The organism is Paenibacillus sp. TSA_86.1 (genome assembly GCF_052691815.1).
In genome coordinates, this window is record NZ_JBQZGE010000002.1 from 230,686 (window position 1) to 346,028 (window position 115,343).

At 42.4% G+C, this 115,343-nt stretch carries 90 protein-coding genes and 1 pseudogene (2 of these 91 only partly in view); 18 read left to right on the forward strand and 73 right to left on the reverse strand.

Translation table 11 applies throughout. From position 1 onward, the window contains the following. The 3 genes and pseudogenes from ACUTVW_RS07200 to ACUTVW_RS07210 all read right to left on the reverse strand — a co-directional run. A protein-coding gene (locus tag ACUTVW_RS07200; RefSeq protein WP_445645157.1) for an SDR family NAD(P)-dependent oxidoreductase crosses the window boundary here: on the reverse strand, positions 1-144 show its 5' end (the start). It extends 705 nt beyond the left edge of the window; 144 of the gene's 849 nt are visible here — the first part of the coding sequence; it begins with the start codon at positions 142-144; its stop codon lies beyond the left edge, outside the window. A gap of 280 nt (positions 145-424) precedes the next feature. Continuing rightward, positions 425-703 (reverse strand): annotated as a pseudogene (locus ACUTVW_RS07205) (helix-turn-helix transcriptional regulator); the annotation flags it as partial. Positions 704-1,624: 921 nt separating this feature from the next. Continuing rightward, entirely contained in the window at positions 1,625-2,194 is a 570-nt protein-coding gene (locus ACUTVW_RS07210; RefSeq protein ID WP_445645158.1) for a TetR/AcrR family transcriptional regulator C-terminal domain-containing protein, read from the reverse strand. Between the two features lie 154 nt (positions 2,195-2,348). Between ACUTVW_RS07210 and ACUTVW_RS07215 the strand changes: the two genes are divergently transcribed. Further along, a complete protein-coding gene (locus ACUTVW_RS07215; protein WP_445645159.1) occupies positions 2,349-3,308 on the forward strand; it encodes a carotenoid biosynthesis protein in 960 nt (319 codons plus the stop codon). 456 nt (positions 3,309-3,764) lie between these two features. Here ACUTVW_RS07215 and ACUTVW_RS07220 read toward each other — a convergent pair whose 3' ends face one another. From ACUTVW_RS07220 to ACUTVW_RS07235, 4 genes are all read right to left on the reverse strand, one after another. Beyond that, positions 3,765-3,905, reverse strand: a complete 141-nt coding sequence (locus ACUTVW_RS07220) for a hypothetical protein (protein WP_445645160.1) — start codon at positions 3,903-3,905, stop codon at positions 3,765-3,767. Between the two features lie 19 nt (positions 3,906-3,924). Next, a complete protein-coding gene (locus ACUTVW_RS07225) occupies positions 3,925-4,572 on the reverse strand; it encodes a glycoside hydrolase family 99-like domain-containing protein (RefSeq protein ID WP_445645481.1) in 648 nt (215 codons plus the stop codon). 99 nt (positions 4,573-4,671) lie between these two features. After that, positions 4,672-5,583 (reverse strand): DUF11 domain-containing protein, encoded by a 912-nt coding sequence (locus ACUTVW_RS07230; RefSeq protein ID WP_445645161.1) that lies wholly within the window; start codon positions 5,581-5,583, stop codon positions 4,672-4,674. 725 nt (positions 5,584-6,308) lie between these two features. Next, positions 6,309-6,551: a hypothetical protein gene (locus tag ACUTVW_RS07235; RefSeq protein WP_445645162.1), complete on the reverse strand. Its 243-nt coding sequence runs from the start codon at positions 6,549-6,551 to the stop codon at positions 6,309-6,311. 972 nt (positions 6,552-7,523) lie between these two features. Between ACUTVW_RS07235 and ACUTVW_RS07240 the strand changes: the two genes are divergently transcribed. Continuing rightward, positions 7,524-8,477 carry a hypothetical protein gene (locus tag ACUTVW_RS07240; RefSeq protein ID WP_445645163.1) on the forward strand — a complete coding sequence of 318 codons (954 nt, stop codon included), beginning with the start codon at positions 7,524-7,526 and terminating at the stop codon, positions 8,475-8,477. A gap of 1,505 nt (positions 8,478-9,982) precedes the next feature. Continuing rightward, entirely contained in the window at positions 9,983-10,300 is a 318-nt protein-coding gene (locus tag ACUTVW_RS07245; RefSeq protein ID WP_445645164.1) for a hypothetical protein, read from the forward strand. 981 nt (positions 10,301-11,281) lie between these two features. Here ACUTVW_RS07245 and ACUTVW_RS07250 read toward each other — a convergent pair. The 11 genes from ACUTVW_RS07250 to ACUTVW_RS07300 all read right to left on the reverse strand — a co-directional run bounded on the left by ACUTVW_RS07250 (position 11,282) and on the right by ACUTVW_RS07300 (position 23,187). Further along, positions 11,282-11,614: an Asp23/Gls24 family envelope stress response protein gene (locus ACUTVW_RS07250; protein ID WP_336120078.1), complete on the reverse strand. Its 333-nt coding sequence runs from the start codon at positions 11,612-11,614 to the stop codon at positions 11,282-11,284. A 71-nt stretch (positions 11,615-11,685) separates the two neighbouring features. Then, positions 11,686-12,561, reverse strand: a complete 876-nt coding sequence (locus ACUTVW_RS07255) for a DegV family protein (RefSeq protein WP_445645165.1) — start codon at positions 12,559-12,561, stop codon at positions 11,686-11,688. Positions 12,562-12,586: 25 nt separating this feature from the next. Then, a complete protein-coding gene (locus ACUTVW_RS07260) occupies positions 12,587-12,793 on the reverse strand; it encodes a hypothetical protein (RefSeq protein WP_336120076.1) in 207 nt (68 codons plus the stop codon). A 381-nt stretch (positions 12,794-13,174) separates the two neighbouring features. Then, positions 13,175-13,930, reverse strand: a complete 756-nt coding sequence (locus tag ACUTVW_RS07265) for a phosphotransferase family protein (RefSeq protein ID WP_336120075.1) — start codon at positions 13,928-13,930, stop codon at positions 13,175-13,177. A gap of 80 nt (positions 13,931-14,010) precedes the next feature. Next, entirely contained in the window at positions 14,011-14,283 is a 273-nt protein-coding gene (locus tag ACUTVW_RS07270; protein ID WP_336120074.1) for an MFS transporter, read from the reverse strand. Beyond that, entirely contained in the window at positions 14,280-16,685 is a 2,406-nt protein-coding gene (locus tag ACUTVW_RS07275) for an alpha-L-rhamnosidase-related protein (RefSeq protein ID WP_445645166.1), read from the reverse strand. Before ACUTVW_RS07275 ends, ACUTVW_RS07270 begins: the two co-directional genes overlap by 4 nt. Before the next feature lie 26 nt (positions 16,686-16,711). Continuing rightward, positions 16,712-17,533: a carbohydrate ABC transporter permease gene (locus ACUTVW_RS07280; protein ID WP_336120072.1), complete on the reverse strand. Its 822-nt coding sequence runs from the start codon at positions 17,531-17,533 to the stop codon at positions 16,712-16,714. 2 nt (positions 17,534-17,535) lie between these two features. Further along, the gene (locus ACUTVW_RS07285) at positions 17,536-18,456 is read right to left on the reverse strand and encodes a carbohydrate ABC transporter permease (RefSeq protein WP_336120071.1); all 921 of its coding nucleotides are present in this window, start codon (positions 18,454-18,456) and stop codon (positions 17,536-17,538) included. Between the two features lie 66 nt (positions 18,457-18,522). Next, positions 18,523-19,812 (reverse strand): ABC transporter substrate-binding protein, encoded by a 1,290-nt coding sequence (locus ACUTVW_RS07290; RefSeq protein WP_336120070.1) that lies wholly within the window; start codon positions 19,810-19,812, stop codon positions 18,523-18,525. A gap of 194 nt (positions 19,813-20,006) precedes the next feature. Next, positions 20,007-21,599 (reverse strand): response regulator transcription factor, encoded by a 1,593-nt coding sequence (locus ACUTVW_RS07295; RefSeq protein WP_336120069.1) that lies wholly within the window; start codon positions 21,597-21,599, stop codon positions 20,007-20,009. Next, positions 21,592-23,187 (reverse strand): sensor histidine kinase, encoded by a 1,596-nt coding sequence (locus ACUTVW_RS07300; RefSeq protein WP_445645167.1) that lies wholly within the window; start codon positions 23,185-23,187, stop codon positions 21,592-21,594. Before ACUTVW_RS07300 ends, ACUTVW_RS07295 begins: the two co-directional genes overlap by 8 nt. A 652-nt stretch (positions 23,188-23,839) precedes the next feature. Between ACUTVW_RS07300 and ACUTVW_RS07305 the strand changes: the two genes are divergently transcribed. Beyond that, entirely contained in the window at positions 23,840-25,069 is a 1,230-nt protein-coding gene (locus tag ACUTVW_RS07305; RefSeq protein WP_445645168.1) for a cytochrome P450, read from the forward strand. A 167-nt stretch (positions 25,070-25,236) separates the two neighbouring features. Here ACUTVW_RS07305 and ACUTVW_RS07310 read toward each other — a convergent pair whose 3' ends face one another. From ACUTVW_RS07310 to ACUTVW_RS07340, 7 genes are all read right to left on the reverse strand, one after another. Further along, the gene (locus ACUTVW_RS07310; RefSeq protein WP_445645169.1) at positions 25,237-26,007 is read right to left on the reverse strand and encodes an SDR family NAD(P)-dependent oxidoreductase; all 771 of its coding nucleotides are present in this window, start codon (positions 26,005-26,007) and stop codon (positions 25,237-25,239) included. A gap of 132 nt (positions 26,008-26,139) precedes the next feature. Next, a complete protein-coding gene (locus tag ACUTVW_RS07315) occupies positions 26,140-27,372 on the reverse strand; it encodes a cytochrome P450 family protein (protein WP_445645170.1) in 1,233 nt (410 codons plus the stop codon). 200 nt (positions 27,373-27,572) lie between these two features. Beyond that, a complete protein-coding gene (locus tag ACUTVW_RS07320) occupies positions 27,573-28,658 on the reverse strand; it encodes a Gfo/Idh/MocA family protein (protein ID WP_445645171.1) in 1,086 nt (361 codons plus the stop codon). A gap of 40 nt (positions 28,659-28,698) precedes the next feature. Beyond that, positions 28,699-29,790 (reverse strand): Gfo/Idh/MocA family protein, encoded by a 1,092-nt coding sequence (locus ACUTVW_RS07325; protein ID WP_145331231.1) that lies wholly within the window; start codon positions 29,788-29,790, stop codon positions 28,699-28,701. Beyond that, positions 29,783-30,643, reverse strand: a complete 861-nt coding sequence (locus tag ACUTVW_RS07330) for a sugar phosphate isomerase/epimerase family protein (RefSeq protein WP_445645172.1) — start codon at positions 30,641-30,643, stop codon at positions 29,783-29,785. Before ACUTVW_RS07330 ends, ACUTVW_RS07325 begins: the two co-directional genes overlap by 8 nt. An 85-nt stretch (positions 30,644-30,728) precedes the next feature. After that, on the reverse strand, positions 30,729-30,884 hold the full coding sequence (locus ACUTVW_RS07335; protein ID WP_186331783.1) for a hypothetical protein: 156 nt from the start codon (positions 30,882-30,884) through the stop codon (positions 30,729-30,731). Between the two features lie 174 nt (positions 30,885-31,058). After that, positions 31,059-33,881 (reverse strand): glycosyl hydrolase, encoded by a 2,823-nt coding sequence (locus ACUTVW_RS07340; RefSeq protein ID WP_445645173.1) that lies wholly within the window; start codon positions 33,879-33,881, stop codon positions 31,059-31,061. Between the two features lie 239 nt (positions 33,882-34,120). Here ACUTVW_RS07340 and ACUTVW_RS07345 point away from each other — a divergent pair, with 239 nt between their 5' ends. Further along, positions 34,121-34,489, forward strand: coding sequence for a MerR family transcriptional regulator (locus ACUTVW_RS07345; protein WP_145331225.1), 369 nt, complete (start codon positions 34,121-34,123; stop codon positions 34,487-34,489). An 80-nt stretch (positions 34,490-34,569) separates the two neighbouring features. Next, positions 34,570-35,418 carry an oxidoreductase gene (locus ACUTVW_RS07350; RefSeq protein ID WP_260984743.1) on the forward strand — a complete coding sequence of 283 codons (849 nt, stop codon included), beginning with the start codon at positions 34,570-34,572 and terminating at the stop codon, positions 35,416-35,418. A 183-nt stretch (positions 35,419-35,601) separates the two neighbouring features. Here ACUTVW_RS07350 and ACUTVW_RS07355 read toward each other — a convergent pair whose 3' ends face one another. The 14 genes from ACUTVW_RS07355 to ACUTVW_RS07420 form a co-directional block, all read right to left on the reverse strand. Continuing rightward, entirely contained in the window at positions 35,602-36,957 is a 1,356-nt protein-coding gene (locus tag ACUTVW_RS07355) for a glycosyl hydrolase 53 family protein (RefSeq protein ID WP_445645174.1), read from the reverse strand. 487 nt (positions 36,958-37,444) lie between these two features. Beyond that, positions 37,445-40,195: a glycoside hydrolase family 78 protein gene (locus tag ACUTVW_RS07360; RefSeq protein WP_445645175.1), complete on the reverse strand. Its 2,751-nt coding sequence runs from the start codon at positions 40,193-40,195 to the stop codon at positions 37,445-37,447. Between the two features lie 100 nt (positions 40,196-40,295). Continuing rightward, positions 40,296-41,723, reverse strand: a complete 1,428-nt coding sequence (locus tag ACUTVW_RS07365) for an MFS transporter (protein ID WP_445645176.1) — start codon at positions 41,721-41,723, stop codon at positions 40,296-40,298. 103 nt (positions 41,724-41,826) lie between these two features. Further along, a complete protein-coding gene (locus ACUTVW_RS07370) occupies positions 41,827-45,528 on the reverse strand; it encodes an alpha-L-rhamnosidase-related protein (RefSeq protein WP_445645177.1) in 3,702 nt (1,233 codons plus the stop codon). 251 nt (positions 45,529-45,779) lie between these two features. Beyond that, positions 45,780-47,078, reverse strand: a complete 1,299-nt coding sequence (locus ACUTVW_RS07375; protein ID WP_445645178.1) for a UDP-glucose dehydrogenase family protein — start codon at positions 47,076-47,078, stop codon at positions 45,780-45,782. Positions 47,079-47,080: 2 nt separating this feature from the next. Further along, positions 47,081-48,226, reverse strand: a complete 1,146-nt coding sequence (locus ACUTVW_RS07380; protein ID WP_216514284.1) for an NAD-dependent epimerase/dehydratase family protein — start codon at positions 48,224-48,226, stop codon at positions 47,081-47,083. After that, positions 48,208-48,978, reverse strand: coding sequence for a glucose-1-phosphate cytidylyltransferase (gene rfbF, locus ACUTVW_RS07385; protein WP_145414311.1), 771 nt, complete (start codon positions 48,976-48,978; stop codon positions 48,208-48,210). Before rfbF ends, ACUTVW_RS07380 begins: the two co-directional genes overlap by 19 nt. After that, positions 48,978-50,024 (reverse strand): Gfo/Idh/MocA family protein, encoded by a 1,047-nt coding sequence (locus ACUTVW_RS07390; protein ID WP_445645179.1) that lies wholly within the window; start codon positions 50,022-50,024, stop codon positions 48,978-48,980. Before ACUTVW_RS07390 ends, rfbF begins: the two co-directional genes overlap by 1 nt. Further along, positions 50,021-51,211 (reverse strand): radical SAM protein, encoded by a 1,191-nt coding sequence (locus tag ACUTVW_RS07395; protein ID WP_445645482.1) that lies wholly within the window; start codon positions 51,209-51,211, stop codon positions 50,021-50,023. The genes ACUTVW_RS07390 and ACUTVW_RS07395 overlap by 4 nt, the downstream gene beginning before the upstream one ends. 57 nt (positions 51,212-51,268) lie before the next feature. Further along, entirely contained in the window at positions 51,269-52,363 is a 1,095-nt protein-coding gene (locus tag ACUTVW_RS07400) for a radical SAM protein (RefSeq protein WP_445645180.1), read from the reverse strand. After that, complete coding sequence (locus tag ACUTVW_RS07405) at positions 52,326-53,492, reverse strand: UDP-glucuronosyltransferase (RefSeq protein ID WP_445645181.1); 1,167 nt, start codon at positions 53,490-53,492, stop codon at positions 52,326-52,328. The genes ACUTVW_RS07400 and ACUTVW_RS07405 overlap by 38 nt, the downstream gene beginning before the upstream one ends. 50 nt (positions 53,493-53,542) lie before the next feature. Continuing rightward, complete coding sequence (locus ACUTVW_RS07410) at positions 53,543-54,769, reverse strand: hypothetical protein (protein ID WP_445645182.1); 1,227 nt, start codon at positions 54,767-54,769, stop codon at positions 53,543-53,545. A gap of 110 nt (positions 54,770-54,879) precedes the next feature. Beyond that, positions 54,880-55,122 carry an acyl carrier protein gene (locus ACUTVW_RS07415; protein ID WP_445645183.1) on the reverse strand — a complete coding sequence of 81 codons (243 nt, stop codon included), beginning with the start codon at positions 55,120-55,122 and terminating at the stop codon, positions 54,880-54,882. Continuing rightward, entirely contained in the window at positions 55,112-55,957 is an 846-nt protein-coding gene (locus ACUTVW_RS07420) for a class I SAM-dependent methyltransferase (RefSeq protein ID WP_145414308.1), read from the reverse strand. The genes ACUTVW_RS07415 and ACUTVW_RS07420 overlap by 11 nt, the downstream gene beginning before the upstream one ends. Positions 55,958-56,107: 150 nt before the next feature. Between ACUTVW_RS07420 and ACUTVW_RS07425 the strand changes: the two genes are divergently transcribed. From ACUTVW_RS07425 to ACUTVW_RS07435, 3 genes are all read left to right on the forward strand, one after another. Beyond that, positions 56,108-56,962 (forward strand): helix-turn-helix domain-containing protein, encoded by an 855-nt coding sequence (locus tag ACUTVW_RS07425; RefSeq protein WP_445645184.1) that lies wholly within the window; start codon positions 56,108-56,110, stop codon positions 56,960-56,962. Further along, entirely contained in the window at positions 56,956-57,936 is a 981-nt protein-coding gene (locus ACUTVW_RS07430) for a hypothetical protein (RefSeq protein ID WP_441930174.1), read from the forward strand. Before ACUTVW_RS07425 ends, ACUTVW_RS07430 begins: the two co-directional genes overlap by 7 nt. A gap of 79 nt (positions 57,937-58,015) precedes the next feature. Next, the gene (locus ACUTVW_RS07435; protein WP_441930175.1) at positions 58,016-58,804 is read left to right on the forward strand and encodes a nucleotidyltransferase domain-containing protein; all 789 of its coding nucleotides are present in this window, start codon (positions 58,016-58,018) and stop codon (positions 58,802-58,804) included. A 133-nt stretch (positions 58,805-58,937) separates the two neighbouring features. On the opposite strand, the gene ACUTVW_RS07440 is transcribed toward ACUTVW_RS07435, so the two are convergent. The 5 genes from ACUTVW_RS07440 to ACUTVW_RS07460 form a co-directional block, all read right to left on the reverse strand. After that, positions 58,938-59,690, reverse strand: coding sequence for an SDR family NAD(P)-dependent oxidoreductase (locus tag ACUTVW_RS07440; protein ID WP_441930210.1), 753 nt, complete (start codon positions 59,688-59,690; stop codon positions 58,938-58,940). Positions 59,691-60,096: 406 nt separating this feature from the next. Next, complete coding sequence (locus ACUTVW_RS07445) at positions 60,097-61,086, reverse strand: alpha/beta hydrolase (protein WP_441930176.1); 990 nt, start codon at positions 61,084-61,086, stop codon at positions 60,097-60,099. A 200-nt stretch (positions 61,087-61,286) separates the two neighbouring features. After that, positions 61,287-62,516, reverse strand: a complete 1,230-nt coding sequence (locus ACUTVW_RS07450; RefSeq protein ID WP_441930177.1) for a cytochrome P450 family protein — start codon at positions 62,514-62,516, stop codon at positions 61,287-61,289. 164 nt (positions 62,517-62,680) lie between these two features. After that, on the reverse strand, positions 62,681-65,521 hold the full coding sequence (locus ACUTVW_RS07455; protein WP_441930178.1) for a family 78 glycoside hydrolase catalytic domain: 2,841 nt from the start codon (positions 65,519-65,521) through the stop codon (positions 62,681-62,683). Positions 65,522-65,579: 58 nt separating this feature from the next. After that, positions 65,580-67,223, reverse strand: a complete 1,644-nt coding sequence (locus ACUTVW_RS07460) for a hypothetical protein (protein ID WP_445645185.1) — start codon at positions 67,221-67,223, stop codon at positions 65,580-65,582. Between the two features lie 179 nt (positions 67,224-67,402). On the opposite strand from ACUTVW_RS07460, the gene ACUTVW_RS07465 reads away from it, so the two are divergent. After that, positions 67,403-69,085, forward strand: a complete 1,683-nt coding sequence (locus tag ACUTVW_RS07465; protein ID WP_445645186.1) for a histidine kinase — start codon at positions 67,403-67,405, stop codon at positions 69,083-69,085. A 103-nt stretch (positions 69,086-69,188) separates the two neighbouring features. Here ACUTVW_RS07465 and ACUTVW_RS07470 read toward each other — a convergent pair whose 3' ends face one another. From ACUTVW_RS07470 to ACUTVW_RS07495, 6 genes are all read right to left on the reverse strand, one after another. Then, entirely contained in the window at positions 69,189-70,892 is a 1,704-nt protein-coding gene (locus ACUTVW_RS07470; protein WP_445645187.1) for a sugar ABC transporter, read from the reverse strand. A gap of 19 nt (positions 70,893-70,911) precedes the next feature. Beyond that, a complete protein-coding gene (locus ACUTVW_RS07475) occupies positions 70,912-71,787 on the reverse strand; it encodes a carbohydrate ABC transporter permease (protein WP_445645188.1) in 876 nt (291 codons plus the stop codon). An 11-nt stretch (positions 71,788-71,798) separates the two neighbouring features. After that, a complete protein-coding gene (locus ACUTVW_RS07480; protein ID WP_441930183.1) occupies positions 71,799-72,728 on the reverse strand; it encodes an ABC transporter permease in 930 nt (309 codons plus the stop codon). A 185-nt stretch (positions 72,729-72,913) separates the two neighbouring features. Continuing rightward, positions 72,914-75,511 (reverse strand): family 78 glycoside hydrolase catalytic domain, encoded by a 2,598-nt coding sequence (locus tag ACUTVW_RS07485; RefSeq protein ID WP_445645189.1) that lies wholly within the window; start codon positions 75,509-75,511, stop codon positions 72,914-72,916. Positions 75,512-75,538: 27 nt separating this feature from the next. After that, the gene (locus ACUTVW_RS07490) at positions 75,539-77,074 is read right to left on the reverse strand and encodes an NAD-dependent epimerase/dehydratase family protein (protein ID WP_445645190.1); all 1,536 of its coding nucleotides are present in this window, start codon (positions 77,072-77,074) and stop codon (positions 75,539-75,541) included. Positions 77,075-77,111: 37 nt separating this feature from the next. Next, positions 77,112-79,568 carry a glycoside hydrolase family 3 C-terminal domain-containing protein gene (locus tag ACUTVW_RS07495; RefSeq protein ID WP_445645191.1) on the reverse strand — a complete coding sequence of 819 codons (2,457 nt, stop codon included), beginning with the start codon at positions 79,566-79,568 and terminating at the stop codon, positions 77,112-77,114. Positions 79,569-79,767: 199 nt separating this feature from the next. Here ACUTVW_RS07495 and ACUTVW_RS07500 point away from each other — a divergent pair, with 199 nt between their 5' ends. Continuing rightward, positions 79,768-80,967 carry a helix-turn-helix domain-containing protein gene (locus ACUTVW_RS07500; RefSeq protein ID WP_445645192.1) on the forward strand — a complete coding sequence of 400 codons (1,200 nt, stop codon included), beginning with the start codon at positions 79,768-79,770 and terminating at the stop codon, positions 80,965-80,967. A gap of 119 nt (positions 80,968-81,086) precedes the next feature. Here the strand turns inward: ACUTVW_RS07500 and ACUTVW_RS07505 are convergent, their stop codons facing one another. The 3 genes from ACUTVW_RS07505 to ACUTVW_RS07515 form a co-directional block, all read right to left on the reverse strand. After that, a complete protein-coding gene (locus tag ACUTVW_RS07505) occupies positions 81,087-82,496 on the reverse strand; it encodes an MFS transporter (RefSeq protein WP_445645193.1) in 1,410 nt (469 codons plus the stop codon). A gap of 217 nt (positions 82,497-82,713) precedes the next feature. After that, the gene (locus ACUTVW_RS07510; RefSeq protein WP_445645194.1) at positions 82,714-84,330 is read right to left on the reverse strand and encodes a methyl-accepting chemotaxis protein; all 1,617 of its coding nucleotides are present in this window, start codon (positions 84,328-84,330) and stop codon (positions 82,714-82,716) included. Positions 84,331-84,475: 145 nt separating this feature from the next. After that, a complete protein-coding gene (locus tag ACUTVW_RS07515; RefSeq protein WP_445645195.1) occupies positions 84,476-86,758 on the reverse strand; it encodes a beta-glucosidase in 2,283 nt (760 codons plus the stop codon). 280 nt (positions 86,759-87,038) lie between these two features. On the opposite strand from ACUTVW_RS07515, the gene ACUTVW_RS07520 reads away from it, so the two are divergent. Next, the gene (locus ACUTVW_RS07520) at positions 87,039-88,637 is read left to right on the forward strand and encodes a response regulator transcription factor (protein WP_445645196.1); all 1,599 of its coding nucleotides are present in this window, start codon (positions 87,039-87,041) and stop codon (positions 88,635-88,637) included. A 205-nt stretch (positions 88,638-88,842) separates the two neighbouring features. Then, entirely contained in the window at positions 88,843-89,454 is a 612-nt protein-coding gene (locus tag ACUTVW_RS07525) for a TetR/AcrR family transcriptional regulator (protein WP_445645197.1), read from the forward strand. Between the two features lie 15 nt (positions 89,455-89,469). Here ACUTVW_RS07525 and ACUTVW_RS07530 read toward each other — a convergent pair whose 3' ends face one another. The 6 genes from ACUTVW_RS07530 to ACUTVW_RS07555 form a co-directional block, all read right to left on the reverse strand. Next, positions 89,470-91,683, reverse strand: a complete 2,214-nt coding sequence (locus ACUTVW_RS07530; protein WP_445645198.1) for an MMPL family transporter — start codon at positions 91,681-91,683, stop codon at positions 89,470-89,472. A gap of 187 nt (positions 91,684-91,870) precedes the next feature. Further along, the gene (locus tag ACUTVW_RS07535) at positions 91,871-92,515 is read right to left on the reverse strand and encodes a response regulator (RefSeq protein ID WP_427051275.1); all 645 of its coding nucleotides are present in this window, start codon (positions 92,513-92,515) and stop codon (positions 91,871-91,873) included. Positions 92,516-92,540: 25 nt separating this feature from the next. Continuing rightward, positions 92,541-93,737 (reverse strand): sensor histidine kinase, encoded by a 1,197-nt coding sequence (locus ACUTVW_RS07540; RefSeq protein ID WP_445645199.1) that lies wholly within the window; start codon positions 93,735-93,737, stop codon positions 92,541-92,543. A 634-nt stretch (positions 93,738-94,371) separates the two neighbouring features. Further along, entirely contained in the window at positions 94,372-94,818 is a 447-nt protein-coding gene (locus tag ACUTVW_RS07545) for a hypothetical protein (protein WP_445645200.1), read from the reverse strand. 757 nt (positions 94,819-95,575) lie between these two features. After that, positions 95,576-96,028 carry an SDR family NAD(P)-dependent oxidoreductase gene (locus ACUTVW_RS07550; RefSeq protein ID WP_445645201.1) on the reverse strand — a complete coding sequence of 151 codons (453 nt, stop codon included), beginning with the start codon at positions 96,026-96,028 and terminating at the stop codon, positions 95,576-95,578. Continuing rightward, positions 95,917-96,267 carry an SDR family NAD(P)-dependent oxidoreductase gene (locus ACUTVW_RS07555; RefSeq protein ID WP_445645202.1) on the reverse strand — a complete coding sequence of 117 codons (351 nt, stop codon included), beginning with the start codon at positions 96,265-96,267 and terminating at the stop codon, positions 95,917-95,919. The genes ACUTVW_RS07550 and ACUTVW_RS07555 overlap by 112 nt, the downstream gene beginning before the upstream one ends. Before the next feature lie 139 nt (positions 96,268-96,406). Here ACUTVW_RS07555 and ACUTVW_RS07560 point away from each other — a divergent pair, with 139 nt between their 5' ends. Further along, the gene (locus ACUTVW_RS07560) at positions 96,407-96,922 is read left to right on the forward strand and encodes an AraC family transcriptional regulator (protein ID WP_445645203.1); all 516 of its coding nucleotides are present in this window, start codon (positions 96,407-96,409) and stop codon (positions 96,920-96,922) included. Then, positions 96,891-97,310: a helix-turn-helix domain-containing protein gene (locus tag ACUTVW_RS07565; protein ID WP_445645483.1), complete on the forward strand. Its 420-nt coding sequence runs from the start codon at positions 96,891-96,893 to the stop codon at positions 97,308-97,310. Before ACUTVW_RS07560 ends, ACUTVW_RS07565 begins: the two co-directional genes overlap by 32 nt. Positions 97,311-97,455: 145 nt before the next feature. On the opposite strand, the gene ACUTVW_RS07570 is transcribed toward ACUTVW_RS07565, so the two are convergent. Together ACUTVW_RS07570 and ACUTVW_RS07575 are read right to left on the reverse strand one after the other, a co-directional pair. Further along, positions 97,456-99,432 carry a sigma-70 family RNA polymerase sigma factor gene (locus ACUTVW_RS07570; RefSeq protein ID WP_445645204.1) on the reverse strand — a complete coding sequence of 659 codons (1,977 nt, stop codon included), beginning with the start codon at positions 99,430-99,432 and terminating at the stop codon, positions 97,456-97,458. Positions 99,433-99,798: 366 nt separating this feature from the next. Continuing rightward, entirely contained in the window at positions 99,799-100,119 is a 321-nt protein-coding gene (locus ACUTVW_RS07575) for a winged helix-turn-helix transcriptional regulator (protein ID WP_445645205.1), read from the reverse strand. Between the two features lie 296 nt (positions 100,120-100,415). Here ACUTVW_RS07575 and ACUTVW_RS07580 point away from each other — a divergent pair, with 296 nt between their 5' ends. Next, entirely contained in the window at positions 100,416-101,342 is a 927-nt protein-coding gene (locus ACUTVW_RS07580; RefSeq protein WP_445645206.1) for an NADP-dependent oxidoreductase, read from the forward strand. A gap of 664 nt (positions 101,343-102,006) precedes the next feature. On the opposite strand, the gene ACUTVW_RS07585 is transcribed toward ACUTVW_RS07580, so the two are convergent. The 7 genes from ACUTVW_RS07585 to nirB form a co-directional block, all read right to left on the reverse strand. Then, positions 102,007-102,330, reverse strand: a complete 324-nt coding sequence (locus tag ACUTVW_RS07585) for a family 43 glycosylhydrolase (RefSeq protein ID WP_445645484.1) — start codon at positions 102,328-102,330, stop codon at positions 102,007-102,009. Further along, the gene (locus ACUTVW_RS07590) at positions 102,308-103,111 is read right to left on the reverse strand and encodes a carbohydrate ABC transporter permease (RefSeq protein WP_445645485.1); all 804 of its coding nucleotides are present in this window, start codon (positions 103,109-103,111) and stop codon (positions 102,308-102,310) included. Before ACUTVW_RS07590 ends, ACUTVW_RS07585 begins: the two co-directional genes overlap by 23 nt. A 46-nt stretch (positions 103,112-103,157) precedes the next feature. Next, the gene (locus tag ACUTVW_RS07595; protein ID WP_445645207.1) at positions 103,158-104,054 is read right to left on the reverse strand and encodes a carbohydrate ABC transporter permease; all 897 of its coding nucleotides are present in this window, start codon (positions 104,052-104,054) and stop codon (positions 103,158-103,160) included. Between the two features lie 84 nt (positions 104,055-104,138). Next, on the reverse strand, positions 104,139-105,476 hold the full coding sequence (locus tag ACUTVW_RS07600; RefSeq protein ID WP_445645208.1) for an ABC transporter substrate-binding protein: 1,338 nt from the start codon (positions 105,474-105,476) through the stop codon (positions 104,139-104,141). Between the two features lie 359 nt (positions 105,477-105,835). Further along, the gene (locus ACUTVW_RS07605) at positions 105,836-106,669 is read right to left on the reverse strand and encodes a uroporphyrinogen-III synthase (RefSeq protein ID WP_445645209.1); all 834 of its coding nucleotides are present in this window, start codon (positions 106,667-106,669) and stop codon (positions 105,836-105,838) included. Continuing rightward, positions 106,662-107,027, reverse strand: coding sequence for a nitrite reductase (NAD(P)H) small subunit (locus ACUTVW_RS07610; protein ID WP_445645486.1), 366 nt, complete (start codon positions 107,025-107,027; stop codon positions 106,662-106,664). Before ACUTVW_RS07610 ends, ACUTVW_RS07605 begins: the two co-directional genes overlap by 8 nt. 20 nt (positions 107,028-107,047) lie before the next feature. Further along, the gene (gene nirB / locus ACUTVW_RS07615; RefSeq protein ID WP_445645210.1) at positions 107,048-109,489 is read right to left on the reverse strand and encodes a nitrite reductase large subunit NirB; all 2,442 of its coding nucleotides are present in this window, start codon (positions 109,487-109,489) and stop codon (positions 107,048-107,050) included. Positions 109,490-110,129: 640 nt separating this feature from the next. Here nirB and ACUTVW_RS07620 point away from each other — a divergent pair. Beyond that, positions 110,130-110,882, forward strand: a complete 753-nt coding sequence (locus ACUTVW_RS07620; RefSeq protein ID WP_445645211.1) for a collagen-like protein — start codon at positions 110,130-110,132, stop codon at positions 110,880-110,882. 1,156 nt (positions 110,883-112,038) lie between these two features. Beyond that, on the forward strand, positions 112,039-112,218 hold the full coding sequence (locus ACUTVW_RS07625; RefSeq protein WP_445645212.1) for an H-type small acid-soluble spore protein: 180 nt from the start codon (positions 112,039-112,041) through the stop codon (positions 112,216-112,218). An 85-nt stretch (positions 112,219-112,303) separates the two neighbouring features. Here the strand turns inward: ACUTVW_RS07625 and ACUTVW_RS07630 are convergent, their stop codons facing one another. The 5 genes from ACUTVW_RS07630 to ACUTVW_RS07650 form a co-directional block, all read right to left on the reverse strand. Continuing rightward, positions 112,304-112,930: a spore coat protein gene (locus tag ACUTVW_RS07630; protein ID WP_445645213.1), complete on the reverse strand. Its 627-nt coding sequence runs from the start codon at positions 112,928-112,930 to the stop codon at positions 112,304-112,306. Between the two features lie 176 nt (positions 112,931-113,106). Next, complete coding sequence (locus ACUTVW_RS07635; RefSeq protein ID WP_373323179.1) at positions 113,107-113,223, reverse strand: hypothetical protein; 117 nt, start codon at positions 113,221-113,223, stop codon at positions 113,107-113,109. Between the two features lie 437 nt (positions 113,224-113,660). Beyond that, positions 113,661-114,497, reverse strand: coding sequence for a class I SAM-dependent methyltransferase (locus ACUTVW_RS07640; RefSeq protein ID WP_445645214.1), 837 nt, complete (start codon positions 114,495-114,497; stop codon positions 113,661-113,663). Between the two features lie 465 nt (positions 114,498-114,962). After that, positions 114,963-115,100, reverse strand: a complete 138-nt coding sequence (locus tag ACUTVW_RS07645) for a paeninodin family lasso peptide (protein ID WP_445645215.1) — start codon at positions 115,098-115,100, stop codon at positions 114,963-114,965. 93 nt (positions 115,101-115,193) lie between these two features. Continuing rightward, a protein-coding gene (locus ACUTVW_RS07650) for a winged helix-turn-helix transcriptional regulator (RefSeq protein WP_445645216.1) crosses the window boundary here: on the reverse strand, positions 115,194-115,343 show its final stretch. 171 nt of this gene lie beyond the right edge of the window; 150 of the gene's 321 nt are visible here — the last part of the coding sequence; its start codon lies off the right edge, out of view; it ends in the stop codon at positions 115,194-115,196.

Genomic DNA, 115,343 nt, shown 5'->3' on the forward strand with positions numbered 1-115,343 from the left:
TTGAATCACTTCGTCAGTTGGAAAATTGGAACGGTTCAGTGTGATGACCTGCCAGCCTTCGGACAACATTTTCTTGGCCAGCTCGAATCCTACGCCAGAATTGGAACCCGTTATAAGAGCAACTTTATTATGATGATATTTCATTATCTAATCTCTCCTGTCTGTCAGTTTGATCTGAGCATCTTCATGCTATGCTACAACCTGGTGTTTACACCAAGTCAAGCGATAAAAATGCAAAAAGTTCTTATGCTCCTGGTTTTATCACCATAAGACTCATCGTCGTAGCAGCGCTCACTCTGATTATCGTCATGCACATGAAACTGCGTGTCTCTACTGCCAATACAGATAAGCAAAAATAACGATGCCCGTTTCACTCCTTAGAATGGAACAGGGCTATTCTAACTGCCAAGTTCTTTCGTTCAACTTATCTAATAGGCAAATTAGTTGTGGATTGCATTTCGAAAAAATCGGTAATCGGAGGACACCCAAATAAGCGGGCATATTCGCGACTGAATTGCGAATGACTTTCGTAGCCGACATGAAATGCAACATCTGCGATGTTGTATTTTTCAGTCATTAAAAGTCGTCGCCCTTCTTGTAATCGAAGCTGTTTCTGATATTGGACGGAGGTCCTCGCAGTGACTTGTTTGAGCCGATATAGCGATGAAGAACATTGCGCTAATTCATTAATGCGCAGAGGTTTGAATAGCGACTTTGAATGGGACAATGTTCTTGTCGCTCAAGAGTCACAGGCATCAGCTGCTTTCTACGTTCTAATTTCCCTGTAGCTTAATGAACTACGCCCCCTTCTTGGAGGGGTTATTTTCTTTTTCAGGAGTTAGATTGAGAATCATCAAAACGAAGTACTACATTATCATTTTGCACCATGACTCAGGATAAGAATTTGTTTTCTACATATTTAGAAGCGGCTTTAAACGAAGTATAATTGAGATAATATTTAGTTCACCATCTAATCCGGAATGACACAATGTTCTTGTCCCGCGACACTATCCAACACAGGTTCTGTTCCATGTTGATTCGGGCAATTTATTTGTTAGTCAATAACGGTTCTCTGTTTTGTAAATGATAATATTCAATGCTGCTCGATGAGCTTCTCTCATCAAAGTTATATTTGAAAGCAACATCTGGAAACGAGTGCTCCCTCATATTCTCAATTTCCTTCCAAGAAGGTCCGCTAATTTCTTTACTTATCTTCCCTACGGTTTCCATCCATACACACTTGTTGAACAGCATCAGAGTAACTTACAGTAAATCTTTTTGGGAACGGTTAGAGAAATAATCATGTCTGTGGAAGGTTTCTTCTGAATTGAATAACTTTATCTCTTCAGGTTCATCCGTAACTAAACGCTTTAAATTGCAATGTTGTGCATGTCATATTTGATATCTTCATGTTTGCCTGGTTTGCTTGAACCCAACGAAGGACAGCAGGATTCATTTGATCAGGCGCTCTCCATTCGTTCCAACTGTACATATGAAAATTAGCAAAGGCATATCCACACTTGCACTGAAATACATGTTCTAACTGTCAATTCGACAACAAGAAAGGTATTGTTGATTCACAGTTAGGGCACTGCCGGGCTTTTTGGTGAGAAGCGGGGAAATCCTACAATTCTTCAGAATAAAAAGCTTTAGATACGGATTCCGTAGCTTTAACAATAAAAGTTGAAATTTTACTGGGGCTTTCCTTCAGACCACTACTCACCCACTTTTTAATAATAGCTATACTGCCATGAGCGGTGAACGTATACCAGGACTCAAATAATTGTGGATCAAAATATTTTAATTCCGTCTTCCATCGTTCAATAGTTAAATCGTGACTGATATAAAGGATTCGTTCTAATAATTCTTTATCGCCATGCTCTGAGAACAGAACCTCACATATCGTTTTATTCGCTTTTATATACTTACATAATTCATAAGATAGCGTTTGAGGGTTTGAAGAACTCATCCCAACTTGCTTAATGTCTTCGTAAAGATCATTTTCAATCGTTGAAAGAAGCTCAAACTGATTAGCATAGTGTGTATAAAAGGTATTGCGATTAATCCCTGCTTCACTGCAAATGTCGGTCACTGTAACTTTATTGATAGTCCGTTCTTTCAAAAGCTTCAGCACGCTTTCCTTTATAACCATTTTTGTATATCTGACTCTGTGATCTGTTTTTTTGTCTGCCATAATATCCTCCCAATTTAAAATGATGAACATATCTAAGGTGGTTTGTATGATAACTAACATATCTCAATCGAACAGTCTGTTGTTTAAGTAACACAGTGAAATTATAATTTATTTGAACGTTCAATTCTATTTTTAAACTTAATGGAGGTAAAATATGGGTGATATAACTGTAGTGCCTGTATGGATAATTCAAGATATTATAGTCTTAATTGCTGCTGTTCTAATGGTTTTCTATATCCTTGATAAGGAAACACATCCCAATACGGTTCTTCTGCAGTTTATAGGTTTTGTGTTTTTTTACGCAGCCGTTTTTGAAATTACTGCTTCATCGCTTGGGGAAGGTTTTTACGCCTATGGGCGGAGTATTTTAATGTTATTTAATATACCGATTACTGTCCCTATTATTGAGTTTCTGATCATTTATTCCACTTTGCGTGTTCTAAAGTCTGTAAATATACCGTCCTGGACTAAACCATTTATTACGGGATTGAGCGCTATGGTTTTTGACTTTTCATTGGACCCGGTGGCTGTTAAACAAATATTTCAGACTACAGATGGACTCATGGCAAGATGGACTTATTATCCGCTAGCCGGTGAGCCTCAAATCTATGGGGAGCCTGTGATGAATTTTACAGGATGGATTTATATAGCGGGATATTGGACCATCTTTATTCTAATTGGTGAATGGTGGCATAAAAAGAAAGGCTACAGTAAATCAATTGGTTATATCTATCCGTTTCTGGCGGCCATTCTGTCATTAGCGTGTATGTTCTCACCTTTATCTAACTTCTTTAATTATATGGGGCCGTTCTTCGAAAGAACCTCTAATATGCAATGGGTGATGTTGATTACACTTTCTATAATTACAATCGGAATTTTAGCATTAGCTTTTATAAAGTTTTGGGACCGGAAGGTTAATTATTCAATCACTCCCAACAAAGATTTTCCTATCATGTTTACTTTCGTGGGGTTCCCCCTAGTCAATACTATGTTTTGTATTATAGGAGGTTACACGGAAGTGTTGTGGCTGGTCGCTCTGGCTCAGATCTTATTATTGCTAGGCTGGATTGGAATTTACATTATGGGTAAAAAAGCAAGTCCAATCACGAAATAACCATAAACCCAAGCATTGAGACAAAGACACACTTTCATTAATATTCCTTTTCGGCATTTTTATTTTGGTGCTTCTTGCTTAGATGAAAAGAAATAGACCGCCCCCACTAAGGTAACAGTCTTTTCCGACCCCACCTAGCGGCCGACTGCTCTTTATGTAGTTAATGTACACTGGAGTCGTGTTACAGCACGGCTCCTTACTTATTCTTACCTCTGTATAACAGATACTATAACGGTTTATAGGATTATTTCTTTTCGATTATTTTAAATTGTAAGTTGGAATGTGTTCTTGTCCTCATCAGCTAGTTTCAGACCGATATTTTGCCTTTTTAATATGTAGCCAACCCATGTTTAACCTCTCATCGTGTCAGTTGTCCATAACAATGTGAACATTTTCATGTATTATGATTACTTAATGAGGTTTTAAGTTGTATGTGCTCAACGTTTAGATATACATCTAATCGTCAATCGGACTATTGTTCTTGTCCATTCCGGCAATCGGTACAAGTTCTTGTCCTTGGCTCGGGACAAGAACTTGTACCGATAAAATAGCGACTTCAATGGGACCATGTTCTTGTCCCTCGACAAATACGCTCAATTCAGAGAGAGTTCCCTCATTAGGAACTCCCTCCTGTATACCTGTTATTCTTTAAAAGTTCGTGTTGAGTTGCTTTTTTGAGTTCTCTTAAATAAGCGTAGCCATATTTTTGATCTGGCTCAAGATATGCCCCTTCGGCCCATTCATTCCAGGCATTAACAAAAAGATATTCGCTTTTGTACAGTGTCCTTGCCCTCTCCATCTGTCTTGATAGATACAGCCCAAATTTCTCTGGAGTAGCACCGAGCGTACTCTGTCCGTCAACGCCTCTCCTCGGTGTATTGTCCCAATTGACAAAAGCGCCTGGATAGACAATTTCTCCGTCACGGTGTGGTGTTCGTTCGAGAATGAAGGACCATACCTTGTCGTAATTCACAGCAATATGCTGCTGGCCCCTGATGTTCATTTCGATCCAGATCCCATTCATATGTCCATGTGCAAATGTGTAATGTGGTTCAAATTCCATGCTCGCTTCAAAGATCTGATGATTAAATGCAGGGAATCCGCCAATGGTCTGCACAAAATGGATGCCTTCCAGACCATGTTCCAGAGCCAATTCTCGCCAAAACTGTATCATTTCCTCACATTGTGGAATGCTGGCTGGCCGATAGATCAGAAATAATGGCTTACCTTCCACTCGAATATATCGGCTCCCCTTAAATACCAGACGTGTACTGTAAGACTCTGTCGTTTTGGAGGAGCGGGGTTACAACGGATTAATCGCGAGAGCCTTCAGCGTATACATCACACGAGTTTCATATTTTTTTCAAGAATGTACGTATACTGTAGTAATATTACTAGGCTGATTACCGACCGCAATGGTGTTCTCTATAGGTATGAAATTATAATCAAGTACAGGTTGATGAAGGATATAGGCAGAAGAGGGTTTGACAATGATCTTCACTTTGTATACGACGGTTAACGTGTCACCTACAAGCATGTTTCGTAAAAGAAGTCCCTGACTAGGATCGGCAACAATTGGAATTGCATTTATGGTTAAGCTATCCGAAATAAATGTTGTTCCATACGGAAACCCGGTTCGAAATTGAATACATTCGGCAACGGTTGTTCCGGTATTCTGGATAGTCGTTGTATAGGTTACGATATCTCCAACTTGAACATGTTCTGCATCTGCTGAATGAACAATATTCATCTTTGGTTCCGCAGCATTCATTTGTAAGCCAATCGCAAGAAAGTGAATTGAATCGGTAGATTCAGTGGGTAGATGGAGAAATGCTGATACTTGCGCAGGTAATATCGTTGCAGAAATATCAATTTCTTGATTGTAGATTCCCCTGGATAACGGGGGGATATGGTCTGGTACATTTATTGAAGGATTAATGTTAGATAGCTGCTCAGTATTGGGTCCGAAAGATAGTGCGGGAATGGAGGATCGTTCCGTTCTCATTTTTCCAAACAAAAATAATGTACCATAATTTGGACCTATTGAGGGTGCTAATAGTTCAGAGAAGATAATGGGACTGGCAAGTGGCTTACTGTCACCAATTCTTAGAGAAACGTGGCGAACAGGAAGAAATGGATCACCATAAATAATGACTAGACCCCATATTGGATCTTGTTGTACGGATACAGGATCATCATTTTGCTCAAGTTTATCAACTGTGAATGGAGTATTACCAGCGTATGTAGCAAAAGAAGTGACGTTTATTGTAAACATATTGATTGGAGAAGATTTTTTTGTTCTAAATCCTTATAAGGAATTACATATGATTTGCCGTATATTTTCAACTCAAGGTCGTTGTTAAAATGCGAGTCTGTCACCAATATTAATTGGGCATGAAGGATATAACTGGATTGATCAAGCGAAATTTCGCTTGATTGTCCGAACGAATTTCCTATAAACTTTAGCGATAGTCGATCTGTTTTATTAAATATCATTTTCACGACACTCCATTTCTTGTTATGTTGTTTGGACAGCAAAGCACATATAAGTGTTGGTATAGCGCTCTTTGGTTTCATTTTTATGTGGGAAAGAGAACAAGTATCCCTATATTATAAGCATCTCCCTATTTACATAAGCTCAGATTCTTTAACAGTTACCAAACGGCCGTATTAATATATATATGAAATAAGCTTTATATAACCAACTGATTATAAAATCATAAATATTCAACTCATTTAACTTTTATCTCACCACAGGATTCCATCATAATGTTATTTAGATAATTACCTAATCCGAAATGACACAATGTTCTTGTCCTCAGCTTGGGACAAGAACTTGGTTCCTTAAAACAAAAAAAGCCGCTATAATAGCGACTTTGAATGGAAAAATGTTCTTGTCTCGCGAACCTCCCTACTACTTAAGCTCCCCCAATTGATTAAAGCCTAAAACGATAAGAAGTCGCCGATGCTATGTCGGCGACTTCTCTCTGTTCAATTCAATTACAACGTAATTGCACGGTGAGGCTTGTTGTAATGACTGGTTCCGCCGCCTCCGACAATAACACGCCCACCCTTATTAAACACCAGACGTTTGGTTATATTTCTTCCACTGAGCAGCACTTCAACTTTAGCTTGATTAGCAGTAGCTATATAGATGACATAGCCACTCTTATAAATTACTGTCCGCCAAACCCGGCTGGAGTATACCTGATTTTCCACTCTACCTGGTTTAGTTCCCTTCATCGAAATCCTTCATTTCTGAAATCTATGGGACACGTTAATAATCTATTCACTAAGACTCTCAGAAGTGTAGGTAGATTCCTAATTAGATGAAAGGAATAAAATCGAATCGACTTATGCAGTCTCGCGACATTTAACATTTAGTCGTGAACCCAGAATGAGCAAGAAATCACAGTTTGCCAATGCAACATTACAATACCGATTGCCGTAAGTCCACGCTCATCGGCTTCGCTGCTGGTAAATATCCAGACCCATTAATGAGCTTACAACAGGTATTCCAGTATGTTCAACTAACTCGTTTTACTACCAAAAAAATCGAAGACAGTTATCGCCAATTTGTAGACCCCAGATCATAAGTGGAATGAGCTTCTATGGGAATTGAAACTGAATCGGGCATAGTTGTTAGAGCAACGTGTAATATTTACAGGCAGATCAAGGGTTCCTGGCAAGCACGCACTATTATGCCTTATTCTGCTTTGGAGGTCTCTGATCCTTGTTGGACAAGATCGGATTGGACGTAGGCCAGTCAATTACCAATTGTCGGATCGCTCTATAATATGCCGCGAGCATGCTCCGGGAATTAATATTCGTCAACTTTGTACAAGACTTGGGTACTAGGTGCTAACCGTGAGCAAGCTCTTATGGGACCGGCAGCTGACGGTGATTATGTGCTCACTAATAATAAAATCTTCCCATTGACCAAACGTCGGCGAACCTCTTGCCTTACTCAAAAGACGATGATTTCTCTAAACATGATGCACTATTAGGGGATTTCCCTTTATTTTTCACGTGAATTTTTTAGACAATTGTCCATGTCAAAAATATTCAGACTACGTAAACTAAACCATCTAACAAGGAGGTGTTCAGCAATATGAATAAAAAGAAACGCTATTGTCAGTGTTGTACCCGAAAAAGTGTAACTTCTCCTCTTAAGCGAAGAAAAAGGAATGCACGAAATTCTAAAATTCCAGAAAAGTGGTAAAAATAATTTATCCACGATCTCAGACGAATATCACTAACTCAACGGGGTTAGGCTCTGCAGGTCCAGCAGGAATCATCGGTCCTCAAGGAACAGCTGGTTCAGCAGGTCCAGCAGGAATCATCGGTCCTCAAGGAACAGCTGGTTCAGCAGGAGCAGTAGGAATCATTGGTCCTCAAGGAACAGCTGGTTCAGCAGGAGCAGTAGGAATCATTGGTCCTCAAGGGGCAGCTGGTCTGGCTGGAGCAGCAGGAATCATTGGTCCTCAAGGGGGCCAAGGGCAACAAGGGCAACAAGGACAACAAGGACAACAAGGACAACAAGGAGCACAAGGACCACAAGGACCGGAAGGAGCACAAGGGCTGCGAGGACTACAAGGGCCCCGAGGACCGCAAGGAATTCCTGGTGAAAGCATAGTTGGACCTACTGGACCTACTGGAGCTACCGGGGTAGCAGGTGCGACAGGAGCTACCGGGGCAGCAGGTGCGACAGGAGCTACCGGGGCAGCAGGTGCGACAGGGCCGGCAGGGCCGACTCCAACAGCAAACTTTGCTTCATATTCCACAACAGCTTTTCAACCAGCTGGGGCAGGAACGACGACATTTACATGGGGAGTTATTAATGAACAACAAGGGGGCATTACAGCTGCTGTTCCTACCACAGATATCATCTTAGAACCAAATAGCTCTTACTGGGTGACATATGAACCAGGAATTGTAAATAATACAGCTACAGTTACTTCTAATCAAACTAATGCAAAATTAAATGGAACTGTAATACCAGGTTCCACTAGTAGTGTAACTGTACCTCCTAATTCAACAGTTTCATATGCTAACAGTTTTATATTTATGACTGGTGCTGATCCAAATGTGCTTACTTTAGATTTTATCGGGCCGGCAGGAACAGACGCGAGTATATCTGGAGGTATTAATCTTTTCAAATTAGCATAAATGGAAAGACGAAATGATCTCATAAAACGGATTCAAAAGTATGCATGTAAATGTTTCTGGCTCATTCGTTTTATAGCTTCGGATTGTCAAGAAAGTGTTGAATGTTTATTCCCTTTGTTAGAGTATAGAAACTTTCCATTAAACTAGAGGTCTATTAGCTGGAGAAGGAGTTCATCGTAATTATACATGAGCGGGATAGCCACCTTCTCCAGCCGGGGGGAACTGCATAGAAACTGAATAGGACCATATCTGTTAGAGTAGCGAGCATATAGGTAGACCAAAGGTTCGTAGTAAGCATACACTAACAATTCTCCTCCTCATTTGCATACAAGTAAGGACTGTTGGTTTGAAAATGCATTTCTCTATAAAAAGAGCCTTTAAATAAAAACCTTCGCATGTGTGAGTAAGGATTGTACCTGCATCGGTCTATCAAGGCAAAAGCCAGAAATTTTGAAAAGCCATTACCGTTGGTGTATCTTCCCTCCTTCACTAAGGCTTTACTTATCTTATGTAATTGTTCACCCCTGGGAACAGCTTTTTACCTATAGACTATCCTAAATGTGTCACAAAACTGAATAGTATGGACTTATCGTGCAGATCCTTACTTGCTCTTAAATAGGCCTTCTTTCCATTGCCAATATTTCAATTCCGTTGCGTCAGTTACCGATTTTTGGTTGGGCATCTCCGCTTTAAATTTACGATTCAGTATGTTCTCTGCAACCTACTGAGGAGGCCTAGCACCTACGTAATTCTTCCTCTTTCTTCGGATCACCGATAGGAAGCCTTTAAGTTTCATCAGACGGTATATTCGCTTCGCGTTAATAACGTGATCCATTTGTCTGAGTAAATGAAGTGGCTTTAATTATATTACCTGTCTACTGTATGGGAAGCATATTAAGTCATAAAATGACAAGGGATAGCCCTAGTCTCCAATATCATGCAACAAAAAGAAACTTTGTTGCTCGATACATAATCAGAAAGCTTTAATGATTCTGTTTGCCTCCAGAATTCTTTCGATTTGTTTTCCAATCTGCGGGCCAATGAGCTGCCACAAACAGATTTTACCATGACGGAAACACATCTTAGCTCAATTCAATTGGAGTTAAGTTCAAATCACCGCCAGATAAGAGTATTATTCTTTATGACAAAATGTGATATAAGATCATTCATTTTTATAAACTGCTGTTTTTGTTCTTCGGTATAGATTTGTGCTTTTTCGCGTGCATAACCAATAAAGCCACACATAATGTATTCCTAGCTTTCTAGAAGTCGTTGATCTTTTTAATAGGTATTCTCTTATTTAAACAGCTCGAAATTGAAATTAGTTCTTGACGAAATAATCCAAGGCTGAAAATGGAATAACATCTGCCAATCCTGTATTGTCAATAAGGAATATACAGATGCAGACTCAGTATATCAACGAAATGCTCACTTTCCAGATTTACAACCTCAACACTTGGTTTATCTGGAGGCATCGCTGATGGCGTATAAACGGTGCTTTAACGATGTCATGGACCGTGTTCTCCAATCGGTTATTTGAACAGTTCACATTGAAAAGTCCGACTACAAGCAGTAACACAAAAGTCATCATACGTAATCCCGGCAACGAATTTAACGACAACCAATCAGTTGGTCACAATAATCCCCAAAAGGTGATTGGTTTATTAACAAATGTGGCTGCATCATCCAAAGGTTTTCCGTTTGGTTCACAAACTTCTTTCCTGATCAATCTGGTAAGCGAAGGGGGAATCCGGAAATTTCGTTGTCTTCACGCCAAAAGATGTGCTGTGGCAAGAGGAAATGATCATGGCATCTACACTTGATAAACAGGGTCAGTGAACCCGAGCCAAAATGCCATTGCCTGATGTCGTTTAAAACAGACTTTATAATAGAAAATTGGAAATAACAGGAGAGCTGCAGAAGCTGTGGCACTTGCTGTCAAGTAAAAAGATACTCTTATTTAATTGGGATTATTTCAATAAAAAGATATATATGACCTCATTTCTAAAGATGAGAGCCTGATTGACTATATCCCTGAATACGTTGTCAGTCCTACAAAAGAACAACTGAAAGGGATGCTTGTGCGTCATCAATGCGTTACTTGAAGCCGTCGGAGGGGAGTCTTGGCGCTGGTATCTATAAAGTTAGTGTAATGATGAATTGAAGGACAAGATGATAATTAGATAGACGTCAAATCAGTAATAGGAACATGTTTTTGTCCAATACGGTAATCGGTACAAGTTCTTGTCCTTATCGTAGGAAAGAACTTGTACCGATAAAATAAAAAAGCCGCTTAAATAGCGACTTTAAAAGGGAACATGTACTTGTCCCCCGACAGGCTACAAGCTCAAAATTGGCATTCTGTCCATCACCTAAAAGCAGACTGCACCCGCTCAGGTGATACCAGATTGGTTCTGAGCTGAAATGTCCAAATTGTGCAGCTTGCATCGCACTCTCATCAAAACCCATGGCATAGCGTACTTTAAAGAGACTGAATGGATTGGTCATACCGTGAAATCTAAGTGTCCAAACTCTCTCATTCTCTTGTGCTGACTGAGCAATAAATGCTTGCTTCTTATGTCCTTTTCTATTGACCGCTGTTTCTAAATGTAACTCATCATATAGATAAGTGATATGCTCAATGTTTAGATATTTATCTAATCGGCAATCGGACTATGTTCTTGTCCATTCCGGCAATCGGTACAGGTTCTTGTCCTTGACTTGGGACAAGAACCTGTACCGATAAAATAAAAAAGCCGCTAAAATAGCGACTTCAATGGGAACATGTTCTTGTCCCCCGACAATTATACAGTGATACCATCTATTTTGAGATTAATTGCAATAATTTTCAGTCCTGTGAAATCCTCTACTACTTCTTTCACTTTATATTGCAGCTCCCTACATACCTCATGCAAACGCATGCCATATTGGACTATAATGCTTAAGTGAATATCTATGCCTTTATCATGTTCACGCAGCTCAATTCCAGCAGTGTTACCAGTCAATTTGCTAGTGATGGATCCGATATAAGTCGAACTTAAAACAAGCCCATCTGTCATATCCAGCGCCATATTTACAAATTTAGATATAGTCTCTTTGGAGAATGTAGTTTTCCCTAGTCCTGTTTGAATTAGCATGATTACCATCTCCTTGTTTTCCTTATAAAAATATCTTCAACAATCGAATTAACCTTCATCCTTTGTAATATTCATCTTTGAGTGTAAACAAGGGGCTCCGATTTAAGTATGAAACTGATGGCTATACTATGAGGACCACTGTGTGAGCATATAGCACATCTTCCCTCTATGATATGAACTTTTTTAATCGAAGTCTCATCCAGAATAATATTTCTTATCCATTCAGCGGTTTCCTTCTCTAATGTCTGAGCAATAATAATATGATCATGATCAATGCGATGAATTTGGCTTAGTATGCTTGACAAGAGTTTTTTTATTATCCGGTGTTTGTTTCCTCTATACTTCACTCCTGATAGCACTCTTCCGTGACTAACATATAAAACCGGACGTATTTTAAGCATATTTCCCAGAAGATGTTTAAGATTGCTTAAATATCCCCCTTGATGGAGATAATCGAGATTATTAACAAGTACGTTCAATTGAATTTCATCTCTTATTGTTTCAAGCGATTCTGCTATAGCTATAGCGCTCTTACCTTCACTAGCTAATTGTGTGGCTAATAAAACCATCATGGCTGTCCCGGCAGAAACATTTAGAGAATCCACAACGGTTACTCTCCCCGGAGGAAACTCGCGCGAGGCTGTAACTGCATTTTGATATGTTGATGATAAATGAGAAGACATACTGATATACAGTACATCTTCTCCGTTCTCAATAACCGGGCGAAATGCTTTAAAAAAGTCAGCTGGTGGAGGCGTGGAAGTCTGCGGCAATTGTCCCTTCATCTCAACTTTGTTGTACATGTCATGGACGTTGATCTCTATGCGATCAAGATAGGAATACTCCTTAAAAACGATGTATAATGGAATGATTCCTATGTTATACTTATCAATCCATTCCTCCGGAACATCCGAGATGCTGTCTACAAAAATCCGCACTTTGGACACTGTCTTTCCTCCTTTAACCCAGTTTCTATCTGTTTAAGGTTGTAGAACCTAAAATCGAATCCTTTTCTTTTGTAGAAGTAACTTCTAATTTCGATGCGTTCTGAATGTAAGAAGTAAGTGGCTTATTTTCAGGTTTGATAGCAGCTGGAGATTCCAAGGTAATTTCTGTCGTCGAACATCCCAAAAGGGTTAGAAATACAGCTAAACTCAATGCGTTAATATACTCCTTCATATCATCATCTCCAAATAATTACTTATTTAATGACATTACAGACTATCTATACAAAGGATAAACCTAGAAGCTTATTTATATTGTACGTCTGGTAATCTTGCAAAACATCGTTCAAAGGGGCATACCTGTCTGCCCAATTGGGCAATGTTAATATACGATTATGAATGAGTTCTTAGTTATGCATTTAAGGTTAACTTTTCCAATTGAATTATCGGTTATCCTGATGAAGATAGAAGAAAAATACAAAAAAGGAGCTTGATTAAGCCCCTTTTTGACGGATAATTTATGAGGTCGATTCAGAAGATCTTCTCCATGGATTGCCAGAGAATTGAACCAGCCGAATGACTTACATTTCTTCAGAATTAAGCACTTTATTATCGTTTAGTCTTCCGGTATAGCTCTTCCAGAACCCCGGTTCCTTCCTAACATCCTTGAACAAAAGAAATGCCGGCGGAAAATCAGCATAATATTCCCCGGCCAAAGATCGAAGCTGATAAGACTAGGCGAAGTAACTGCTTCCAGCAAATGCTCCTGCTTACCAACTACCCTCTCAATGCGTTCATAAGGAAGTTTGACCTTCAGCCTCTCTCCGTCGGCAAGGATCAATTTTAGCATGTGACGATAGGCTTCTCTCCAGGAGGGGAATTGAAGTTCCGTTTGATCTGTGAAATATCCAAAGTAATTCCCTCTAATCTGGTGAAGCTGGGCAAAATAGTCGCCTAACTTACTTTTAATGTTCTCCTTCTGAGTCTGGCTGAGCTTTTTACGGAGACTGTGCATACTTTGGCCCTTTAGCGCACTCATAAAGAAGTAGTCGCTGGGGATTAAGCTTCTGCTGAAATCAGAGCAAATCACTCTTGGGGCCGGGATGGACGTTTCAGCGGATATTTTATGAAAGACTTCCACTTCAGTTTGCATGAGATGATGTTCATAAGAGAGCAGTTCGGTTTCAGGCGACGACGATACTTTTAGCACTAGCGGTTCCAGTACACCCGTTCTTTGGATCAGATATGCTGCATTAAACATGCCGCCTTTTAACTCATGAATGGAGCTCAAATTTCCTTCATCTCCGAAATTCACTTCAACCAGTTTAGCGATTTGTGTTTCAGATAATCTGAATTTTGTTTTACTCTTCATCGTCCCTCCACTTACCCGCTTTGCGGCATCTTTCAGACTTGAATAGCCTGTAAATCGTTGTCGAGCTGTTGAATCTCTTCCTAATGTTGATTACGGCGTTCTTCCAGTTCCTTAACGATCTGAGGATACTTCGCATCTATGTCATACTTGCGCAGGAAGATATACGTAAGTGCAAAGGTAACTGCAGGAAGATATACAGTAAGGGTAAGAATACTGGTTATTGCGGAATCTGGCTGTGTAGTTAATGTTCCATTATAATTACCCATGGCCAGAATCCAACCGATCATTGCTGCGGCGAGACCCGTACCGATTTTAATACCAAAGCTGTTTGCACCTTTCTCCGATGTCGTCATAAGCTCCCATTCATCTTAGATTCCGATGGATTCTGCCAATCCATTACGATGCTGAATTCGCCGTTCTCTTCTCCTCTTACCATTTGACCATTCGGCAAAACAATCATGCAAGAGATTTCCTCTGGCCAAGTGGCATGCATGCGAAATGTAGAATCGACAAGCTGCCATTGTACGGAAACCATGCCTTTAGAGGTCATTGCACACCCTTCAGCGTGTGAAAGGCGGCCGATTTGCGGACTTATTTTTATCTTCTCGCAGCCTGGGGCAGAAGGCTGAATCCCTAACGTTTCTGTTGTATATTCATAAATCGGAACGGAGCCCCAAGCGTGGGCATCGCTGCGTTTGCTCACAGTATCTTCCATCCATGTTGTTAGTCCTTCGCACGCCATTTGCCTCCATGGAGCCAGCAAATCATATACTTTATCGTACAAACCAACCAAAGAAAGCGCACGGAACTGGTAGATGGACATCGCAAATGAACAGGATACAAAGTCTGGGCATTCGATCGAGTGAAGGATTGCATGCCTGGCCTCTCTTCCTGTCAACGTTCCACTTAGAACAGCCCAAATTTGGGTATGTTGGCTGAAAAGCTCCAGTCCGGGGCCGTCGGTAAGGCAGCCAGGCCGGCTGATCGACATACAGTTTTCCTTTACAGCTAGCTGCATGCGTTCGGCTCGATCAAGATACTCCTTCGCAACGCTCCTTCTATCAGTAAAAGCAGCAAGCTCAGCAGCTCTTTGCAGTGCGTAAGTATACATTAGACAATAAACCGTCAGCGGACCTTGGCGGGCTGCGTCAGGAACGCCATATTCTTCTTTCCATTCGTCAGCCCAGTCCACAAAAGACCAATACCGAGGGTTCATCTTACCAATCAGACCGCTTGCTTCAATCTTCCGGTGGAAATAACCGAGTATGGCGTCTACACCCGGTAGGTACCGCTCGACAAGTTCCCGGTCTCCCGCAAACATCATGTGGTCATGCAGCATGTAAATCCAATATAATGAAAAGCCTGGTATGACTTGGGTTGATACACTAGGATATCGGGACTGTGTTAATCCCTCCGGGAGCAAGGAACTGTAGAAATCAAACAAAGTTCTGCGGGCAAGCCTGTCATCGCCAGATAGAATATACGTGAACTGGATTTGGGAGCGGGTATCCATCACATACTGCAGCTGCTCATAATACGGACAATCTTCGTATGTTTCATGCATGCATCGTTTAAGTGTCCTGATGCTAATATCCCATAAAGCAGTTTCCTGAGGATCTGAAGAACGATATTGGGCGACGACATCAAGCGGGTAACCCGTTTCTCTGTAAGAAAATGTACGAAGCGTTAATGGTGCTTCTCCCGTCCTGATTTCAATTCTGACATAGCGGAATGTGCGAAACCAGAAAGGTTCATATTTCTCTATAAATTCTCCGCTTTCCTGTTCCAGGCCACTAGGTCTATAAATATCCAAATCACCATATAAATCTCCATTTGTACTGTCCGTCCGATCCCCTTTGTCACGTATCCAAGGGACCGATATGGGCGGATTCTCATAACATTCGGCGCACAACAGCCTGATTTCACTTCCTTGTCCGCCGGACAAATCCATTTCCAGGTAACCTGTAGTCAGCTCCCCGGCGTCAAGATCTACCGTTATCATTGAATCAGGTGCGATCGTTAACGGGCGTTCGTACGTCAACAATTCCAACCAATCAGGTTTGCTTCCTTTTGCGGAGAGCTGGGAAATACCAACAAATTTGCGTTTAGTTTCATAGAGAAAAGGAATGGGACGTTTTCTTAACTCCCACGGTTTCAGTTCCCCATGAACGATATCGAATACATATCGGGAGGCCTTCTCCCACTTTTCCGAAACATAGCCTGCTTCTGTCCATCCAAAAGGACGCTTGAACCCGTCAACGGCTTCCGAAATTCCGAGAAATTGCGTATAGACGCCTTGGGATAAAGTAATCGCCTCATCCTTTATACATTCCCAGGATTCATCGGTATGTGCATCTGCAGTCTGAGTATTCTGTTCATCTCTGATAACTGCATGCACATACAGCCCGGGAAGCCGCGTACGCCATACAGACTGATTTCCCTCGCCGGCATAAGGATAACGCAGCACCTGAGCAGCAAAAACGTTTGTGCCTTCTTTCAGGTATTCTCCAACCTCAACTTCCTCATAATGCCATGTGAACCGATCCCCTTTGCAAGGTCCCCGGCTTACGGGTATACCATTGACATAAAGCAGGTAGCGGCTGTCAGCTGAAATGCGAAGCGCGCAGTTATGCCTGCCTTTTCGAAGTTCAAATATTTTTCTAAAATAGACAAATCTTCCTCCCTTGGCTTCATCTTCTTCCTTCCAATGAGGGTGCCATATCCAGCTTGCCTCTTCTTCCCAATCAGGACGCATAAGTGCCCTCCTTTTTTGCAGATCAATTACTCTTTTACACTTCCTGAAGTGACTCCTGAAATAATTCGTTCCGAAAAGATGAAAAATAATACCAGAACCGGAATGGTTGCAATGACGGAAGTTGCCAGTGCTTTATCCATATTAAGCAGAATATTGGATGTATACTTCATAACTGCCAGCGGTATGGTTTTGACTGCGTCGTCTTGAAGCATAATTAACGGCAGGAAAAATTGGTTCCATATATTAACGGACAATATAATGCACAGACTGACGATTACTGGTGAAGCAAGCGGAAACATAATGCGGTAAAAAATTCTCCATTCCCCGGCGCCGTCTATTCGTGCGGATTCGGCCAGAGCATCTGGCAAGCCGGCGAAGAAGTTCGTGAGCATCAGTACAGCCATTGATAAACCCGCTGATAACACCAGAATTACGCTCCACGGAGAATTAATCAGTCCAAGATTTTTGATAATCAAAAATACGGGAACTACACCGAGCTGGACAGGGAACATGAGACCAATCAAAAAGTACAGCATTACACCTTGCTTGAACTTAAAGGAGTAACGACCTAAGCCATAAGCAACCATGGAGGCTAAAGCTACAATGATGATGATGGTCATCATGAGGATAAATACGCTGTTCCAGATATTGACGCCGAAATGTTCGTTGCGGAAAACTTTGACATAGGATTCCAATGTAAAGGACTTGGGCCAGCCCAGTGTATTGGACAGTACATCCTGCTTGGTGCGAAATGAGTTCCATGTAAGATACCCAAGGATGAGTAAGGTGAAGGAAGAGTACATCCAGAGGATCAGCTTTGTTACATACAGCTTTTTGATATCAGCCATGATCATTTCTCCTCCTTATAAGTGAATCTTAGCTGAATCAAAGCAACCACAAAGATGATGGCAAACATGACGACGGCAATGGTAGTCCCCATACCTACGGAGTTTGTGCTTACCGTTCCTCCCATCGCGCCATTCGTTCCGAAAGTAATTCTGTAGAAAAACAGTGTCATCACATCCATCGAATTGTTAATACCGCCGCTTACCCCTCCCAGCAAATAGCTGAAATCAAATAAGGTCATGGCAGCGATATAACTGATCATAGCAATATTTACGATACTGGAACGGATCTGCGGTATAATGACCGAGAAGAACCGTCTCCAGTAGCCGGCTCCGTCCAGATAAGAAGCTTCCATCACTTCGTCGGACAGCATCTTCATGGCTGCCACGAAGTAGATCATACTGAAGCCCACACCGGCCCAAGCATTCATAATAAACAAGGTAAGGACCTCGTAGCCCGGAACCCCTAACCAATTTCGAGCATGTTCCCCTAACCCGATTAGCTGGAGAAACTCGTTGAAAATACCGATATTCTGGTCAAAAACTAGCGTAGCCAGAAATACGATAACGCTAGTGGTAATAAACTGCGGAGCAAAGATCATTGTTTGGAAAAAGCGGTACCCTTTTACACGTGTATAAATTACATAGGCAAAATAAAGCTGTATAGGAATCAGCAGCCCGACGTTAAGCACGACTAATATTGCATTGTTTTTAAGCGCATTTAAGAACTGCCGTTTTAATTCCGAATTAGTGAACAATTCAATATAATTATTAAAGCCTACAAACACCTTCTCACTAAAACCGTTTGACTGAAACAGACTAAGCTGGGCAGCTGAGAAAATGGGATAGATCACGAAAATAGAATACAGAATAAAACCGGGTAATATAAACCACAGATAAGGTCTCTTTCCAAGCCACTGCAACATCTAGATCGCCTCCAAATGATTTGGACGGTTAAGCAGCTCGGCTTAACCGTCCAAAAATCGTTCTGATTATTTTGTACGGAGCAGCGCTTCTTCCAGCATGTCTGCAGCTTGCTGACCATCAATATGAGAGGTTAACAGTTGCGGCATTACTTGCTGAAGAAAGATATCATTCAACTTGATCTCTTCTGTTGATATGTTCGTTAATACGGAATAAATATTATGACCCAGGGAATCAAACGCACTCAATTCTTTGACTCCCTCATCTCTAGGCGTGATATCCTGCAGGGCCGGCACCATACCTGTTTCATCCTCAAACAGCTGTTGGGCTTTTTGACTGGACAGAAACTTTACATATTCGACTGCTTCTTTCGGATGCTTGGTTCCAGCAGATACGGCAAAAGTGGTCGCATTACTGAAGCTTTGCGGAGCAATGCGTTCACCAGATACTGTCGGGATATAAAATCTGCCGAGGTTTATTCCAGCGCCTACGAAGGTTGGATCATTCCAGGTACCATCTGCCATCATTGCTGTCTTGCCGTTAGTAAATGCGAGCTGGGCACCGGCATTGTCTACAGAGGCCAAATCCTTGGTGAAATAACCTTTATCGGCGAACTCTCTGATCGTTTGGAATACCTTAATTATGCTTGGGTCTTTGAAAGAACCAGTCCCCTCATTAATCTTGGTTAATGCTTTCTCAGCGGTAGCAGGCATTAGCGCAAAGGCAAGCCAAGCCCGCTCGAATTCAGATTTACCGGGAACGCTGAAGGGGGTTATTCCCTTATCCTTTATTGCTGCGACCAACGATATAAATTCATCTAAGGTTGCCGGGGCCTGCAATCCTTCCTTTTCAAAAATGTCCTTGTTATAATAAATCAACTGAGAGTCCATAAAGGCCGGAGGCGAGGAATATAGTTTTCCGTCCACCTTCGCGTATTCCATGAGGTCTTCCCCGAAACGGCTGGTATCGAGCCCGTAATCATCCAGATTAAGCAATGCACCGCTCTGCACATACAGCTTCATTTTAGGCGTCTTGTTTCCTTGAACATAGAACACATCCGGCAGCGAGTTACTCTTAACAGCCGTATCGATCGCTGTCTCTGACCCTGAGAATTGAAAGTTTAATTTGATATTCGGATGTTCTTCTTCAAATGCTTGATTGATTGCGGTAAATCCCGCCTCAAACGATGATTGGTTAGACTGGTCTCCCCACACGGTTAGTTCCACTTGTTTTTCGGTTCCGGCTTTGCTGCCTTGATCAGGTGAAGAGCTGTTTGTGTTGTCGCCACATGCTGCCAGCAGCAAGATGGAGACACTTGTCACTGCAAGAAGTGCTTTTCTGAATAACCCCTTTTTCATTTTTTATTTCTCCCTTCGTGTCTAACGGTTTGTAAGCATGTAATAATCATAGTTCACAAAATAAAGCGTTTCCATGAACAAGTTTTTGTTTATGATTCCACATTATTGGATAGTTGCATTTGATGTAGGGCAAAAAACCGGAACAGTGATGTCCCGGTTGATCGTCATTCCAAATTATTAGATGAACATTCCATTTAATTAGATGAGAAGCCAGTCGAGTTTCTGAATTCAGAAACGGTCATACCGGTAACTTTTTTAAACACCTTCACGAAATAATTCGGGTTTGGATATCCCACACGGGAAGCTACCTCTTCAGCAGAAAGCGAGTATCGCTTCATGAGATCGATAGATTTACGGATACGAACCTGGGTCAGGTATTCAAGAAACGTCATCCCCATTTCCTGACTAAATCGATGACTGAAATAATGAATGTTTAAATTCACTAAGCTTGCGGCATCCTCAAGCCGAATGGTTTGGGCGAAATGTGCTTCTACATAACGAAAAACCGGCTCCAGCCATGTTTGCGTTTTCATCCTGGCAGTGGTAGATAAGTCATTGAACCGTCTAATCGTCTGTAAAAAGCAGGACTTTAATTCATCCCATGTTCGCATGGAATCTACTGAATAAAAGGGGAGGGTCATAAAATCGGACTTCTCTGTATCAATCCGCATATTTATGTGCAATGGATCATTTTGATAAATTTTAAGCATCCACTGGACCAAACGGAACGCAGTATCGGGAGAATAACGTGTCTCTAGTTCGCTGCCCACGGCGTCAAGCCACTTCGCCAACTCTTCCTCTGAAGAATTCAATATGCTTATAAATTGCTGCTGCCATTGTTGAAACTTGATGTCCAGCTGCTCCTGAACAACATTTAGACTCGCATCAAAGCGGTACAAGCCTGGCCCGCTGAAAAAGGATCGGTCAATCATTTGCTCTGCTTGGTTTCTTATCACTTTACACTTCTGAAAGGTCAGATGCTCAGACATACCAACTGATACTGTAATGGCAAGATTCTGCTTCACTGTGTCCATCCATTCTTTTACCAGACCAGCCATCATCGTTGTTTCTTCCGGTCCAGTTTCTCGACTAAAGAGTAATCCGTGAAAAAAGCCTTGATCAAAGCCAAGAGGAATTGCATGTGTCGTTTTATTCATAAGATCTTGTAGGAGAAATCCCAAGGCAGTCTGGTCGTCATCGTTGCCTGAGTGATCCATTGACCAAATACGGATTGCAACCCAACAAACAAAAGCAGATTCTTTCAACAGGTCTGTAAGCAAAGGGTACTCTTTGTGATAGAAATCCACCGGAAAAGCAACGATACCCGGAAGTATTCTGGATTGTGTCATCAATCGCTGCCTTTCTTCATCCATGGCATTGGCCCGGCTCTGTCTAGCGCGAACCTTTGAGGAGAGTCTCTCTGATAATCGGGTCAGTGTTGAAATCAATTCATCTGGGTCGAACAGATGCTTGGGAATATAGTCTTGAACACCCAATTGGATTGATCTTCTCGTATATTCAAACTCTTCATAGCTGCTCAGGACTAAAATGATCATCTCTTTATCCGTCTCTCTAATCCGTCTTATCAATTCTAGACCATCCATTTCAGGCATTCTTATATCGGTCAGCAGCACTTCGGGGTAACCATCTGTAGAAAAGGCCTCCCATGCCTCCTTGCCGTTCCGATAAACACCTTGTATTTCATAGCCATTTTCATTCCAGTCAATGATGGTCTGAAATCCAACCCGAACCAGGGATTCATCATCTACAATCGCGATTTTAATCATTTTCGTTTGGCCATCCTTCTTTCAAGATAGGAAGCTTTAACTCCACAGTAGTGCCTGCTCCCCGTTCACTCGTAATGTTCATTCCGTAGGCAGGACCATAGAACATTTCAATCCTCTCTTTCACACTCAATAATCCGATGTGGCTTCCAGTTCCGCTGCTCATAACCTGCTTGATTTCATGTAAGCGCTCTTGACCGATTCCGCTGCCATTGTCCCATACCCGAATACTAAGCATCCCATTCTCTGCTTTTGCCTCCAGACGAATCTGTGCTGAATGATCAACAGACGACAAACCATGAACTATAGCATTTTCTAAGAGGGGTTGAATCAAAAATTTAAGCAGCCGATACGGTTTCGCCTCATCCTCCAGTTCGACCTGAAATATAAAGTTTTGATGACGTACTTGTTGAATCTTGACAAATTCACGCATGACGTTAATTTCGTTTTCAAGCGAAACAAGTTCATTGGTGTCTCTGATCGAGTATCTCAACAGATTGCTCAATGCATCTACGATCTCTTTTATATGATCCTGTTTTCGTATCATGGCCATCCACCGGATGGTATTTAACGTATTGTAGATGAAGTGAGGAGAAAGTTGATTTTGGAGCACTTTTAACTGCACCTGCCGTTTGCGTTCTTCACTGGCCTTCACTTCACCCAATAGATTGTAGATCTCATACATAACAGAAATAAAGGTTTCATTCAGCTGCGTAATTTCTCTGGCCCCTCTGAATTTGGTAAGGGAGTTAGGCTTCTCGCCGCGCAATCCTCTCCGCATATTGGCAAGAAGCCTCGTGATCGGCAAAGCAATGTCGGTACGAATCAGGTAGGAGGCAACCAAACCAAGGACCAGACTTCCCCCGGCCAGCCAAGCAGCAAAAACACTCATTCGGTATACGGTGGCATACACTGTATTTAGAGCATACTCAGCTGTAAGCGTCCATTCATTGTAATCAAGACTTTGTTCAAGACGTAAAACTTCAGAAAAGGTATCTTCCTGTATTCCGTATTCTTGAAGCAGCACTTTATCCGGACCTTTAAGGAAAAAAGCAGTATTGGAACCTGCCATAGCGGAGCTAAGAACGTCCCTGAATACATTAGAAGAAACAATAAGATAAAAATATCCTATAGGTCGGAAGTTCTCATCTTTAATGACTCGTCCTAATCTGAAAGCACTTACATCATCGTTTGTAGGAAAACCTGACCTTACAGAATCCCAATAAGGTGCCCCATTGGCTGTAACCGCATTTGCCTTTCCTTTCTCACTTAAAGGCTCTTGTTCATCTTGGCCGATGACAAAGGTACTGTTGTCAGTAACAAATACACATCCTTTAATACGGTTGCTGTCTAGTCCGCCAATGATCGGCAGCACGCTTCGCTCCAGTTGCTGCTGAATTTCAATTTTTTCAAATTCGTTATGGACCGGTTCAGACAGTATTGCTCCTATTTCATCTGAGGTTAAAATCTGCAGACTCACATTATTATAGGTCTGAATGGTTGCTTCCAGTTTGTCTACAGTCAGGCTCGTAATCGAATCGGAATATGACTCGGCATTGGTACGGATCGCAGCATTATAGTTCTGGGCCAAGAGGCTTAGTCCAACAATAGAGGGGAGAACAAATAAGGGCAAATAAAATAGGAGCAGCTTCTTAGTCAGATTCCAATTATTCCATCGACGAATTAACCATTTATATCCAGGTAGATAGGTAAGGGGCCTTCTCATGTAAGATTCTTCTATACCTCCTATGCTGCTTGACTGACCCAATTAGGGTCAATTTTTTCGACATCATTGTCTTCTTTATAGCGAATGGTTCCGGTTCCTTTAAAGCTCTCTCTTTGTCTATTGGATGAAATGCTTGAAGGGCCAGATACAATCAGCCAGACTTCAATTCTGCAGTATCCGTAAAAACGGGTACCTCACCAGTATCATATATTTATGGATAAAATCATTATGCCGGCTCTTTCTCATAATACCTCCTCCCAGCATTCACAACGTCTTGAAGGCTTTCATATTTATACTATGTTGGAGACAAAATGATTGAAATAACTCTTTCTTAAGGTTAGATAACGCAATTTGAAAGATTGTGAACATTGGATAACCTAATTATTACGTTTGAATATCGTTTAAAAGGATATTATTTGAATTTATATACATTTTTGTGATAAGGTTTAATTGCAAATGATAGTCAGAATATCACATCGAAGCTTGTCATATTAAAATCAGAGGTGGTGTTGGAAAGATGAACTCAGAACAGAGTAGTATCGTCATTCATGAGATATCCAAGTTACAAACTCCTGAACAATTATGGAATCCCTATGATTGGTACCACGATATGCTTGTCAATAATCCGATATATTATGATGAGAAGCAAAACGTCTGGAACGTATTTCGCTATGATGATGTGAACATGGTGCTTAGTGACTTCAAGTTATTTTCAAGTATACGGAAAAGAAGTGTGTCACCTATTCCACCAGTCATTACACGTGTAGATATCAATTCTACCGATCCTCCTATTCAACGTGATATACGTAAGCTGGTATCCAGTGCCTTTACCCCAAGAAGTCTAAAGGAGTGGGAACCAAGAATCAGGAACATCGCAAAAGAATTAATTAATAAAATGAAACAGATGAACAAGCCCGACATTGTCAGTGATCTTGCCGTTCCTCTTCCCGTCACGGTCATTTCTGATTTGTTAGGCACACCAAGACAAGATCTTCATCATATAAAGAACTGGTCCGATATTTTGTTTTTCCCTAATTCAGAGGTCAACGTTACGGATCAAGCCAAAAGAAAATACCGTGCGATGTCGGAATTCAACGAATATTTGCTTCCCATTGTTAAGGGAAAACGTCAAAATCCTGAGAAGGATATTATTTCTGATTTAACTCTTGCAGCGTATGAGGGGACACAACTTACAGATGAGGAAGTGGTAATCTTCAGCTTGGGTCTGCTTGCTGCCGGCAATGAAACAACAACCAATTTACTCGCTAATATGTTTTATACTTTCGTGTATGAACAAAAAGGAATTTATCAGGAGATTCTCTCCAATCGTAGCCTTATTTCCAATGCCATTGAAGAAACGTTGCGTTATCGCTTCCCCATCACACTAGATCGGGTAGTGACATTGGATAGCCATGTGTTGGGTGTCCCTATGAAAAAAGGTGATGTCATTGTTGTATGGCTTGGAGCCGCGAATAATGATGCACAGCAATTCCCGGAACCAAACAAGTTTGATATACACCGAGAGAATAGTAACAAGCATCTTAGCTTTGGGAAAGGCCCTCACTTTTGTCTAGGAGCCCCTCTAGCACGTCTTGAAGCTCAAATAGCATTAGAGTGTTTCGTAGAAACCTTTGCTGATATTGTTGAAACTGAAGCCTTTAATCCTGCGCTTCATTTACACAAAGGAACACAAAATCTACTTACTTTACCTGTAGAATTAAAAATTTTGGATAGAAGTATTATTTAATTTTCTTCCATAAAATAAGCGACCGTTCCTCTTTCGAACACTGAGGGAACGGTCGTTTTGGTATGATGATTTTATTTGAATTAATTAGGACGCGTCTTGAATTTTATGTTAGTAAGTTCTCAATTCACTTTTTAAATAAATTACCGTTCGTCAAATGGCTTCTGTTTCTATGCGTTAATAATTGAGCCCCCGTCGACAAAAAAGGTTTGACCCGTTATATGTCTGGCATCTTCACTTGCCAGAAAAGCAACGACCGGAGCGATATCTTCATAAGGGTCCCCATAACGACCGATTGCAGTGGGCTTGAAACCCAGCAGCTGCGGGTCACGCTGATCTTCGGGCAGCGCATCCAGATGTGCGCGAATTCCATCCGTGAGGGCTCCAGGATTTATGACATTCACATTGATGTTGTCCTTGCCCCATTCTCGGGCAACAACACGCGACAACGCTCGTATTCCTTCTTTAATGGCAGCATATGCGGCATACCCCTCAAGCCCGTCATAACCTGCTCCTGAGCCAAAATTAATGATCTTTCCTCCACCTTGTTTTAAATACGGGTGACTTTCCTTCATCATGAGCCAAGTGGATATAAGTCCTGTTTGGTAGCTCTCATCAAGTGTATCCAATTCATGTTCCAGAAAGGAATGAGGTGTCCGAATAGCAATTGCCAAATTGACTAGAATGTCGATGGTATTAAATTCCTTAATCGTATCTTCAACCAGTAATTTGACCTGCTTGGGCTCAGACAAATCAGCAGTCTTGGCAAGAACCGAAAACCCTGCACGTTCACAACGTGCAGCGGTTTCCTCTAATGACGAGCCATTGATATCAGTAAGCATTAATGATGCGCCCTCTTCAGCCAGACGTAGAGCGATGTAGCTGCCCAGTCCTCCTCCTGCACCCGTTACAATGGCAACCTTACCCATTAGTTTTCCCATAATTCAACCCCTCCACCTTAATTCATGGTCTAAAGTCATCGTTGCTTCCTCTGTCAACATATCCATGCTGTTTAGTTAGTTTTATCGCATGAAACCCACTGAATGGCTGATAATCAACCGCACGTTCAGAATTTAGTATGCGACCGGAAACGCTTTGAGTCCCCGAATGATCATACCTGGCCTCCACTCCAGCAGTTCCGGATCTGTATTTAACCGAATCTCCGGTAGCCGTTGAAGTAAAGCGTTGATCGCAATCTCGCCTTCGAGTCTCGCAAGTGGAGCGCCAAGACAATAATGAACCCCTTTCCCAAAAGCAATGTGGTCATTGACTTTGCGAGTAATGTCAAACGTATCGGGTTTTTCATATTGACTGGAATCACGATTCGCAGAGGATAATGCGACAAGCATCATGTCTCCTTGGTGAATTTGCATTCCCTGAAACTCCACATTTTCCGCTGCCCAGCGTACATTGCTTATTTCAACTGGCCCATTAAATCGCAGCACTTCCTCAACCGCCGCTTGAATCAGATCAGGATCATCCATAAGTAGTTGCTTTTGCTGTGGATGTTCCAGCAACGCCAGCATACCGTTCCCAATCAGGTTCACTGTTGTTTCATGCCCTGCAATTATGAGTACGAATACAAGTGCATATAACTCCTGCTCCGTTAGTTTGTCACCTTCTTCCTCTATGCTGATGAGATCGCTGATGAGGTCCTCTTGAATATGGTTACGCCGCTCCTTGATCAGTTCTTGTAAGTAATCGACAAAAGCCTTCATTACTTCATCGCTCTCCTGATTCATCTGTGGATTGCTGACACTCTCCATAATGGTGTTGGACCAAGCTCTGAATTTGTCTTGATCCTTCAGTGGAACGCCTAGCATTTCACAAATAACGATAATGGGCAGCGGGAAGGCATAGTCCTCAATCAAATCAAACTCCAGAGTGTTTCTTGCCTGAATCTTGTCTAGCAATTGATCGCTTATTTCCACAATTCGTCCTCGCTGCCTCTCAATCATACGGGGAGTAAATGCCTTCTGAATCAAGCGCCGCAGTCGACGATGATCTTCAGGACCAACACTGATCAGATTTCGTGAAATAATCGCCTGATGCGGAGGAAGTGTCTCCTCCTTTTCATTGTTATTATTATGAAGGATTCCGGTTACAAAGCGGCCATCCTGCAAAATGTTGACGGCATCCTCATATCGGGTAACCATCCAGGCAGCATGTCCACTAGGAAGTAAAAGTCGATGAACAGGCTCTTCGGCACGCAGCTTTTCGTAGACTGGGAAAGGTTGCTGAATGAAAGAATGATTCAAGAAATCAACTTCGGACTTGGAACGGCCTTGATTTTCATTGGTAAACATCGTAACGCCTCCCAAAATGATAGTTTAAGTATTAATTCAATATAAAGACTATCATAATTGGAGTTTGACTTTCAAATAAGTTCGTTCAATTCCAGTAATACGAAATTCAACGTTTTCTTAGGTCAATTAATGACTTTGGTTTGTCTTTATAATCTATTCACAATAGACATCGGTGTTTATTACATCAGGTACTATTGCTTCTACTTTTTGTTTTTGTAAGAGTCCATTAGCATATTAAAGATTATTAAATCATCACGGTAATTCTCCGGAGTTGTTTTTATGACCTGATCGTAAACAATTGCATCGTAAAGGGCTTCCAGCTCAATCGTGTAAGGGTCTTTATACGTATGTCGAATAACGGTTTCTTTGTACAAGTCCCCTTCTGTTTCTGACACGATTAATTTAACAGGTAGTCCTTGAATATACGGTGTGTCAAATTCTATTCTAACTATTTTATCCTTTCCGTACACTTCCAGATGAGCATCAAACTTACCTACGTTATTCATACCTGTCTCATAAACTACATTGAAAGAAGGATAGTTGAAAATGGCATTTATAAAGAAGCCTGCACTATTAAAAGCAAAACCGGATACGGATTCTGGCATTCCCAAAGCCTCACGCATAGCAGAAAGATCATGCGACCCTAAAGCGGTAAGGAAATAGTACAACATAATTGTAGTTTCATCAGCGCCCTCACCAAGAACTTCTCTAATCCACTTCTCTGATTTCTCAGCTCGTTCTTTATTTACTTCTTCGGGAAAATCGTTAAACTTTTTCGGGTATGCTCCAGATTGCCTTATGAAATAATCATTCGGTCCAATAATATCTCGTACTCTTGCGTACAAAATTCGGTCTAATCCCCCTATTTCTTTAACTGCAGCTTCAAATGCAGGAGCATATCTTCTCATATAACCGACCATGATATGAACATTATTTCTGCTTTTCGCCTCGATCACAGCTTCTGCTTCGGATAATGAAAGCACCATAGGCTTTTCAATGAGAACATGCTTACCTGCATTGGCAGCAGCTATAGCAGCATCTGCATGATATTCGTTACTGTTACAGACGAAAACAACATCAATATCTTCGTCATTAACGAGATCCTGCACATTTGTATAGAGATTTGAAACACCAAATTTTTCTCCGTTATATTTGAGTGAATTATACGAAACATCACATAAAGCAGTTACTTTGAATTTTTCGGGTAATTCTTTAAGGATAGGCAAGTGTACGACTTGTGCAAGTTCACCCGTACCAATAATTCCTACATTAAGAACTTTACTCATTAGAACTCATCCTCTCAGTATGAAAACGACAAATTTCAATTTAAAATTTAATCGTGTCATTTAATTCGGCTGAACGATAAATCGCTTCAAGTATCTGAGTAACGACTAGCGCTTGTCTTGGTTCAACTACAGGATTTTTGTCTTCAAGGATTGCATCAATCCATTGAGCAATTTCTCGATCAGCATCTGTTTCTTCTACGGGGGATATATACGATATACCGGCTGCATTCTGTAACTGGGTGCTAACGAGATTTCCATACATTTCTGTATTAAATATCAGTTCATTTGTACCTAAGGCTGTATTCCGGCGCATTTCGGCGCCTCCTTTTGTTCCAGACAACGTAGTCATTGCTTCTCTTTCATCTAGTGAATTCAGGGCCCAGGAACATTCTAGATAAATGGATGCACCATTCTTCATTTTGATAAAAGAGAACGCTGACTCCTCTACGTTAAAATGATCCGGATCCCACGGTCCAAAAGGATTGGCCTTATTCTCATATCTTAATTTGTTGTGCACTACGCCGGTTACACTTTCAACTTCGTAGTTATTCATCAACCATAGAGTCAGATCAAGTGCATGGGTGCCAATATCAATAAGCGCACCGCCTCCTTGCATGTCTTTATTTAGGAATACTCCCCAAGTTGGAACACCTCTACGTCGAATTGCGTGCGCTTTAGCTACATAAATTTCTCCCAGATCGCCATTAGTACACGCTTGTTTCAAAAGTATTGAATCTTTTCTGAAACGATTCTGGTATGCGATTGTCAATTTTTTACCTGTACGCTCAGCAGCTTTTACCATTTTCTCTGCTTCCTGACTATTCATGGCCATGGGCTTTTCACACATGACATGCTTCCCTGCCTCTAAAGCCTCGACAGTCATTGAACTGTGTAATGCATTCGGTGTACAGATATGAACGACATCAATTTCAGGATCTTGCAGCATATCTTTATAATTGGTATAAATTTTTGCATCATTTCCTACCAAATCAGCAGCTTTTTTTGCTTTTTCTTCATTTCTACTAGCAAAACCTTTGACATTTACCTTATCAGACAGTTTGAGTAATGCTGGTAGATGTTTTTCTATAGCAATTGCTCCGCAGCCAATAATACCTACATTTAATTTATGCATACTCAACACCCAATAAATCGGATAAGGCGTTAAAGCTTATCTCCACACTTTTTATTTCATCTATCGATATAACATCTTGCTCAACAATGATATATTTAGTGGCTGTGTGCTCTTTTACTAATTTGATAATCCCCTTAATGTCCAGCTTTCCTTGTCCTATTTCTACAAAATTATCAGAATTAAACAATGGAATGAAATCATGTATAGTTATCTCTTTTTCCTTGTCTAGTGTGTCGAGTATATTTATTGTGCTAACGGGATGAGGCAAATCTTTGATATGAATTAATTCACATCGAGTTCCAAGTTGTTTTAGCAACTGCTCGACATTCGCCCCTCCCCTAATAGCCCAATAGATATCTAATTCAAATTTCAAATAATCAGGATTTGTATTTTCTAATAGGATCTCAAATAACGTTTTCCCATCAAACTTTTGAAATTCTTGAAAATGATTATGATAATATAGCTGGATCCCGTGTGTCCAAAGTCTCTTTCCATATTCATTTAATCGTCTACTGAAAGCGATTGCATCATCAGCTCCTTGAAACATCCTCATAGGAATAATTGCTCTATTACACCCTAACTCTTTGTGATAGGCAATTATTTCATTGAGTTCTTGCTCATTTAATTCGGCTGGAATATGTGTTCCAAGTACTTGTATGCCTGCATCTTCAGTCATTTTTTTTAAATCACTGGCAGACAGAGAGCTGATATTAAAAGCGCTATCACTTTGAAAATCAACTGGGATTTCAATGTGCTTATACCCAATTGTTGATAAATTCTGCAAAGTTTTAATCCGATCTTCATTGAATTTATTTCGAACAGAAAACATTTGTAAACCAATTTGAATAGTCAATAAAGTGACCTCCTATTATAATCTTTCCCGATATTGTAGATTAATCATGAAACCCAAACTCTATGGAATCTGGGTTGCCAACGTTCTAATTCAGATGTTTTTGTAGCACTTGAAGGACTGTTTCATAACCTTCGACGTTCAGATGAAGAACATCGGTCGTATACTCTAGCTTCAGATTACCATGCTCGTCTTTTAGCGCTGGGTGAAGATCGACGTAATCAATTGCAAGGCGCGCGGTCATCTCCTGAATCCTCTCGAATCAAAGCGTTGGTTCGACTGCCCAGGATATACTGTATGACACGCGCGTCATCGGAAGGGTAAACCGATTCATTTTTCCGGATCGTCCCAAATACGAGTGTTTTGCTTTCTTAACGAGAAGAAGGAAAATAAAACGGAAAACGGCACTAAAATTACGCTATTCGTCCGATCCTTCCCCTAATACGATTCCAACGGGACCAATCAAGCCGCAATCTAGCGGTTCCCGGTTAGGATCGAAAATGCTTAGCGCATTGTTCAGGGTCGTCGCTACTTCGACCTCTAACTCGTTGTTTTCTCCATAGCGCAAGTATTCCCCGATTGGAATATGACGCCCGATCTGATCGACACCGTGGAGCTCTTGGCCGTTAACGAAGACCCTGAACGTATCGGACACCTCGCCCATCTCTAAAATAACGGCAGCGGAAGTATCTTTCCGCTCTTCAATGCGGAAACTTGTCCGATATCGTCCAATTCCGGATACTTGCCGGAGCGCCGGAATGTGAATCCAGGAGCGCAGCTCGTCAAGTTCAAGCTCGATCCGTTCAATCTTCGTCTCCGTTGGATGAGCGCCAGCAGTCCAGCTGTCCACGACGAGAGACCAGCGATCTGGTATGATCCGCGTACCTTTCGCAATCGTATCACGATATTTCTCTCGCTGAAGCAATCCTGTCCATTCTTCGGCAACTGCGATCAAAGCAGTTCCGTTCGGGGCGAGTCGCAGCTTCGCCGTTGCTTGACCGGAGCCTGTATGAACAGCGGCCATCGGGCATATTGTTCCATCCCAAGCGTTCAGCTTGAAAGGATTCCCCGTCCCTGTGAACTGCACTTCTCCCTCGAATGCCTGCACTTGACTTGGATTGTAGATGAAGTAATAAGAAATACCGTTTTCGTACCGACAGGCATTCAACAGAGGCGACTCGCACTGGACTTGAACGGCAGGAATGACGGAGAGCTCGCCCAGTGCCCCGACCGCATCTTCTTGAGTGTTAACCGCTCTTACCATCGGCAGGTTTAACAGATGCTCGATTCGATCGCACAGTTCGACGTCTTTGGCTCTCATCTTGTCCTTGCTGCCAAAGAATGAAGCAACATGATTCGGAGCTACTCCAACGACCACGACAGGTAGTCCGCTCTCCGCGAAGGCGATCAGTTGATTGGCTGTTTCAATCGGGAGATCGGACGCCCTCCAGTCTCCGGTCAACGACTTCTTACGCATATCTACGACGATAGCACGATATGCCGGTCCGTCCGCTACCAGTACGGATTGTCCCTCGAATGTACCGGTTTGGGCATTTGCTAAATCCAACAAACATGGACTTACAAAGTCATACGTGAAACCGGCTTGTTCATACGGGGTCAATTCCGTTCCCATTGCGCCATGAATCCCATCAATATGATAACGATAAATCGCCAGATCTACCTTCGGCTTACCAAGTTGAAGCAGATATTGAGTGCGTGCGATATAGTCTGTAAGGGCTCTTGCATGAAGGGAATTTGGTTGGCGTCCTCCCCATTCGTTCGAGAACCTCGACCCCATGAGCGACAAGCCCGGCCATTTGAACATCGCTTCGAAATGTTCCGAAGCAGATGAAGTATCGTAGGACATACCGTGAAGAACCGCCTGGTTGACGCCAGCCGCAAAGCCTCGATGCAATTGCCAGAGAAGACCGAAGTCCTGTCCGGTCCACGTCTGCTTGTAGCCATAATCCATAACAGCGCCTACCTCAATCGAATAGATCTCGCGATCATACAGATGAACGGCACCCGATTGGATTCGGTAACCGTCGGTCGAATCATGGAAACCGAGTGATTCCGTCTCCGGGATGTCAACTTCGGCAAGGCCCGAGGAGAGCTCGGTAGGCATGCCGTAAGTTTGATAACGAAGCTTCATATGATGTCCGTTTGCCCACTTTCTTATTGTCCGAAGGTGATTGTCCCGGAACATATCTGTCAAGGTTTGAAAGAAGTCGTTCCTAATGCGCAGGTTTGCCGAGCGGTCAGCGAAATCGTAATCGGAGTCTCCGTCCGTCCGATTGCCCGCACCTAGCTGATACAAACCTTTGACGAATATCGAAGGCAGATAAGGAGTCAAATCATAGCCTCGACGCATATGGAACTCCTCCAATACAGCAGGAGACCAGATCGCGACGGGCATCGTCGCACCGTACATCCCGCCTAGCATAGTTGCGTTCAATTCAATGGAATCACAGAACAAGTTTCCGGCGTTCTTCTCGTATAAGGCAAGTATCTCAGGATCCGCAAACAGGCGTTTATCCCAGTAGCCCGTAACTGCATCGGCTGCAGCTTTCGAAAAGTGGTCGATCGCGGGAGCACCGATTGAGTCGTTCATCTGTCCGTTCGTTTGACTCCAAAAGCCGAACAAGTACCATTCTCCGTCAAGAGGAGCTGTCCATTCTATCCTTCCGTCGTCAACTCTAAAGGTGAGATCGGCTGCCGTATCCAATTCTAGCGTGACGACTTCACCTATGGACTCGCCGCTGTATCTCCGAGCAACCGTCACAGCCACAAGCTTATAAGGACGTGACGGATCGACCGTATCGGGGACAGGAATTGCTCCGTTGTAAGTCCCTGCAACTACCATTGTCCCAATATGCAACCCATGTGTGCAGCGATCGTCACTTTTGTCCATGACGGCGGGCGTTGCGATCGGCCACAGCGGTCCTACAGTGAAATCCAACTGAAAGTTAAGTGGAATGGCGGCTTCGAGTGCAGCTTTCATCCGGTTGTTCCACTCATCACCTCCGAAAACGAAGCGGCCATAATCCGATGGATGTATGTCCGCCGAAGGGATCGGGAAGAAATGGAGGATTTCTGCACCGCCATAGCCAGCTTCCGCCATCCACTCAATCTCCCGTTTGATCTCGTCTTTGTCCATGAACGCACCGGGAAGCCACCACCTCATTTTCGGGCGATAGCGCTTGGAGGGAGTTTGGAATTCCACTGGATCCCATGTATTCATTTAAAACACTCCTTAACTGAGAATGATGGGGAAACTTATCTTTTTCAAACTAGTTATATATTCATTATAAGAACTTTGATTTAGAGAGACTGTAACGTAAACCAAACATTGTATAGCGCGATCTTAACCTGTGTTAACGATTAGAGCTGAGAGAAAGCAAGTCAAGGACTCGCTTTTGCTTGATGAAAAGGGTACAATCAACTTCAAGTTAACTTTAACTATTAAAGGAGCATTCGGACATGTACAGTATTAGTGAAATTGAGAAGATCACAGGTTTGCGTCCCTCCACTCTGCGTTATTACGAACAAGAAGGCATCTTACCACATGTTGAACGGAACGCTTCAGGTAGAAGAGAATATTCCAATGAGGTTTTAGAGTGGCTTGAACTGGTTGTCGCTTTAAAAGATACGGGAATGTCTATTGAAGATATAAAGGCTTACACAGAGCTGATTCGACAAGGTGATCCTTCCCTGGATGCCAGAAAACAATTTTTGCTTATGCATAAAACCAAAGTGGAACGTACTTTGGCTCAGACTCAGTTCCATCTGGAAAAGATTATACGGAAGATAGCGATTTACGATGTTTTGATGCATAAGAAGATGAAATAGCTATGAATATTTATTTTTCAAAATGAGTATTGACTTCAAGTTAACTTTAAGAGGTAGAGTAAAGTTATTACCTTGAAGGAGTGATTACATTGTCAGAATCAAAAGTATGGCTTATTACTGGATGCTCGACAGGATTCGGGCGTCACATTGCGCAACAAGCGATTGAAGCAGGTTATAACGTTGTCGTGACCGCACGTAATGTTCAGCAGGTAACAGATCTTACAGCAGGACATGAGGATCAGGTAATTGCTCTCCCACTGGACGTGACTAGTCCAGAACAGATCCGCAATGTGATTGACCGCACGATTGAGAAGTTTAATCGTATAGATGTGCTTGTGAACAATGCAGGTATTGGATATTTCAGCTCTGTTGAGGAAAGCGTGGAGGAAGAAACCCGTAAAATGTTCGAGGTTAACTTCTGGGGACTTATGCATGTAACGAATGCTGTTCTTCCACATATGAGATCACAAAAAAGTGGTCACATTATAAACTTCTCTTCCATTGGCGGTCTGACTTCGTTCCCGACCCTTGGCTATTATCATGCTACAAAATACGCTGTTGAGGGCATATCCGAGAGTCTATCCCAAGAATTGGCACCTTTTAATATTCATGTGACTTTAATAGAGCCAAGCAGCTTCCGCACAGATTGGGGTGGTCGCTCTTCTGTCAAAACAGAGACAAGCATCCCTGAGCTTAAAGAATCCATCGTCGGACAGATGCTGCAAGGGATCGAACTCGGTGTTGGTCAAGAAGCTGGAGATCCTGCAAAGGCTGCCGAAGCAGTTATTAAAGTTGTGGAAACAACGGAACCGCCTCTTCGTTTGCTGCTGGGACAACAAGCCTACGATGCAGCGACCTATAAATTTAATAGCCTGCTTGCCAGTATAGAACAATGGAAAGAAACAACGATAAACGCAGATTACAAATGATATAAGATTGAATTACAAAAACCCACAAGGCATCACTTTTTATGTGATATCCTTGTGGGTTTATATTTTTCTCTTAATTATCCATTATAAGATTGTACTTAATCAGTTTTTAAGTAATACGATAAATAAAATAAAAAAGCCGCTATAAGCGACTTTTCTATATTGACCTGATTAAATTAAACGTTATTTTAATTTGTTTTCTTCGGAAATAGCATCCATTAATATTTTCTTGGCTTTAGCGCCATGATCCGAGTAATCAAACATTGACATACTGCCCCACCCACTATAATCCGGAGCCCAATAACGGATACCGATAAGCCCATGTGTTTTACCCCACTGAACCACATCATGATAGATTGCGGCTTGTCCTTCTTCGTTATGCGGATATCCCTTGACCGTGTTTGACCATCCCGCATATGCGCCCTGCACTTCACCTGAAGGATAAGAAAACTCTGCGATAAATACAGGTATACCCACCTCTTTGTTAATCGCAGTAACTATTTTTTTGTACATAACCATTTTATCGATGTATACTCCTGGCGCACTGGGATAAAAACTAATTCCAGCAGTATCAATAGGGAATCCATTTTCCTTTAATGTCTTGAAATACGTGACTGCTGTTTTCACTGTTGTTACTACCGTGGCGATGTGAGTAGAAAACTTAACATTGCTTGAATCAAGTCCTAAACTAGTGTACGCCTCTTTAATCCCTTTAGCTACCGCAGTCATCTGCACTGCATTGTATTTCCATATATTATTCTTCAACCAATTGGTTCCCATCACAGAATAGACATGTCTCATGAAGCCCGGAACTTTTTCCAGCTTTTCGTTTACTGCGGTTTTCAATCCAATGCTTACCCCTGCAAAACCATAGTTTGCTTCGTTACCAATGTTCCAGTTCTCTACTTTGACGCCTGTTTTCAAAATTTCGGTTGCCACAAATTTTCCGTATGCTTCCAAGACCATGTTCATCTCATCCAAAGTTAATTCTTCCCAAGGTTTTCCGTTTTGCAGCGCATATATCTCGGGATATTCTTCGAAATTAGGTGCTTGCTGCCGATCCATATCCATGTATGTGTAAGCCAGCATAATTTCAGGGTTCAACGGTATATTTAGTTTGGCTGCCATTCGAGCTAGCTCTAATCCCTGCTCCAAGGTATGGTAATTTGCATTTGAGTCTTCCTCACCGTTAACGATATTATCCGCAGTAGGAGAGCGTTTAGTCGCAATTCTTGCGTACATTTCCGTAGCGCCTGATGAAATATACATCTTCTCTAATTCCTCTCGACTTTTCGCAGTAACTTCTCCTGCTTTATACGTAGTATTCCCCGTTTTAAATGCATCTCCCGAAAACGGGCTTACCGAAAGCGCTACACGGAACTTCTCCGTAGTTACAGCAGGTACATAATCTTTATCTTCCACATACACGGATAAATTTCTTACGATAATCCCTGCTATAATTAAAATAATGATAAGTATAGAGATCATGATCTTTGTTCTAGTTTTCATGTGATTGAATACATACTTTATTTTATTCATGATGAAAGAAGTCTCCCTTTATAGCTAAGCTAGGTAGTATTGTAATTAAAGTAATCATTTAATATGTGCTTCGTTAACAAAAAGAATGGCAATTGTCAGCATAACCTGAGTTAAAGAGACGAGGGTGATCCATATTCACCATATTTTAATTCTTCCCCTTTCAATTTTCTGAAACCCTTGAGCTACAAACTGAGCAACCTGTACCCCCATGATAACGAAAAATAAAGAAAAAAAAATCGTACGAAAGGGCAAGCCCTTTATGCACTATTGGGCAAAGAGTTGAGAGATCATAATACGGAATACTGTTTTCAAAAGTGGAAGTTTGCTATCAAATGTAAGATTCCTTATCAACAGCTCCATGACGCGAAATTCTCTCTCCTTCTACGTTTTGTCACTCTCATACCCAATGTTCTCGAAAACACTTTGTCAGACCACACGAACAATAAAGACAAAGGGCATTGTAGTTATCCTACAACACCCTTTTGTTTTAATGAAAAGCACCTTGTTTTTTCGGTTCATTTAATGTTTTTAAAAGCAGTTTAAACAGCATTTCTGTTTCCTCAGGGGTATTTGCCAACAATTCGCTTATGGAGAAGTCATATGCATATTTTATCATTGGATGGTCCAGCATACCGGGGGCATGCTCTTCAAGCATCTGAACAGCTATTGGCTCTTCTATTATTTCCTTAAGAGTGGAGTCCAGTGTAAACCTGTCTATTTTAAGATTGGTTTGTGTAGGATATCTGTAGGCGTAATCTCCAGAACCGACTTCAATGAAATCTTTTTGCTCAGGCAGTTTGATGATGGCAGTAGTATTGGCCGGGATTGTTACATTGACGATAATTTCTCCGTTCTCGCAAGACCATGAGCTCTTGATTTCGCCATATACTGAGTTATAAATGCCTTCAACTGCACTTATCCCCTTAATGAACTGAGGTTGGATCAAGATTTTTTTAAAGCCGGGTTCAATTTGATTAATACCAGCCAGCTTCCTGTACATCCATTCCCCAATAGATCCATATGCATAATGATTTAAGGAGTTCATGCCGGATGTATCAAAATCTCCATTAGGAAGAATGGAGTTCCACCGTTCCCAGATGGTTGTAGCTCCCTTCTTAACGGCATACAACCAGGACGGAAAATCCTCTTTTAGGAACAAGTTACCGGCAAGCTCGTGCAATTCATTCTCAGATAATACATGACACAGATATGGAGTGCCCACAAAACCAGTTGTAAGGTGATTCTTATGTTGGGCAATATTTGTCTCCAGTGTCTTGCGGACTCTCTCCCGGTGCTTGTCATCAACCAGATTAAAATGAAGAGCTAATACGCAAGCTGTTTGAGTTTCACTGACTAATCTGCCGGTTGCTGAAATATACTCTTCCTTGAACGCTAATTTGATTTGGCTGTGAAGAGTTTCGTACTTGGAGGCATCCTCCAATTTATTTAACAACTTGGCAGTCTTGGCGAGCAGCTCCGTGGAATAGGCATAATAAGCGTTAGCCACCAGATAAACGTCCGTAGCTCCAGTTCGCTCATTACTAATCTCTTCTTTATCAAGTCCGAGCCAGTCTCCGTATTGAAACCCTGTCTGCCACAGCCCATTAGCCCCGCAGCGGGCGGTGATGTAATCAACCCAACCCTTCATGCTGCCGTATTGCTGCTCGAGCAGCCTGAGATCACCATACATTTGATACATGGTCCAGGGAACAATAACTGCAGCATCGCCCCAAGCAGCGGCTCCTTCCTGATTCCCAAGAATATTAGGGATTACATGAGGGACGCCATATTGTTCAGTTTGTTCAGAAGCAAGATCACGCAGCCATTTTGTAAAGAAGGACGCAACGTTCATATTAAATGCAGAAGTTCCGGCAAACACTTGAGCATCTCCTGTCCAGCCAAGACGTTCATCTCTTTGAGGACAGTCCGTGGGAATGTCCAGGAAATTACCGCGCTGACTCCACTGGATGTTACTGAATAACTGGTTAACCATTTCATTGGAGGTTGTCAGATTACCTGTTTCCTCCAGATGTGAATGCAGTACGCAGGCTGTAAAAAACTCCGGCTGTACTACCTCTAACCCTTCTACCGCGATGTAACGAAATCCATGGAACGTGAAGTGCGGCCGGAAAATTTGTTCTTTACCGTTACAAATAAATCGATCAATAGATACAGCCTGCCGCAAAGTTTCAGGATACAAGTTACCTTCTTTATCAAGCACCTCGGCATGTCGGATGGTAATGACCTGGCCCTCACGCCCGGTAATCTGAAGTTCTACGAATCCGGTGACAATTTGTCCGAAATCTATAACCTTCTCTCCTTTTGGTGTCGTAATGAACTCCACCGCGGGAAGCCTCCTGGTAATTCTGACCGGTTCACTTTCCTGAGCGACAAGACGCTCTTTGTTATAGGAGAAAGGCAGCACATCATATAGCGTATCGTCTATAAAACAAGAATCGTAGGTCTCCCCCATGTAGATTTCGCTGGAGCGAATCATTCCCTTGGTTACCTTCCAGCTTTCATCCGTTACAATCATTTCTTTAGATCCGTCTGTATAGACGATGTGAAGTTCTGCGATAGCTGCCACTTTGTCACCGTAATGATTCGGAGTACAGGTAAAGCCGAATATCCCTTTATACCAGCCATTTCCAACGGTAATCTCGATTTTATTACTTTTTTCAAGCATACCGTCTAAACTATAGGTCTGGTATTGCAAACGCTCATTGTAATTTGTCCAACCAGGGGCAAAGTAGTGATCTCCTACTCTATTCCCGTTAACCGAAATCTCATAGACTCCTAATGAGGATGCATAGAGACGGGCTGACTGTATATCCTTTTCAACAGTGAAAATCTTTTGGAAAATGGGAGGTGCAGTCTCATCATCCGGGAAGGTATGTGTAATCCAATCTGCTGTAAAGTTACTTCCCTTCAGAAGACCTGTTTCAAAATGTCCTTCAATGCTTGCCTGATTGCCTTGGTTATCCCAAACGGTGACATGAACCTGGTATAGAGTGGCGGCCTGAAGCGGAGGTCCCGCATACTCTACCAGAATTGAAGTATCGGCTTCCACCTTACCTGTATCCCAAATTCTCTGAGTATCCTTTGTTACTGCAATCTGATATGCAGTCTGCATAACTCCCTGCGCTGAAGAAACTAATTGCCACGATACCCGCGGGTATGTTGTATCCAAGCCCAGGGGATTTTCCATGTATTCAATGCGAAGATTTTTTAGCTTCATATTGATCCACCTTTCCATAATTCAAAAATTTTATGATATCGCTTACTAATTTTATTTTTCAATAATTAATGCTTCAAATAAGCGATGCTACCGTTCCTCCCTAACCATTTTTACGTTCTTCCAATTCTTTAACAATTTGAGGATACTTCTCATCCAAATCGTACTTACGCAAGCAAAGATAAGTAAGAACAAAGATCACTAAAGGAAGATATACCGTCAGAACAAGGATACTGGTAATCGCTGAATCGGTTTGTGTTGCTAATGCCCCGTCATAGTTACCCAATGCCAATATCCAGCCGATCATTGCAGCTGCCAGACCCATACCAATCTTAACGCCAAAACTATTTGCACTGTTGACCATTCCAACTAATCGTTTGCCTGTCTTCCATTCACCATATTCCACCGTATTGTTCACCAGCACCCCGCCCACAGCCATCATTGGAATTGTTGCTAGTGTGGCGATACCTCCAAGGACTAAAGCCGCAATAAAGTTATATGGCATAAAGCAGCGAACAAGGGATGCAACGATGCCAAAAATCATACCAATTCGCGCTGTTCTTGCAAGTCCGAATTTTTTAATCATCGGTCCTACGATAGCGAAACCTAAAAATACCGGAATCAATCCAATGGCTCCCATGATTCCTATTAAATCTTCATTTCCGAGAATATACTTTGTGTAATAGATTCCTGTCGACCCGTTAAGCGTATACATCATGTTAATCAACAATTGTGCAAACAGCATAATGACCCAATATTTGTTTTTGAACAGAAGCTTGATGCTTTCCCAAAAAGGGACGTTATCAGTCTCGACTACTTTTACATTTCCATTGTTTTCTTTGGAAGCTAGGAATGTCAGTACCAATGCAATAAAAGATACAACGCCTAGCACAACGGCAACCATAATCCATGCGGATTGATCTCCACCAAACATATTGGTCACCGGAATTAGTGCGATTGAAATGATCATACCGATAAAATAGCCAAAGACAGTTCGAGTAAGGCCCATTTTCCCGCGTTCTTCTACACTTCTCGTCCGGATTGCCATTAAGCTTCCGTAAGGTATTGCAATCCCCGTATAAACAACGGCTGAGGCAAAGGCTACCGTAACTAGAGCATAGATGCTCTTTACAGTTGTTGATGCTTCAGCTGGTACTGTGAACAGTAATATGATGGAAGCCATTGCTGGCAGAGCCATCCATAGAATCCACGGTCTAGCCTTTCCGTATTTGGACTTTGTTGCATCGACAACTCTACCCATTACCAAGTCAGCAATAGCATTGATAAATTTGGTGATGAGCATAATTGTCCCCACCGTTGCGGCTGCAATGCCTACTTTATCTGTATAAAAATAAGTTAACATTCCGATCAGCCCGTTGATGGAGTTTAAGGCAATTTGCGCTGCGCCGTCTCCCAAGTAATGATGAGGTTTCATTGTTTTCTGAATACCTTGGGCATCAAGACCTAAAGCCTTAGACTTTTTGTTTGTTTCTACAATTGGTGGACTAGAGATATTCTGCTCAGCTCTCATTGTAGTTTTCCCTTCCTTCTCTCATAGATGTCACCGCTTTCAGGAATCATATCTGAAACGTTCAACGTTAGCATAACGACAGTCTAGGGTAGATTTAGTCTTGTCATATGATACAAGTAAAGGTTTCTGCACCATGGAATGAATGCTCCGTACCATCTGGAAGCTTAACAATTGCTGATGTCCCTACAGGTAATTTAGCTTTTAACAAAAATTGATGCTCCTCAATATGCCATTCGATCTCAATCAATCCCTGCTTGGTTGCCACACTACCCTTCGCCCAGTCTAGTTTACCAATGTGCGGTTCAATTCTAATGGTAGTTGCTCCCGGATCAGCGGGTGTTACACCTAGAATAGTAGCCGGGAATTCAGCCAGTGGAACAGCACTCCAAGCATGACAATCGCTTCTTGGATTCACTTCCATCTCTGGAAGCGTCGTCAAACCTTGTGAAGCGAATACACGCCAGCGATCCCACAGTCCAAATATTTTATGCTGTAGCCCCACTTTCTTTAAAGCTTGAATCATTAAATACGAGAACGGCAGCGTTACCCGGTGAATTTGCTCTTCCAGTGTGCGTTCCATCAGTCGTCGGGCTTCTTCTCCTTCGATTGCTCCTGCAAGGATCGATATAATCTGAGTGTGCTGACTATATATCTCCAGCCCAGGCATGTCGCGAAATAACTGACGTTCTTCTGACCAGGCAAGCTTTCTCAAGGCATTACACACTTGTTCTGCTCTCGATTCCATTGTTGATGCAGCTTGACTCCAGCCTGTAGCATGTAATAATGTTGCGGATTTCCTTAACGCTGCTGCATACATGAAACTCAGCAAAAACATGGGACGATCCACGCTCTCAGGCGGCGCACCGAGCGGCCATGCGTCAACCCAATCGAAGTAGGTCCAGTATCGGTTTGAAGTAACACCAACGATTCCGTCATCCGTTAACCTTGTATGAAACCAATCCATTAATTCAATGATGGCAGGCCGATATTGCTCCACTAATTGCAGGTCCCCATTAAACTCAAAATGCTCTGAGATCATATCTACCCAGTAAAGTGAAAAAGATGGAATGACTTGAGGCTCAACCGACGGGAAACGTGCCTGAAGTAATCCGGAAGGTTGTCTCGAACGATAAAAATCTTCTATGGTTCGCCTTGCCATTCTGTCATCGCCGCTAACATTATACGTAAACAGCATCATGAGTCGACTATCCATCGCATACTGGAGTTGTTCGTAATAAGGGCAGTCTTCATAAGTTTCATGCATACACAGTTGTAAAGTTCGAACGCTAAGATCCCAAATTTTGTTAAGTTCTTGATCTGAAGATTCAAATTTCGCTTTGACTTCTAATGGATATCTGGATTCTCTGTATGACAACTGCATCAGTTCAAGCGGGGCATCTTCTGTTTCTATTTCCAAACGAACGTAACGGAACGTTCTGAACCAGAAAGGCTCGTAGATCTCATCCGTAACCGTGTCATTTACTTGTCCTGCAACAATATAGGTATCAAATTCGCCCATTAACTGTCCGGTGCTGTCTTCTCGATCTCCTTTTTTTCGTTGTATTTCAGTGCTCTCGTGAGATTCATAACACTCCGCGGCCATTAATCTCACTTTAGCATCTCGGCCATTACGCATCCGTATGTTGAGATAACCGGTTGTCAATTTCCCGGCATCAAGATCCACCTGGATTTTATGTCTGCTTGGGATTACCAGCGATGATGTGTTATCAAGCGTATTTTGTAGAAACTGTTCAGTCTCTTCGACTCCAACTCCCGCTGCTTTTGTTACTTCTATAAATTGTTTTTCTTCTTCGTACATAAATGGTATGGGTCGAGGTAACAAGTTCCATGGACTAAGGATCCCGGCGAATCCATGTGTTTCGGCGAATGGGACAGCATGTTCCCAGGTAGAATCATCGTACTCGGGGAACTCCCAGCCTTGCGGTGCGTCTTTCCCTTCTACTTCTTCTACGCCTCCCATCCAACGGATAAGCTGTTTAGGCACATGCCTGTATCCGAGATGACGATAGGTACGCCAGTTTGCATCAGAGTGCAGTGACATTAATTCAGTGCCGGTTTCGTCTCGTAATGAGGCCTCTACTAGCAGGCCAGCAGACTGTGAGCGCCAAACGGAAATAGGCCCTCCCTCTCCAATTTTGAAAGGTTCCATCGCAGGATAACGGAGAACCTTTACTGAAAGTACGTTGTTACCTGTAATAAGATGTTCACTTACATCTACGGATTCGTAATATGTAGTGTGCATATCCCCTTTACAAGGACCGATCGAAACGGATTTACCGTTAACATAAAGTCTGTATCTGCTGTCTGCAGAAATATCAATCATCAATTTGGGTGATATCGATTCATCGATGTGGAAACTTCTTCGGAAATATACAAGGTGATGCTCGGTATTTGCCTGCTCCTCGGGCTGCCTGACATCCCATATCCATTTCCCTTTCCAGTAGCGGTTCTCCTGAACAGAAGCTTCACCATACTGCTGAAGCTTCTCGTTTAAGGAAGCCCCTCTCCCTTTTTCACCCGAGAACTGAACAGTACCCATGTATGGTAAAGAGATTGATCCAGTACAATTTTGATGTTGAAAAGTAAGTTCGATGTCATAAGACTGACCTGATGGATCTATTCCTTTAGCCGAAAGTACGTTTTCATTCAAACGAACCTGTTCAAAAGAAAGGTTTAGATTCATTGGTTCCGTTTCTACTGCAAGTTGAACGACTCCGCTTTTATCTTTAGTGATTGTAAACACGGCATAAAACTGTAGGTAGGGCGTCTTAATGGTTCCATTCCATAATTCATGCATCCAATTAACTCCATTCTTTTTTAATTCTTCTTCACATAAAAGCCTCAAATCAGCATGAATTGACTGTAATATTTCTTTGGATATAGGTGAATGTGGAAATGAAGAAAGCATTTTAAGAGTAAAGCCTTTGGTATAATCAAGGTACGGAGACTGTACCAGTTCTGGAAGATATCTATCCAGTATTGCTCTAGCCTTCTCATCACTCAACATATCGCCCAGAGTAGAAAATGATCCCCATTGGGGATTCGTTGTAATAAATTGTCTTTTCTTCAACCATTCCTCGCACAAAACTGGCCAATGCTGCGCCTCAAGATGATCTTCTGCCAAGCCAATTCCATGCATGCCACTTTCGAACAGATGTAATGCAAATGGAATCTTGTGCTTACGAAGTCCATTTGCGAACAGGAGACTGTTTTCCAAAGGTACACCGTTATCTTCAACCGTATGCCATAAAAACGCCGGTGGCGTATCTGCAGTAATCTGCTTTTCGTTGGATAATAGATTCAGTAGATCGGGATCTGTTTGCCGTTCTCCCAAAAGTGCTTCTCGGCTGCCTGTACTGGTAAATTCATCGCTCATTGTGATGACTGGATAGCCAAGAACCATGAGGTCAGGACGACTGCTTTGCTTAAGGATTGAATCATTAGAATGAGGATTTCCGAGATCAAAATGGGTCCCTACTGTTGATGCAAGGTGACCTCCCGCGGAGAATCCCATGATGCCAACCCTTTTTGAATCCACATTCCATTCAGATGCGTTTGCTCTAACAAGACGGATGGCTGTCTGAGCATCCTCTAACGGAGCAGGGTGTTGGTGTGGAGATACTCTGTAGTTCAATACAAAAGCAGAGATACCAATACGGTTGAGCCACAATGCGACTGGCTCTCCCTCATGATAAGCTCTTGTGGAATAAGCACCGCCTGGACAGATAATCATGGCAGGGTAAGAGTTATTTCCTTCTAAGATATATGGTGTCAGCAAATCCATAGTCATTCGCTCCTAGCATGTGATGGATCTATGATATAAATTTTAGCGGACAGATTTGGTTCGGAAAATAACTATATCTTAAGGTCTAATAATTCAATCTGAACTAGTTGTTATATTTCACAATCATGATGTAGTGACTGAATGTTATCATAAAAAAAAGGCACCTCTCTGGAGAAGTACCTTTAATCTATATTATCCGCGAGACATGTCGTTCGCTTCGCAACGGATAAACATGTTATAATGCTCCGTTATTAAACACTATATAAAGCAGGTTCTTTGTTTGTTAGCATATACCTTGCATCTATTATCCGAATGTCGTTTGCATGATCGGTTAGAGTCTGAAACTCTGGCCAGGCAGTAACAATGACACAAATATCACTACCTGCTACGATTTCATCCAGGGAGTTTGCCATCTTTAATGGAAGACTGTAGTGCTCTTCAAAATTCCTCATAGCCATCGGATCATAAGCAGAGAGATTGGTGCATCCCTCATCCAGAAGTGCTTCGATAATCCCTACTGCGGGGGAGTACCTAACATCATCGCTGCCAGGTTTAAAAGCTAAACCGAGTATGCCGATTTGTTCATCCCGGTGTTTTAGTCGTCCGATTACTTTTCTGACCGTATGTTCAGATATATCAAGATTTACTTCCATAACAGCGTTCAATATCTTTGCATCGACACCATATTGACTTGCCGTATTTTTCAGAGCAAGAGTGTCCTTAGGAAGACAATATCCTCCAAATCCGCAGCCGGGATAAACATAATTAACCATTCCAGCCGGAGAACCTGACCACCGTTTATCCATGTGTAAGAGATGGAATAACTCAGGTATATTCACCTGTCCTATATGTTCTGCAATGAGTGCCTGTTCATTTGCGAAGCTGATCATCGTTGCGAGCAATGCATTGGAAGAAAATTTGAGCATCTCTGCTGTTTCTGCGCTCACTTGGGCATATGGCACAGAAAAACTTTCATAAAGCTTTACAAGTAAATCTGACGTTATCCCATCTAATTCACCTATGATGATCCGATCAGGATGCATAAAGTCATCCCAAGCGTTACCTTCTCTCAAAAATTCCGGATTGTATGCCAAGCCGATGTCTTGTCCAACTCGAAGTCCGCAATCCTCTATAACTGGCTTGATCTTGGTGCGCATCGTGCCTGGAGGTATGGTTGATTTGACTATAATGCTTGGATAAGCATCTTTGGGTGAAAATCGACAAATGTCTTTGACTACATCAAGTAGAGTAGATAAATCGAGGCCTGCTCTTTCATGGTAAGGAGTCCCGACACATATAAAAATCAGCTTAGCATCGGAAAGGGATTCCACCAGACTGTCACACAGTACTAAATTTTCATTAAAATGTTCGTTCAACATGGGGGGTAAACCTGGCTCATGAAATGGAAGCTCACCCTTGCTCAATGCCATTCTTTTATAGATATCCGAGTCATATGCCTTTACCGAATAGCCCTTTTCCGCGAATCCCAGCGCGGCGGTTAGTCCGACAAAACCTAATCCAACAACAGTAATATTTATGGAATCTCTCACATTCATCTGCCCACCCCGCAGCTGATCAAGTAACGCCGAATTCCTTGTTCTAGTCCGATTTCAGGATTAAAACGCAGTATTTTTCTCGCTTTTTCAATGCTGGGGCATCTTCGTTGAGGGTTATGAGTCAAATAATGGGGATCAGCTGATTCTTGATATGTAACTGCAGGAAAATACCCTGTTAGTTCCCTTGAACATTCAGCAAATAGTTGTGCCAGACGGGATACGCTGATTTCTTGAGTATCGGCTCCAATATTAAATACATCAAATTCAGAATGAGTGATCACTTTAAAATACCCCACGATGGCATCGGCGATGTAACAATACGTTCGGGTTGGTGCACCATCTGATAGAATATCAATTGCTCGATTTTCTTTAATTGCTTTTGCAAAGTCTGCAGCAACTCTCTGATCACTTAGCTCAAGCCCGGGACCATAATTGTTAAAGGGGCGAACAATACGCACCGGGAGCTGATGCTCTTGATCATACAACGAGCAGATCGTTTCTCCCATTCGCTTGGACTCATCATAACAAGCCCTCGGTCCAATGGTAGCTACATTTCCGTTGTATTGTTCTGAGGTTGGTATATACTCTGGATCGGGATTACCATAAATCTCGCTGCTTGAAAAATATAATATGCCTTTCGGTTGGTGAGACAGACAAGCATGTAACAGGCGCTGCAGGCCAAATACATTAGCCTCCAGCGTACGCAGCGGATACTTCCGGTAAAATGATGGTGATGCGATGGATGCCATGTGAAAGATATAATCAGTCCCCGAGATATAATCAGAAAAAGAATCCGTAGTCACGTCAAAGACAACTGAAGTCACGGGCTCTCCTACGGCCTGAAGTCGTTCAAGCCATGTAGGAATTCCTTTAGGAAAACGATCCAAAACAGTAATATGTTTAATCGGTGTGCCTGACCTGTTTATATGTAAAAGGGCAAGCACGAGGTAGTAACCAATAAAACCTCCACCTCCGGTAATTAAAAACCGACATCCTGAGAATAAATGTCTCTGCTCCAATTTTTGAGTTATATAGTTCAAGTCTTCTTCAATGATTTCATTTCCGAAGAAACCAGGCTCCCATTGAAGGTTGAATGTACGAGATTGGTCATGTTCTATTGAATCTAACCCCATATTTTCCATGGTGCATTCCCTTCCTCCCATAATTGTTCCAATTCCTGTTTGTCCCGAATCGTATCCATACACGCCCAATAACCTTCATGATAATAGGCCATTAATTGCCCCTGATGAGCAAGCTCTGGTAATACATGGCGCTCTAACTCTGTCTGATCTCCATGGATATAATCCAATACCTCTGGTTCCATAACAAAAAAACCTGCGTTTATCCATTCATCAGATAACTGTCCCTTCTCTTGAAAGGAAGTTACTGTACCATCCTGACATTTCATTATGCCAAAGCGGGCTTTGGGTCTAACTGCTGTTACGGTTACAAGCTTGCCATGACTTTTATGGAAGCTTATCAGCTTATGAAGATCGATATCTCCTATACCGTCGCCATAAGTTAACATAAAGGGTTCACCGTGTAGACGCTGTTTCAAGCGCGCTATTCTTCCCCCTGTCATTGTGGCTTGTCCCGTATCGATTAGATTGATTTTCCAATTCAGTTTTGTTGCTGTTAGTAAATCGGTTTGATTTTGATCCAGACTCACAGAGAAATCGTTATTTAAAAACGGGTAATCCAGAAAATACTTTTTGATATAATTAGCTTTATATCCCAGAGCGAGCTCGAATTCATGAAACCCCTGCGAACTATATATATGCATAATGTGGCACAAAATTGGCATGTCACCGATCTCAACCATAGGTTTAGGACGTACTCTTGTTTCCTCTGCAAGTCTTGTACCTAAACCTCCACATAGAATCACTGTTTTCATTAGAAGTGACTCCCTTCGTTTCCGGTTTCGCGACTCATGGCTGCATGTTGCTGTGCATAATCCATAATCGTTTGATGCCATTTCATTCGTTCAATACTTAAATATCCTTCTGCTTGTCGATCATCTGGCTGAAGACAGCGTTCGGCGAATTCCTGTAGTTGATTTACATAATAATTCATGGGTTCAAATTGTTTTAAAAAAGTATGCGGATTAGAATCATTCAGACGAATTTTCAAGCTGTAGAAACCTGTTAATGGTCTGAAAAAGTTCGGGACAACCACTGTTGCCCGCTCAAAATAAAGCGTATGCATGGCTTTATATGGGAGCTCAAATGAAGTCAAAACACTCGCTTCCAACCCATTACCATATCGAAGTTTGGCATGAAACGTCCAGTCACAGCCATCCGGGCCATCAAAATTAGAAAAAGCTGAAGCTTGACTTCCTTCTAGACCTACAAGATGCTGTATCCATTGAAGCCAGTAACAACCAAGGTCATTAAAGCAGCCTCCGCCCTTGAGTTTCACACTACGATAATTATCACGATGACTATTGGATGCTGGAATGCTAATACGGGTTTCTGTCCGATGTAACAAGCCGTATTGACCGGAGTTCACAATGGCTTTGAGAGCAGATTGCCAGGGGTGATGTGCAGTTATTATCCCTTCCATGAAGACGAGTGAATGAGATTGATTCAGGGCACTCGCAAGTTGTCGGGCCTCCCCTTCCCCTAATCCTGCAGGTTTTTCTACAAGCACATGTTTGCCAGCCTTAAGTGCACGTAAAACCCATTCCATATGGAGATCATTGCTAAGTGCAATATAAACGGCATCAACATGAGGATGCTCCAGTACCTCCTCAAGAGTGTGCAGGACATGGGGTATGGAATATTGTTGGGCCAGGTGAAGTGCTTTCGAGCGGGTACGATTAGCTATGGCTACTACTTCCACCTGTGGTACATAAGGGATGACATCCAAAATAGCACGGCTAACAATAGCTGCACTGCCAAGTATGCCAAGCCGGCAAGTTTTTTTGTTGAGCTCGTTCATATATGAGTCAGCGACGATGAGCCATGCAGGTATAATACATTGCATTTTGAACAGGCGGGTGACAACTGTTTTCCTAATGTGGTTCGTATTTGATCATAAGCTTTGGAATGCCAAATATCCGATAATGATTGATCATGCAAGTTGCCTACAGAAAATTCGGAGAAAAACTTACAGGCACTTACATTGCCTGTCGGTGTAATATCTGCTCTTGTACTCAGTGCCAGACAATTCGAAGCACAGCGTGAAGTCATTGAACGACCACTCACGAAATCTTCGATTTCATCAAAGTCCAGTCCAGGCTGGTATCGAATCCGTGTTTTCCATGTATGTTCATTAATTGCCCTGAGATCCATCATTAGTGCTGGGATATGTTCGGGTTTGATGTGATATTTAAAAGCATGCCAGCTGCTGCGGTGCTGCTGGTCCATCGGATGAAGCCAATTGAATTTTTCCTGAAAAAAGGTATCCATTTCTGCCGATGTTTCATGCGAGATATACCATGGAAAGCATAATAAAACCAGATCAATCCCTTTTTCTTCAAAGAATTTCATTAATGGATGTAGTTGACCAATCATACTGTCGTTAATGACCGTGTGTATCGATATTTTCCCCTGAAACTTTCCTTCTTTACGTAGTTCCATCAGCCGGTCGATCTGTTTCATCACTTTGTCAAAGGATCCTTTTCCACGTATCAGATCATGTTCTTTCTCAAACCCTTCAATGGCAATAAGTAACTCAAGGTGAGGTGAGATACGACACAACTCATCTTCAAACTTCTCGATCAGGTATGCGTTAGTACAAATCGTTGTTTCACGGGGGTCTTTTTCAAGCAAGTCGAGAATACCACGAATATCCCGGTGGAAAAGCGGCTCTCCACCCCATAAATATAGTCTGGACTTCGTATTATGAGTTTCTTCCAATACGCGCTGAAAAACAGCAAGGTCCATGTCCATATTTTGTTCCGTTTTGTCCATATCGTGATGATAGCCCGACTCATTCCACTGGTAACAGTGCTTGCATCGCAGATTGCATCGATTGGTCAGTTTCAATGCAACCACTTCGGGCATGTCCAACTTAAACGAAGGGTTTAGCTTTCGCTCTCTATGCGGAATAACCACATTTCTCATCGTCCGTTTCAAAATCTCAAATGATTTATCATCCATTTCTACCCGACTGTTAGGCTGCATCATATCTCTTCCTTTCAGACTGAGATTTTGTTAAAAACTTGGCCGCGTTTTTGCCTATTACGGTTTTTCGTTATAAAACAGGCAGCATCCTTGGCATATAGGCAAAAGATGCTTACGAAGATAACGCCGATATTGCTTGTACTTTTCCCCTCTCCAGATCGTAGCAATGCTCTCGTCATTAACGTTGCCCAGCGTAAGATCATAATAAGCATGACAGGACGTAACATCACCTCTGGCGTTAATTTCTGTACTGATCCACGGAAAAGGGCAGCGTTTTTTGATATGCGTCATCGAATGCCAGTTAGCGGTGAAGTATTTCCTGATGTTATCTTCTGACATCTGTTGAGGATACGTATTCATATATTTGTTATTTTTTTCGCAAAATTCAGCTAGACGTTGAACTTGCTTCTCAATCAGACCCGCATCCATGTCAGAAAAAATGGCTGGATCACAGATAAATCCTTTGGATAGAGGTGCCTCTAGTACTCCAAATTCTTTTCTGAGAATCCCGCTATACTGTTGATGATTTTCCTCCGTTATATAAGCCTGCAGCTCAATACTGATGCAGTCCAGCTTGGAGATATCAATGGATTCAAAGAAAAATCGTTCCAGATGCCGGTGATTTGCAGGTGTAACGACCGTACTAATACCGATCTGCGGGTACGCACTTCCTGCTTGTTCTCTTAAGGAAAGCAGTTTGTTAATTCCGCGAATAGCTTTTTTAAACACGCCCTTACCACGCTGAGCATCATTAATTTCTTCCGGACCGTCGAGTGAAATCCATATCCGTTCAGGCGGAAATTGAATTAACATCTCTGCATGTTTCTCCAAAAGCGTTCCATTCGTCGGAAAATGAACTTTGCTTCCTGCTTCATGAATGGCCTGAAGGATTTCACCAATTTGAGGATGCAAGAGAGGTTCCCCTCCGTAGAGCTCGTAGTAAGGTTGGGCGGGTTTACAGGTTGCGATAATATCACGAATCACATCAATGCTTAACTGGTTTAAAACCTTATACTCACGATAAGGGCCTTTCTCTCCCCATTCGTAACACATTCTGCATCGAAGATTACAGCTCTCCAGCAGTTGTAAAAAAACCCACTTGGGTAATGAGACATCAAGCTTTGGCATGGTTATTGTGGATTCGATCTGCATGTAATGCCTCCTTCTCGGAATGAATGAAGCGGCTCAAATATTCTGTGGGATAATCTTGAATCTGTTCTCGTCTAGAGATCAGATTATGAGCAAGTTGTGCCAGTAGATTTTTGGAGTAGCCTTGCTCAGCCCATACGTTGTACGGTATGCCAAACCCATTTTCCTCCCAGATGGATGCATTACGCTTCTCATGCTCACCAAATGGTTCAAGCATAATGAGTGGTGTGCCTGATGCTAAAGAATCCATCAAAGCCCCTGCACCAGGCTTGGATACAACCGCCATGGCTTGGCGAACCAATCCATAGAGTCCGTGATGCTCAAAGGGTGTCTTGTAAACAAAAGGTTTACCAGAATCCGTAACAACGTATGGAGGAAATGTATGCATACCAGACTCGTCTCTGAACCATGTGCGCCAATGAGGATCATTCATTATATAGCGTAAACCTGGCGTATTTGAAGGGAAGACCTCTTCTTCTGTGTATGCTACAATATCCAAGTCATACCCATGTTCAGTGTCCAAGAGCTGACGAAGCTTTTCCCTGAAGGTTCCAATGCCCCATCCTCCTCCATGAATAACGAGACGACTTGCGCGTTCTTTGTATGGGACCGGCGGCTTGTCATCCACATCGAGTCGATACATCATCTCAAGCCTGTTTGGATGATACATCGGAACTTCCCGATAAAATGAGGCATAGTTGGGATTAAGCTTCAGTAATTGTTTCCATGAGGGAGATAGACTGGAGTCCACATACAACAGATCCACGTTAATTTCATCCTTTGTTCGTTCACGCAGCATATTCAGCACGTGGACCCAGTGCCCGGACAACACGATAAATCGAGTACGTCCTTCCTTCAGCCACTGGACAAGTAGAGACTCTACTGCAGCGAAGTTTAGACTTTGGCGAATGTCTCCAGGTATTCGTTGTGACGCAAGAGCGACAGCGAAATTTTCACGATAAGCCTGTCTGTTTTGGTCTGTTTTGAACTGCTTATCTTCCTCCATCACGTTTTCAAATACTTCAATGCAGGTTTCCAGACCGAGTTGTTGTAACCTTCTAGCGATGAGTAACCCCGGGATATAGAAACCCAATCCAAAACCGGAACACAATATAGTAATCTTTTGACCCATTCGCACCGTCTCCCCTAGCATAATAAGCTTGGAATCCCGACAAACTTGGGTTACGTAATCAAGTTTAGCCCGGAATCCAGCAATGACTGGTTAACTCCGGCAACTAGATTTTGCATATGCTGCTGGCTCTCGTAAATGACTGCAAAATAAAGTCGTCCCATGGTACGTTCATTCAAATTATGATTTGTCAAAGGAGATATAAGTGTTCCCGAGGAGAGTGGCAAGATGCCCATTCCCCTCTCTTTGGTGTACAAGATCTGCTGTTGATTTAAATTTTGAAGCAAGTGCTCATATTGGAAACGGGCAGGAACTTCGAGATTGAACTGTACCAGGCTACTATGCAGCTGTGGATTGCTAATTAAGCTATCTACACCGTGTTTAATTAAACTCATGGATTTTCGGGCATTTATTTCAACCAGAGGCTCTATTGAACCATCTTGTAATATCATAGAGTCGATACAAACATCGCCAAAGTAGCCGTCCTGGTATAATAAACTTCCGATTTCTAACATTTGATCCGTGTAACCTGAAGCATACAGATGCGCTTTAAACGATTCACTCATCGTATGTGAAGCACCGAATGCGTATCCATGATTATCAAGTTGTTGAAAAGAAACGAGTTGAACCTCGCCCGATTCATGGATATAAAGTTGGCAAGAGAAATCAAATTTACGATCCAGTAGAGGTTCTACGACAAAACGAATCAACTTTTCCTGTGCAGCTTGCTTATCCAGATACTTGATCAAACGAAGCAAGGCTTTTTCGGAGTGAATGACGAAATTCCCTTTTCCGGACACACCAAACTCATCCTTTAATAGCACAGCTCCGTCACAAAGCATTTCTCTGGTGATCGCAAGTAGTTGTTCCCTCCCCTCGACGACTCTGCCGACATTCGGCAGGTTCAGCCGATCGCGCATTTCAAGTGAGTACGATTTAGCATTAATTCGCTGTACAATATTTTGCTCGGGATAATGGGATGCAAGATGATACTTTTGTGCAAAAGCTAGTGTTCCAGGTATTGCCGCAAACGCTTCCAAGGTTGCTTTTTCCAAAGAGAAGCAAGATAGTAGTTGATCCGTAACATCAGAGAGATTCATGATTTCAAAGACATTTAAGTGATCTATTTCGCTCTCCCTTTCTGCGGTAAACCATGGATTTCGATTCATATGGATGTCATATCCGATCGAGCGAATGTAATCATGTTGAACGGAGTCCATGACATGGCGCGTAAGCAACAAGTCTCCGGTTTTACAAAAGACAAACAAAAGCTCGTCCATGGAATCAGTAATCTTCTTTGTTTGTATATTTTGTATGGCAGGAATAGAAGCAAGCCGGGAATCGCGCCAGTACCGCTCTGCTTCAAATGATCCACAATGTAGAGCAAAATTCATACGCTGGCCATCTGATGGATGAATTGCGAAAATTTCCGCACGGATTGCAGATGCTCCAGACTGAAATGATCAAAATCAACTTCAATATCGAACTCTTCTTCAATACGTAAAATAAAATTGATAATATTCAGTGAATCCATTCCTGCATCATGAGTTAAGTCAGAGGATTCGTTCAGCTTGTTAATCAGGCTTGGGTCCTCCTTGATTTCGGCTATGATCTCAATAATTTTAGTTGTCATTTTTTACAGTCTCCCTTTTTCGTAGTACCACCACGATATCCGTCTGGGGTACAAATAAATTGTAATTCGTTACATGCACTTGTCTCGTTTCGGTCACGGATTCAATCTTTAATTCAGGAGGAAGACAGCGCTTGATGTGAGTAATTAATGTTTCTTTGGTAAATCTCCAAATTACACCATCAATCGAAGAGTTCGCCATATAACCGCCGTCCGTTACAGAACCTGAAAGAGACTTGAGCACAACCGGGTCCGCAATAATGATGGATCCACCGTCACGTAACAGTCTGCAGCTCTCTACGAAGGCTTTTTTGTGATAACGAATGTGATGAAAGCTTCGTGCAAACAAAATCATATCGCAGCTATGATCTGGTAAAGGAGTCGGCTTATCAATGAAGGCATGAATATAAGAATCAAACCTTCCCCACTTCTTTCCAAGTTTTAGTGCATTTAAATTCGGATCCATGTTGAGGAAACGAATATCCTTCTGCTTGCGAAGGTACTTGTTCAATAAACCTGTACCACAGCCCACCTGAAGAACATCGCCCCTTAAAGGGGGTAAAACTTTATAGACATTACGAGGAATCGGGAAATTTTGAACGTACATGGCTAATTCGTAGAAAATCGGATAACGCTCTTGCAGTCGAACCAATTTACTGGTGTAGAAAGGCTTCCGCTTTTTGTGACGTTTAAAGTCCCATTTGTTCAAATAGTAGACGGGGGATAATAACAAGAACAGAATAATAAAGACTCCTTGGACGCCATAAATTCCAAGTTTGCTAAAGCGATCATTGGACTTATGAGGCATCATTTGTTCAGAAGTATCGAAAATGATCACTCCCCTCTCACAACTTATAAGTGGTGTAGAACTCAATTCTAGCAAGATAGAGTGATCCAATATATGGTTGAATACGCCAAAAAATACAGATATACTGTCCGTAAGCAGTGCTTCCTACCAAATGACTTACGAAGCGGAGGAAATCTGATCATGCACGATTCAATCGTATTTAGAGAAGAGTATTTTTTTGACTCCTTTAGCCCCGTCCATTTGAAGCTGACAAAAGAAGAGCCGTTTACGATGCTGCATCACCATGATTTTGTTGAAATCGCTTATGTATATGAAGGAGAAGGGCTTCATCAGATCGGGGATCAATGTATCCTGGTCTCCAAGGGAGATTTGTTTGTTATCCCTCCTGGTGTATCACATGCGTTTCAACCACTGGATTTGAAAGAACAGGCCCCGTTATATATTATGAATTGTCTGTATAAGCCGTTTTTGGAGAAATCATTTTTTCGTGGAGGACGCACATGGTCTATGTTCGTCGAGCAACGTAATGAATTTCGCAATGTATTCAGACAAATGTTACATCAACAGGAGGCTCGTACCGCACCATATTTAGCTGCTGCTCAATGCCAATTACTGAATAAACTATTCTACATTCTCTACAATAGTAATCAGCAGAAATTGTTCAGAAAGACCGAGATCAAGGATTTTTCAATACACCGGGCAATTCAATATATGGGAACCCATTATAGGGATACACTTACACTTCAAAAAATAAGCCAGCTTGTTGCGATGAGTACAAGAAATTTTCAACGAATGTTTAAAAAAGAAACGGGTATCAGTTATATTCAGATGTTGCAACACATTCGTATGTTATACAGTTGCAAATTACTGGAGTATTCAAACTGGAGTGTTCAACAAATTGCTCAAGCGATTGGCATCGATGACATGAAATATTTTTACAAATTATTTAGAGAACATTGTGGAACGACTCCAGGGGCATATAGGAAATACATAGGGATTTCTACTGGGTTATTTCGGGAGGATACGACATGTTAGATATACAACCTCTCAAAAGTTTCGATACCCCCTTTCAAGTAACGTCTTGTATTGATGATCACTTCAAAACGGTTACTAATTGGCTAGGTAGGGATATGAGAACGATGTACGCAGATGCATGTGTCTTTGAGTACGATGCTGATCCACAAAAACTTTTGCTGGATCGCATCGTCTATCCCCGTTTAAACCTGAGTTATCTGGACACCTATCATGGTATAAAAGTTGATTTTAGAGATCGAGATTTCAGTGGGACTATGCTGAACAGCAACGAGGATGAAAAGCCATTTCTGGACATGCTGCAGTCTGAGTTAGGTGCCGGCATGGCTGTATTGGTAGGTATTGATGTGTACTATTGTCCATGGTCTGACGGGTATCACAAAACGCATGCACGGCATTCCTGTCTTGCTGTAGGCATAGACCAGAAAGACCAGAAAATAATGCTGGTGGATGCGTATTACGGACAAAAAAATATGGAGATGGAGCTCCAATTGTTTTTGAACATTTCATTTTACTACGCTATCTTTCGTATAACGCATCCCTGCTCTTTTCACAACGATTGGAAAGGACTGCTATCTTCCAGTTTATATGAACAAACGGGCGTGCCAACAATGCAAAACAGTATCCGGAACTTAGAGCAATTTGCTGAGGCATATTTAAAAGAAGGAATCGTTATTTCAGATCCCAAAATGGATACACAACACGCTATCTTTCAATGGATGAAGTTTTCATTGGCCAGACTTAGATATGCATCGTTTATCTTTTACTTACATGAACGTTCTCAGGAGAATATGTTCCATACGATTGGAGGACAATATTTAGAGCTTGCTAGAAGGTGGGATGCTATCATGAATCAGTCCATCAAATGTTGTTTTTCTGGCAATGCCTTGAGTCAGCGTCAGAAAATATATAATAAAATGCTTTTTATCATTCAACATGAGGAAGAATTGATAAATCAATTGCAGGATTTGGCGTAATCCACTATATATCTTATCTGTTCACTTCTGTAAATTTGAGGTTAATGAAGTTATCAAATCATACAGGAGTGATTTTTTTATGTTTCAACATCATCAGATTGCATTGAATCAATTGGTTGAGCTTTTAAAACCTGATCCTACGATCAGAGCCATTATAACGGCGGGCTCAATCGCTCAAGGTAAAGCCAGAGAAAACTCGGATATTGACGTTTACATTGTCGTTACAGATGAATCTTTTGAAGAAAGAAAATTGCAACATCAACTATCATATACAAATCATGAGATCTGTGATTATCCTGAAGGGTATATTGACGGCAAGATTATCAATTATCGTTTTTTGGAACTCGCTGCTGCACAAGGCAGTGAACCTACAAGGTATTCTTTCTTGGGTTCTAAGGCCGTGTATTCAACCATTCCTCAACTGGATGAACTTCTTCAGCGAATCCCTGTGTACCCGGAACAAAATCGCGAGAAAAATATAGTGGATTTTTATTCGGAAATTTACTTGCACGCTTTCTATTTTGCCGGAGAAGCCGTCAAAAAAAACAATCCTTATCTGCTCTCCCATACTGTTAGCAATTTAGTTTTATTTGCCGGTCGGGCAATTTTGGCGATAAATCATCAGTTGTTTCCCTGCCATAAAGGTCTGATGAATGCAGTCTCTAGAGTAACCAATAAACCAGAAGGCTTTGTAGAATTGACTAATGATCTCATCGCTCATCCCAATTACGAAAAATGTATGGATTATGCCAAGATCATGCTTGGATTCTATGATCCCGACATTGCATTCGAGCAAGCGCTTACTATTTTTGTGGCCAACAATGAATGGAACTGGATCGATCAGGAACCGCCTCTAGCGGATCGTTAAGCAGAATAAAGCGAATACTGAATTTTCAAAATATCATCTCCCAAAGTCAGGTATCGAATTGGAACAAACTAAAAGGCCATCACGGTCTGAGTGTGATGGCCTTGTGTGTTTATTTAACGTATTTACCTAGGTGTTAGAGCGTAAGCCCGCCGTCTGCTACAATGATGGAACCCGTCATATAGCTCGATCCATCTGATGCGAGGAATGCCACAAGCTCAGCAAGCTCCTCGGGCTCGGCATAACGCCCAATACGCATATTAGGGAATTCTTCCGGCATATAATCGCTGTCCTGAAGCATTTGTGGCACAGCTGCTGTGAGTGAAGTTGCTACTCCGCCAGGGCATATTGCATTCACACGAATTCCTTTCCTCACGTATTCAATGGCTGCTGCTTTTGTTAAACCTGCAACACCATGTTTACTTGCTGTGTACGCAGCCAAACTGTGCTCTGCGCGGATTGCAGTTGTGGAGGCTGTGTTAATGATATGGCCATAGCCTTGTTGATCCATCACCTTGAGCGCATACTTCATACCCAGGAAAATCCCCTTCAGGTTGACATCAATAATCTTAGAGAACTCGTCCAATGATATTTCGTGGAAGGGTTGGAATTTTTGGATAATGCCAGCATTGTTAAATGCTACATCAATCTTGCCAAACGATTCTACCGCTTTTTGAATATAGTTCTGAACATCTCCTTCGTTGGATACATCTGCCTGAATGAAAATGGCTTCTCCCTCCTGCCCTTTCACCAGTTCAAGAGTTTCATTTCCCGTAGCTTCATTAAAATCAACCAGTACTAATTTAGCTCCTCTTGAAGCCATAAGGACTGCACTTGCTCTACCGATGCCACTACCCGCCCCCGTAATCGTAATCACTTTCCCAGCCAGAGAATCTGATTTTTTGTTCACCGTTTGATTTGCTGCCTTTGGAGTCTCTTCTTCTACAAAAGTTACATTAGCGAGATCTGCTTTTAATGCAGACAAAATCGTTTCAGGCAAATCCACCTGAGGAATAGCGGCAAGTTGATCGAGTGTAAAATGGGAAGCCATTTTGAATGAAGGTTCGTTAATAAATTCTGGCAGATGTTTAGCAAGAAGTGCAGTTGCTTCCGCGTTATTTAATAATTCCGAAATTTTGATATTCTCATTGTAGTTTGTCATGTGATCCTCCAGTTGTTTGTTTTATGATAGTGATGCTATTATTGAAATGTGAATAATATCATTTTATGTCGAAACTTGCAATCCTTCAATTTATATTGGAATCGATGAATGCACTTCGCTGTTACAGCGATTTTCATGAATGAAATACCGGAATTTGCCGCAGAGAATCATTCAGTTGTATTTTCTTTTCTTCGTTTAATACGTCCCCTGCATATTCTATAATTACACCCAGTGGTACTCCCATGGCATCCGGATGAGGTTCCTCTCCAATCTCCGGCACAGCAGCAAGAATCAACTTTTTACACTTGTCATTCTTCCATAACGCCCCTAGTTTCACATCCAGGCTGTACTCCAGCACCTCTTCCTCAGGTAAATGCTCGAGATCTGCAGCAAATTCTCCGAATACACGGGTCATCCAGTTTGTACATAAACCAAACCATTGTGTAACGGAGGGCTCCACCATGCTGATCAGACCCATTGACGTTTGTGGACGGGCAAGGGACAGCCCATGAGTACCTGTAGGGAAAATATGCATCTCAAAAGGTACGTTTTGGCGAGTCAAAGCATCAGCAAACGCAAGGGAGTTACGCACAGGTACGAGCTTGTCATCGAATGTGTGGAATATAAATGTCGGGGGTGTGAGATGGTCCACCTTCTGATCTACTCCTGGAACAGGGACTGGAAAAATCGCTCTCATTTCTTCGAGAATACAAGGATAACCAAGAATCAAGGCATCAGGACGATCAGAACCCATCGTACTTAGTGCGGCAGCCAAATGTCCACCTGCGGAGAAACCACAGACGGCAATTTTTCGCGGATGAATGTCCCACTCTGCACTATGTGTGCGAATAAGCTTCAAGGCCTCTTCTGCATCGTTGAGAGGTCGTGGAAACGCAGCATCTTGATTGAGCGAGTAACGTAAAATAAAAGCCTGATATCCTTCAGCCAAAAAAGCAATCGCAACCGGTCCAGCCTCCCGATCAGAGCAGACCCTGTACCCTCCGCCAGGGAGGATAAGTACCGCTGGCCGTTGTTTTATATTTGGCATTTCGGGTGATGAATCTAGCAGATAGGCAGTCAGGGTAACATTTGTATTGCTCAAGTCATACGATAGAACTTTCATACACGTGCAGGTCTCCTCTTTTATAAGTTTAAGTTTCAAAGAAAAAGGAATACTTCCATTGTAGATTTCAGAGAAAGGCCCTGCTATAACGCGATACAAAGATCAAATAGCGAAATCGAAAGAAACCGTTCCAAGCAAAAAAACCGCGAGATCGCGGTTTTTTTGCAGTCAAACAACCTGTATGCTGTGAATATACGAATTCAGAAAAGAACCGGGAATTCATACAATCCACGAATAATCATGCCGGGGCGCCATTTTAATGGTTCGGGCTCGTCCTTGAATTGAATATCCGGCATTCTACGCAGAAGTTCATGAATTGCAATTTCTCCTTCAAGTCTGGCAAGTGGTGCTCCAAGACAAAAGTGAACACCTTTACCAAAAGCGAGGTGATTGTTTACCTTACGTGTGATATCAAAAGTATCCGGATCAGGAAATTGATCCTCATCGCGATTCGCGGAAGAAAAGGACACAAATAACATCTCACCTTTACGTATGTGTTTGCCCCCGAACTCCACATCCTCTGTAGCCCAGCGAATGTTACTTACTTCAGCAGGACCATTATAACGCAAAATTTCTTCAATAGCTGGCCCAATAAGTTCAGGCTGCTCCAATAATAATTGTTTCTGTTCTGGATTTTCGATCAAGGCTAACATACCATTTCCAATCAGGTTTACGGTAGTTTCATGGCCAGCGATAATCAATACAAAAACAAGGGCGTATAATTCTTGTTCGGATAATACATCCCCTTCTTCCTCAACAGTAATGAGGTCACTGATTAAGTCTTCTTGAAGTGACTGTCTTCGATCTGCAATCAGTGTCTGTAAATACTCTACAAATGCGCGCATGACTTGATCACTTTGCTCGTTCAGCTCGGGATTGTTGAACCCTTCCATAATGATATTGGACCATTCGCGAAATTGAATCTGATCTTTATGAGGCACACCCAGCATTTCGCAGATGACGATGATCGGTAAAGGGAAAGCGTAGTCCTCTATCAGATTCATCTCTCTCTTCCCTTTTGCTAAAACTTGATCCAGTAAATCATTGCTAATCTCATAGATTCGGTTCCGGAGGCGTTCAATCATACGAGGAGTGAATGCTTTTTGGATAAGTCTTCTTAATCGGCGGTGATCTTCAGGCGAGACACTAAGCAAATTGCGTGAGATGATCTCCTGATGAGGAGGAGCTGAACCAGGGGACTGTTGCACATAAGGAGGATTGGTTACAAAACGCTGATGGTCTTGCAAAATAGTTGAAACATCCTCGTAGCCAGTTACTAACCAGGCAAAATGCCCGCTAGGTAAAAGGAAACGGTGAACAGGGTCTTCCTTTCTCAAATGCTCGTATACAGGGAAAGGATTTTGAATAAATGCTTGATCCATAAAATCGACTTTAGATTGAGACTCGTTTTTATTTCCATGCGTAAACATAACTTCACTTCCCCTTCTTAAAATGATAGTTATAATATCAATACGATATATATTCTATCACGCACCGATATGACTTTCAAATTTTGATAAATTGATCATTTTTTGTATAGAAAAGCGCACAAGAATATGTTGTGCGCTTAGAATAATCGATATTAATCCAGGTTTTAAATCAGTTGAATCGTCATCAACTTGAGATCTAACTTATCCAGTTCTTCCTCCGGTGTGTTGAACGAAGGATAACTGGACAGCTCACGTATGCTTGCTTCCCCCATAGGGCCAATGATTGAAGGATCCAAGGAACCAAGCGTAGGTGAAAGCTCTTGCAGCATACTCCGGCTCTCTTCATTACGAAGCAACACATTGAGAGGGGTGCGTGTACTCAGTGTTTCTTTGTATGGAGTAGAAGGCATATAATTAAAGTCGTAATTGCCGCTGGCTACTTCAATGCAGACTTCATGGTCACCCTGTAATACCGGAAGACCGGCATCTGATAGTACAATCCCGTTCATGATGACCCGGTCAATAATTGCGCGTGGCAGCTTAATTGTTGCTGTCGCATTAAAGGGAACGGAGAAGCTTAAATACAATTTGCCTTGCTCGTCAAACTTCCATTCACTTCTGTAAGCTCCAGCTACCGTATCAATGTGGGCTTTAGTCCATTGAATTCTGAAATCTGGCATTGGCGCAAGCACGGTATGACGGAAACCAGGCCGATCTTCAGCAGGATTGATTCCAGCCATGTAACGATACATCCATTCCACGATCGCGCCATAAGCGTAATGATTCAACGAATTCATACCACTCTCGTTAATGTTCCCATCGGGTAAGATGGAGTTCCACCGTTCCCAGATGGTTGTAGCTCCTAAATTAACGGCATATAACCAGCTCGGGTAATCATCATTAAGCAAGAGTGTGTAAGCCACATCATTGCTTCCGTGTGCAGACAGAACACGATTCAAATAGGGCGTACCAACAAATCCTGTTTTCAGATGATTTTGATCCTTGCGTACGCGCATGAGGAGGTCTTCCTTTATTCGCGCTATATACTGTTCCGGTACGAGATTCATATACAATGCGACCGCATATGCGGTTTGGGTATCCACTGCCAAACGCCCGTTTGCTGTGAAAAATTCATTTTGAATGGCTGCTCTAACTTCCTGGGCCAGCTTTTCGTAGGAGGCAGCAAGTTCATCGTGTCCAAGCACCTTTGCGGCTTTGGCAACAATGTCCGAGGAGTACGCGTAATATGCTGAAGCGATGAAGAAAGGATCTGTCCCGCCCATCGGTGAATCGGGATTATCTCCATCTAGTGCCAACCAATCACCAAAGTGGAAACCTACTGTCCAGAGTCTAGCTCCCCCGGACTCTTCATCAGAACGTTTAATGTAATCTACCCATGCCTTCATGCTATCAAATTGTTGCTCCAGAATGGCCTTATCTCCGGAATGTACATACGTATTCCAAGGAATAATGGTTGCCGCATCTCCCCAAGCGCTTGAGCCACCGCCCTGCACTCGGCCCACAGGAACGACCATCGGAACCATTCCATCCCGTTCCTCCTGCTCCATCCACAAATCATAACCATATTTATTGAAAAAAGCATATGTGTCCATATTGTAGTTAGCCGTACCTGAGAAAACCTGTGCGTCTCCAGTCCAGCCCATGCGCTCATCCCGCTGAGGACAATCTGTAGGCGTGTCCAGGAAATTCCCCTTTTGTCCCCATAGTGCATTTTGGAATAATCGATTAACACCGGCGTGACTGGTTTCCAGATAACCAATACGATCCATATCGGAGTAAACTACACAGCCTGTAAAATCATTCAAATCCAGCACTCCAGGCCAGCCTTCTACCTTGACATACCTGAAGCCGTAAAAGGTGAAGTATGGACGTACAACCGCTTCCTCCCCATTTGCTGTATATACGTATTCCGCTTTGGCTGACCGAAGGTTTTCACGGAAAAAGTTTCCTTCCTGCAATACTTCGCCGTATTGCAAGCGGATCATGGTTCCTCGGGGTGCTGTTGTACGGAATTGAAGCCAGCCGACCATATTTTGTCCCATATCAATCACGGTTTCACCTGCTGGTGTGGTCAGAACAGATACAGGGTTTATCGTTTCCTTGATGACTACCGGGAGACTTCTTCTAGCTTGCAGCCGTTCGTATCCCAGATCGATTTCATGAACCGGATAGGTTTCACTTACGTCCAGTGTGGCATCGTTTATTTCTCCATCATAGATGTTGCCATCCAGTACATGGGAGCGAGTGGCGTGCCAAGACAGGTCCGATGGAATGACTTCTTCCGTACCATCGGCGTAAGTAATCACGAATTCCGACAACAAAGCAAAATGATCCCCATACAAATTGGCTGTTGTGTCACCTTCGAAACCAAAACGACCCTTGTACCAGCCGTTACCCAGGCGCACATCCACGGAATTTGTACCTACCCGTAGCAAATCTGTAATATCGTATGTCTGATATTGCAGCCATTTGTGATATGCATTATAATGCGGAGTCAGATATTCCTCCCCTGCTTTGACCCCGTTTAATTCCAATTCATATATGCCCAAACCGCAAATGTAGGCTCTTGCCTCCGTAATTGGACCTCTTAATTCGAAGCTTTTTTTCATCACGGGATGAATATCCCTGTCCAGATCAGGTGTTATCCACGTGGCCGTCCAGGATTCATCCATTTTTGCTGTTTCAAACCAGGCAGTTTCACTAACGGCCTGTTCCCCACGTTCATTCCACACGGTAACTCTCCAGAAGTATCGTGTCCGTAGAGCTAATTCCAAATTTGGCGAGTACGCAAGTGAATTGATATCCTGTTTCTTCCCGCTGTTAAATACGAGCTGTGAAAAAGATTCATCAAGAGCGATTTCGAACTGTGCCGCAATTTGTTTCGTTGCCGTAGTATCTGTAACCATGTAAGAAAAGCTTGGATTGGATATTTCGAATCCTAGTGGATTGGAGATATGATTTGTTTTTAGCTTCGTAACCTTCATCTTTGTAACCTCCTGTGTCAATTCGCGTAATTCACTGGAAATCATTCGATGTAATGATCTAGTCTCCCGTGGATTGATACCACTCGTTTACTTCTTTTGTAATTTGTCTCCCGCCGGAATTCATCCACTTTTGTACAAACTCATCAAACGCAGCAAGTGGCTCCTCTCCATAAATAATCGAGTTGAAGGTTTCGATTTCAATTTTTTGCAAATAGGTGTTTCGAGCTTGCATTGTTTTGGTCGGAGGGCCTTGAAACAGATTACTGCGATCAATGTGCCTCTGTTGATTCTCCACAGCATCTGCCTGCATGGCAGGAAATTGTGTTTCATCCTTGGGGTCGATCCCCATACTTAGTAATATAGCGCGATCATGGGAATTGAGAGTTTTACCTTGGCCCATTTTCAGTGATGCTGCTTTGATTCGGGAAGGATAACTCGCATATTGTCCCATAAGGGTGTACTTATACGTGCTTACTTTTCCTCCAGGAATGTCCTTGCTGTTGCTATTTACGGATCCATCCGAGTTGATTACATAATCGTACCCGTTTTGATAAGCGCTAAGATACAAAGGATCATCGGTTATTGTAGCTTCGTATAAATAGTTCTGATACTTGAAGAATGCCTGTAAAGCTTCTTCTGAGATATGCCGGCTTATCATCAAAGCTCCACTGTATGAGTTTCCTTTTAAGCGAGCTACGGTTCCGTCCATTCCAACGGGAATTGGATAAGGTACAAACTCGGCTGACGAGTCCTTGGCTTTTAGTTGTTGGAAAGGATAGTCACCAAACCATCGGGGGCCAGCAACCATACCTACTTTTCCATCAATGATGTTCTGATTCACTTGGCTAAAGTCTTGAAGTGCTAGGTTATTACCAATGTAACCTTTCCTTTTCCATGATTTTAATGTCGCAAGCGCCTGTTTAATCTGAGGCTGGACACTTCCATACACGAGTTGGCCTTTTTCATTTTTGCTCCATATACTCGCGATCGCTCCATATGCACCGAATACCCATGAGATATCCCCTATCGGTGAGACGACGTACTGGTCTTTAATTGCAAAATCAATACCGTACGTGTCTTGAATGCCATTTCCGTCCGGGTCATCATAAGTAAAGGCATTCATGACCGTTTCCAGTTCGTTCAAATTGTTAGGAGCTTTGAGATTCAAGTGCTCCAGCCAGTCCTTGCGAATCCAGAGAACGGACTGTGATGCTTGCTCCGTAATGATCGGAATAGCCATACGCTTTCCATTGATCTCAAAAGGTTTCCAGGCTTCTGGCACTTCTGCCATTGCTGCTTTCCATGTGGGCGAAGCATAACGCTCCCAGGCTTCTCCTGCATCCAGGAGTTTTCCTGAAAGCATAAACGTGTTGACCGTATCCATCACATTCGACGTAAAAACATCAGGTAATACGTCATCGGAAGATAGCATTAGCCGAAGCTTCATATCATAGTCTTCAGCTGGAGCACTCCATTTTGTACGAATTTTTACACCGAGTGTGTTATAAGCCCAGCGGATGTGTACATTATCTGCAACATTTTCGCTGTTTTTATAGACGGTGGTCGGTTCATTCATTTTGACTGTTGTCAGCACAACTGCCGATTTATCGGGCTCAAGTTGTGGCGTCTTAGGAGTACATCCTGCAATGAGCAGGATCAGCCATAAGAATGAAAGAGAAAGATAAATTGGTTTCCAGTTCATACAAATTAAGCTCCTTCATTATCATCATATTGTGCCAGTGATTGAGTCTAAATAACGCTTTTTCAACATTACATAATTCATTCTTAACCTTACTTCCATATGTAAGTTAAATGGGTTGTAATTAAGAAGTGAGAAGCCTACAATTAGGTGAATTTAGTTCTTGGCAGGGGGATTTCAGATTGAGAGAGAAATACAGAACATTTCTGAGTATGGTAGCAATTACGTTTATTATGCTTGTTGCCGTTCTTATCATGTATACCTTTTCGGTTCAATCCAGTCTGGATACGGTGCAGAAGGATATTAAAACGAATAATCTCAATCGTGTGCAATTTGTAGTGAATTCGCTGGATCAAAGCCTGGACCGGTTAAACATGTTATCCATCTCGATGGAAACAGACAACTCCATTGCTTTGTTACGTTCTGTTGACGTGATGAGCTCCTACGAGCAGGTACAATTAATTCAGAATATCGCTACAAAAGTTAATCTGCAAAGTTTGTCAGAAGGATGGAACAACAAAATCTCAATCTATTCAACACTTTTGAAACAATGGATTATTTCTTCCGAGATGGGCATGAAAGCTCCTGTTTTTAACTCCAAGAATTCAGGATGGCATTACGATGAAGCCTCAGATAAATACTACAAATATAAAGTGATTCCTCAGACTATTATTCGACTCGAGTTCCCTCGAAGTAACCTTGAAGATATTGTTGAGAACTCCCATCAGGGAGAGAATGAGTCTGTATTTTATAATACTAACGGGAATTCCATCACACGTAAGCAGGCCAATCCGGTAACATCTAATATTGTAAAGGAGATCGCAGCTCATCTTCAACCAACTTCCGGTTCTGAAACCGTGTCCGTAAAAGGTGAAAAATATATCGTGAATTATGTATATTCTCACCAACTTGGATGGTATTTAATTGACTTCATGCCGCTTGATAGAGCTTTACAACCTATTCGTTTCAGTCAGTTCTGGTTCTATGCTTCTTGTATCATGCTGTTTATAGCAGGAACTACAATCATTGTGGTTCTCTTCCGTAAAGTTCAGATTCCAATCCTCGCTTTGTTGAAAGGTGTTCGACTTTTGAAGCATGGAGACTTCTCTTATCGAATACAGCGGGAGAGCAGTAACGAGTTTGATTTTTTATATGGACAATTTAATGATATGGCTGGGCAAATCGAGGATCTGATTGAAAAAGTGTATAAAGAGAAAATTGTAGCAAGGGAAGCCGTGTTAAAGCAGCTGCAGGCTCAGATTAATCCTCATTTTCTGTATAATTGCCTTTTCTTTATCAACAATATGACGCGATTGGGCAATGAGGAAGCGGTGACAGCCATGACACAAAATCTGGCTGAATATTTCAGGTATACGACGCGATTGGACGAACCTATGACAACCCTGGAAAAAGAGATGGGGATCATACGCAACTATCTTAAAATTCAGAGCTTACGTATGGATCGGCTCTCCTATGAGATTGAAATTCCGGAGGAATTAAAGACTGTGCCGATTCCGAAACTGCTCATTCAGCCTTTGGTGGAAAACAGCATCATTCATGGTATTGAAAAAAAGCGTGATTCTGGCCTCATACGGATCTCAATAAAACGTATTGAGCATGGGCTCTGTATCAGGATAGATGATGACGGAAAAGGAATGAGTACGGATGATATCCTTGCACTTAAGGCCAGGATTGCAAAACCTCCGATCGATACGTTGGGATGTGCGCTCTGGAACATTTCGGAACGCCTAAGAATACATGATCCTGTCCGTTCACATCTCGAGTTTGAGCAAAGCCCGCTTGGTGGTCTGCGCGTCCAGCTGCATTGGTCTCTTGAACCACAACCAAGTGAAAACATGGATTGAGCTATGAAATTGACCGCATGGATTCTCCTCCGTTTAACCAATAATTCGCATCAAAACAAAGGCACCTGGATTGTTTTAATCCAAGTGCCTTTTCTCTGGCTTATTATTGCTTCACCGTGTCATACCACTCATTCACTTCCTTAATAATTTTATCTCCTCCAGATGATTTCCACTTTGCGACAAATGAATCGAATTCATCGACGGGCTTTTTGCCATAAATAATTTCAATATAGGAGTCGATCTGCATTTTGGTTAATAATTCCTGCCTGGAAAGCATCGTTTTGGTAGAAGGACCTTGGAAATACTCTGGTACATCGATATCACTTTGATCCATGGCAACCAGCAAAGCTTTTGAAGAAAAGGCCTCCAAAGGATTTGATGTGTCATTGCCAAGAATACCTGTTGGTGCCAGTGCAGCTAACTCTTGATTACTCAATGTTTCGTTTTTAGCCATTTTAACATTGGCTTCCAACCGTTTGGAAGGATACACGGCGTCCGAGCCCGTAATCGTGTATTTCATCGTTGAAACTTTGCCACCTGTAATTTTACTCTCATCCATAACCGCTTTGCCATTCTCAATCACATAATCGTATCCATCCTGAAAACCCTTGAATAGCAATGGATCATCTGAGTTATATGCCTCGTACAACGCATTTTGATAATGGAAAAACGCCTGTAGAGCTTCTTCTGAAATATCCTTATTGATCAGGATCGCACTCGTGTATGGATCCGCGATTGTTCGCATGTTTTTTCCATCTGCTCCCTTAGGAATCGGATATGGATTATAAATCGCATTGGGATTGGATGCCAGCAGCATCGATCCCGGATAAACCATCATCCAGTTTTCTCCGCCCAGCATACCCACTTTTCCGGAGGCAACGTTCTCGGCTACTTTATTAAAATCGTGCAGAGCAATGTCACTCGCAATGTATCCCTTGTTCATCCACTCATTGAGCTTGCTCAAACCTGACTTGACCTCTGGTTGAATGGATCCATACTTGAGGTTACCATCTGTGTCTGGATACCAGCGTTCCGGTATGGCTCCAAACATTCCAAAGAACCATGAAGTATCACCCATAGGTGAGCCGACTACTTGATCTTTCATCGCGAGTTCCAGAGCTAACGTGTCCTTTTTTCCATTGCCGTCTGGATCTTGATTCACAAAAGCATCCATCACCTTCTCGAGCTCATCCAATGTCGTTGGCGCTTTAAGGTTTAACTCATCCAGCCAATCCTGTCTGATCCAAAGTACAGACTGTGTTCCAGCTGTAGGCCGAAGTACCGGTATGGCAAATTTTTTGCCATCTTTCATGAAAGGATACCAAGCGGTGGGTTCCTCCGCGAGAGCGGCTTTCCAGGTATCCGATGCGTATTTGTCGAATGCTTCTGTTACGTCAAGCAATTTTCCTGAGTCAATAAAAGTGTTAATCGTGTTGGATTGGCTTGAGTTAGCGACGAATAAATCAGGTATCTTGTCCCCGGAAGACAACATTAGCTTCAACTTAGTGTCGTAATCTACCGCAGAGGATGTCCATAACGTTTTCATTTCTACGCCGAGCGTATCTTTGGCCCAGCGGGTATGAACATTGTCCATATAGTTTTCACCATTTTTGAATTTGACTGTAGGGTCCTCGCTTCTCACCATTGTTACCGATACCGCAGGCTCGATTTTTCCATTCACAATTTTAATTTCTTTCGCTGGCTCATTCGATTTGGCAGTCTCTTCTTTATTGCTGCATGCAGCTAACAGACTAAAGCTCATCGCAAGAAGCAGACATCCCCACATCATTTTTCTTTGTTTTTTCATGCTCTTTCCCCCAAGTAAATTATTCTTTTACCGCACCGATAACGATCCCGGCTGTGAAAAACTTTTGAAGCACAGGATAGATGAGCAAAATCGGTATAGCCCCAATTAAGACCTGAGCTGCCCGAATAGAACGATTGTTAATTTTCGCAATGTCATTCACATTGCTGGCATCGACAACCGGTACAGCAATTAGAGATTTGAGGAGCGTACTGAGTGGTACATTGTCTCCCCTCATATAAATGGAGCCCGCAAACCATTCATTCCAGTCGTTCACCACCATAAATAGTCCTACGGTTGCAAGGACAGGCAAGGATAGCGGCAGAAACATGTTGAAAAATACCTGCCAGTGATTGGCTCCGTCCATAAAAGCAGATTCTTCGATCTCCTTCGGTAATGCTTTGAAGAAGTTCATGATGAGAACGAGATAAAAGACATTGACCAAACCTGGAAGCACAAGTGCCCAGATGGAATTATACAAGCCAATTTTGGTGACGAGCAGATAGGTAGGAATCAGACCGCCATTAAACAACATGGCAACTACAAACAGGCCTACAAACAGTTTGTACCCAGCAATGCCGTCTCTCCCGCTGCCTTTGGATAACACATAAGCTGCCATACAGTTGATCATAAGTCCAAGCACCAGACTTAACACAGTACGCTGTATTGAAATCCATATCGCTGGCAGGAAAGCGGGATTCTCAAGTGCTTTCAGATAGGAGTTAAAGGTGATATCGATCGGAAAAAAAGTAACTCTGTTTGCCATAACGGCTTCTGTTGAACTTAGCGATATCGCAACAACATGAAGCAACGGTATAACACAAATTAGTGCCAGTAATATCATGAGTACATTATTAAATGTCTGAAACCAGCGCTGAGGCGTAGACATCACTTGCATAAGATCCCACCTTAGAAAATTTTATAGTCAGCTACTTTGTAGGCAATCCGGTATGCACCCAGAATTAAAATCAGACTGACGATGGACTTGAATAAACCGATTGCAGTAGAGAAGCTGTAGTTGCCATCAATCAGACCGATCCGATAAACAAAAGTATCGATGATATCACCTTTTTCATATACCAGAGGGTTATATAAATTAAATATTTGATCAAAGCCTGCATTCAGTATTTGACTGAGTGAAAGTGTTAGTACCACAGCTATCGTTGGAATTAGAGATGGTAAAGTGATATGCAGCATTTGTTTCCATTTGCCTGCTCCATCAATCTGAGCTGCTTCATACAGTGCTGGATTGATTCCAACTATGGCCGCGAGGAAAATGATGGAACCATATCCAAACTCTTTCCACACTTCACTCGATACCACTGTAAACAGAAACCAATTGTTATCACCTAGAAAGAAGATGGGGTTGAATCCTAATGCCTGCAGTGCCTGATTAACAAGACCGCTGTCCGGGTTAAGAAGCTCAATAAAAATGCCGCCTAGAACAACCCATGAAAGAAAGTGTGGGAGAAAAACAAATGTCTGAACGGTACTTCTTAATACTTTGCGGCGGACTTCATTAATCAGCAGTGCAAAGCCCATCGTCGAAATAAAACCAAAAACCAGTTTTAACACCGCGATCCGAAGTGTATTCCAGATGACTTGCACGCTGTCTGGATATTCAAATAGAAATTTGAAATGTTCCATGCCTACCCATTCGGATCCCGTTATCCCCAGATAAGGTTTGTAATCCTGAAACGCCATGACTAGTCCGCCCAGGGGCATGTAAACAAATACAAGAACCAATAGTACGGCGGGGCTTAACATTAGGTAGAGCTGCCAGCGATCTCCTCGTCTATTGATTTTCATTTTGTCCTTTTTTGGGGCTGCCAACTCCATTTGAGACCTCCTCATGTCTGATGTAGAATAGTATTGCTGGATTTATTGTAAGCGCATACAAGTCTGCAGGATATAATGCAATACAAAGGATGAATAGCGTTTTCTTAACTTATAGTTGAAAATGCTTATCGTAAAAAAGCCGCCATACCGGCGACTTCATTACGTATATCGTTCTATGGGCCAACCTAATGTACGACAGGCTGCTCTTTATAACTATTTTTGGAAAGAGCGTTTGTACTCAAGGAGCATTGAAAGCTGTGCTGTCCACTCGTCAAAATGTGTATCTCTCCATTGGGCATGTGCAAAGAGCATGTTGTAGAAACGGGAACTGTAACCTCAACATGGAATAGATGTTCATCCCGTTTCCAGTCTACACTTGCCAGGCCGTAAGGTGTAACTGTAGAGGCTTTAGCCCATGTAATACCTCCGCCAATCATAGGAGCGACTCGGAAAGTCTGATATCCGCCGCTGGTGGGCTCCAGACCTGCCAGCCTTTTATAAAGCCAATCGCCCACAGCTCCATTCGCGTAATGATTAAAGGAAACCATTCCTCCATTCGATTCTTCTGCTGACTTATTGCCGCTTAGTTCCTCAATATTTACAGTTCCATCAGGTCTGAGTGCATCCCAGCGTTCCCAGATCGTTGTCCCTCCAGCCTTCACCTCGTATAGCCAGGATGGACATTCCTCCTGTAACAGCAGTTCATATGCAGCGTCAAGCTGTCCATTGTCAGAGAGGGCAAATAGCAGATAAGGGGTTCCGGTAAAGCCTGTTGTAAGGTGATTTCCAGCTTCGTGAATTAATCGAGTCAAATTATTCACCATTTGCTTTGTTTCCTCACCTTCCGTCATACCAAAATGAAGGGGGAGCACATAGGCCGTCTGAAATTCTTCTTTCATATTCCCCTGTTTATCAGTAAATACCTTCCGGTACGCGGTAATAATTTTTTTTCTTAAATCGTAGTAATAGGATACATCTTCGGTGTGCCCTAGAATGGAAGCAATCTTTGCCATAATGCCACACGAGTTAGCGAAATAAGCGGTGCCTACCCATTTCCCTTTTTTAATCCATGCTTTGGCATCTCCTTCCGGTGCAGCCCAGTCGCCAAAATGGAACGGGAAACGCCAAACATAACGATCTGCAGGCGAGACGGCTAGGAAAGAAGACCACCATTTCGCTGCTTTTAGAAATTTCTTCATGGAATCATATTGTTTTTCAAGAACCTGTTTATTGCCGCGTGCCAAGTATTCAGCCCAAGGGACCAGAATACTGCTGTCTCCCCAACATGAATTAGCCATTGCAGGCCAGTGATCTCCACCTCGGGGAATAACCATAGGAAATCCGCCACCTTTGGATTGTTCTGCACGCATATCCATCAACCATTTATCAAAGAATCGGCTCATGTCAAAGTTAAAACAAGCTGTTGAAGCAAAAACAGCAATATCCCCTGTCCATCCCTGACGTTCATCCCGTTGCGGACAGTCTGTTGGAATATCAACAAAGTTGGAGCGCCCACCCCATCGAATGTTACTCTGAAGCTGTGTTAACAGTGGATTGGAACATGAAAAATGACCAATCTCCTTGAAATCAGAATGCAACACGTAAGCCGACAGTTCAATCTGGTCCGGATCTATCCCGGTCAAACCCACATAACGAAACCCCATATAAGTCAACCGAGGTGAATACGTTTGCTCTCCTTCCAGACAAACATATGTCGCAGCAGCCTTCGCGGTACGTAAAGATTTTACGAAGAGTTCCTGTTCTACCAATACTTCAGCGTGTCGGAACACAATCTTTTGATTGTGTTTTCCTACAATTTTGGCTGTGATTACGCCTGCAAAGTTTTGACCAAAATCATAGATGATTTCACCACTCGGTGCTACTGTGCGGGATACCGGTTTCAATTCTTCCTGTACACGCACGGGCAAACCATACTGCGCTAATAGTTCCGGATTTTTGCGAGGGCGGGTTATATCTACCGGCTTCCATCGAACAAGGTCCAAATCAATAGCGGCATCATAATGTTCACCGTCATACCATTCTGCCATACGATAGTTTCCATGCAGAGTAACTTCCCACGTTGGATCGGTAACGATTAAATCTGATGTACCGTCTGTATACTCAATGTACAATTCCAGCAATAATGCTTGACGATCAGCACTAATTTTATTTTTGCGAACATAATTAAATGAACCGACAGCCCATCCCCCTGCTACTACAGCTGTGACTGCGTTTGATGATTTCAGTTGATGTGTAACATCATAGGTCTGGTACTGGATCTGATGATCATATGAAGTAAACCCTGGAGCAAAGTAATCTTCTCCCACCTTTTCACCATTCAGAGCAAGTTCATATACCCCCAGTGCCGTTACGTTTATCCACGCCCTTGTCACCGTCTGCGTGAGTTCAAAGTTACGGCGAAACGTCATAGGTACAGGAGAAACCTTTTTAGGGAAATCGTAGGACATATCGGTAATCCATTGAGCAGACCATTTTGTACCCATTCTGCCTGTCTTGAATAAAGCAAAATGCTCTGCCTGTTCTCCACTGGTTCCGGTTGCTATGATCCTGACATGATATTCCGTATGCGGTTTTAGCGGCCCGGTGTAAAGATTGTTAATCTGATCTGTGGTGGTCACACGCCAGTCACCAACTTCAATGATGGCTTCTTGCAACTTTTCTCCAGCTCGATCTGAAGAAAGTGCAAACGAAATCATGGGTGCATGATCTGTAATACAGCCGAATTCCAATCCGTTGATCTTTATGGAAGATAGCATTAACATTATGGCCTCTCCTGCCTTGTCAAAATATTATACATCCAGCTCGGAAACTATTTTTTTATAAACTCTGGTCTCATTCGGAGCATGTAACGGAGTCCATACTTGAGCAAAAAATGGATCTATTTTTGCACGTTCAGCATAATTCCAACTCTCACGTTCACATTCAGGGCACCAATGACCCGCATGCAGCACCAGTTTCGGACTGGCTTGGAATGTATGTCCAAATGCACATGTAAAACTCAATTTATTTCTCCAGTTTCCTTTTTCCATCTCTGAGGACAAGCATTGTCCTCCCCGAAATGCAGCGGCCGACTTTACATCATTAATTCCGAGATCCCTCTCAGGTTTGGTGTCATCGTATCCATGATCAATATGAACTACGGTGTTCCAGTCTTTGAAATGCTGGAACTCGCTTAATTTATCAGGGATGCTGTTCCATGCCTCTTTACTGCCCCAATACGCATCAATGTGGTCTTCCACATTCTCTTCGATGAACCGCAATGTGCCATGTTCCGTTCGGGCCGGTTTTTCAAATATTTTTTTCATGACAGTTCCCATGATTCGTTCGCCAAACGGCAGTTTACACAGAATTTTCGCCGCGGTTGCCTGAGAACCCAGATTTTCAAGGTAACAACGATAAAAATAATCCATACCGTCCTGACGGAAATGCAAATAATCGTTTAGCTTGTCCGAATCGAGGTAGTACTGTCCGTGAAAATTACGAGTGGCATACCATTTCGGATTAATCACATGGTCAAGGTTTTTGAAACCAATTGCCCCGTAGAGTTTTTGGTACATCTCAAAGGTACTGACACGGCAGGATTCTCCGCCTCCTATATTGTAAACATGACACCAGAAATCCTCTGGCAGCTTGCCTGTAAACTCATAATTGCACAAATTCTCCATCATTCTGCCAGAGTCACGGTCGGATACATACTCCAGGACGTTGTCCAGACAGTTGTGAAACATAATCGCATCCATAATTTTACTCATGGCGGGTCCCATAATTCCGGTTTGGCGCAGGCTTACCCAGTATTTGAGCCCGGATTCAATCACAAGACGCTCGGCTGCAATTTTAGAAACGGCATAATAGTCAAACATGCTTGGTTTAAGGGGATCACCTACTCGCCCCCAATGGATAGGTGGCATGCGATCACCGGTCTCTGCGATGGTTCCGATAAATACCAGCTTGGTATGGTCCTCTTGGCCATGTTCGTATATAGCACTCACCAGATTTTTGACGGCACCATAATTAATTTGCATAGCTTTCTTGGGAAAATAATCTGCAGCAGGTGACACAAATGCAGCAATGTGCAGAATCAAATCTACATCTTTGACACATTCAAGCACTTTTTCATAGTCCAGTATGTCTCCATACTTTATCGTTACTTCGTTCAACTCTTGATAAGGCTCCAGGGCCTTGCGATCCTTTTCCGTATCCAGACACAACGTAACAATGTCATACAGATGGCTGTCTTTGATCATTCTTTTCAGGCTTTCCTGTCCCATGCCACCGGATGCACCAGTAATAAAAACACGTTTTTTGCTGATCATGGTCTGACTCATGTTGTTTCCTCCTGTATGTTCGTGATTTAAGATATAGTCACTTCTGGTCTTTCGGAAGAGGGGACAAACGTTCTTTTCGAAGCATTCGTTTGATGCCTTGCATGATCTGACCATTCAGTATGTCAATCAGCCCGGCTGCGATATGGTAGCCAAAACGGCCTGTACTCGATACCGACATGGAACGAATGCTGTTGTTCGGCATCATTTTCATCAGAAACATGCCATTTTTGCGCTCCATGTCCCGCTCGGGACCTTCAGGCATCTTTTGTGATCGCTTAAACTGTTTTTTGCCAATACCGATAACCGATGTATAAAATAAATTTCCTATAAAGGATTCCCGCAATTCATCCAATCTGGAATCCAGAGTATATTTCGTTAATTGTTTGTTCGATGATTCTGTTACTTTCCTGCCAAGTAGAATTTCAAATTCTTCCATGCTCACTTGGGATAACAAATGGGGAGAAAAGTAATGCTTTAATTTTTCGCGAGAATACGGGCTTGCAATGTCAGGCTGGCTGGTGATAGAAATGCTGGCTGACAAGCGAATATCTGCTGCGGAAGCAGCAACCAAGACCTGATAATCCCCATTTTCTACAACCCACTCTTTCCGGTCCACATGATAGTAAGCGAGATCATTTAGAGTAAAGCTCATGTTCACTTGCTTTTTTTCACCAGGCTTCAAATATACTTTGCCAAAAGCACGAAGTTCCTTGGCAGGCTTAAACACATCTGAGGTTGGGTTTGCAACATATACCTGTACGATTTCTCCGCCCTCTATGTGCCCGGTATTCGAGATTTCACATGTGACTATGAAGGTTTCTGAATCTTGCTGGACTTGCAGCGATTCATAAGCAAACTGTGTATAACTAAGTCCATGACCAAACGGATAGCGTACACCTTTTCCTTGCAAAAAATCATAATAGCGGTAGCCTACATAGATGGATTCCTTGTAAAGCTCTGACTTCTGCTGCACAAACTGTTCACCAAAGGGTACGTCTGTATAACTGTTCATCCATGTCTCAGCGAGCTTTCCGGAAGGACTTTTTTCTCCGAAAAGGAGTTGAGCCGCAGCTTCACCCCCCGCTTGACCAGGCAAGTACATGTTCAAAATTGCATGAACCTCATCTTCAAAAGGCAATTCGACAGGTGAACCCCCAAATAATACAAGAACAATTTTTTTGTTCAGCTGGACCAGCTTGCGCAGGAGAGCAAGTTGATTATCAGGTAATGTCATCGACTCCCGGTCATAGCCTTCACTTTCTGTATAATCGGTTTGTCCTGCGAAGAATAAGACAACATCAGCCGACTGTGCCTTTGCCATAGCTGAACTAACATATTCCGGTTCTGATTCAAACTCGGACTCTCTGTAGCCACTTGCATAATCGTAGCGGATGCCGCGTTGATCAAAAGCAGTTTTTGGCGAAGTAAGCTTGCTCGGGTTGATCAAAGAGCTTCCGGCCCCCTGAAAACGCATCTTCTCAAACAATTCACCAATGACAACATAGTTTTGCAATGGATCTAATGGCAGGATGCCATCGTTTTTCATAAGAACAGCACTATCGGCTGCGATTTCACCTGACAGGTTATGATGTTTTTCTCTGTCAAAAGCAAGGCTGTACTGAATATCGTGTGTACGCCGAATCAGATTCAAAATATTGCTCACCGACTGATCCAGCGAAGAAATCGGTAATTCACCACTATCAACTGCATCTATAATTGACTTTCTAAAATATTCGCAATCACCTGGCATCTCCAGATCCATTCCTGCCTTAATGCCATCTACCCGATCAGATACAGCACCCCAGTCACTGATCACCGCACCATCAAAACCCCATTCTTCTCTTAGAATTTCAGTCAATAGTCTGTGATTTTCAGAGCAGAAGACACCATTAATCTTGTTGTATGCACTCATCACAGTTACTGGCTTTGTGTTTTTGACAATTCGCTCAAATGCTCTGAGATAGATCTCATGTAATGCACGCTCATCCAACACAGAATCTCCCATGAAACGATAATTTTCGTTGTTATTTACAGCGAAATGTTTCAGTGAGACTCCAATCCCTTCATTTTGAACACTCTCGACAAAAGCGCAGCCAAGAATTCCCGAGAGGTAAGGGTCTTCAGAGAAATATTCGAAGTTTCTGCCGCACTTGGGATTTCTTTTAATGTTAACAGCAGGACCAAGGAGAATATTAACCCCGAAATGGTGACACTCCTTCGCTATAGCTGCACCCATCTTACGAATATTGTCCGGGTTCCAGCTGGCAGCAAGCGTAACTCCTGTGGGAAAAGATGTTGTTTCCTCACTGTTGTTTAGACCGAGATGGTCTGCCTTCTCTCCTTGTTTGCGTAAGCCGCAAGGCCCATCCGTCATATATATAGATGGTATGGACAATCTCGGGATTGGATTTGTTTTCCAAAAATCCACACCAGCCATTAAAGCCGCTTTTTCTTCTACCGTCATACGTTGAATCAGTTCATCAACGGTCTGCATGATTTTTCTCCCTTCGCTCCGGATGCATTAGTTAAGATTTATTGTATTCCATTATGGAAGTGCTATCTTTCATATCTGTACTTAAAATTTCAGATTTGTTCTTAAAATATATTGACTGTCTCGGACGAGTTTGCTATTTTGATATGAATAATTAGAATGCTGGCACTCCATTCATTCGTTTATACTGGAGGAAATTTTGTTGAAGAGCTTACAAAAAACATTGAAATTTCTATACCAATCTACATTGATTCCGACGTATTTGTATAACCATCAGCACCATAAATTTAGTCATCCTGCTCAGAGTGAATTAACTCATCCGCCACTTGAGTATCTCTCTGAGCTTTTGCTTTCACACGAAGAGGTTACATATTTGTCTACTTCCTTCTTTGCTTATTATGGTGCGATCAAAGTTAGCTCCCTTCCGGGCCATGTCATTCTTGTCGGACCCGTCAGTCAAACACCTTATTTGAAAGACACACTGCGTATCGCTAAAAAAGCCTTTGTCGTTTCCGGTCAAGATGAAGCAAACTTCGAAAGTTTTCTAAAGCAGATCATACCAATGCCGCTGCAGCAATTTCTAAATCATCTTGTGACCATTCATTATTTTGTGAACGGCCAAGAGATGAGTTACTTGGACTTACTTCAAAAGAATTCAATGAAGGAAATTAACAACGAGCAAACAAAACGAATTTACGAGAATAAAGAAAACTTATATTTTAACAATTCCTACGAGATTGAAAACCGGATGTGTTATTACATTGAGAACGGTAATGAGGTTGGCCTTAAACAATTTTTGGAACAGCCATTTATGGTCCATGAGGGTATGACCGCTGGCAACACTATTCGTCAGACGAAAAATACGTCTATCGTTGCGATTGCACTGGCTACACGAGCCGCCATTCGAGGTCAATTAGACACAGAAGTTGCTTTTCAGTTATCCGACCTCTATCTCCAAGAGATTGAACAATTATCGACTCCTGAATCCATTCAAAATTTTATGAAAGAAGCATTGTTTAATTTAGCCAGGAGGGTCCAAGCCGCAAGGTACGATACAGAAAATGACGTAAGCATGCGAAGTCTGATTCAATATATTTTTAATAATGTGCATCAGAATTTGACCGTTGATCACGTGGCAAAACATTTCGGTTACAGTCGTACCTACCTCTCAACTACTTTCAAAAAAAAGATCGGTAAAAGCCTGCATCAATTTATTATGGATTGCAAGCTAAAGGAAGCTCAGAATTTGCTTGTTTATACGAACAAACCCATTAGTGAAATTAGCAACTATCTTTGTTTTTCCAGCCAAAGTCACTTCCAGACCGTATTCAAAAAATCCTTAAATATTACACCTGCTCACTTCAGGCAGCAGAGCAGCCATGGTGTGCGTCAGAATAAATAATCCTAATATTGCATTAAATATCTTGAGTCAGTAGAGTTTAACTTCTAATTTGAATGTATTTAAAACGGTTTACAACAAAAGAAGCTTTCCCTTATGGGAGAGCTTCTTTTTCTAATGAATCAGGCTTGTTTTCGGGCATCCAATTCTTGAATGATCTTAGGATATTCTTTATCAAGCTTATATTTATACAAGGCCACAGCAAGAATAAGCAAAATGAAAATAGGAACGTAAATGTTCAGGGCAATAATCGCTTGTTTAGCTCCTGCTCCCTGTGTAGCAGCCTGCTCGACATATCCTCCTAATGCAAGCAGCCAACCGATCATAGCGGTTCCAACTGCTGTTCCTACTTTGGAACCAAATGCGATAACACTATTGGTCAATCCAACCAGACGTTTATTGAACTTCCATTCCCCGTATTCGATCGTATCCGTCGTCAGAGCTGTACCCACGGCCATAAGCGGAATCGTGCCAAGAGCCTGAAAGATGGAGCAGACCAGTCCCAGAATAATGCTTTCCGGTGAGATCAGTCTGATCACAGCCGCGATTAACGCTATAATAATGCCGCCCAAGGCTGTATTCCGTTTCCCAAAACGTTTGATGAAAGGTCCGGAGAGTGAAAACCCGATAATAACGGGTATCAAACCGATTGCCCCCATCAAACCAACCAGGCTGACATTTCCCCAAATGTATTTGGCAAAATAGCTTCCTGCGGCTACGTTAAGAGCAAACAATACATTTACAACTGTCATCACGATGAGGATTTGAACCCAGTACTTATTTGCAAACAACATTTTAAGGCCTTGTGACAGCGGAACTTTATCCTGAAAAAAACCAAGTTCATCCAATTGAACATTATTATACTTTTCTTTGTTGGATAAAAAGGCAACGAATATACCGATGGCAGCAACGGCAGCAAATACACCGGCTAAGATCGTCCATTCCTTTCTTCCTCCCCCCATAGCTGTTACCACGGGAATGAAAGCAATGGCAACAATCATACCGGACAAATATCCTCCTGCGGAGCGGAAAATCCCCATCAATGAACGTTCATAGTTGTTACGTGTCGTTAGTGCCATTAGGCTTGAATAAGGAATAGATGTTGGTGTATACACAAAAAGATAAAAAATAAGATTGGTCACGACAGCATAAATAATTTTTCCTGTTGGACTGATGTCGGGAACAGAAAACACGAGCAGCAGCGAGACGAACAAAGGGATGGTCATCCAGCGAAGCCATGGACGAGCCTGCCCGTATTTCGACTTGGTGCGGTCCACAAGCACTCCCATTCCTACGTCTGCAAACGCATCCAATATTTTAGTTAACAGTAGTACTGTACCGACAATTGCAGCGGATACACCGACTACATCGGTATAATAATACGTAATTAAGCCAAGCAAGCCGCTGGAGATGTTAAGACCAAATTGACCCATGGAGTCTCCAAGTAATCTGCGTGTCGGGATTTCTCGTTCAGGTTGATTGGGCTTAACGTTCTCGGTTACGATGGGTTGTTTGTTTACTATGGTTCCCATGCTGTTTCCCTCCGGTATCTGGTTGGTTTAGCGCTCGAATGAGCCCTCTATCTTATATCTTTATTTTAATAACTCTATGATGGGAGGGATATAACGCATAACAAATATGGAATAACGTAATCTAAATGATTGGTTTAACTGAATGCAACAGTTCGAATGTAGTATCAACTCTCCCGATTCTTTTCATTTTCTATTTATGCCCTCATCCTCATATATATCAGGTTTTGTAACTGGATATTTGATCTCTCATATTAAAAGCGGAACCTCGGATGTTATCGGAAAAATGCTGTATTTCTTCTGCAATGACCATCTGATGTTCAACGGCCTGAACCATCGTTGTGCTTTCTGTATGCGCTTGTTTGGCAATAGAAGCTAAATGCTGCATTGAAGCGCTGACCTCCTCGGAACTTGCGGATAACTGCTCAGAAGCAGAAGAGATCTCTTGCATCTGACTGGCAACGTCTTTGGCAGATTCAAGAATCATTTCGAATGCTTGACCTGCTTGTTCTACTGCATTTATCGTTTGTGCCAACTCTTTTTTTCCTTGAGCTACGCTAGTGCTTGCTGAAACCGTATCTTCCTGAATGTGGCTGATCGTATCGAATATGTTACTTAACGATTGACGGGTTTGATCTGCCAGTGAACGAATTTCACTTGCAACAACGGAAAAGCCTCTTCCTTGTTCCCCGCTTCTTGCAGCCTCTATACCTGCGTTAAGAGCGAGCAATTCCGTTTGACGAGCAACTGTCGCTATAAGTTGAACGATTTCTTGAATAGTAAAGGAATGCTGATTCATTTTTGCAACAGAGCTTTCTATTTCATCCATCGTGCGATTAAAGAGGTCAATGCGGAGCTTAACGTTCTGTAAAAGTTCCTCTCCCTTTCGAGCTTGTTGTTCAGTCATAGATGAACATTCTGTAGCTTCATTATTTGACTCACTGATCAGAGCAATGCCCCGGGCTACTTCATCTATGGCTCGCACCGTTTCTTCTGCTGACTGAAGTTGTACAAGCGCTCCGTCTGAAACGGCAGTTGCCGACTGAGCGATTTTCCTCATTGAACTGGAAGAATTCTCCAAATTGTTTATTAGAAGCTGGCTTGTATGTACAACCACATTTGAATTATCCTGGGCTGAACGAATGAAGCCTGTAAGACCGGTTCGCATGACTTCAAACATATTTGCAAGTTTGCCAATCTCATCTGAAGCGCTTGATTGAAATGACTGGCTTAAATCTCCATTATGAATCCGTTCCGTTCCTTTAACGAGACGTTCCGTAGGCTTAATAATGGAACGCGCGAGTAGCAGTGAGATGACGATAACAAGTAAAGTCACGAATAACTGATATGTGACGGACTGCCAAAATGCATTTTTGTTGGACGTGATCAAGGTATGAATATTGGAATTCACATCAATCACACTTTTGGATTTTAATCCAAGGATTAATTCGTTTAGTTTCTGTCCCCCCTCCAATTGACCTTGGTCAATGTAACTGGAGTATGCTTCCTGAATCTGATCTACTTCATTTTTTTCGGATGGATTCAATGCAGAATACTCTTGCAAAGCTTGCTTGAACTTTGCTAACAATTGTGCACTTGCTTCTTCAACGGATTCTTTAGACGCATATCCGATTGCTGGAAGCATCATTTGAACCTGGTATTCCATCAGACTCTCCTGCATCTCCTGTGCTTTCAGCGAGGAGGTAAACTGAACTTTTCGTATCTCTTCTAACTTTTCATTTTGGATTAAAGATTTGTAATTTTGGTAACTTAGCGCTACGAGATAAAGTACAATAACAGTCCCAAACGCAAATAGCATTTTCTTGCGAATACTCATTTGATATCCACCTTCTCTAAAGTTACATATTTGTAATTATTATGCCTTTATGCATGTACGAGTTAAGGGAAAGGCTATACAAAGGATAAAAGTCGCCTTCATGGCGACTTTTATCTGAAATCAAGCTGAAAAGAAAGATCAGATTCTATGTGTCACTTTGTACTGCCTGATTCAAGGCTGCAAGTAATTGTGATAAGGCTTCCTCTGTCATCCCTGTGAAAGGTATCAGATTCCGCAGTGGCAAATATTGCATGGAGGCTTGAACCATTTCAGCCGATACTGCACTGGATTGAACCTCACCTTGATCCTGATCCGCTTGAGGTTGCATTTGAGAAAGAATCGCCGTCGTTTTGGGATTTGCAAGCAACTCCCCGAAGGTGGTATCGCGATGGTATGTTGGTATAATCTCACGGGATGTAGAATGTACGACAACTGTTGTTGCAAGCCTGATATCTTGAGATGATGCACCTACCAATATCTCGAATTCGCCGCTGTCCACATGCCAATCGGATCGCTCTACATCGTAATATGCAAATGAACGTTTATTGAGAGTTAGGGTGACTTGTTTCTCTTCACCAGGTTTTAAGTCTATCTTAGTGAAGCCCTTCAGCTCTTTGTCTGGACGTGTAACACGGGATGCTGTGTCATGAACATATAATTGAATAATCTCCTTACCCTGCACGAAACCAGTATTCTTGATGTTTACCGAGACGTTGATGCAATCTGTATCGTTGATCTCCCTTTTATCAACAATCAGGTTGGAGTATTCAAATTGTGTGTAGCTTAGTCCATGACCAAAAGGAAACAGCGGTTCTATATCTTTAGCTTCATAGTACCGATAACCTACGAATATCCCCTCTCTGTATTCAACCTGGTTTCCATCACCAGGGAAAAACAATGCGGATGGACTATGCTTTGTTGAACGCGGGAACGTCTCTGCCAGCTTGCCGCTCGGATTGGCATCACCAAATAAAATATCAGCGATTGCGCCTCCAGTAGCCTGCCCCCCCAGATAAGCTTCAAGAACGGCTTTGGCGTTGTGGAGCCAAGGCATTACGACAGGGGCACCATTGCTCAACACGACAATTACATTGGGTTGAACGGCAGCTATAGCGGTAATGAGCTCCTGATGATTATTGGGAAGATTAAGATGTTTGCGGTCATATCCCTCAGATTCATAACGGTCAGGCAACCCTACAAACAAGATGGCTACATCAGCTGCCGCTGCCGTTTCCAGAGCAACTTGTAATAATGGAGCATTGGTTTCATCCGAGCTTAGTTCATATCCCTGCGCATAGGTGAGTTGCGCTTGATCCCCGGCAGAACGAAGCAATTCTTCATAAGGGATGTCCACTTTCGTTGGATTAATGTGTGAACTTCCCCCGCCCTGGTAACGGGCCGATTGGGCTAGTTCTCCAATCACAGCGATATGACCCGTTTTCTGCAAGGGTAGGATTCCATTCTCGTTTTTTAGCAATACCATGGTCTCTTGGGCCACCTGTCTTGCAAATGCATGATGCTCTTCAGCATTGTACGTGGCATCTTGCTGCATATGATCTGCACATTTAAAAATAACCGTAAGCAAGCGTTCGACCGCTTGATCAAGTAACGAGATGTCGAGTGTGCCTTCTTCAACCGCTTGAATAATTTTACGTTGGGCTTCACCATTGGAAGGTGGCATTTCAAGTTCCATGCCTGCCGCTACGCTAGGAACAATCTCACTGACTGCACCCCAGTCCGACATGACAAATCCGTTATGACCCCATTCATCTCGCAATATATCATTCAGGAGGTAAGGATTCTCCGATGCATAGGTCCCATTCACTTTGTTGTAGGCAGACATAAGCGTCCATGGTTGGGCTTGTTTGACCGCTTTTTCAAAGCCGGTTAAGTAAATTTCGCGTAATGTCCTTTCATCCACTACGGCATTAACAGACATTCGACGATCCTCCTGATTGTTCACGGCAAAATGCTTCAGCGAAGTGCCGACTCCCTGGCTTTGTACACCGCGAATGTGAGATGAAGCCAGTTCACCCGTAAGATACGGATCTTCGGAAAAATACTCAAAGTTTCGTCCGCACAGCGGGGAGCGCTTGATATTCGCACCTGGCCCCAGTAAAACAGCTACATTCTCGGTTTGGGCTTCTTTACCTATGGTGCTTCCTACCTGTTCTATCAGGTCGCGATTCCAGGAGCTAGCCAGCCCGCTGGCTGTAGGAAAACAAGTCGCAGGTACACTTTCGTTCAGCCCCAGATGATCCGATTCTCCATCTTGTTTTCGTAGTCCATGTGGTCCGTCGGCTAGCATAATCGATGGAATACCCAATCTTTCGATTCCTGTAGTTGTCCAGAAAGTGCTGCCGGAACACAGACTGGCTTTCTCCTCGATGGTCATTTGATCTATGAGCTGTTTAATATCTCGTTTCATCCATTGACACTCCTTTTCGCTATGTATCATTCAAAGGTATCTATTTTATTCTAAGGTTGAGAGAGAAGAAGGCATATAACGCTTTCTTAAGATTGCATAACGCATTTCGCAAGGTTTATTTTAATTTTTGTATCCTTCTATATATCTATGGATAACTACATCCAAAGACTGATAACGATTTCTTAATATTTACAGGTTTATATCGAAATCCGGATTGTAATGCCTAGGATGATTGCCTACAATAAGAAGACTAATCATCAGGAAGGAAGTTGTTGCACTTATGTATGCCCTTTTAATTGTAGACGACGAGAAATCTGTGGTGGATAGTCTTGCTCTCACGATTCCTTGGGAAGATAGCGGCATTGAAGAAGTGCATCGTGCCTATTCCGCCGAAGAAGCCCTGGATATCACGTCCCGGTTTGCGATTGATGTGATGATTACGGATATACGTATGCCTGAAATGGATGGTCTTGAATTAATTCGCCTGATTCGTTTATCCGTTCCTCGCATTCGGAGTATTATTTTGTCAGGACACGATGAATTTGAATATGCCCAGCAAGCTATTCGCTATCAGGCGATGAATTATATGCTTAAACCTGTGGATACTCAGGCACTTGTCAAGGCTGTTGAAGAGGCCATTAAGAATATCGAGCAAGAATGGGAAAATATAAGTTCAATGCAGCAGATTCAGCACATGTTACATGCTAATCTTCCCGTTTTGCAAAATCAGTTTCTTAATGATTTACTTCAAAACAAACCTATGAGTCAGCACATTTTGGAGGAGCGCCTGAAGATTCTTGATCTTCCTATCCGTATGGAAGACAACTATCGAATGATGGTGATTCGAATGGAAGAGGAATTTTCAGGATATGATCTTCAATCTCTTTCCCTCCTTGAATATGCGATTACCAATATTGCAGATGAAGTTTTCACTCCATTTGGATTATGGCATTGTATTACCGATCAGGGGTATCTGGTGTTCCTCATTCATCATGAGGATCGTAAAACACTAAACTCTGTCGATTCTTTTGCGGTTAAGCTGCAAAATCATGTGCAGAAATTTCTAAAAGGGGCAATCTCCATCTGTTTGGGACAAGAGCGACTTTTTCCTGAAGGATTAAGCGAAGGTTTTAATCGGTGCGTGGCGGTTATTCAACAAAATGTCGGTGAGCATAAAAGCTATTTTATTACCGTCGACGATCAGCTGCCGAACCCCGTGATGGATCAAGGTTATCTTCAACTTTTGGAGCCTCCTCTTCTGCCGCAATTGCTGGAAGCTGGAAACTGGGAAGAAGCGATCGCCAAAATCAAACGTGTGCTTTCAGTGGATGGAGAAGGATCGGACCTGTCTCATGAAGTTCTTTATACATGTTTGCTGTACCTGTCATCTACCTTTGCCATTGTATTCCGCTCACAACATTTTACGTTAGATGAGCTCCTCAATGAAGAGTTCGATTTGATGATTCGAAAGAAAAGTCAAATTTCGAGTCACCGCGTATATGCCTGGGCTGAGAAAATAATTCAATTTCATCGAAGCAGAGCGATAAATCAGATCAGGCATACTCACGATGACATTGTTTCAAGCGTGCATGCTTACATTCAGAATCATCTTTCAGACGGGATCTCGTTGCAAATTATTGCAGATCATGTTGGACTGCATCCGGTCTACTTGTCTAAAGTCTACAAAACAGCGACAGGAGAAACGATTGGCGATTATCTGTTTCGGCTTCGCATGCAAAGAGCTGTTCATCTTCTGACCCAAACCGACCTGAAAGTTGCTGATGTGAGCAAAAAGCTTGGGTTTATGGCACCCCCACATTTTATAAAAATTTTCAAAAAACAATATGGCTGTACACCTCAAGAATATCGGAACCGTTAATTTTACAACAAGATCATCTGTTAATTTATAATATGAAAAAAACCTTCCATCCCATCGATGATTATGGGTGGAAGGTTCTTCTTTGTATTATGCATACTCCTCTTTCGTTGACAAACCACATCTAAGTTGATAGCATAATTTAATTGAACTTAAGGAGGTTATTCTCATTCAGCCCAAACAAAGGTTAGAACAGGAGCGTACCAGCTTGCGGCAGAAACGCCGGATCGAAATTATTAAAGCGGCTACTGCTGTATTTGCACGCCAGGGTTTTGAGCAAACGACGATGCAGGAAATTGCAAATGAAGCGATACTGGGCGTTGCGACCATTTTCCGTTACTTCCCAAAGAAAGAACACCTTATTGTGGAAGTTGCAGCTAACATCGTGCATTCAGAAATTGAGATACTTCAAGACGTATTGAATGACGAAGGTACGTGTTATGAAAAAATGGAGCGCATTTTTGACGCCTTGGTTTTCTATCATCAGGCCCATCATCAACAGAATTCCAAACTTATAGAAGCTTTTGAATGTTATGTTGCATTGTCTAAAGCACCCTTGGAGAACTTACAGATTTATCAGGATGCATATGACCAACTGATCCACCTGTTTACGGATCTTGCCTATTTAGGCGAACAGGATGGTTCTGTGCGCACTGACATGAATACAGTAGAAACATTGATTACAATGATGAATGTATTCGGTAATTTCTCCAAAAAAATGTCCATGCTGCATGATACGGATGCATTCAATACCCGGGTAGACTTGAATCAACAATTTAACATTCTAAAAACGACGTTTCTTTCAGCACTCAAAGCTTAAAGATATCTTTTTTATTTAAATGTTTGATTCCGTCTGAACTTTGGTATTTGGTGTTACTCTGTTCTTATTCATATTCTCTTGCATAATGGATTCACCTTCAATATCGATATTAGGTAGAAGTCGATCCAACCATTTAGGCAAATACCAAGCGTGTTTGCCGAGTATTGTCATGACAGCTGGTACAAGTGTCATTCGTACGATAAAGGCATCTACCAGGATGCCAAATGCAAGGGCGAGCCCCATCGATTTGATGATTGTATCCTCGGCAAAAATAAAGCTGGCAAACACAGCAATCATAATAAGTCCGGCGGCTGTAACCACAGGCCCGCTGTGAGTTAATCCACTTCTTACTGAACGGTGGGCGTCGCCCGTGTGGGTATAATCCTCACGCATTCTGCTGACCAGAAATACTTCGTAATCCATTGCCAGTCCAAACAAAATTCCTGTTACAAGTATAGGTAAGAAACTCAATACGGGACCAGGTTCTGGGATGCCGAACAAGCTACCGAGGTACCCATCCTGTATAACCCATACGATAAAACCGAGTGTTGAACCTAACGTGAACAAGAAGCCGGCAACGGCTTTAATAGGAACCAGGATAGAACGGAATACGAGCATTAGCAGAACGAAGGCGAGTCCAACGATAAGCAATGCAAACTTAGGCAGTGCCTCCTGTAATTTTTCAGATATATCAATATTGACTGCCGTTCCACCGGTTACCATAATCTCTACTTTGTCTTTTTTTGGCACGTTCTCCGATTGATCCCGAATAGCTTGTACTAGTTCAGTCGTGCGAATATCATGTGGTCCAGTCTCAGGCAATACGGTAATGATTGCTGCTTGTCCTGAAGGACTAGGGATCGCAGGCGATATACTTGCAACACCGGGAATATCTTTAATGTAAGCCGTTGCCTCTGCAATCTTGGTCTGGCTATCCTTGCCTTCACTGGTTTTGGCTACAACGACAAGTGGACCATTAAAGCCGGCTCCAAAACCCTCTGCTAATAAATCATAACCTCTTCGTTCCGTGGTTTCGGTTGATTTAAGCCCACTGTCTGGCAAGCCTAGTTCCATGTGCAGGAATGGCAATGTACATACGGTAAGAATGACTATGGATAGAATCGAAATTAACCACGGTTTTCGCGTGATCATTCCTCCCCAGGCATTATCTTTGTTCTTATCTTTCTTTTGGCCCGACCATTTGCGCAGCCAGCGATTTTCCCGTGCCGGACTGATCCGATTTCCAGCAACAGCCAGAAGAGCAGGAACAAAGATGATGGCAATAAGCACAGCGACAAATACACTGATTGCTGCGGCCAAGCCCATCATGGTTATAAACGGAATTTGAACAACGGAGAGCCCCACAAGGGCAATAATAACGGTCAGGCCTGCAAAAACAACTGACCCTCCGGCAGTAGCATTGGCTTGCGCAATGGCCGTCTCACGGTCATAACCTTCAGCCAGCTGTTGACGGTAGCGGGATATAATGAACAAAGCGTAGTCAATACCTACGGCTAAAGCAAGCATTACAGCGAGCGTGATTGAAAATGAAGACATGGATACAAAGTTTGATCCAACGATTACGGTCATCAAGCCAATTCCCAAACCGATCACGGCTGTCAGAATAGGTAATCCGGCTGCAAGAAATGACGTGAAGGTAAAAGCCAGAATCATAAACGCAATCAGAATTCCAATGACTTCAGAGATGCCGCCTACTTCAATTTCAGAGAAAGCCACACTGCCTCCGAGTTCTGTCTGCACTCCATTCTTCGTTAATGTTTCAGCTATGTTTAATACATGTTCTTTTGAATGTTCTCCTACTTCACTTGCGGCTTGTTTGTACGTAATATCAGCATATCCGATTTTTTTGTCTGGACTTAGTGTCATGGTTTCGTATGGATTGGAAACGGAGACGACGGACAGATCCGTTTTAACATCTTTCAATGCCTTTTTTATTTTCCATTGATTCCCCTCTGATGTGAGCAATCCCTGATTCGCTTTGAAAATTAGACGAATCTGACCACCACCATCCGACGCGGGGAATTCTGAGTTTAGTACCTCGGCAGCCTGGTCGGATTTTGTTCCGGGTATGGTCATCTCACCTGTAAACGAAGTCCCCATGCCTAGACCGAGAGATGCCATTACAATGAGAAGTGTGAGTGTTGCCGTAATTACTGTTTTTCTTTTTCTCGAAGACCAAGCTCCGAGACGATATAACCATTTTGCCATAATAAATGTCATGCCCCTTTCAAAACTTTCTGCAATTAGGAAGTGTGTCATCACCACCCTATGTCTGTATTGTATTGAAAAATAGACGAAAAAAAATCGTACATAAGGGCATTCCCCAAATGTACGATCGGGCATGATTGGGCATGTACGTTAGCTAAATCAAGACAATGCGAGTCATTAATTTTACTTAGAGATGCAGAAGTCCCTTTTCGACAGCGACAGCAACCGCTTCAGACCGTGAATCTACGCCAAGTTTGTTGTAAATATTCGTAAGATGAGCTTTCACCGTACGTTCGGCAATGCCCATATCAAAAGCAATCTCCTTGCTACGCATCCCTCTTGCGATGGCTTGCAGAACAATCGTTTCTTTATCGCTAAGCAAGGTAGGCCCCGTTTTTTTGGCTAACGATCGGGTCTGATGAGCAAATACTCTAGCTGTAATGTCTGGCTGAAGCAAAGTCTCTCCACGAAGTGCAGAGTCCAATGTGCGGAACAGATTTTCACGGCTGGTATCTTTTAAAAGATATCCTTTGGCACCCAGGGATAAACCTTCAATCATGAGTTCGTCCTCGTTATATGTAGTAAGAATGATAACGGGAATAAGCAGGCCTTGCTCATGCATTCGTTTCATTGTATCCAGTCCCCCAAGCCCCCCCGGCATGTTAAGGTCCATCAGGATGACATCAGGTTCTAAACTTTCCATGAGCTTTAATGCTTCAACACCTTCGCTCGCTTCTCCTACAATGCTATAATTATCATCTGTTTCAAGAATAAGCTTCAGACCTTCTCGAACAACCCAATGGTCGTCAACAATCAAAACTTTGTGCTTCATGCGGCTATCCCTCTTCTCCTACCAATTATAATGGAACGCTTAAGTATACAGCTGTTCCCTGTGGATTACTTTCAATCTCAATACTCCCACCAATGAGTCTAGCGCGCTCTTGTATACCAATCAAGCCGTAGTGGCCATGTAATTTTCCGATGTGATCCGTGTTAAATCCCTGGCCGTTATCAACGATGTCCAGATTAAACTGATTATTGCTATGGCTGGTAGTTATCTTGACAAGGTTCGCTTGTGCGTGACGGGCGATATTCATAAGGGTTTCGCTCAAAATATGCAAAATATGCTCCATCTGCACCTTGGACAACTGTGAAGAGAGCTCTCCCTGAAATTCAATTGTAATGCCAGTCGCCTGTCGGAAACGTTCCAGTTGTTCTTGAAACGCTTCGCTCAGCGTGATGGAAGGGGTAGATTTTGTGCGTAAGTCATCAATTGCTCGTCGTGCATCCGCCAGTGATTGTCTAGCCTGTGCCATGGCATTACGTATAATTTCCTGTGCTTTGAGCTGATTCCCCTTTTCCTGATGAATACTAGCAGCCTCCAACTGCATAATAATTCCGGCAAGACCTTGGGCCAATGTGTCATGTAAGTCCCTTGCCATCCGCTGTCTCTCACTAGTGAGTGTAAGTTCCTCTACTTTTTGGTGAGCCAGCTCTAATTCCCGCAAGAAATTTTGGGTCCTGACACGTGCATTTACTTGTTTGTAAAACAATGACGCGTAAGATATGACTACAACCATCATGAGTAAAAGTAATAAAACAAGCAATGCCGCCTCAGGGCCAGTTCGATTAAATAAAGTTAGAGAACAAAACATGACATAGAGCACAAATGCTACGAAAACCACTTTTGCTGTTTCGAAATAGATCGCAACGGTTTGCCCGATCAATACAGGTATAAGACCAATCAGAATCGCCGGCATGCCATCCGGCATAAGAATAGCACTACCGTATATTAAAATTGCTTGGATTATAATATATAACGGCCTAGAATAAGCAACGACTGAACCTGTTATCCAGTAAAAGTAACTATGGGCGAGCATCACTATGACAAAAAAAACACTTGAAATAATGGTAGGTGCTGACATGTTCTGTAATATAAGAGTTGCAGTGGTAACAAGGCAGAGCCATATTAACACAGGGATCCGTGAAGCGGATAAAGGATCGATATGTTCTTTTACATCTGAAGCGGTATTTGGTCTTCTTTTAAACCACATTAGATTCACCTCGGTATCCAGTATACCTCTTTTCACCAGGAATAATAGTACTTTAGTACATGCCCTTTCGGACATAAGAAACTAAGAGCGTTTTAAAGAAAAAACTTATCACACGTTTGCTAGGTAAATTTAACTGATGACAAAGACTCTGTACAGGAAGTTCTTAGGTCTTTGAAGTATTTGGTTTTTATCAAATACCTTCTAGCCTTGAAGCCCTTAGTCGATTCAATCACTCATAAAGAGACTCATCTCAAACTTAGACACTTATCTAATCGGAAAGGGGAACATGTTGTTGTCTATTTCGGTAAGCGAAACAAGTTTTTGTCCTAACCTCCAAGTTCTCGTACCAATGTTCGATCTTCTAATACTGAGCACTTATGTTTTACCTTCATCTTGTCAGTTGCTCTTAAACAAATTTGAAAATTTTCATGTATTTAGGTACTTAATGAAGTCTTAAGTGCACGTAATAATATTAGATGTATATCTAATCGGAAATCGGTACAAGTTCTTGTCCTTAAAACCAACTATTCCACCTTTTTTTTATATAATAAGTTTTATGGTAGATTTCAGAGTGTGCTTCTAAAGTTATAGATAACCTCCCCCTTTAAGATGCCTATCAAAATCAAAGAAGCCGCTAATAGTAGCGGCTTTCCACCGGGTTGCGAATCGTTGTAATGCCGAGCATTCTAGACAGCTCATTGTCATCAAAACCGATGATCGCCTGCTTTCCATCCGATGCCGAATATACAGAATATTGATACCAATCTTTGTACACGAGCAATCCGCGGCTTTCCATAAATGTTTCATAGGCAATGCGTCTGCTCTGAACATTATGGCTCTCCACCCTTCCGAACATGTTAGCGATTTGCGTGTACCCTCTGGATACGAGATGTTCGAGCGCCAATCGATAACCATTGGCTTGATCCAGTGCAACCGAAGTAATCTCGTCATTGCCCATGCGTTGCCAGGATACAATGGGTCCATACTGGCAATAATCTTTGAGCATTCTCGGATCGTTGACACAGGCCATGATGACAATACCATCCACCCTTTTGCTGCGCAAATCTTCAAAAGCCTGCAATTCGATTTCTTTATCCCCTGCGGGATGTGTAGATAATAGTCTGATAGCCGTAATCCATGGCTGTATCCATAAATTGATTCATGAATGTAAGCATGGAATGAACCATTTCTCCTGTTGCAGAATTCACAATCCCGATCTGTTTGGTACGTCCCGTCGATAACGAATGTATGTAATTTTATGAGATTAATCTATCCATATTATACCAGACACTTTAACACTTCATATTCAAAGAATTTATTTCAGCTCCGTATTAAACTAACCTACCCGTTAGTTTAATGAATTGAAGGTCTGGATGACGATTAGATACACGCCTAATCGGCAATAGGAACATGTTCTTGTCCAATACGTTAATCGGTACAAGTTCTTGTCCTCAGCAGCTAGTTTCAGTTCGATTTTAATACCTAACCACGTGTTATTTACCCCTCTTAATTTGTCAGTTGTCCATAACAATGTGAACATTTTCATGTATTATGGTGCTAAAAAAGGTTTTAAGTCCATGAGTGCATTGTTTAGATATACATCTAATCGGTAATCGGACTATGTTCTTGTCCATTTCGGCAATCGGTACAAGTTCTTGTCCTTAGCTTGGGACAAGAACTTGTACCGATAAAATAAAAAAGCCGCTAAAATAGCGACTTCAATGGGAACATGTTCTTGTCCCTCGACATCAAATCGTATTTTTTTCTTTACTGTCCCCAATATTTTAAATCATTCGTTAAATATTTGTTTCTTTTCCAAAGTAGCTCTTGAACAACGCTTATTCAAAATCAGTTCGGAAACTGATCTCCTTGTTCGCTTCCAGCTCTTCATGCAATCGAACCAGCTTTTCGGATGCTCTCCGGTAAGCGTCACTTCCCGGGGGATTCGGTGATTCCGCAAGATTGATTAACACCTCTGCCGCCTTTTCAGGATCGCCAAGTTGTTTGCCTTCAGTCGCTACGAACTGGTTGTGCCCAAAGTGAATCTCGCTATAATCCTCTATTTTATTGGTAGACAAAACAAGTGAATCTGGCTTATTAAAATGTGTTCTAAATCCCCCTGGTGCTACAGCCGTCACTTTGATCCCCAGAGATATCACATCCTGAGCAAGCACCTCGGTCAATCCCATAAGCGAGAACTTCGTGGCCGCATACACACCCCAGCCCATAGAGGGAGCGAAGCCAGCAATTGAAGAAATATTGAAGATATGCCCTGAACGCTCCTTCCGCATATAGGATTGTTAACGGCCACATCTATTTGCCCGAACTGCTCATACGTTTCGCTCACGGATGCCTGAATGGAAACCGCTTGGGTCAAATCAACCGCCAATGGCAGGAATTGTCCTTCTGGCACCTCACCCACAGCTTGCTTTAAATCTTCTATATTACGTGAAGTTGCAGCGACTCTGTATCCGTTCTTAATCAATTTTCTAACCAAGGACAGTCCCAGTCCTTTCGAAGCACCGGTCACAACCTATTATGTTCCTCCCAGGCTAAATTCCGTTAGCATATTACTTCCACATTCTTGCCTATTATTCTCATCCGCTTAACAAATACATTTCAAGAATTTATAATGATTAAAATTGATCACAGTAATGGGAGCGATGCACATGCTAGATGAAGCTCAAAAAACTTACTTCAAACAGTTGGAACTTGCAAAACTCGTTGAGAAGTTCTCTGGTGAAGATGGCGACCATCCTACCCCGATCCCTTCATTGCATCTGGTTCGAGATTCTCACTCCGAGGTTCCGATATGCAGAATTCAGAAACCTTCGCTATGCATTGTAGCTCAAGGCGAGAAGGTTATCATGCTCGCAGATGAGCGCTACCAATACGGAGTATCCGATTACCTGGCGGTGTCCCTGGATGTACCGATAACCGGCCGTGCCACTCAGCCCTCACCTGAAGCCCCCTACTTGGCGATTCGTCTGGATTTAGAGGCCAACCAAATCTTTCAGATCATGAAGGAAACAGAATTACTTCCCAGCAGCACCAATAGATATCACAAAGGACTATTCGTAGGAAAAATGAATAACGCCCTCCTCGATGCAGCCGTTAGACTCGTAGGTCTGTCTTTTAGAGACGCCGAAGGACATTTCGTCACTTGCCCCCCTCGTCATACGTGAAATTATTTATAGACTCCTTAGCGATGATCACGCGGATGTGTTCAAGCAAATTGCCATTGCAGGAAGCAATTATGCCTCTATTGCAGAGGTGGTCGAGCGGATCAAGAGGGATTACAACCAGCTGCTACGCATCGAAGAATTAGCTGAACTGGCGAACATGAGCCCATCCTCGTTATATCGTCATTTTAAAGAACTTACCGCCATGACTCCGGTACAGTATCAGAAGCAAATCCGACTGCAGGAAGCGCGCCGTCGCCTACTCACCGAATCTACTCACGTGGCAGATATCGCGTTCGAGGTAGGCTATGAGAGCCCCTCCCAATTTAGTCGGGAATATACGCGCCTGTTCGGCCTCTCTCCGGTGAGTGATATCAAGCGGTTCATCTAATTAAATCAAGTTTCCAGTTAATTTAACGCTAGAGCCCAACCTAAAACGAATCGGCATTAGGATCAAGTTCTTGTCCTTGTCTTGGGACAAGAACTTGTTAAATTAAAAAAAGCCGCTAAAATAGCGACTTAGTGTTCTACGTTTGTCAGTAAAAAGTATTTTCGTATAACTTCCCCGTATGCGCATCAAGCACTTCGGGCGTCCGCTCGTGCTCGTTACCAATCATTCGATACACTAGTTCGTACGAGGCCTCTTCTGCCCTAGCATTGTGCATCCGTTCCCATTGCAGACGCAGCTTGGCCTGTGCCGTCCATCGGAGGATGGCTGTCTGGGAATCAAATGAAGGTACGGTCTCCAGTTTCTTTAACTGTTCTGCCCTTATGGAGGGGGACATTAAACTTTTGACTCTCCCATTAGAGCGGTCAACAGCTAGTTGATAGCATTCATCCCTGACAGATACGTCTTGAACATATACACCAAAGCGAATGATTTCCAAACGATCTTCGTCATGGGTCTCTTCAGTTAGAAGCTTGAGATACGGCAACATTTCGGCTGCTAATCCTCGGACATAGTCCATAGCTACTTCTATACATGCGTCTCGATCCCAGGTTAATGGAGCTAGTTGATCTGGCTTACCATGCGAAACAAAGTCAATCAGTTGTCCGGTTTGGCTGTCTACTCGCGCCTTGACCGCTCCCTCCATCTGTTCAGCCCAATAGGCCTTCCAAGACCGGTCATTCTTGGCTGGACGTTCTTTATTCTGTTGCTTCCACACCATTAACTTGGTGTTCGAGTCAATCTTGTCGTCTTGTACTAACTGAAATTGGTCGTTGTCTACGCCAATCCACTCTTCTAGGCTTCGCGCGGGCCGAAACTCACCTGGCCACTCGTCCAGAGTTCTTGAGTCAGAGGGGACAGCTTCTGCCCTATAGGCTGTCGAAATTTCCTCCTGTGATGATGCAGTATAGATTAGTCCTCTATTTCGAGGAGCGTAAACAAGATGGACTTGATCATCACCATCCGTGTACACGGCTTTGTCCAATACGCAATATTCCAAATGTAGCAAAAAATTCGCCTTCATACACGCCATCTGTTCGTCTTCTGATGTGATCATGGTTGGGAGTGCCGGTCCTGAAACGGTTCCGTAGTACCTAAATCCGACCACGCGACCGCTGGGGTGAACCATAATCAGGCATCCCGTCTCAGGAAGTGGCAGCCCCATCGCCTTCTGTTGTCGTGTGTACCCAAACATCCCTTCCATCCACTCCATCTCACAATACGGAAAATCACGCAGTGCGCTGGGATAATGATCTTCCAGGAATTGTTCTGCCTGCTGTTTGAGTTTCTCCTCAGATAGCCGTGTCTCGTTGTCCAATGAGGCCCAGGAAATGGAATAGTCTATCAAGTTGCCGTCCTTGGAGAGCGTAGCAGAAACGGCGTCATCACTCCCTGATTTAACCCACAAAAATCCTGCTTCACCTTTTCCTTTTCCCCTCATGGTATTCTCTTGATAGTCATTCACGATCAGATCATAATCCGGTGAAACGGCAAACTGGTGCTCTGCTTGTTGTCTTAACTGCAGGCGTAATGTATCCAGGTCTCGTTCGAGAAAATCTTGAGCCATTTCGTTGCGCAAATGTTCCAGCCCCTTCCGTAATTGTGTTTTTACAGTACCTAATGGCATATCCAGGAGATGGGCGATTTGCTGCTGGGTCAGGTCCTTCTTATACTTTAAGAACAGGAGCTGACGCAGCTTTGGATTCAGACTGGCCAATGCACGCTCCAGATCCAGGGTTTGATCGATATCGTTAACGACTGCATGCTCGTGAACCTGCGGGTCATCGCTCAGGTGAACACGCTTGGATTTCTCCAGATGATTGAGCGCCCGGTTCACCACAATTCTGGTAAGCCAGCTCTCAAACGCTTCGGCTTGCTGCAGCGTGTGCAGTGACTCATAAGCCTTAACCAGGGCATCCTGAACGATATCCTCCGCATCTTTGGACTCCCGTACATAATGGCGAGCCACTCGGTGCAGCTTATCCGTTCGATCCTTTATAAGAGAAACGAAGGCATCGTGATCTCCGTTTTGTGCGGCGTTGATTTGTTGCTGTGCGTCTATCATTGTCCTTCACCTCCTGTTATATAGACAGCTAACTCGGGGATTTGGTTTTTTATCAATGTAAAATTATTCTTTTACTTGGCTTAATTTATTTCCTTTGCTGTCCGTACATTTAGATATACACCTAATCGGGAATCGGACTATGTTCTTGTCAAATGCGGCAATCGGTACAAGTTCTTGTCCTTAGCTTGGGACAAGAACCTGTACCGATAAAATAAAGAAGCCGCTAGAATAGCGACTTCAATGGGAATATGTTGTTGTCCCTCGACAATATTCCTCCTATTGTCTTTAAGTTATATCTTTTAACTGCAACAAAAATCCGTTAATCTATAAATTCGGAAATTAAGGAACCATATTCGTTATTCCAGGTTAGTCTTTCAGCCACTTATCTCCCCATTTGTTCATTGAGACAAATACACCTTCAAAGTCACGACCTTTTTCAGTTAATGAATACTCGACTGTAACGGGTGAGGCTGTTAATACAGTGCGTGTCACAATTCCGTTTGCTTCTAAACTTTTCAGGGCATCAGAGAGAGATTTTGTGCTTATCCCTGTATTTCTTCTTAATTCATTAAAACGTTTAGGCTTTGAGTATAACTCTCCCATGATCACAAATGACCACTTGCTACTAAAGATATCTGTAATTGTTTTTATGGATATAAGACAGATATCATCTGAATTATGGTTCACCTTGTATTACCTCACAAAAATAATATAGTTTTATAAGACTACAATTCACATTTAGTAACAAAATGTTTGTAGGTATAATATTTAAACTAACATTTCATAAAAACCCTGTCAATGTAGAGTTTTAGTCCAAATCTTATAGAACTAGACATGTGTAGATACCTGTAGATTAGAACCGATTTATCGTATATAGGTTTAAAAAAGTAAACCTAGTGTAAAAAAATTGCGTACTTTACTAAACTGAAATGCCCCAATAGAATGATTTTGTACTTAAAACGATATAAAGGGAGTGTACGTCGATGCGTGTAGTAGGAATGAATGATTTTGGAGGACCAGACAAGTTAAAAGTCTTTGATATAAAAGAGGTACATCCTGGTCCCGGAGAAGTACGAATTCGAGTGCATGCTGCGTCTGTTAACCCTGTAGACATTGCTTTTCGATCTGGACAAATGGGAGGCTTCGCTGGAAGAGCACGTCCTTTAATTCCTGGAAAAGAGGCAGCAGGTGTTATCAGTGAGGTGGGAAGTGGAGTCAAATGGCAGGTTGGTGATCGTGTGATGGCAATTGCAGCTCCATTCAGCCCCTATGGCGGTGCCTATGCTGATGAGGTTGTGGTTCCTGCTGAGCATGTATCCCGCATACCTGAGGGTTTAGATTTTGCAGCGGCAAGCACATTACCAATGAATGGTGTTACTGCTCATACGACATTGGACCAACTTAATCTTGCACCAGGACAGACTTTGGCAGTGACCGGTGCGGCTGGAATCGTGGGTGGGTATATAATCCAACTTGCCAAAAAACGGGGGTTACGTGTTATCGCTGATGCTTCCGCTGAAGACGAACAGCTTGTTTATGACCTTGGAGCCGATGAGGTTGTTCGTCGCGGCGAAGAGATTGGTCATAATATTCGAAAAATGGTTCCTGATGGTGTAGACGGTCTCGCGGACTCCGCTGCACAGATGGGAGTGGTTGTTCCAGCCGTCCGGGATCATGGACGGATTGCGTTTCTAAGACCTTGGCCCGGACAACTGGATCGAGGGATTTTTGGAGAATATGTGTCCTTAACCAGTTACTATTCGTTACGTTATATTGCTGAAGAAGTTGAAAAGGGGATTTTGACTCCCCGAGTGGCAGACATCATTCCAGCAGAGCAAGCTTACAACGCACACCGTCGCTTTGAAGCCGGCGGCATTCGGGGTCGTCTCGTGCTTGATTTCAGTAAGTAATCGATAATCCTGTCCTTTCGATTTTATTAAAGCAGCTTAAAAGTAATTAAGAAATGGATGCGTTAATAACAACCGTTTTATAGGCGAAGATGATAACGATATTAAGTGAATACATTCAAATTAATTCAAGTGTCCAATTGGGTTCGGCAATGGTGCAGTGTTCTTGTCCCGCGACATCCCACGTAAAGACGGTCCCAATCCATCTATTGGTTAAATGGATTGGTACCGTTTTTCGTAATCGTAGTCTTTCAGTTACTCATTTTTTGTTGTGTTTACGACAAAATATTATCATTTATAATTATTCTAAACGTATGTTTAATTTGTTTTTAATTACAAAATGAACTTCTGAAAGGATAATAAGAAATGAAATGAAAAATGAGTAAAAGGAAATACTTAGCCTTCCTCTACTGCTGTCTGAGCAATATCTTCCCTTAACTGAGGAAAATGAATGGGGTATTGCTCCCCCAGAAAATAGACTAAATACTGTTGACCCTTCTTTAGTAAGATCCACTTCCTTCTCATACCTTTCCATTAGCTCTCTCTGATCACAGTTCGGGAAGGCACACTGTACCCAATTAGGGTGCCTTCGATGTCCTTCCTTTCTCTCTTTGGGAAGTCGGATAAACGAACTCTAATCTATGAACCAGCTTGTTGGGACACTCGTTCATTGTAAAGAACGTGCAAGTGCTGCAACAGAGCCCCGGAAATCGGATCTGCCGCCAGCCGTCCACAAAAGCGCTGTCACGAATGTATGGCGATTCGGATCGTACAACGGATCTCCTAAGATGTTCTTGTAGGTTCTTGCGTGAAACAGAAATAGCGTCTCTTCGCCGTCCTCTGACACCGTAAAGGAATTATGACCAGGACTATACATTGATATACTCTCATCTGTCGAGAGAACCGCTGCTTGCGACTTGCTCCATGAGGTGGCATCGAGGGCGAAGCTTTCCCATTTGGTACGAACCTTATCCTTTAACAGCGCCTGCAGTCATACCGTCTATGAAATATTTCTGAAAAGCAATGAATAGTATGAAAATTGGAATGATGGAAAAGAATGACCCCACGATCAATAGGTCATAGTTATTGCCATAAGGAGTTAACAACGTTTTCAAACCGATTGGAAGTGTATATTTACTCTGATCTCCGAGCACCATGAATGGCCACAATAGATTATTCCAGCTATTCATACCATTCAAAATGGCCATTGCTGCAAAGGATGGCTTCATAATCGGCATAATTAGTCTGAAATAAATCGCATACTCGTTTGCACCATCAACTCGCCCAGATTGAATAATCTCTTTGGGTATGCTACGTAGATATTGCCTGAAGAAAAATATGGTCGCGGCATTGGCTATACCAGGCAGAATGATTGCCGAATAACTATTCACCATTCCCAAATCATTAATTAGGCTGTACAAAGGAACCAGCAGTATTTCGAAAGGCACCATCATAATGAGCAAAACACATATAAAGAGGAAGTTCTTACCTTTAAAATGATATGCTGCAAAACCATATGCAACAAATGCGCTTACAAAAAGTGTTAATACCACTTGAACGATGGTTAAAATCGTACTGTTCCAAAACCACACAAAATAATCATGTTCTCCAGTAAACAGAAAGATGAAATTATCAAAACTCATGATTTCAAAATCCAAGCTTAGGTTAAGACCATACCTAATTAATGATTCACCTGGTTTAAAGGAAGATAGGGTCACTGCATAGAATGGAATCATAATGATAACGAATAGTATAATGAATAAACAAATCATTACTATTCTGGAAATAAAATTATTCGTCGTCTGACTTTTGCCCACTCTAATCCTCCTCCTTTTTGAACAATCCACTAAATTTCAACTGCGTTAGATTGATAACCATAGCAATGACCAACAGAATGATACCAACTGCAGCTGCGTAACCCAGCTTATTCTGCTCAATCCCTTGTCTATACAGGTATCCAACAATGGTTAAACCAATATTTTGGGGTGATTTGTTACCGTTGAACATCATCAGACTTTCGGTAAACATGGCTAAACCTGCATACACACTAATTGTGGTAACATATACCGTGGTCGGCTTCAATAATGGCATTGTGATCGTTCTAAACTTCTGCCAAGCAGATGCACCGTCAATTGAAGCAGCCTCATAGTATTCATTGTCAATGCTTTTCAAACCCGATAGATAGTAAAGCATATTAACGCCCGTCCATCTCCAACATGCGAGGATTAAAAGTGCCGCCATACTCCAATTTCCGTCTTTCAAAAATTTAATAGGCTCTACACCAAATAAACCTAGGAAACTGTTCATTAATGAACCTTCCATCTCACCGAATGTAAGGCGGAAAATAGTACCCGCAACTGCGACAGATGTCAAAGCAGGGAGAAAGAATGAAGATTTAAAAAACTCTCTTCCCATCATTAGCTTACTATTGATCATAACGGCGAATAACATGGGAAAAGGAATCAACAGCACTAAAGTTCCTAACATGTACACAACGCTATTTCTAATAGATGTCAAAAACACTTTATCCGTAAGTAATTTCGAATAATTTGCTTCACCAATCCATTTAGGATCCTGTCCCAACATTCTATCTTGAAAGCTCATTGCGAATGAATTTATAAGCGGAAAAAACCAGAATATCAAAAATATAAGTATAAATGGCAATACAAAAACATATGGTGCAACTTTTTGAGAGTATACAAATTTCTTTATCATATTCTCAATCTCCCTTGACTATGGTTAAACCTGCCGACCACTATACCTGCCGACAGGTTTAGTCAGATCATTTACTTCATATATTTATTTCAATTCTTGTTCAATTGCTGCTTGTGCTTCATCCAACGCTTCCTTCACGTCTTGGCCGTCTTCAAAGATCGCATTCAAAGTAACCGTATTGAATATATTGCCGATGGTTGGTGAAGCTTTAACGGACTTTATCGCTCTAATTTCGTCCTTGATTTCATTTAAAGTATCAAATGCATTTGTTTTAAAGTATTGGACGTATTCATTTTCAGGGTTTTTCGTAACTGCATCATCTTTCCATACTTCCATGTTGATTGGGTCAAATCCAAGTGTATTCCAGATTTCCGTAGTAGCTTCTTTTGAAAGCTTGGCAAAGGCTACAAATTCTTTTGCCAACGGAACGTCTTTACCATTCTTGGTAACAACTGTGCCAGTACCGCCTAAGCCAACGGAACGAGGGTTACCTTCTTCGAATACAGGCAATGGAGCTATTGCATACTTCCCTTTAAGATCTTTCATTTCGTTTACAAAGCGGGACATGTACCACTCAGGCATTAATGCACTTGCGTAGTTGCCTTTGTTATATTCGCCTTTTGCTTCTTCTGTGTCGGGTTGGCCGCCAGGGATCGTATGAATAACATTGTTCTTCTGCAGATCGACTAACATTTCAAACGCTTTAATCATTTCAGGCGAGTTCACTTTTGGATTACCATTTTCATCTGTAAAATCAGCATTTTGCTGAGCTAGTAGCAGCGATGCTTGGAACGAAGCTGATGTATCAGCAGTACCTAAGTACTTGCCAGTCTTTTCGTAAACCTGGATACCCGCTTGTTTGTAATCTTCCCACGTTTTGATTGTCTTGTAGTCAACACCTGCTTGTTCGAGAATTTCAGTGTTGTAGAAAGCAAGCGTAGCACCTACGTGATAATCAAAGCCATAGACCTGATCGGCTTTGGAGTAAATTTCGACACGTGAAGGAACAACAGCGTCTTTGTATGGTGCAAATACATCATTCAAAGATTCCAAGGGAACGTTGTCACCTTCCAAGAATTTAGGGAATTTACCAAGCTCGATATCCGCGATATCAGGAGCACCTTTTCCGCTTGTAACTGCCAATAAGAGCTTGTTGTGCATATCATCGTAAGGCATAACCGTTACATTCAACTTAATCTGTCTGTCTGGGTTCTGCTCGTTCCATAACCCCAGCATTTTATCCAAATGCTTGCCGTGCAAATCTACGAATGTCCAAAATGATAATTCTGTTGCATTCTCACCGGCATTAGCCCCTAATTGCTTTGTTTCCGTTTTTGAACCAGAAGGATTACCACATGCAGTAAAGACAAGTGACATAATAAGAAGTGTAACGATGGAGATTAAAGCACTGCGTTTTTTCATTTGTTCGTCATCCTCTCTTTTTTGTTATGCATTTGAAAAGTCGGCTGACTAGTTAGTTCTGTTAATTTAAGCGGTAAGCGCTTTACGTGCCGTATTAATATATATATGAAATAAGCTTTATATAACCAATTGATTATAAAATCATAAAGTTTATGGGGAGATGCTACTCTTTGAAAAAGCTGGCGCTCTAACCTAAATGAAACAATGTTCTTGTCCACTGACAAATCATGACTGACCAAGAACTTGTTCGTACTGATAAAATAAAAAAAAGCCGCTAAAAATAGCGACTTTAATGTGATCATGTTCTTGTCCCTCGACATGATATGAGTGATGTTTTACAGCCCACCTATTCGAACCTTTTAATCTGTCTTTACTCCACTTCGCTGACTTTCATAATAATTCGCAATCTCCACAATTAAAGCACCCATTCGTTCTATCTCCGGCACGATAATCCGGCTTATTCCTTTATCTCGAAGCGCTTCAGCCGTGACTTTGCCGATAGCGGCAGCCAGTACATCCTGTTCAAAGACGGATTTCACCTCTTCTTCACGTCCATGTTCTCTTGCATAATCAAACAAATATCCGACTTGTACTCTTGTCGTGAAACAAACGGCATCCACTTCTCGCTGAATCAGTTCATTCATAATCGACGCAAGCGTTTCCTGATCAGGAGCATGATAACGATAAGGCAGTACGGGCTGAACATCCATGCTGCCTTTGCTTTGGATAAACTGATATAATTGCGACGATAACTCGCCATGAAGCTGAATCCACACCTTTTGATCTTTAAAATCAAAAACCTCAAGCTTTTCGATCATACTGGCAATCGTTCCATCGTCATCACAAACGACCGGATGAATACCAGATTTCTTTAAAATGGCGTTTGTTTTGTAACCGCGGCAGGCGATTTTGGTTTCTTTCAATCTATTTTCAAATTCAGATACAGCGTTAAGCCTCTCCGCAGCTTGAATCATGGCTTCAAAACCAATACCTGTCGTGAAAATAAACCAGTCCGCCCCCTGCTCGATAAATCGCTCTACATCCAATTCCACTTCAATCGAATTAGAATCCGTTAATCCCTGCAGTGACCGGACAAGGGAGATTCCACCTCTTCGTTCAATAATCTCAGCCATTTCTTCCGTCTTTTGCGAGCCGGCAATGACAATTTTTTTGTTCTGAAGGTCTTTACTCACGGGAAATCTCTCCTCCATTCTTCAGTAATCCAACTCGTACCTCTTTTACGTGAACCTGAACCGGATAAGTCCGAACCTGTCCCGTATCAGGATCAAGCACCTGACCATCCGTCAACGAAATCCTCCAGTCACAGATTGGGTCGAACAGGACGTCCCCGGATATAATTCCTTCTGCAATCGTGCCTCCGCGCGGACCAGGGCTTTTATTCTCAAGAGCATAGATACGTCCGTCCGTTGTCTTAAATATCGCAATCTCTTCATTACCTAAGCGCACTACTCGTCCCAGTCTCTCTGTGAAATCATCTACATTGCCAACAAGATAATACGTGTATTCATTTTTATTCAGTTTCGGTTCCATCATGCAGCCCCTTCCTGTTTCTAGTCCTGTTTCGTAGAGATACTAATCTCTTCGAACATCCTTTCCCTTAAATTCGAATTATTCAGGATTTCACTCCATGGTTCCTTCACCTGCGCCAGAGCGACCTCCATTCGCTCAGCCAAAACCCGGCGGTTATCCAGATCATTGACTACGGCTTCCGTGACGGATTCCAATCCCATCCTTTCAATCCATTCCGAGGTCCGCTCCAGATATTTGCCTGTCTCCCGGTAGTGCTGCATGAACGCGGCGACAATCTCCAGAAGTTCTTCATCTGTTCGCACCTTACACAGCAGTTCAGCAAGTCGGGCTTTAATTCCGCCATTACCGCCAACGTAAATTTCCCAAGCTCCCTCATTACCGACGATCCCAATATCCTTGGTTGTTGACTCCGCGCAGTTACGCGGACAGCCGTTAACGGCAAGCTTGAACTTGGCCGGCATATCTAACCGCTCGAACTTCTTCTCAAGCATTATTCCCATCCCCATCGAATCTTTCGTACCAAAACGGCAGAACTGTGATCCCACGCATGTCTTGACCGTGCGAAGCGCCTTCGCATACGCATAACCGGACGGCATGCCAAGGTCCTTCCAGATCTTTGGTAGGTCCTCTTTTTTGACCCCAAGCAGGTCCAGCCGCTGACCACCGGTTACTTTAACCAGCTTGACGTTGTATTTCACCGCAATATCAGCAATAAGTCTGAGATCGTCCGGTGTGGTTACCCCGCCGTACATCCGCGGCACAACGCCAAATGTTCCATCCTTTTGAATGTTCGCATGCATCCGTTCATTCACAAAACGTGAATCCTTCTCGTCCACATGCTCAGTTGGCCAGATCATACCCAGATAGTAGTTCAGCGCAGGACGACATTTAGAGCAGCCTTCCGGGTTATCCCATTCCAGCGCATATCTTACTTCTTTAGATGTGATCAGCCCCTTTTCTTTAATCGCCGTCACGACTTCATCTCTGCTCAGTGTGGTACAGGAACAGATTGCTTCCTGTTTAGCCGCCGCTGAATCATACTTGTCCCCGAGCACATATTGAAGAATTTGCTCTACAACCGGTCGGCAACCTCCACAAGAACGCGATGCACTTGTGGCCACCTTGATCTCTTCTACCGTGGTTAATCCTTTTTCGTTAATGGCATCCACAATGTGTTTTTTCGTCACACCATTACAACCGCATACGATTTCCTCATCGGCCAGCTCTGCGGCTGTATTCCCGGTTTCGACCGAGGCTTGTCCCATAATCGCATTATGAATGGCTTCTGTCATTACAGTGCCTGTTCGAATCCACTGCTGCAGTCTGGAAGATTCCTTTCCGTCACCAATCAGAACACCGCCGACGATCCGTCCGCCGCGCAGGAGCACTTTTTTGTAAATACGTAACCACTCATCATGCATCCGCACTATAGACAGTCCTTCTGCATCCATAAACTCACCAGCGGAGAACACGTCTACACCAGATATTTTTAGTTGAGTAGATACCACAGATCCTTCATATGGCTTCGTATCCACTCCGCACAGATGCTTCGCAAGGACAGCTCCTTGTTCAAACAGTGGAGCTACCAGCCCATATGTAATGCCCCGGTGCTCGTTACACTCCCCTACTGCATAAACATCCGGTGCTGAAGTACACATATAATCATCCACAAGAATCCCGCTATTAACCACAATGCCGCTTTTCTTGGCTAATGCAGTGTTTGGTCGAATTCCCACCGCCATGACTACGAATTCTGCATCCAGTGTCGTTCCGTCGGTAAAACGAATACCGCTGACCCGATCATCTCCGAGAAACTCCTCAGTCTGTTTGCCGGTAGCAAATTTCAATCCTTGGCTTTCCAGCTCTGCCTGAAGCATCAGTGAGGCGGTATGATCGAGCTGACGTTCCATTATCTCCTCAAACAGATGGACCACTGTCACATCCATCCCCAGTTTGAGTAGCCCCTTGGCAGCCTCCAATCCGAGCAGGCCCCCACCAATAACAGCAGCCTTCTTGTACTGATCTGCTGCATGCAGCATGTTTTGGCAATCTGCGATATCTCTGAAACCTACAATACCCTCTTTATCTGCTCCTGGTACCGGAAGCATAAACGGATTGGAACCGGTTGCAACAATGAGCTTGTCATATGGAACCTCCATACCATTGTCTGCCTTCACGATTTTTTGTTCCGTATCAATATGTGTTACAGTCGTTCCGGTATATAGCTCTATTCCATTGTCTAAATACCAGTTCCTGTCATTCAAAATAATGTCTTCTACTGCTTTACTCTTCTCTAGCACATACGATAACTGAATGCGATTGTAGTTGGGATAAGGTTCACTCCCAAATACGGTAATCCTGTAGGTGCTGGGCGCCAGTTTTAAGATCTGTTCCACCGTGTTGATCCCAGCCATCCCGTTACCAATCAAGACTAAATGCCGGCGTTCTTGTACTTTCACCATGCAGAAACCTCCTACCTATATATTCCTATCCATGACAAAGAAGACTTGTAACCTACTAAACGACACACTTACAATTGAACCATTTTTGGCAGTATTTATAGTATTTATATCAAAGAAGGGTTATGTAGGGCAACTCTTATTTTAATTTTTAACAAAATAATTACCTAACCGTTAGTTTAATGCATTAACGACTAAATAATGATTAGATATACATCTAATCGGCAATCGGTACAAGTTCTTGTCCTATCATTGAGATTTTCTGAGGTGTATGAATCGTTTCTTTGTCTGATGCGGAAATTTCCATATAGATCCATTCGAATTGTCTTCCTTCAAACTTTCTCATCAAAATATGTTTTGGTTATATTTTTTTCTCGTATGCAGGTGCATTCACGTACTGGCTTGCGGGTAGAGCATAACATACCAAACATGTGTAACGTATAGAAATTTAATATGCTTTGCATTGTATTCCTGGCTGTTTGGTAAGAGGCTTTTCAATATGTAAAAGAAGCTTAACGTCTAAATATTGCTCCATGAGATAGACAACTTTCCTCATAATGGGCCCTGTAATTTTCTGAAATATAGTTAGTTGTCTACGCCCTCAGTGATTACTGCACATAGTATGTGGAGAAATATCACGGAGGTGAGTTCATTGATCAATCATCACGGGAAACGGATTTGTAGACGTAAATTCAAAAAACATGTACCTTGCGGTGTGAAGGTTAAGGTAGTAAAGGTTAAACCTAAGGTTACAGTTAATGCACCACAAGGCGTACCAGGGATTCCTGGTCCAATAGGGCCGATAGGTCCCAAAGGGGCCACTGGTGCTCAAGGGATACCGGGTCCAGTCGGATTGCAAGGAATTCCTGGTATACAAGGACCCGTGGGTCCGGCTGGTGCGGTCGGAGCAGTTGGCCCAGCAGGCCCGGTTGGCCCAGCAGGAGCAACAGGAGCAACAGGAGCAACAGGTCCTGCCGGGCCAACGGGGGCTGGAATCTCCGATTTCCTGAGTGTTTTCCGAGCTGATCCCGGCACAGGTACGGACACCGTTCCAGGAAACTCGCCAATTACGTTGACTGGTGTTTTGGCTAACGTGGGGGGTGCCTTTACCTTCGTGCCGCCATCTTCAACGATAACCATCAATGAAACAGGAAGTTACTTTATCTCTTTCTCCATTCATAATCAGGGCGATGCCGATTTCAACCTTACAGTGAATGGGACGCCCATCACACCTGTGCCTTTCACAGGTAATGGCGGAGGCCCCATATCTGCTGAAGTTATTATTACGGTCACAACAGTTCCGACAACGATTCAACTGGTCAATGCGAATGCAACTCCTGTACAGTTGCATAACAATCTGAACACCACGGTGACTATTCTGAAACTGACTCCTTAATGTCGATCCACGATATAGTCTATGTCAGCATAAAAATTAAAGTATATGCTTTTTGTCCAGTCCATAAGTCTATTTATTGAAAAGATAGTATGGATGGCTAGGATTCAGGAGCGGCGGGATGCTGTTGTTAAAGACATGACCGCTGCTCTTTTCCTTTTCGTAGCCGAGACCTAAGTGAGGAGAATGGATTCTAGATCGGGAGGATTGTTATTGAAGGGTCAGCCTTCGGATAACAGTGATTAGGCTCGAACAAATCTTGTTGTAAGATAACATAGAACATAGTATATGGTGCAGAGTTCGGAATGTTACGGTACATGTGGCTGGAGAGCGGATGCCTCATTGATTTTATAATCGCCGGGAATGGATGAACCATCGCGACATTAAACCTTTAATGCCCGCAACTTACGCTGTTGATAATCAAGCATGGCTTCGTATATATCACTTTTTTTTAAAAAGGTTTGCTTTGCTAATCATGGTACTCATATATTTTCCGAGCATATCAAAATTCTAGTCAGTCTGCTCAAGTGCTGAGAATTATGTTAAGTATCCCGAACTTTGTGTCTATGACCCAAGCTACATATATAAAACTGGACCTCTTAACACATCTAATTCATGTTGCATCTTTAATAGCTATCTGCCCTTTTTTTGTTAAGAATACAGAGTGACAAGAAAACACTGATTCTCTCTGCCTACTTAGCATGGATATTAGTTCTTATGAGAAAGCTGTATGATTCAATAAAGATTGACTATGAGGTGAACAATGAACAGAACATTAGATCAATTGCGATATATCGAAAAATACGAAAGTTGGGAAGGGTCATTGGAGGTTAAAACCAAAACTTGAGAATAGTCACTACGATGAGCCTGGATTGATTAGAAACAGGTGGATCAGCGGCCTTTTTGATTAACTAGCAATATTAATCATAGAATTTTTACACACTCAATAAGGGCTTTTTCAATGCCTGTTCTCTGAGTAACCCTAAGTATTCGGACGAGTTCTGACGATTGCCTTTTTTCATATCCCACCCGTTCGTTCAACATAAAAGACAGCCGATCCATTGATCGACAAATATTTTGCATAAGATGGGAGATCATAAAAGTGGAAGGAAGCGTTATCAGCTAAAAGTAAAGAAATCAAAAATAAGGAGGGATTTTGTTGAACAAACAAAGAGCGATTGAAATTTCGGAATCGACCATTATGAAAAATGTAACTTATCAGGATGCACCGGTTTTTATCCAGCATGTTAATGAGGATGAGACGGCTCGAATCTATCCGATCGGAAATTCGGAGCAGGAAATGACAGTACCTTTGTCCAGTTTAACTGAGCATCCCTAGTTTGTAAGCTCGCTTCTTACAGTCCTGTTTCAAAGGGGTAACAAATCAAACGCCGTATCTTGACATGAGATACGGCGTTTGATTTTTAGTGGGGAAGATTACCGGAATTTTGTGGCTGAACCGGTGCAGGAGCGTAACCATTTTGCATTTGCTGCATGTCTTGTTGGGTAAGCTGCGGCACTTGGTAAAAGCCATTTTTATTTTGATAAATCGAGATCTCATAAGCCATCTCAATACAGTTTGGTAAGGAATCTGCAAGTACGCGGCGTACAACCGGGTTTGTTGTTTCCAATGCTGCTGTTGTTTTCATTACAGCCCCTGATTTTACTGAGTTTAACATACTAAGGGATATGGATTGATCACATATCTCAGCTGCAGATTGAATTGGCTTTGTCGGTTGACTTGGTTTCATCCCATAAGTAAAATCATTATCTTGTTTCATTTTATAGCTCTGGGTCCGTTTTGAAGGATCTTGTCCGGTTTTGAAACTTTCCAATGTAATGTTATATTCATCAGCCATAAATTGCTTCTGACGCTGTAAGATATCCCGAAGTTCTGGATCTTGTACGTGCTCACTCAGCATGGTGTACGTGTTCATTGTATTGATACTTCCTGCCAATACTTCATGGACATCAAACATCTCATGCCCACCATGGTTCAGTTGGGGTGGAACAATGCCTGTCTCAATGTTTAGATGGTTTTGCTGCTGCATTTCGTATGTCCTCCTATGTGTTGTTTTCTGCAAATAATATTCCTTACATTCGCAGTCAGTGTTTATTATTAATATCATGGACTCAATATATTCAGAATAATTTTTATAGATCACCTGTACCAAATTCTTTCATCCAACTCTTGTTTAGAATGGTCGCAATCTTCGTAGTTTATCAGCTAGATCTCAAAAAAGTTATTCTCTTTCTCATCTACACGCAGCTTTACGTGTTGTTCACAAAGATTAACTAAGACCAACACCTGTTCATAAGCCAATGTACGCGTATACGCAAATATACTAGGATGATTAGCTTATAAATGTGTCTACTGTTCTCGTTCTCTATCAAACTCATTAATTAATCCTAATAAGTAACTCCTTTTTTAACTGATATTTTTTCCCAGTATCCGTATCACCTTTATTCATGCCCTGGCAGACTTTACTCTTGGTATCAAAAATTCTTTCTCTATTTTTTCAAAGCCTGGCTGAGAATAATATTCCATAGCAGTCAGTGCAGAGAGTTTTCAGGCAATCGGTACAAGTCCTTGTCCCTCTTAAATCTGAACTAGTTGTTATATTTCAAAATCATTATTTAGTGGCTGAACGTTATTATAAACAAAAAAAAGGCACCTCTGTGGAGAGGTACCTTTGGCTAATTTATCCGCAAGACATGTTTCTGGCTGAGCAAAGGATAAACATTAAATAATGCTACAGATTTCAAACACCATAAATAGATTTAGTTGTCATTGTATACAGTCTCTCTTTTTCGCAGTACCACTACGATATCTGTCTGAGGTACAAATAAATTATAATTCGTTACATGCACTTGTCTCGTTTCGGTTACGGATTCAATCTTTAATTCAGGAGGAAGACAGCGCTCTATGTGAGTAATTAATGTTTCTTTGGTAAATCTCCAAATTACACCATCAATCGAAGAGTTCGCCATATAACCCTCGTCCGTTACAGAACCTGAAAGAGACTTGAGAACAACCGGGTCCGCAATAATGATAGATCCACCGTCACGTAACAGTCTGCAGCTCTCTATGAAGGCTTTTTTGTGATAGCGAATGTGATGAAAGCTTCGTGCAAATAAAATCATATCGCAGCTATGATCAGGTAAAGAAGTCGGCTTATCAATGAAAGCATGGATATAAGAATCAAACCTTCCCCACTTCTTTCCAAGTTTTAGAGCATTTAAATTCGGATCCATGTTGAGAAAACGAACATCCTTCTGCTTGCGAAGATACTTGTTCAATAAACCTGTACCACAGCCCACCTGAAGAACATCGCCCTTTAAAGGGGGTAAAACTTTGTAGACATTACGAGGAATAGGAAAATTTTGAACGTACATGGCCAATTCGTAGAAAATCGGATAACGCTCTTGCAATCGAACCAATTTACTGGTGTAGAAAGGCTTCCGCTTTTTGTGACGTTTAAAGTCCCATTTGTTCAAATAGTAGACAGGGGTTAACAGCAAGAACAGAATAATAAAGGCACTTTGGACGCTATAAATTCCAAGTTTACCAAAACGATCATTGGAATTATGAGGCATCATTTGTTTAGAAGTATTCAAAATGATCACTCCCCTCTCACAACGCTATAAATGGTGTAGAACCTATTCTAACACAATAAATGAATCCAATATATGGTTGAATGAGACAAAAAATACATACATACTGTCCGTAAGCAATGCTTCCTAGCAAATGACTTACGAAGCGGAGGGAATCTGATCATGCACAATTCAATTCCATTTGAAGCTGACAAAAGAAGTGCTGTTTACGATGATGCACCACTATGATTTTGTTGAAATCGCTTATGTATATGAAGGAGAAGGGCTTTATCAGGTTGGGGACAATGTATTTTGGTTTCCAAAGGCGATTTGTTTGTCATTCCCCCTGGTGTATCACATGACTACTACACTTAGATATTTATCTAATTGGAAATTGGAACATGTTCTTTTCCCTCATCTAAGCATCGAAAAAGCCGCCCACAGGCGACCTTTTAAGCAAGAATACGATTTTCAATTTAAGTATGATCATCAAGACGTTGGATCATAGAGGTCTGCATCATGTTCTTCGATCCAATCAATTTGCCTGTATCCATAGCCAGCCATCGTTTGCTGCACATCCAGCACCTCTAATTCCGGTGCCTGCCAAGCCGTTTTTTTCGTTTCCATCGGTCGTCCCCTCCTTTCTCAGTCTTAGATGAATCAGAGAATCAGAGATTAAAAAGAAAATCTTGCTGTATATATACAAATAGATCATCATAGTTAATCTTTCAGCCACTTATCTCCCCATTTGTTCATTGAGACAAATACACCTTCAAAGTCACGACCTTTTTCAGTTAATGAGTACTCGACTGTAACGGGTGAGGCTGTTAATACAGTCCGTGTCACAATTCCGTTTGCTTCTAAACTTTT

Bases quoted from the DNA above. Each gene is read 5' to 3' on its own strand.
- ACUTVW_RS07430 (WP_441930174.1), top strand. From the start codon at position 56,956: ATGTTAGATATACAACCTCTCAAAAGTTTCGATACCCCCTTTCAAGTA.
- ACUTVW_RS07450 (WP_441930177.1), bottom strand. From the start codon at position 62,516: ATGTTTACGCATGGAAATAAAAACGAGTCTCAATCTAAAGTCGATTTT.
- ACUTVW_RS07505 (WP_445645193.1), bottom strand. From the start codon at position 82,496: ATGGGAACCATAGTAAACAAACAACCCATCGTAACCGAGAACGTTAAG.
- ACUTVW_RS07250 (WP_336120078.1), bottom strand. From the start codon at position 11,614: ATGCTAATTCAAACAGGACTAGGGAAAACTACATTCTCCAAAGAGACT.
- ACUTVW_RS07285 (WP_336120071.1), bottom strand. From the start codon at position 18,456: ATGTTGCAGTGGCTTGGAAAGAGACCTTATCTGTGGTTTATATTACCC.
- ACUTVW_RS07425 (WP_445645184.1), top strand. From the start codon at position 56,108: ATGCACGATTCAATCGTATTTAGAGAAGAGTATTTTTTTGACTCCTTT.
- ACUTVW_RS07355 (WP_445645174.1), bottom strand. From the start codon at position 36,957: ATGAATAAAATAAAGTATGTATTCAATCACATGAAAACTAGAACAAAG.
- ACUTVW_RS07270 (WP_336120074.1), bottom strand. From the start codon at position 14,283: ATGACGACATCGGAGAAAGGTGCAAACAGCTTTGGTATTAAAATCGGT.
- ACUTVW_RS07315 (WP_445645170.1), bottom strand. From the start codon at position 27,372: ATGTTTACCAATGAAAATCAAGGCCGTTCCAAGTCCGAAGTTGATTTC.
- ACUTVW_RS07630 (WP_445645213.1), bottom strand. From the start codon at position 112,930: ATGCAGCAGCAAAACCATCTAAACATTGAGACAGGCATTGTTCCACCC.
- ACUTVW_RS07340 (WP_445645173.1), bottom strand. From the start codon at position 33,881: ATGAATACATGGGATCCAGTGGAATTCCAAACTCCCTCCAAGCGCTAT.
- ACUTVW_RS07345 (WP_145331225.1), top strand. From the start codon at position 34,121: ATGTACAGTATTAGTGAAATTGAGAAGATCACAGGTTTGCGTCCCTCC.
- ACUTVW_RS07600 (WP_445645208.1), bottom strand. From the start codon at position 105,476: ATGAAAAAACGCAGTGCTTTAATCTCCATCGTTACACTTCTTATTATG.
- ACUTVW_RS07290 (WP_336120070.1), bottom strand. From the start codon at position 19,812: ATGAAAAAGGGGTTATTCAGAAAAGCACTTCTTGCAGTGACAAGTGTC.
- ACUTVW_RS07360 (WP_445645175.1), bottom strand. From the start codon at position 40,195: ATGAAGCTAAAAAATCTTCGCATTGAATACATGGAAAATCCCCTGGGC.
- ACUTVW_RS07325 (WP_145331231.1), bottom strand. From the start codon at position 29,790: ATGCATAAATTAAATGTAGGTATTATTGGCTGCGGAGCAATTGCTATA.
- ACUTVW_RS07245 (WP_445645164.1), top strand. From the start codon at position 9,983: ATGTCATGGACCGTGTTCTCCAATCGGTTATTTGAACAGTTCACATTG.
- ACUTVW_RS07495 (WP_445645191.1), bottom strand. From the start codon at position 79,568: ATGCAGACCGTTGATGAACTGATTCAACGTATGACGGTAGAAGAAAAA.
- ACUTVW_RS07235 (WP_445645162.1), bottom strand. From the start codon at position 6,551: ATGAAGGGAACTAAACCAGGTAGAGTGGAAAATCAGGTATACTCCAGC.
- ACUTVW_RS07535 (WP_427051275.1), bottom strand. From the start codon at position 92,515: ATGAAGCACAAAGTTTTGATTGTTGACGACCATTGGGTTGTTCGAGAA.
- ACUTVW_RS07435 (WP_441930175.1), top strand. From the start codon at position 58,016: ATGTTTCAACATCATCAGATTGCATTGAATCAATTGGTTGAGCTTTTA.
- ACUTVW_RS07405 (WP_445645181.1), bottom strand. From the start codon at position 53,492: ATGGGTCAAAAGATTACTATATTGTGTTCCGGTTTTGGATTGGGTTTC.
- ACUTVW_RS07410 (WP_445645182.1), bottom strand. From the start codon at position 54,769: ATGGACGAGCTTTTGTTTGTCTTTTGTAAAACCGGAGACTTGTTGCTT.
- ACUTVW_RS07485 (WP_445645189.1), bottom strand. From the start codon at position 75,511: ATGTTAATGCTATCTTCCATAAAGATCAACGGATTGGAATTCGGCTGT.
- ACUTVW_RS07210 (WP_445645158.1), bottom strand. From the start codon at position 2,194: ATGGCAGACAAAAAAACAGATCACAGAGTCAGATATACAAAAATGGTT.
- ACUTVW_RS07645 (WP_445645215.1), bottom strand. From the start codon at position 115,100: ATGGAAACGAAAAAAACGGCTTGGCAGGCACCGGAATTAGAGGTGCTG.
- ACUTVW_RS07550 (WP_445645201.1), bottom strand. From the start codon at position 96,028: ATGCGGAAGGAGCGTTCAGGGCATATCTTCAATATTTCTTCAATTGCT.
- ACUTVW_RS07480 (WP_441930183.1), bottom strand. From the start codon at position 72,728: ATGGAGTTGGCAGCCCCAAAAAAGGACAAAATGAAAATCAATAGACGA.
- ACUTVW_RS07365 (WP_445645176.1), bottom strand. From the start codon at position 41,723: ATGAGAGCTGAGCAGAATATCTCTAGTCCACCAATTGTAGAAACAAAC.
- ACUTVW_RS07370 (WP_445645177.1), bottom strand. From the start codon at position 45,528: ATGGATTTGCTGACACCATATATCTTAGAAGGAAATAACTCTTACCCT.
- ACUTVW_RS07275 (WP_445645166.1), bottom strand. From the start codon at position 16,685: ATGCGTCCTGATTGGGAAGAAGAGGCAAGCTGGATATGGCACCCTCAT.
- ACUTVW_RS07390 (WP_445645179.1), bottom strand. From the start codon at position 50,024: ATGAACGAGCTCAACAAAAAAACTTGCCGGCTTGGCATACTTGGCAGT.
- ACUTVW_RS07570 (WP_445645204.1), bottom strand. From the start codon at position 99,432: ATGATAGACGCACAGCAACAAATCAACGCCGCACAAAACGGAGATCAC.
- ACUTVW_RS07455 (WP_441930178.1), bottom strand. From the start codon at position 65,521: ATGAAGGTTACGAAGCTAAAAACAAATCATATCTCCAATCCACTAGGA.
- ACUTVW_RS07520 (WP_445645196.1), top strand. From the start codon at position 87,039: ATGTATGCCCTTTTAATTGTAGACGACGAGAAATCTGTGGTGGATAGT.
- ACUTVW_RS07295 (WP_336120069.1), bottom strand. From the start codon at position 21,599: ATGATTAAAATCGCGATTGTAGATGATGAATCCCTGGTTCGGGTTGGA.
- ACUTVW_RS07415 (WP_445645183.1), bottom strand. From the start codon at position 55,122: ATGACAACTAAAATTATTGAGATCATAGCCGAAATCAAGGAGGACCCA.
- ACUTVW_RS07230 (WP_445645161.1), bottom strand. From the start codon at position 5,583: ATGTTTACAATAAACGTCACTTCTTTTGCTACATACGCTGGTAATACT.
- ACUTVW_RS07510 (WP_445645194.1), bottom strand. From the start codon at position 84,330: ATGAGTATTCGCAAGAAAATGCTATTTGCGTTTGGGACTGTTATTGTA.
- ACUTVW_RS07310 (WP_445645169.1), bottom strand. From the start codon at position 26,007: ATGGGAAAACTAATGGGTAAGGTTGCCATTGTAACGGGTGCAGGAGGA.
- ACUTVW_RS07590 (WP_445645485.1), bottom strand. From the start codon at position 103,111: ATGATTTGTTTATTCATTATACTATTCGTTATCATTATGATTCCATTC.
- ACUTVW_RS07475 (WP_445645188.1), bottom strand. From the start codon at position 71,787: ATGCAAGTGATGTCTACGCCTCAGCGCTGGTTTCAGACATTTAATAAT.
- ACUTVW_RS07305 (WP_445645168.1), top strand. From the start codon at position 23,840: ATGAACTCAGAACAGAGTAGTATCGTCATTCATGAGATATCCAAGTTA.
- ACUTVW_RS07260 (WP_336120076.1), bottom strand. From the start codon at position 12,793: ATGAAGGAGTATATTAACGCATTGAGTTTAGCTGTATTTCTAACCCTT.
- ACUTVW_RS07530 (WP_445645198.1), bottom strand. From the start codon at position 91,683: ATGGCAAAATGGTTATATCGTCTCGGAGCTTGGTCTTCGAGAAAAAGA.
- ACUTVW_RS07560 (WP_445645203.1), top strand. From the start codon at position 96,407: ATGCTAGATGAAGCTCAAAAAACTTACTTCAAACAGTTGGAACTTGCA.
- ACUTVW_RS07540 (WP_445645199.1), bottom strand. From the start codon at position 93,737: ATGTGGTTTAAAAGAAGACCAAATACCGCTTCAGATGTAAAAGAACAT.
- ACUTVW_RS07320 (WP_445645171.1), bottom strand. From the start codon at position 28,658: ATGAGTAAAGTTCTTAATGTAGGAATTATTGGTACGGGTGAACTTGCA.
- ACUTVW_RS07265 (WP_336120075.1), bottom strand. From the start codon at position 13,930: ATGAAGAGTAAAACAAAATTCAGATTATCTGAAACACAAATCGCTAAA.
- ACUTVW_RS07490 (WP_445645190.1), bottom strand. From the start codon at position 77,074: ATGAGTCAGACCATGATCAGCAAAAAACGTGTTTTTATTACTGGTGCA.
- ACUTVW_RS07335 (WP_186331783.1), bottom strand. From the start codon at position 30,884: ATGACCGCGCGCCTTGCAATTGATTACGTCGATCTTCACCCAGCGCTA.
- ACUTVW_RS07400 (WP_445645180.1), bottom strand. From the start codon at position 52,363: ATGCAGATCGAATCCACAATAACCATGCCAAAGCTTGATGTCTCATTA.
- ACUTVW_RS07610 (WP_445645486.1), bottom strand. From the start codon at position 107,027: ATGGAACCGAAACTGAATAAAAATGAATACACGTATTATCTTGTTGGC.
- ACUTVW_RS07460 (WP_445645185.1), bottom strand. From the start codon at position 67,223: ATGAACTGGAAACCAATTTATCTTTCTCTTTCATTCTTATGGCTGATC.
- ACUTVW_RS07445 (WP_441930176.1), bottom strand. From the start codon at position 61,086: ATGAAAGTTCTATCGTATGACTTGAGCAATACAAATGTTACCCTGACT.
- ACUTVW_RS07280 (WP_336120072.1), bottom strand. From the start codon at position 17,533: ATGGCTGATATCAAAAAGCTGTATGTAACAAAGCTGATCCTCTGGATG.
- ACUTVW_RS07215 (WP_445645159.1), top strand. From the start codon at position 2,349: ATGGGTGATATAACTGTAGTGCCTGTATGGATAATTCAAGATATTATA.
- rfbF (WP_145414311.1), bottom strand. From the start codon at position 48,978: ATGAAAACAGTGATTCTATGTGGAGGTTTAGGTACAAGACTTGCAGAG.
- ACUTVW_RS07470 (WP_445645187.1), bottom strand. From the start codon at position 70,892: ATGAAAAAACAAAGAAAAATGATGTGGGGATGTCTGCTTCTTGCGATG.
- ACUTVW_RS07380 (WP_216514284.1), bottom strand. From the start codon at position 48,226: ATGGAAAATATGGGGTTAGATTCAATAGAACATGACCAATCTCGTACA.
- nirB (WP_445645210.1), bottom strand. From the start codon at position 109,489: ATGGTGAAAGTACAAGAACGCCGGCATTTAGTCTTGATTGGTAACGGG.
- ACUTVW_RS07515 (WP_445645195.1), bottom strand. From the start codon at position 86,758: ATGAAACGAGATATTAAACAGCTCATAGATCAAATGACCATCGAGGAG.
- ACUTVW_RS07395 (WP_445645482.1), bottom strand. From the start codon at position 51,211: ATGCAGCCTAACAGTCGGGTAGAAATGGATGATAAATCATTTGAGATT.
- ACUTVW_RS07595 (WP_445645207.1), bottom strand. From the start codon at position 104,054: ATGATAAAGAAATTTGTATACTCTCAAAAAGTTGCACCATATGTTTTT.
- ACUTVW_RS07580 (WP_445645206.1), top strand. From the start codon at position 100,416: ATGCGTGTAGTAGGAATGAATGATTTTGGAGGACCAGACAAGTTAAAA.